The following is a 100192-nucleotide window of genomic DNA, read 5'->3' as shown; positions in this document are numbered from 1 at the left end:
TTGGTCTTGCTCTGCCCCCCCCCACCCCGCCCCCTCCCTTTTTCCCTCCCCCCTCCTTCCCTCCTCTTTTTTGTTCGCTTCTTTTTTTCTCGTCTTTTTTTTTCTCTCCCCACTTCTTCGTCGCGGCTGGTGCTCGCGGCGCAGGTTGGTGCTCGCGGCGCAGGTCGGTGCTCGCGGCGCAGGTCGGTGCTCGCGGCGCAGGTTATTGCGAGACATAAGGTGCGCCACGGAACACAAGGTGCGCCGCGAGACACAAGGTGCGCCGCGAGACGAACGGAGCGCAATCCCGGGGCGTCAATGTGGGTTGACAGTCGGCATCCGTGTCAATTATGGTTGACAGCATGTTGGATGACACGGGACGGACTCTGGTGGGCGACGCGGGCTCGCGCGACCCGATCGACGCGCTGCGGGCGATCAGGGCGCAGCGTCACGAACTGGACCGCGCCGAGGCCCTCGCTGTGCGGCGGGCCCGAAACGCGAACGCCTCCTGGCAGCTGATCGCGCTGGCGCTCGAGGTCTCCCGGCAGGCCGTGCACAAGAAGTATGGCGGCAGTCGCCGCAAGGACTGATCGTCCCGACCCGCACGGGCCACCGAGCAGCCCTCTCGTGGGCTCCCCAGGGCACAACCCCCTGCAGATCCCTCGAAACCTCCTCCAGATGTGCCGCCTGACCGGGATCGGCCGAAACCCAGCAGGACCGCGCACCGCCGGGCACAGGCCGCACGGGACCGCGCAACGCGCGAGTTAAGCTCGACTGGTGAGTACGACATCCCCCGGCACCAGCGCCCCCGCGTCCGATACCTCCGCCCCGAAATCCCGTTCCCGCATGGGCCGCCGCGGCGCCCAAGCCGAGGGGCCGCGGGCATCCTTCAGCCAGCTGCTGCCCTACCTGTCGGAGCACAAGGCCGTGCTCAGCGTGGTCGTGGTGCTCAGCGTGCTCGGCGCCGCCGCCAGCCTGGCCCAGCCGTTGCTGGTGAGCCAGGTGATCACCCTCGTGGAGGCCGGCGACCCCCTCGACGGCATCGTCGGTGCCCTCGTCGCGCTCGTCGTGGTCTCCGCGCTGATCAGCGGTTACCAGCACTACCTGCTGCAGCGCACCGGCGAGGGCGTCGTGCTCTCCAGTCGCAAGCGCCTGATCGGGCGGATGCTCAACCTGCCGATCAGCCAGTTCGACGCCCGCCGCACCGGCGACCTGGTCTCCAGGGTGAGCTCGGACACCACCCTGCTGCGTGCCGTGCTCACCCAGGGTGCCGTGGAGGCCATCGGCGGCTCGCTCACCTTCATCGGCGCCATCATCGCGATGCTCATCATCGACCCGGTGCTGCTGAGCCTCACGGTGCTCGTGATTGCGGTGTCGGTGGTGACGGTGGTGCTGCTATCGCGGCGCATCCGCACCGCCAGCCTGGCCGCGCAGACCAAGGTCGGCGACCTGGCCGCCAGCGTGGAACGGGCCATCAGCGCCGTGCGCACGGTGCGCGCCGCCAACGCCACCGCCCGCGAGATTACGGTGGTGGAGAAGGACGCCGAGGGCGCCTGGCAGATGGGCATCAAGGTCGCCAAGGTCTCGGCCCTGGTCGTGCCGATCGCCGGCATCGCCCTGCAGGTGTCGCTGCTCGTGGTGCTCGGCGTCGGCGGCTTCCGCGTCGCAGACGGCAGCATCACCATCGCCAACCTCGTCTCGTTCATCCTCTTCCTGTTCATGATGATCATGCCGCTGGGCCAGTTCTTCGGCGCGATCACCTCGGTCAACTCGGCCCTCGGCGCGCTCGGCCGCATCCAGGAGATCATCGACCTGCCCAGCGAGGACCAGTTCGACCGCGACATCGCCCCGCTGGCCATCGTGGTGGGCGCTGCGAACGCCAAGGTCAACCCGGATGCCCCGGCGATCTCGTTCGAAGACGTGCGCTTCCACTACGCGCCGACCGCGTTGGCCACGACGGATGCCGTCACCGGCGAGCCGCTCACGGGCGCGGCCGGCCGGGCCGACACTGTCGCCCAGCCGGGCCCTGTTGCCCAGGCCGTTCTCGCCGCCGAAGACGGCACCACCCCGGAGGCCACCACCGAGTTCGCCGGCCCGGCTGCTGCCGCTGCCATCGACCCCTCCGCACGCAAGCCGGTGCTGCGCGGGGTCTCATTCAGTGCCCCGCGCGGCCTGCGCACCGCGCTGGTCGGCCCCTCCGGTGCGGGCAAGAGCACCATCCTCGCGCTGATCGAGCGCTTCTACGACGCCGATTCCGGCGTGATCCGGCTCGGCGGCCTGGACATCCGCAGCCTGGACCGCAGTGACCTGCGCGGTCAGATCGGCTACGTGGAGCAGGACGCCCCCGTGCTGGCCGGCTCGCTGCGCGACAACCTCACGTTGGCCACGCCCGATGCCACCGACGAGCAGTGCGTGGCCGTGCTGCACGCGGTGAACCTCGGTGAGGTGCTCGACCGTGACCCGGCCGGCCTCGGCGCCGCGGTCGGCGAGGACGGCGTCAAGCTCTCCGGCGGTGAGCGCCAGCGCCTGGCGATCGCCCGGGCGCTGCTCGCGGCGCCGCCCATTCTGCTGCTGGACGAGTCGACGTCGAGCCTGGACGGCATGAACGAGCAGCTGATGCGTGAGGCCATCGACGCGGTGGCGGTGGACCGCACCCTGATCGTGATCGCGCACCGTCTGTCGACCGTGGTGGACTCCGACCAGATCGTGGTGCTCGACCACGGCGAGGTCGTGGGCACCGGCACCCACTCGGAGCTCGTCGTCTCCACCCCGCTCTACCGCGACCTGGCCAAGCACCAGCTGCTGGTCTAGGCCGCGCGGGGGTCCCTCGGTCCCTCCAGACGCCGCGAGAGCGGGCGTGTGGTTGCCTCAGCACCCGCGAAGCAACCACTTCGCCGCTTTCGCGAGTTGTTCATCTCGCGTGCGCGGGCGCGGCTACGTCGAGAGGTGGTAGCGCACGCTGGCGAGCTCGGCGCGGAGCGCGGGCGGCACCCGGTCGCCGAACCGGCCGAAGAACTCCTCGGTGAGGTCGCACTCGGCCAGCCAGGAGGCCGGGTCGATGCGGAACAGCTGCTCGAGGGTATCCGGGCTCACCTCGAGACCGTCGAGGTTGAGCGCACCGTCGACCGGCAGCAGGCCGATCGGGGTGTCCACGGCGCCTGCGCTGCCTTCGACCCGGCGGATGATCCACTCGAGCACCCGGGAGTTCTCGCCGAATCCAGGCCAGAGGAAGCTGCCGTCCTCGCCCTTGCGGAACCAGTTCACCTGGAAGATCGCCGGCGCTTTGCTACCGAGCCCCCGGCCCACGCGCAGCCAGTGCGCCCAGTAGTCGGCCATGTTGTAGCCGCAGAACGGCAGCATCGCGAACGGGTCCCGGCGCAGCTCCCCCACGGTGCCCTCGGCGGCAGCGGTCTTCTCGGAGGAGATGGTGGCGCCCATGAACACCCCGTGCTTCCAGCTGCGCGCCTCGGCGACCAGCGGCACATTGGTGGCCCGGCGGCCGCCGAACATGATCGCGTCGATCGGCACACCACCCACCGCTTCCCACTCCTCGGCGATCGACGGGCACTGGGCCGCGGGCACCGTGAACCGGGAGTTGGGGTGCGCGGCGGGCCGACCGCTGTCGGGGGTCCAGGAGTTGCCCTCCCAGTCGGTGAGGTGCGCGGGCGGGGTGTCGGTCAGGCCCTCCCACCACACGTCACCGTCGTCGCGCAGGGCGACGTTGGTGAAGATGGTGTTGCCCCACACCGTTTGCACGGCGGTGGGGTTGGTGGTCTCGCCGGTGCCGGGCGCCACACCGAAGAATCCGGCCTCCGGGTTGATCGCCCAGAGCCGGCCGTCGTCACCGGGGCGGAGCCACGCGATGTCGTCGCCGATGGTCTCCACGCTCCAACCGGGCACCGTGGGCTTGAGCATTGACAGGTTGGTCTTTCCGCAGGCCGAGGGGAACGCGGCGGCCACATGGTAGGTGCCGCCCTCGGGCGACGTCACCTTGATGAGCAGCATGTGCTCGGCCAGCCAGCCCTCGTCGCGCGCCATCACCGAGGCGATCCGCAGGGCGAACGACTTCTTCGACAGCAGCGCGTTGCCGCCGTAGCCGGAGCCGAACGACCACACCTCGCGGTCCTCGGGAAACTGCACGATGTACTTGGTGTCGTTGCTGGGCCAGGTGACGTCGGCCCGGCGGGTGCCCGCTGCGTCGACGAGCGGGAAGCCCACGCTGTGCACGGTTTGCACCCACGGGGTGCCGGCCTCGATCAGGCGCAGCACATTCGTGCCCATCCGGGTCATGATGCCCATGTTCAGCACGACGTAGGGCGAGTCGGTGATCTCCACCCCCAGCTGCGAGATGGGGCCAGCAAGCGGGCCCATGGAGAACGGCACCACGTACATGGTGCGGCCGCGCATGCTGCCGGCGAAGGCGTCGGTCAGTTCGGCCCGCATCGCCTGCGGTTCGGCCCAGTTGTTGGTGGGGCCGGCGTCGTCACGGTGGGTGGAGCAGATGAAGGTGCGGTCCTCGACCCTGGCCACATCAGACGGGCTGGTGCGGGCGAGGAAGCTGTTCGGCCGCCATTCCGGGTTGAGCCGGATGAGCTTGCCCTCGGCGACGAGCTGCTTGGAGAGCTGATCGGCCTCCTGGGCGCTGCCGGTGCACCAGACGATGGCGTCGGGCCGGGTGAGCCGGGCGATCTCGTCGACCCAGGCCTGCAGGGCGGGGTCGGTCGTGCCCGTCGACGTGCCGTAGGGGGTGGCCACACCGGTGGCGGTCGAGTGGGCGGCGTGGGCGCGAATGTCGCTGCGCACGGGGTGGGTGACGGTCATGGTCTGGCCTTCCTCGGGATGCGGACGGGAGCGGGAAGCGGGGGGCAGGAGCACTAAATTCGTCCTGTGCATTAAGAATGCGACTGAATCCGGGCCAGAAACCGAAAAACAGGCGTTAAGAATCATGGTTCTTTACGTATGCTTAAGGAATGCCAACGCCGGCCTCCGACCTCGTCACCCTGGGTCACCGCATCCGTCACTTTCGCAGTGAGCGCGCGCTCACCCTCGACCAGCTCGGTGAGCAGGTGGGCTTGGCGGCCAGCCAGCTCTCCCTGATCGAGAACGGGCGGCGGGAGCCCAAGCTGTCGGTTCTGCAGCAGCTGGCGCAGGCGCTGGGCGTGCCGCTGGCCGATCTGCTCAGCGGCGAGGCGCCCAACACCCGGGCGGCCCTGGAGATCGAGCTGGCCCGGGCGCAGCGGAACCCGCTCTACGGCGCACTCGGCCTGCCCCAGGTGAAGGTGACCAAGGGCATGCCGCTGCCGGCGATCGAGTCGCTGGTGGGGCTGCACCGCGAGCTCGCCCGGCGTGCCAGCGAGGCCATCGCCACCCCCGAGGAGGCCCGCCGGGCCAACACCGAGCTGCGCGAGCGGATGCGCGAGCGCGGTAACTACATGCCCGACATCGAGAAGCTCGCCGAGGAGCGGGTACGGGCCTCCGGGCATGTTTCCGGGGCGCTCACTCACCGTGAGGTGAGCGTGATGGCCGAGCAGCTGGGTTTCACCCTGATCTACGTGAACGACCTGCCGGGCTCCACTCGCTCGGTGACCGACCTGGCCAACCACCGCATCTACCTGCCGCCGGCGTCGATCCCCGGCGGACACGGGTTGCGCTCGATGGCGCTGCAGGCGATGGGGCACCGGCTGCTCGGCCACGAACGGCCGGCCAGTTACGCCGAATTCCTCTGGCAGCGGCTGGAGATCAACTACTTCGCCGCCTGCTGCCTGATGCCGCTGGAGGCCACCCGCTCATTCCTGCAGACCGCCAAGCGCGACCGGGTGCTCTCGGTCGAAGACCTGCGCGACGCGTTCGGGGTGACCCACGAGGCGGCCGCGCTGCGGCTGACCAACCTGGCCACGGCGCACCTGGACATGACCGTGCACTTCCTGCGGGTCTCCGGCGACGGCGGCCTGCAGAAGGGCTACGAGAACGACGGCCTGCCGCTGCCCGCCGACGTGACCGGCTCGATCGAGGGTCAGCTGGTCTGCAAGCAGTGGAGCGCCCGCAGCGCGTTCACGCACACGAACCGCACCACCGAGTTCTACCAGTACACCGACACCCCGGCGGGCACGTTCTGGTGCGCCACCCAGACCGGCAGCACCTCGGATGGTGAGTTCTCGATCAGCGTCGGCGCCCCGTTTGCGCAGGCCAAGTGGTTCCGCGGCCGGGAGACCACGCAGCGGGCGGTGTCCCGCTGCCCCGACGAAACCTGCTGCCGGCGCCCGTCCGGGGCTGTCGCCGCCCGGTGGGCCGGCCAGGCCTGGCCGAGCGCCCGGCTGCACGCGCACGTGCTCTCCCCGCTGCCCAGCGGCACCTTCCCCGGTGTCGACGACACCGAGGTGTACGAGTTCCTCGAGGCGCACGCCGACCAGTAGGCCCGGGCGCTCCGCCCCTGACCCACGCTACTTGCGGGAGCCGGGATCGTCGTCGCCGATGTGCCCGGGCGCGTTGGCGGCGAGAACCCGCTGCACGAAGGCCGAGTACTCCTCCATGTAGTGCCTGAGGAACGTGCGGGTGCCCTCGTTCGTGACCTCACCATCCGGGCTGAACACCTCGGCGCTGAACTGGATGTACGCCTCCGGCGAGTTCAGCTGCGGGGCGTCGAGGAAGCTCAGCACGCTGCGCATCGAGGACTGCATCACGGCGGTGCCGATGCCGCCGGGCGAGGCGCCGATGATGCCGGTGGGCTTGCGGGCGAAGGAGTTCGCACCCCACGGCCGGGAACCCCAGTCGATGGCGTTCTTGAGAGCGCCCGGGATCGACCGGTTGTACTCCGGCGAGACGAACAGGATGCCGTCGGAGGCCTCGATGGCCGTCTTCAGCTCCCGGCCGGCCGGCGGAAAATCGGCGTCGTAGTCAGAGCTGTACAGCGGCAGGTTACCGATCGGGATCTCGGTGAATTCCAGCTCGGCCGGGGCGAGTTTGATCAACGCGCTGCTCAGCGTGCGGTTGATGGAGGTGCTGGCGAGGCTTCCGATCAGGTAGCCGATCTTGAAGGTGGCCATGGGTCTGTTCCTTTCCGACATTCACGTCTTCGGTGCGGCGAGGTGCTCCCGCAGCCCGCGCGGGCGAATCCCGCCCGTATCGGTCTAGCACCGCAAGCCCGGACCCGCCTGAGTGTCGGGTACGGGGCCTCGCGATGTCAACTTGCCAAATGGCAAGTGGCTGCTAGATTGACAGTGCGGCGGGTTCGTCGCGGTGATCGGGGGAACACAATGAACGACCAGCACAGCAGCGACAGCGCACAGCTGAGCACGGATGCGGCGGCGCGGCTGCTGCAGGCCAGCGAAAGCGTCGATGATCGGGTGCGTGAGGCGATCGCGGCGCGCACCCAGGCCATCATCGACGCGTGGATGGCCGTAGCCGTTGTGGTGTACTGCCTGGCGTTCGCGTTCTCCAACGTCGGCGGAGCCGCCGGTGCCGGTCTCATCCCCGGGGTGGAGAACACGACCGGCGAGGGGGTCTCGGTGACGTTCCTGGTGCTCGCGGCGTTCTTCGCAGCCAGCGGTCTCACCGATGGGCTCACTCAGAGCCTGCGTCACCCCACCGGCCGTGGGGCGAAGCTGCGCCGCGGCTATGCGACCGCGAGCCTGCTGCCGTTCGCCGCGATCGTGTACCTGGTCTTCTTCGCACCGACGGCGTCGGTGCCCCTGGCGGTGCTGATCGTGGCCGCCTCGGCAGCGCCCGTGGTGGTTCTGGCGATTCGCTCCGCCCGGCGGGCCAAACTCGCCGGAGTCCGTCGCCCGGAGCCGGCCCTGTCGGCGCTGCTCGACCCGCCCGGCCGGGTGGGCACGGCCATCCTGGGCCTGTGGTTGGGCGCGATCGGAATGTTGACCGCGCCCACGTTCGGTGTCGCCGGCGTCATCGCGGCCTCCGCCTTCCTCCTCGTCTTACTCGGAACCCGCACGACCCGCTTCGGCCTGGACCGGCTCGCGGAAGACTGGGGGCGCACCCAGTGGACCGCTGTCGGCTGCTCCTACCTGCTCGTTCTCGCCCTGTCCGTGCTGCTGGCACGCAGCACCTGGGACCTCGGTGTCGTCGGTGTCGGCGGCGGTATCCTCATCGCAGCCCCGTTGGTGTTCGCGGCGTTCCGCCCCGCGCCCATCTGGGAGGCCTGATGGGCGACCACCATCCCCGGCACGACCTCGACGACGCGCTGCTCACGCCGCTGCGGTTCTCCGTGATGGCGGCGCTGCGGGCGGAAGTGGAAATCGACTTCGGCACCCTGCGCGAGCTGCTCGAGACCGACGATTCGGCGCTGAGCAAGGCCATCAGCACACTCGGCGCCGCGGGCTACCTGGCCGTGCGCAAGGGCTACGTGGGCAACCGGCCGCGCACCTGGCTCACCGCCACGAGCGCCGGCATCGCGGCCATGCGCATCCACGTGGCCGCCCTGCAGGCCATCGCCGCGGGGCTGCCGCCGGCCGGCGGCGCCGAGACCGGCGAGGCGGGCGACGCCAGCCGGTAAATTGGATGCCATGATTCACATTGAGCCGGACAGCCCCGCCAGCGCGGATGTGCGCCTGCTGCTGGACGAGCACCTGGCCGACATGTTCGCCACATCACCGGCCGAGAGCGTGCACGCCCTGGACCATTCGGCGTTGTCGGCGCCGGAGATCTCGTTCTGGACGGCCCGGGAGGACGGCGCCCTGCTCGGCTGTGGGGCCCTGAAACAGTTGACCCCCGCCGCGGGCGAGATCAAGTCGATGCGCACCACCGCCGCGGCGCGCGGGCGTGGCGTCGCCACCCTTTTGCTCGCCCGCATCGTCGACGAGGCTCGCCGGCGAAACCTCGAGCGGCTCTACCTCGAGACCGGCAGCGAGGAGTTCTTCGCGCCGGCCCGCCGCCTCTACGCCCGGCACGGTTTCACCGCCTGCCCGCCCTTCGCCGACTACACCGCCGACCCGCACAGCACCTTCATGACCCTGTCCCTCACCACCGGCGCGAGTGCATAGCTCCTGCACTTTCTGACCGGGTGACGGATGCGCCCGTGCGGATTCCGGCATCCGTCGCCTCGGCCGGCGGCTCAGCGCCGGAGGTCTACGGCGGGGAGCCGGTCGCGGGTGTCGAGCCATGCGGCCATGCGCCGGATGCTGGCGTGCGCCGCCGGGTTGTCGGGCTCGTTGAGGTGACCGTGCCGGGTGCCCGGTTCCCGGCAGACCGTCACATCCACGCCGGCCAGGGCGAGTTCCGCCGCGAACGCCTGCCCGGACGCGCGCAGACTGTCGTGCTCCGAGTTCACGATGAAGGTGGGCGGCAGGCCGGCCAGCTCGTGGCCGCCGGGGAACGCGTAGGGGTTACCGAGTTCGGCGGGGTCGCCCACGTAGTTGAGGTTCATCGCCCGCACATCGTCGGGCTCGAACCGGGCGTCGGCGGGCAGTGCGGCGATCTTCTGGGCGAGTTCGGAGGCAGGGTGCGGCAGCGCACTGTGCACCAGCGGGTAGGCCAGGAGCAGCGACGCCGGCTGGGCGCCGCCGCCATCCCGCAGTCGAAGCGCCACCCCCGCGGCGAGGTCCGCCCCCGCGCTGGCCCCGCCCAACGACAGCTGGTCGGCATCTATCCCGAACTCGGCAGCGTGTTCCACGGCCCAGCGGAAGACCGCGGCGATCTCCTCGGAGGCGACCGGGAAGAGCACTCCGGCGCGGGACGGCTCGCTGTCGGTCAGCGCCGCGGAAACCGGCGCCAGTCGGTAGTCGACGCTGATCACCGTGGTGCCGCGCGCCGCCAGCTCCTGGGACACCCAGTGCGCTTCGGGCATCTCGAGGTCGCCCCAGGCGAAGCCACCGCCGTGCGCCCAGACGAGCGCCGGGGTCGGCCCGGCATCCGTATCGGTGGCGGGATAGACCCGAATCGGGATGGCGCCGTGTGGGCCGGCAATTGTCAGGGAGTGCATGGCTCCGATCCTCCCAGCAACCGTCGCTCGGCGCCGGGCCGACACGCGCCGGGCGGCTCCCCCGGCCCAGCGCTGGGCGCAACTGTTTCCAGTGCGGACAAATGGTGCCGGCGCACCGGGTGCAATTGTCCGCATGGGTAACAGTTAAGGGCAGCCTGGGGCGGCGGCGCGGGGACGGGGCGGGACGGGGCGCTACTGGGGAGCCATGCGGATGCCGCCGTCGAGGCGGATGGTCTCGCCGTTCAGCATCGGGTTCTCGACGATGTGGCGCACCAGGGCCGCGTACTCGGCGGGGTCGCCGAGCCGGGCCGGATGCGGCACCTGGGCGCCCAGCGAGGTGCGGGCCTCGGCGGGCAGGCCCTGCAGCAGCGGGGTGTCGAACAGGCCAGGCGCGATGGTCACCACGCGGATGAGCGAGCGGGCGAACTCCCGCGCCAACGGCAGGGTCATCGCCGCGACGCCGCCCTTGGACGCCGCATACGCGGCCTGACCGATCTGGCCGTCGAAGGCCGCCACGGATGCGGTGTTCACGATCACGCCGCGCTCCGGGGTTCCCCCTGCGGTCGGGGAACTCGGCTCGGCACCGGCCGCACGGCCGTCATCGGCCGGGCCGCCGTCGGGCCGGGTCCTCGCGGGCCCGCCACTCGCGGGCCCGGTCTCGGCGCCGAGGCTCACCGGGTCCGTAGCCTGCATGGCCGCGGCAGCCAGGCGCACCACGTTGAAGGTGCCGACGAGGTTGATCCGCAGCACCCGCTCGAAGTCCGCCACGGGCATCGGGCCCTGCCGGCCCACGGCGCGGGCGGCGGGTGCGATGCCGGCGCAGTTCACCACGATGCGGAGCGGTGCCATGGCGCCGGCGGCCGTCACCGCAGCCTGCACATCGGCCTCGGAGGTCACATCCCCCGCAAGGAATATGGCCGCGTTCAGCGCCGTCGTCGACGTTGCCGCGAACGCCCCCGTAGCGCCGGCCGACCCCACGGACCCCAGCTCAGCCGCGCGTTCCAGCCCGGCCGAGCCGGGCAGATCGAACAACACGACGTGCGCCCCGGCCGCGTGCAGCGCCCGCGCGGTGGCCAGCCCGAGGCCGGAGGCGGCTCCGGTGACGAGGGCGGAGCATCCGCGGATCTGCACGTCAGAGCCGTTCGATGATGGTGGCGTTGGCCATGCCGCCGCCCTCGCACATGGTCTGCAGGCCGTAGCGGCCACCGTCGCGTTCGAGGGATTCGAGCAGGGTGCCGAGCAGCCGGGTGCCGGAGGACCCGAGCGCGTGCCCGAGCGCGATCGCGCCGCCGCTGGCGTTGAGTTTGGCGAGGTCGGCGCGCAGCTCGCGCTGCCAGACCAGCGGCACGCAGGCGAACGCCTCGTTGACCTCGTAGGCGTCCAGGTCGTCGATGCCGAGACCGGTGCGGGCCAGGATGCGCCGGGTGGCGGGGATCACGCCGGTGAGCATGAGCAGCGGGTCGCTGCCGGTGACGGCGAAGCCGTGGAAGCGGGCGCGCGGGGTGAGGCCCAGGGCGGCGGCGCGGTTGGCGCTCATGATCAGGGCGGCGGAGGCGCCGTCGGTGAGCGGCGAGGAGTTGCCGGCGGTGATCTGCCAGTCCACCTCGGGGAACCGGGCGGCGAGCTCGTCGGTGCGGAACGCGAGCGGGAGATCCGCCAGGGTCTCCACGGTGCTGCGGCGGCGGATGGTCTCGTCGCCGACCACCTGGCGGCCGTCGGGCAGGGTCACCGGCAGCAGCGAGCCGTCGAAGTCGCCGCGCGCGGCGGCCGCGGCGGCGAGTTGGTGCGAGCGGGCTGCGTACTCGTCGAGTTCGGCCCGGGTGAGGCCCCACTTGGCGCTGATGAGCTCGGCGGAGACGCCCTGGCCCACGAGCCCGGCCGGGTAGCGGGCGTGCATCATTCGGCCGTGCGGGTCTTGGCTGATGATCGCGGATGCGGGCGAACCCCAGCCCTCGGTGCGGCCGGCTGCGTCGGAGCCGCCGGGCGGGGTCGGCCCGCCGGCGGAGCCCAGCGGGATGCGGCTCATGGATTCGACGCCGCAGGCGATGACGATGTCGTAGCTGCCGGCGAGCACCCCCTGCGCGGCGAAGGTGGCGGCCTGCTGGCTGGAGCCGCACTGCCGGTCGATGGTGGTGCCGGGCACCGACTCGGGGAACCCGGCGCTCAACAGCGCGGTGCGGGTGATGTTGGTGCTCTGCTCGCCCACCTGGGTGAGGCATCCGCCGATCACATCGTCGACCAGCGCCGGATCGAGGTTATTGCGGTTGACCAGGTCTTTCAGCACACCCGCGAGCAGGTCGGCCGGATGCACCCCGGAGAGCGCACCGCCGGGCTTACCCCGGCCGGATGGCGTGCGGACTACATCGACGATGACGGCATCATTGCTCATGACCCCAGCCTAGGCTCGCGCGCGCCGCGGCACGCTCACCCGCAGCGGTTCAGTCCGGCTTCTCCTCGTCGGATCCGGGCCGGTGCACGGTGAGAATCTGCGCGGCAGCGGCCCGCGGACGATAGGTTTGGGTGGGGTCCAGGAGCAGCGCCGACCCGTGGTCGGCCTCGGCGCCGTCCACCCGCACGGTGCCGCGCAGGGCGACCAGAACCTGGGCGCCCGGCCGGATCTCGGTGTGGGGGCCGATAGTGCGGATGGCGAGCCGGGGCGGCTCGGCGGCGCCGACGAAGGTCAGCAGAATGAGGGAACTCGCCCCGGGGGGCCGCAGTTTGGGTCGTTCGAACAGCACCGTGGACGACAGCACGGGCATCACGTGGTCACGGCGAAGCACGCGGCTCGCCTCCACGGACCGCACCGCCACCTGCGGGCCGGCGAGGCCGACCACGTAGTTGTGGGTGCCGGCCGGACCGACCAGGAGGCCGGTGGAGTCCTTGATCTCGACCACGCGGAGCTGCCAACGCAGATTCAGGTCGGCGTCGAGGTCGGCCCAGATCTCGCGGGCGCCGCCCCGGCCCTGGTCGAGCGGCTGGCGGGGAATGTCGGAGAACCGGCTGGTGCGGGGCGGAATCCGTCGTGCGACGGTGTCGTCGTCCTCGTCTTCGGCAATGGTCATTGGCTGTTCCTGCCGAGGTCTGCGCACACAGAAATGTGCTGGATGGCCCGCATATCAACCATCCAGCACATCTCGGTGTTACGGGGGTGCCGGCGTTACTCAGGCCCTGACGTCGGTGAGGACGTAGCCCTCTTCGCCGTGCATGGCCGAGTCGATGCCCGCGACCTCGTCTTCGTTCTTCACGCGGAAGCCGATGGTCTTCTCGATGGCGAAGGCGATGATGAAGGCGAGCACGAAGGAGTAGATCAGAACGGAGAACGCCGCGATGGCCTGAACGAGCAGCTGGGTGCCGTCGCCGCCCAGGAAGAGGCCGGTGCCGTTGGCGAAGAAGCCCAGGTAGAGGGTACCGATGAGGCCACCGACGAGGTGGATGCCCACGACGTCGAGCGAGTCATCGAAGCCCAGCTTGAACTTGAGGTCGACGGCGATGGCGCAGACCGCGCCGGCGATGACACCGAGCAGGATCGCCCAGATCGGCTGCAGCGAACCACACGCGGGGGTGATCGCAACGAGGCCGGCGACGGCACCGGATGCGGCGCCGACCGAGGTGGGCTTGCCGTCGCGCACCTTCTCCACGACCAACCAGGCGAGCAGGGCGGCGGACGGGGCTGCGATCGTGTTGACGAACGCGAGGGCGGCGGTGCCGTCAGCAGCCAGCTCGGAGCCGGCGTTGAAGCCGAACCAGCCGAACCAGAGCAGGCCGGCGCCGAGCAGCACGAACGGCGGGTTGTGCGGAACGTTGACGCCCTTCTGGAAGCCGACGCGCTTGCCGAGCACCAGGGCGAGGGCGAGAGCGGCAGCACCGGCGTTGATGTGCACCGCGGTGCCACCGGCGAAGTCGATCGCGCCGAGGCCGAAGACGTCTTGCAGGCCGTGCGTGATCCAACCGCCGTAGGCGAAGCTGCCGTCCTCGGCGAGGCCGAAGTTGAAGACCCAGCTGGCGACCGGGAAGTAGACGACGGTGGCCCAGATGCCGGCGAAGATCATCCAGGAGCCGAACTTGGCGCGGTCGGCGATGGCGCCGGAGATCAGCGCGACAGTGATGATGGCGAACGTGGCCTGGAAGGCGACGAAGGCGAGCGGCGGGTAAGCGGCGCCCTCCGGGGTCTCGAGGGCGGCGGTCAGGCCGATGTTGCTCCAGTCGATCGCCCACGGCGCCACCGTTCCTTCGGACCCGGGGAACGCGATCGCGTAACCGTAGATCACCCAGAGCACACCGATGAGTCCGAGCGCACCGAAGCTCATCATCATCATGCTGATGACGCTCTTGGCCTTGACCAGTCCACCGTAGAAGAACGCCAGTCCCGGTGTCATCAGTAGGACGAGCGCTGCGGAAATCAGTATGAAAGCAGTATTGCCTTGATCCATCGTGAAAAACCTCTCTGCACGGACGCAGGGGGCGCGTCGGGTAGAAGCCACATTGACAGGGCTCTGTTACACCCACGGCAAGACTTTGTTTCGGGCAGGTTGCAGAGAGCGCCCGTACGTAAACAACAGATGACGGCGGGCTTACAGTCCCACGAGAGTCAGCCGGACAGCGCCCACATCGCGACAGCGCTGGCCGCCGCAACGTTAAGGGAGTCGATGCCGTGCTTCATCGGGATCTGCACCACGGAGTCCGACGCGGCCAGGGCTTCCTCGGTGAGTCCCTCCCCCTCGGCGCCGAGCAGCAGCGCCAGCCGGGCATGCTGCTGGCCGGGGAAGTCGCGCAGGCTCACGGCATCCGGGGTGAGCGCCAGCGCGGCGACGTGGAAGCCGTGCTCGGTGAGCTGCCGCCGGGTGCTCGGCCAGTCGCCCACCCGGGTCCACGGCACCTGCAGCACGGTGCCCATCGACACCCGGATGGCGCGGCGGTAGAACGGGTCGGAGCAGCGCGGGGTGACCAGGATCGCGTCGGCGCCGATCGCGCCGGCCGAGCGGAAGATCGCGCCCACGTTGGTGGGGTCGGTGACGTTCTCCAGAATCAGGATGCGCCGGGCCCCCGCCAGCAGCGCCGCCGGTTCGGGCAGGGCGGGCCGGTGCATCGCGGCGATCAGGCCGCGGTGCAGCACGTACCCGGTCAGCTCGGTGAGCAGCTCCCCCGCGCCCACGAACACCGGCACGTCGTCGCCGACCAGGGCGCGGGCCTCATCGAGCGTGTTCGCCAGGGTGAGCACCGACCGGGGCCGGTGGCCGGCGCCGAGCGCCCGCTCGAGCACCAGCGCGGACTCGGCGATGTACAGGCCGTGCTCGGTGCCCCGTGCCTTCTTGAGCGCCACATCCGTCGTCTGGGTGTAGTCGGCGAGCCGGGGGTCGCTCAGGTCGGAGATCTCGATGACGGGCATCCGAAAAGCCTACCGACGCCCCGCACCGCCCCGATTCTCCCGCGAAAGCGGCCCTGTGGTTGCCTCAGCTCGCTGAGGTGACCGTAAGACCGCTTTCGCGGAAGGGTTTCAGTCGTAGTCGACGAACGGGTCGGGCGTGAGGGTGTACTTGGTGGAGAGGTACTCGTGGATCCCCTCCGAGCCGCCCTCGCGGCCGAGGCCGGACTGCTTGACCCCGCCGAACGGGGCGGCGGCGTTGGAGACCACGCCCATGTTGAGCCCCATCATGCCGGTCTGCAGCCGTTCGATCATGCGCTGCCCGCGCGCCAGGTCTTGGGTGAAGACGTAGCTGACCAGCCCGTACTCGGTGTCGTTGGCGATGCGCACGGCGTCGTCTTCGTCGTCGAACGGCACGATCGACAGCACCGGCCCGAAGATCTCTTCGCGCAGGATGTCGCTGCCGGCCTGCACGTCGCTGATCACGGTGGGCTCGTAGAACGTGCCCTTCCCGTCGAGGGCGTGCCCGCCGGTGAGCAGGGTGGCGCCGCGACCGAGCGCATCCTGCACCAGGGTGTCGGCCTTGGCCACCGCATCGGCGTTGATCAGCGGGCCGATCTTCACACCGGTTTCGGTGCCGCGGCCCACGGTGAAGCCGGTGACGGCCTCGGTGACGCGGCGGGCGAATTCGTCGGCCACGGATGCCTGCACGATGAACCGGTTCGCGGCGGTACAGGCCTGGCCCACGTTGCGGAACTTCGCGGCCAGGGCGCCCTCCACGGCGCGGTCCATGTCGGCGTCTTCGAACACGAGGAACGGGGCGTTGCCGCCGAGTTCCATCGAGGTGCGCAGCACGTTCTGCGCGGACTGGGCGATGAGCTTCTGGCCGACCCCGGTGGACCCGGTGAAGCTGAGCTTGCGGAGCCGCGGGTCGGCGATGATCGGCTCGGAGACGGCGCCCGAGGTGGAGGTGGTGAGCACGTTGACGACGCCGGCAGGCAGGCCGACCTCTTCGAACAGCTTGACCAGGTACAGGGTGGTGAGCGGGGTCAGCTCGGCGGGCTTGATCACGACGGTGCAGCCGGCGGCGAGCGCCGGGGCGATCTTGCGGGTCGCCATCGCCAGCGGGAAGTTCCACGGGGTGATCAGGAAGCTCGGTCCGACCGGGTGCTGCGACACGATCATGCGCCCGGTGCCCTCTGGATTGGTGCCGTACCGGCCGGTGATGCGCACGGCCTCCTCGCTGAACCAGCGCAGGAACTCGCCGCCGTAGGTGACCTCGCCGTACGATTCGGCGAGCGGCTTGCCCATCTCCAGCGTCATCAGCAACGCGAATTCGTGCCGGCGCTCGTGCAGGAGGTCGAAGCTGCGGCGCAGGATCTCGCCGCGCACCCGCGGCGGCGTGGCGGCCCAGGCATCCTGTGCGTCGGCGGCGGCGGCGAGGGCTGCCAGACCGTCGGCGGCTCCGGCGTCGGCGATGGTCTTGATCACCTTGCCCGTGGACGGGTCGTGCACGGTGAGCGTTTTCCCGTCTGCGGCGGGCACCCACCGTCCGTTGATGTACAGCTCGTTGGGAACGTGCTGGAGCAGCTCTGCTTCGGTTACGTGGGTCACAAGTGCCTCCCTGAAGTCGTCGACCTTAAACCTACCCGGGTGCCGCCGGCCTGCCCCGGTTGCCGTGGCCTAGCGCGGCCGGGGCGCGGCGCGACCGGCCGGCAGGATGCCCAGGCAGAGCAGCAGGAACACCAGCTGCAGCACCCCGGTGGTGAGGTACAGCGTGTGCAGGAATGAGTAGACCGGCAGCAGCGCGACTTCCACGTAGACCCAGATCACCAGCCCGAACCCGGCGACGCCGGCGGCGGCCGGCCACCACGGATGCCGCCGGTGCTGCAGCAGCACGGCGAGCGCCTGGGTGCCGCCTACGACCAGCACCAGGATGAGCCCGGGCATCACGAAGGAGTCGAACGGGGTGCCCTCCAGCCAGCTCTGCGGCATCCCCATGCCGTTCGCCACGACCAGGCCGACCCCGCCGCCCACCGCCGACACGAGGTTGAACCAGCCGACGATCAGCAGGGCGAGCCACCAGGGTCGGCGCGGGTGGGCCGGGTCGGTGCCGGGCACGGCGGAGCGAACGGATGCGGGTTGGTGCGCCATGCTGCCATCCTGATCCTGGCGTCTGGCGGGCCACAAGCCCCCACTCGGGTCGCGCTACCTCCCGTGCCCGGGCTCCCCCGCGAGACGGCAGTTGAGGCCACTGGGAGGTGCCCTGACTGGCCCCAACTGCCCTCTCGTGGTGGCGTCGCGGGGCTAAAGGGTGTTCAGGGTGCCGCGCACGATCGAGTCGCCGGAGTGCGCGGGATTGCCGTCCGCCGGCTCCGCCGAGACATCCACCACCGAGAACTCGGCCAGGTCGACGCCCGCCGGGATGCTGAAGCGGCCGGTTGCCCCGTCGAGCAGACCCACGCTCACCAGCCCGGTGGCGTCGGCGGTGAGCAGCCACACCTCGCGCAGCCCGCCGCCACCGGCGTCGTCGCCGTCGTCGGCGTCGTCGGCCAGGTCCACCACGACTTCCCTGCGACCGTCCGTGGCCTCCTCCACCAGGGCGCTCCCGCTCGCCGTCCAACCGGGCAGCGCGTCGAGTTGAGCCTGGGCGATCACGGTCTCGGGGGCCGGCGCGCGCGTCGACTGCCACCAGACGCCGGCCGTGATGCCGCCGACAATGCCGACCGCGCAGGCCGCCGCGGCCACGGGCAGCCAGGCACGCCGGTGACGGCGCTGGCGCCGGTAGGGCACGTAGGCCGGTCGCGCGCCAGTCCTTGCACCGGGGTCGATCTGGCTTCCTACACTCTGGGAGTCGTGGGAAGTGCGGCCGGACTCTCCGGCCCCAGCGTCGAGGTGCGGGGCGGCCAGGCGCGGCACCGCGGCCACGTCGTCGGAGAGGCCGAGGGCCGAGTGGATGCGGCCCCACACCGCATCCGCCGGTTCGACCAGGTCGACGCTGCCGGCGCTCCGGCCGATCAGCACGGTGCGGCGCAGCGCATCCAGCTCGCCGGTGCAGCCGGGGCAGGAGGCCAGGTGTTCGCGCTCGGCGGGGCTGAGGTCGAGCTCGGCGAGCGCGACCAGGGCGAGCGTGTCGCGGTCAAGATGCGTCATCGTTCGCCTCCAATCGAGTACGTAAGCGGGTGAGGCTGCGGCGGATGTGACTCTTCACGGTGCCGAGCGGCAACCCGAGGCTATCGGCGATCTGCACGTGGGTGAGGTCCTCGTAGAAGGCGAGCCGCATCACGCGTTGCGGCACCGGTTCGAGGCGGTTGAGTTCTTCGCCGATCAGCAGGCGCTCGGCGACGTCGGCGGACTCGTCGACGGTGTACAGCTCGGCGTCGTCGACGAGGGTCTGTTCGAGCCGGCGCCGCCGGGTGCGCGCCTCGTGCGCGTCGGCGATGGCGTGCCTGGCGATGCCCACGATCCAGGCGGGCAGCGCCGCCCGGTGCTCGTCGAAGCCGGCCCGGCCGCGCCAGGCGGCGATGAACACCTTCTGGGTGACGTCTTCGGCCTCGCCCGTGTCACCGAGCGAGCGCACCGCCAGGGTGTACACCAGCGACGACCAGCGCGCGTACGCCTCGGCCAGGGCCTGTTCGTCGCCCGCTCGAAAGCTCGCGACCAGGTTGGACTGGTCACGCTCATCGTCGGTGCTGTTCGCAAAGGGTGCGCTCACGTCGCCGTGCTGCCTCCGGGATCGGTGCCGCGTGGTGCGGGTGTCCATCTCAGCACTCACGATCCAGCCGGGCCGGGCCGCAAGTGCGACCAGCATAACCACGTATGGCCGATCCGCGCGCACCCCGTTCGGGCGGTGGCGTGGTCGTGGTTCCGGTCGGGTTCATGGCACCGGCACCGCCGTGACGAACACGTTGGACAGGTACCGCCTGGCCTCGTAGTCGAACTCACCGCCGCAGGTCACCAGGGTGAGCCGGGGCTGGCCCGACCTGTCGAACACGCTCGCCCAGGGCACCTCTGGCTTCTGCTGGCTGTCCACGGATGCGACGGCGTAGCGGTGCGCGACGCCGTCGGCGGTCTCCACCACGATCTCGGTGCCCACCGGGGCGTCGGCCAGCTGCGCGAACGGGCCGAGGTCGTAGACCAGGGAATCCACGTGCGCGGCGATGACGGTGGCTCCGGCCGGGCTGCCAGGGCCGGCGCCGTACCGGTACCAGGCGGCCACGGCGGGGTTCTCGGGCAGGGCCATGGCCGCGCTGTCGGTCAGGCCCACCGCCTCGATCGGCATGTCGATGCCCAGCGAGGCGGCGCTCACCCGCACCGGGGCGCTCACCGGGGCCGGCTGCCCGGCCAGGGACGCCGACCGGCGCGGCACATCCGGCACCGCGGGCGCCGGCACCGGCGCCGGCGATGGCACCCGGGCCGGCGCGGTCTGTGCGCTGGCGCCGGTGCCTGTGCCGGCCCCGGAGCCTGCACCCGTACCCGCGCCGAAGCCGGAGCCGAAGCGGTCGCCGGAGCCGGGCAGCGAGCCGGGCAATCCGGCGGATGCGGGGCCGCCCAGGCCGGCGAACGCACCGGCGGCAGGATCAGTGCCGCCGGTCGTCGCGAGCGAGGCCCCGCATCCGCTGATCAGGCCAACCAACAGGGCGGCCCCCAGGAGCGGACCGACGACAGCGCGGGCCACGGTGGGCCACCCGAACAGGCTCACCATGACCCGCACCTCTCTGTCCTACGCCCGGTTAGCGCCGCGCCTCGGCGCGTCGGGTGCCGTAGATCGCCGCCGCGCTGATGGCCAGCACCAGGGCGAGGGCCGCGCCGCCGAACCAGAGGCCCGAGGTGTTGCCGGGCTGGTTGGTGGCGACCAGGCCCGCGCTGCCGGCGGGAACGCCGTCGGGGTTGGAGTGCAGGCCGTCGATGGTCTGCACGGCCAGCGCCAAGTTGCTGTCTTCCAGGCTGCCCCAGGCGTAGACGATGGTGTTCGTGCCCTCGGCCACGTTCACATCGGCCGGGCCGATCACCGGGTCGGTGGTTCCAGTTGCGGCCACGGATGCCGACACCGTACCGGCCGGCAGGGTGAGCAGGGACTCGTCGGGGTTGCTCAGGTTGCTGATCACCGCGGTACCACCGGCGAGCACGTCCACGGCGGGGGCCGCGGCGACGTGCCGCACCGTGAGTCGGCCTTCGCCGGCGCCGACGGTGCTGATGTCGTTGGTGAACAGGGTGGCGGTGGGCGCCCCGGCCGCGTCGAGGTGCGCGGCGGCGGTGTAGTTCTTGCCCGCCTCCAGCGGCAGGTCGACCGGGCCGATGGCCGGCGAGCTCGCGTCGGCGGCATCCGATGCCGTGATCGCCACGGTGTAGGTGCCGGCGGGCAGTTCGAGCGGCCCGGCGAGATCGCCGGGCTCGAAGTCGTCGAGGGTGAGGTCGCCGTTCACGTACACGTCAACGGTGAGGCCGGGCACCCCGTGCAGCACGGAGAGCTTGGCGACATCGGTTGCGGCGTTCGCCGGGGCGATTCCCGCCAGGGCAACAAGGGCGCCGGCTGCGATGCCGACGGCAATGGTCTTGCGCATGGTTTCCTCCAGTCAGTGGAACGAGGGCGGGAACCTGTCGGTTTCCCGTTACCCGTTACTTCCGGAGGACACCCCCATTCGGATGCACTCGCATGAAAAAAACTTCGGACGCACCTGGCGAGCCATTCTCGGGGCCGCTGTGCCGAGGTGCGCCAGAATGCCCCATCGGGCGCTCCCAAGGGGGACTCTGCCGCAAGTCGGCGACGCGGCCGGCATCCAGTTGCGCCAGAATGCCCCTTCGGGCGCCCTGAAGGGGCACTTTGCAGCAACTCGGCAGAGCTCCTGGGCGAAGCACGGCAGAGCACCCCGAGCGAAGATCGGCGGGGCAACCCCGGCGAACCGGGGCTCCGCTGCGGGCTAGGCCTGCTCGACCAACTCCGAGGTGGCCAGCACCGCGCCGGCGTGGGCGAGTTCGGCCAGCGCCGTCTCGCTGGACTCCGCTGCCACCCCGGCGACGAGGTCGGTGAACACCCGCACGTGCTGGCCGTGCTCCAGGGCGTCGAGCCCCGACGCCCGCACGCAGTAGTCGGTGGCCAGGCCCACCAGGTCGACATCCGTCACCCCGGCGGCGATGAGCAGCTCGCCGAACTTCGTGCCGGAGTCGTCGATGCCGTCGAAGATCGAGTAGCCGGGCTGGCCCTGCCCCTTGAGGATGTGCACCGTGGACTTGGGTAGCACCAGCGCCGGGTGGTACTCGGCGCCGAAGGTGTCGGCCACGCAGTGCACCGGCCAGGTGTCGACGAAGTCGGGCTCGGCATCCGTGGCGAAGTGGCCGTTGTTGCCGCCCTCGGCGTCGTGCCAGTCGCGGGAGGCGAAGATGTGCTCATAGCTCAGCGGATGCGCGGCCAGCAGGGCGCTGATCGCCCCGGCCACGGCGGCCCCGCCGTTAACCGCGAGGGCGCCGCCCTCGGTGAAGTCGTTCTGAACGTCGATGATGACCAGTGCGCGAGTCACGGAAGCACTCCTGTCGGGTTGGGATTTCAGTTGTTCGAGAGGTTGTTGCCGCAGCGGAAGAACCCCGTCGTGATGGTGTCGATAGCCTGCTTCGCATTATCACCCACATCACCCAACGCGTATACGGCGAAGGTGAGGGTGCTGCCGTCGGCGGCGTTGATGATGCCAGAGAGCGTGTAGCCGGTGTCGATCCAGCCGGTCTTCGCGAACACTGAACCGTCGGTATCCGCGTTGGGGCCGGAGAACCTGTCGCTGTAGGACAGCGAGCCGGTGGCGCCGCCGGCCACGGGCAGGCCGTCGAAGATCACGCCGAGGTTGCCCTCGCGGGCGTTGATCTTCTGGAACAGCCTGGTGAGGTAGGCCGGCGGCACGGCGTTGTTGTCGGAGAGCCCGGAGCCGTCGGCAATGAGGATGCCGGTGGTGTCGATGCCGTATTCGGCCAGGCCCGCCAGCACGGCGGGTTGGATGGCGGCGAAGGTGTTGCCGGTGCCGCCCTCCACGGCCACCAGCCGGCCGAGCATCTCGGCGAGGGCATTATCGGAGACGATGAGCGACTGCTGGATGAGGGTGGACACCGGCTGGGACTGCACCGCGGCGAGCCGACCGGCGCCGGCCGGGGCGGTGCCAACGCTCACGCTCACGCCGCCGCCGAGTTCGTCGGCGAACGCGGCGCCGGCCCGCGCCACCGGGTCGTCGCTGCGGGCGGAGGTGCTGTTGTAGGGATTGTCGCGGTCGCCGTCCACCTGCAGGGCCGTGATCAGCGGCATGTACCCCTGGGTCTGTTCCTTGCGGTTCCAGCTGGGCTCCCAGGCCGGGTCGCCGAAGTAACTGGAGTCGAGCACCACCGAGGTGATGGCGGTGCCGCCCATCGCGGCGCGGGTCTGCTCGGCGAGGTCGTCGAGGTGCGCGGCGCCGTCGTAGAAGGAGTCGTCACTGGTGGGGGTGCTCGAGAGGGTGAGGTCGCCGCCGCCGACGAGCACCACCTGGCCGGGCTCGCTGCCGGCGACCACGGTGGTGGTGGCACGGTAGTCCGGCCCGAGCACGCTCAGCGCGGCCGCCGAGGTGAGCACCTTGAGCACGCTGGCGGCGCGGGATGCGGTGCCGCCGCCGCGGTCGAAGAGCACCTCGCCGGTGCCGGCGTTCACCACCTGCGCCTGGAACTCGCCCAGCCTGGAGTCCGCGGCGAGGTCGGCCACCGAGCAGGTGCGCAGCGGGCTGGCCACGGTAGCGACGGCCGGGGCCGGCCGCAGCTCCGGGCCTGCCGCGGTGGGCGTGGGGATGGCGGATGCGGTGGGCGCGGCCACCTCGACCGGCTCGGCGCTGCCGTCGCCGGCGGCCGCTCCCGCCCACACCGCGCCGCTGCCGAGCAGCACGAACGCCACGGCCGCGGCGATGATCAGCTTCAGCCGGCTCGAGACGACGAGCTTGGTCGGCTGCTCCGTTGCCTCGGCCGAGGGGCCGCCCGGCTCTGGAACTGTCGGGTCTGGTGTATCCACCTGAGCACTTTACCGAGCGAGGGTGTGAGCCCGGTCAAAGCGGCTCTCCCAGCGCCCGCGGCGCAGGCCAGCGCTCGCGGCGCAGGCCAGTGCTCGCGGCGCAGGCTCGTGCAGTCCATACTCTGCGCCACGGGAATGAACCTGCGCCGCGGGAAGAACCATGCGCCACGGGATGCCGCGGCTCAGGGCCGCCGCTCGGCCGCGAACGCTACTCGCCGGGGTAGACCAGGCCGATCTGCGCGCGGATCTCGTCGAGGGTCGCCATGATCTGCACGGACTCGGTCACGGTGAGCAGGTCGCTGGTGATGAGGCCCGCGGCCACGAGGCGTTCGGCCTCGGTGGCCTGAAAGTGCATGCCCCGGCCCGCGAAGGCGGGCGTCTCGTACGATTCGACGATCTCGTTCGAGGCGTTGAACACCCGGAACGAGGTGGGCGAGTACCAGACCTCGTCGATGTCGATCCGGCCCTCGGTGCCGAGAATGCTGGCGGTGTTGGGCCCCTTGGTGTCGCTCGCGGAGAGCAGCGACGCGATCTGGCCGCCCGGGTAGCGGAAGATCGTGGCGATCTGGGCATCCACCCCGGTGTCTTTGAACGTGGCCGAGGCGAGGATGCTCGCGGGCTTGCCGAACAGCGCCGACGCGAACGACACCGGGTAGATGCCGAGGTCGAGCAGGGCACCGCCGCCGAGCGGCAACGAGTTGATGCGGTGGTTCGGGTCGTCGGGCAGGTCCTGGGTGTGGTCGGCGATGAGGGAGTGCACGTCGCCGAGGCTGCCGGCGGCGAGAATCTCGCGGATGCGTGCCATGTGCGGCAGGAACCGGGTCCACATGGCTTCGAGCAGGAGAAGGTTCTTGCTCTCGGCGAGCGCCACCAGGGTGCGCGCCTCGGCCGCGTTCACGGTGATCGGCTTCTCGACGAGCACGTGCTTGCCCGCATTCAGCGCCAGGGCGGCGTTGGCCGCGTGGAACGGGTGCGGGGTGGACACGTAGATGATGTCGACCTCGGGGTCGGCCACGAGGGACTCGTAGCTGGGGTGCGCGTTGGGGATGCCGAACTCGGCCGCGAAGGCATCCGCCGACGCCTGGCTGCGGGAGCCGACGGCCTGCACCGTGAAGCCGTTCTTCACGAGGTCGCCGGTGAATTGGTGGGCGATTCCGCCCGTGGCCAGGATTCCCCAGCGGAGTGCATCAGTCATGCTGCGAGCCTAGCGAAGACGCTGGGGCACGCACCAGATCGCTGTGTTATTGTGCCGGTCATGACTCAAAAAGACCCGGCCGACAAGTCGTTCGACGAGAAGCGCCACGACCAGCTCACCACCGCACCCAAGGCCGACGAGGGGGATGCGGCGCCGCGCGTGACCCTGAATGAGCAGGCCGACGGCGTGAAGCGCATCGACGTGGCCGACACCGCCGCCGTGCGGCCGGGCAAGACCTCGGAGTAACCGGTCACCCGGTGTTTGCCGGGCGGTCACCGGGCCTCAGTATGCTGACGCCCGTGAGCGAGAATCTGCTTCTGGCCCGGCGCACGGCCCCGCAACACCGGATCGTGCACCACACCGTCACTCTGCCGCCCGCGCCGACTCCCAGCACGATTCCGGCACTCCCGGCGAGGCCCGGATTCGCCCCGCGCAACTCCCCCGTCGACCTGCTGTTCCGGGCGCTCTGGCAGCTGGTGGGCGTCTACGTGTTCCTGGTGCTCCTGGTCAAGGACCGCCGGCTGCCCCGCTGACTTACCGTGGCACCTGCTCAGGTCTGCGTGTCACGGCTGGCGGATGCCGGCGAGCACCCGTTCGGCGATCGCCCGGTGCCCGGCGTCGGTGACGTGCACCCCGTCGGGTGCCACCGACTCCTGGTCGATCACCGGCGGGTCGATCAGGCTCAGGTACTCGGCGCCCACCCGGGCCGCGGCGGCCCGCACCCACCCATCGAGCTCGACGATCAGCGCGTTGCCCGGTTGCGCGGTGGACGGCCCCACCGCCACGATGCGGGCCTGCGGCAGGCCGTCGCGCACCTGGTCGTAGGTGGCGTCCACGGCCGCGCGCACCGCGTCAGGGTCGGCGGCGAGCGCGGTGAGGTCGTTCTGCCCACCCGCGATCACGACGACGTCGGGGTGCACGGCGATGACGTCAGGCACCCGCTCCAGGTAGGTGGGGCAGTACACCAGTCCGCAGCCGCCGAGCCCCGAGGTGGCGACGAAACCGGTTCCGCCCTGGCCCTGGTTCACTTCGACCCAGCCGGCGTCGTGCGCCACGAGCGCCGACCAGCGCCGGTCGGGCTCGGATGCGCCCCAACCCTGCGTGTAGGAGTCGCCGAGGAACACCGCCGCGGTGTCGCCGGCAGCGATGGTCGGCGGGTCCTCCAGGGGCGGCAGCAACGAGGGCGGCAGGCTGCGCCCGGTGCCACCGAGCAGGAGCGCCGCCGCGGTAGCGCCCACGGCGACCGTGAGCACCACGCCGGCCAGCAGCCACGTCCACCACCGGCGCCGGGGCGACCCGGCGGGCGGGGAGGGTCGCGCGCGCCCGGGGTTCATGGGGCCCAGCATAGGAGCCCCGGAGACTTCGTGGGCCCGGCGCCCGTGTCAGCGGGTTTCGTCGGGCGGGCCGGGCCGCGGGCTACGCCTGCGGATTACGGTCGCGGCTTGAGCGGATCGGTGACGTCGGCCACCGTGGCGCCGTAGGCGGTGATCAGCGCGTCGGCGTCGACGAAGGCGGAGTACCCGTGCTCCCCCGCGCCCATCGCCACGCGGGTGCCGCGCATCCGCTCGTCGGCGAACACCGGCCAGGCGGTGCTGCTGCCCAGCGGCGTGATGGTGCCGCGGGAGTAGCCGGTGGCGGCCAGGGCGAGGTCTTCGTGCGGCAGCGAGAGCTTGTTCACGCCCACCAGGGCACGCAACTTGGCCCAGCTGATCTGCCGGTCGCCGGGCACGAGCACGAAGATGTAGTCGCCGTCGTGGCGCTTCACCACGAGCGACTTCACGATGCCGCTGGGTTCGAGGCCCAGCAGCCTGGCGGCGCTTTCGAGGCTGTCGGCCGCGGGGCGCTCGACGATGTCGATCTGCAGGCCGCGCGCTCGCGCATCCGTTTCGACCCTGTGACGCCCGGTGTCTGCCATGCCTCGAGTCAACCATGCCGGCGCGTGCCGGTGCGAGTGGGCGAGCGGATGCGCGTGGGGTCAGCCGAAGATCGCCCAGCCGTGCGGCGGCACCGTGGGGCCGGCCGGGCCCTGCTCGGCCGCGCCGGCCAGCCGCTCGGCGGCATCCGTCGGCACCGGCAGGGTCTCGTCGCCGAGGTTCAACGCCACGACCAGACGGTGGCTGCCGTCGGTCACCTCGTACACATAGCCGGTGTTGGTGAGGGTGAGCGGCCGGGTCGTGGCTGCGTGCAGCCAGGGGTGCCGGCGGCGCAGGCCGATCAGCTCCTGGTGCAGCACAAAGGTGGCCTGGCCGGCGGGGTTCTGATCGGCGGTGCGGTCGGCGGTGCGGTCGGCGGGGTGGTCGGCGGGGTGGTCGGGGTAGGCGGGGCGGATGGCGTCGTCGCCGCCGGCCCGCTGCTCCTTCACCGCGCGGAGGCCCTGTTCGTCGCCGTAGTAGATCGCCGGGGTGCCGCCCAGGGTGAGCAGCAGCACCAGGGCGTGCGGGTGGTGCCGTTCGTCGTGGATCTGGCTGGCCAACCGGGTCACGTCGTGGTTGCCCACGAAGGTGTAGGGCACGAACGTGCCGAGGAACTCGGTGTGCCGGGTGAGCGCCCAGTCCAGCTCGAAGAAATTGCGCTCCTGCAGCGCGTGCCAGATGGCCTGCCAGAGCTCGTACTGGGTCACCGTGTCGACGCCGGAGTCCGCGACGAAACCGGTGTAATCGCCGTGCAGCACCTCGCCCAGCACGTAGACGTCGGGGTGCTGCGCGCGCACCCGGGGCAGCACACCGGCCCAGAACGCGGCCGGCATCGCGTAGGCCGCGTCGAGCCGCCAGGCGTCGATGCCCCGGTGCAGCCAGTGCGTCATCACGGCGGTGACGAGATCGGCGACGGCGGGGTTGTCGTGGTTGAGGGTGACCAGGGCGTCGTGCCCCTCGAACGACACCAGCTCGCCCGTCTCGGTGCGGCGGAACAAGGCGTTCTCGGGCGCGGCCGGGTCGGCGAGGGCGGTTCTGAGCGGGGCGAACTCGCGGCCCACGTGGTTGAACACGCCGTCGAGCATCACCCGGATACCGCGCCGGTGGCACTCGTTGACGAGGTGTTCGAGGTCCGCGGTGTCGCCGAGCCGCGGGTCCACCTCGAAGTAGTCGGTGGTGTCGTAACCGTGTGTGCGCGAGGCGAACACCGGGCCGAGGGCCAGGCCGTTGGCGCCGAGCTCGAGCAGGTAGTCCAGCCAGGATTCGAGTTGGCGGAGCCGGTGCGTGGGGGTGCTCTCGTGCCCGGTGGTGTCGGCGCCGACGAAGCCCAGCGGGTACACGTGCCACCAGATCACGTGTTCGGTCCAGTCAGGCACGCCTCGACCCTATCGCGGTTGCGTCACCGCACCTGCTGTGGTTGGCCGCGCCCGCTATAGCGGGCGCGCCGGCCCACAGGAGGCGCGGTGGCCGGCAGGGGGTGCGCCGAGCGGCGGGAGCGTCGGCCGAGGGGCGGCACCGGCGGAGGAGAAGGCCTGGAGAAGGCCTGGAGAAGGCCTGGAGAAGGCCTGGAGAGGGCCGCCTATCAGAATCGAACTGATGACCTATTCATTACGAGTGAATCGCTCTACCAACTGAGCTAAGGCGGCGTGAGACCGAATACTTCCTTGCGAAAGACGCTCGGTGACACAGCATCCAAGCTTAGTCGGTCGTGGAGGTCACGGTGTACAGCTCGCGGAAGGATTTGGCGACCCAGGCCGACAGCGGGCTGCAATCATCCGCTTCGGCCCAGCATCGCCAGGCGTGCCGGGTGGCGGCCATGGCCACGAGGGTGAACAGCAACGCCCGCTGGGCGAGGGCCCGCGGGTCCTCGGCGAGGCGGGGATCATCGGCCGCGAACCGGCGCTCCACGATCTCCTGCAAACCGGCTTCGAAATTGCGCAGTGTGGCCATCCGCATGGTGAACAGGTAGCTGTTGTCTTTCATCACCGCGCGCCGCAGTTCGTGGATTTCGCGGTCGCCGTCGGTGTTCTGCAGGCTGCGGCCGATCAGCTCGGCCAGGTCGGCCATCACGTCGGCGCCCGGTCCCCCGCTGATGAACCGCTCGACGTCGGCGTCGCAGGCCAGCTCGAGTTCGTCGCCGACCAGGGCGGAATCCTTGGAGGCGAAGTAGTTGAAGAAGGTGCGCGGGGAGATCTCGGCGAACCGGCTTATCTCGTCGATGGTCACCTTGTCGATGCCGCGCTTGGCGCAGAGGGTGAGCACGGCGCGTTGGATCTCCCGGCGCGTGGCCAGGCGCTTGCGTTCCCGCAGGCCCACTCCCTCAGCTGCCGCGGCCATCCGTCAACACATCGGGTCGGCCGCGGGCACGGTGCCGTCGATCAGGTAGCTGTCGACAGCATCGTTGACGCAGGAGTTGGACTTGTTGTAGGCGGTGTGCCCCTCACCCGTGTAGGTGACGAGCTGGCCGCTGTCGAGCTGCGCGGCCAGGTTCTCTGCCCACACATAGGGGGTGGCCGGGTCGTTGGTGGTGCCGACCACCAGGATCGGGGCGGCGCCGGCAGCGTGGATCTCCTCGCGCTCCCCGGCGAAGGCATACGGCCAGTTGGCGCAGGAGATGTCACCATAGGCCATGTACTTGCCGATGGTGGGGGCGATCTGCTCGATCTCGGCGGCCTCAGCGCGCATGGCGGCGATGTCGTCGTTGTAGGCGTAGTCCACGCAGTTGATCGCCATGAACGCCTCGGTGGAGTTGTCGGCGTAGCTGCCGTCGGGGTTGCGGCCGTTGTAGCCGTCGGCGAACTGCATGGCGCCGTCGGCGCTGCCCTGCATCACGCTCTCGAACATGTCGCTGAGGTTGGGCCACGCGGTGGCCTGGTAGAGCGGGTAGATGATCGCGGTGAGCAGCGCGTTGGCGCCGAGCTGGCGGCCGTCGGTGGCGGTGATCGGGCTGGCATCCACCGACGCCAGCAGCGCCGAGATGGTGGCCATGGCGTCGTCGACGGTGCCGTCGAACGGGCAGTCCGAGCCCGCCAGGCAGTCGGTAAGGTAGGCGCGCAGGGCGTTCTCGAAGCCCAGCGCCTGGGTGCTGGTCACCTCGAAGTTGCTGGTGGACGGGTCGAGGGCGCCGTCGAGCACGAGCCGGCCGACCTTGTCGGGGTACAGCTCGGCGTAGGTGGCGCCGAGGAAGGTGCCGTAGGAGAACCCCAGGTAGTTGAGCTGGGTGTCGCCGAGCACCGCGCGCATCAGGTCGAGGTCGCGGGCGGCGCTCTGGGTGTCGACCTCGCCGAGCAGGGCGCCGGTCTTGTCGGCGCAGGCGGCGGCGAAGTCCACGGCGCTGGTTTCCAGTTCCTGGATCCAGGCGTCGGTGCCGCGCTCGGCGTCGCTGAGCCCGTAGAGGTACTCGTCCATCTGGGCGGGTTCGTAGCAGGACACCGCGGAGGACTCGCCGACCCCGCGCGGGTCGAACCCGACGATGTCGTAGCGTTCCTGCAGGGCGGCGCTGGTGGCGTAGTCCACCGAGGTCTTCACGAAGTCGTAGCCGGAACCGCCGGGGCCGCCGGGGTTGACCAGCAGCGAGCCGAGCCGGTCGCCGGTGGCATTCTGACGCACCAGGGCGAGGTCCACCTCGCCGGCGGCCGGGTCGGCCCAGTCCAGTGGCGCCGATGCGGTGGTGCACTGCATGTCGTTGTCGCAGTCGGACCATTCCAGCACCTGGCTGTAGAACGGCTCGAGCGCCGCGTCGACCTTTTCACCTGTGGGCGTGGATGTGGACGGCGCCGGCTCTGGCATGAACCACGGCACGCACCCGGTCAGGCCGAGCGTCAACGCCACCGCGGCCGTCATGGTCGTGAATACGCGAGAGCGCTTGGTCACTGGGTTCCTTTTCTCTGGTGCATCGGGTGGGCTGCGAATGCCGTCAACGGCGAATCATCGACACGAGCATGGCCTCCAGGGCCAGCGCGGGTGCCACGTTCGCTTCGATTCTCTGCCGGGCCAGGGCGATCGCATCCATCGTCGCCACCGTGGTGGCCGGCGGGCAGGCCCCGGCGGCCCGGCGCAGTTCGGGCAGCAGTTCGACGTTGATGATGGTGCTGTCGCGCCCCAGTTGCACCATCATCACGTCGCGGTACAGCGAGGTGAGGTCGACCAGGATGCGGTCGATGCCGTCGCGGAGGCTGCGGGTGGCGCGCCGCTTCTGGTCGTCTTCGAGGTTCTTGATCTGGCCGCGGAGCGCGGGCGGCACCGACTGGCCGGGTTCCACGCCGAGCGAGCGCAGCACGCCCTCGCGTTCGGCGGCGTCCCGCTCGATGGTGATCGCCTTGGCGTCGTCGCCGGCGATGGCGAGCAGCCGGGCGGCGGCGTTCACCGCCGAGGAGATTCCGGTGAGGCCGAGGGCGGTGCGGAGGGTCTCCTCACGGCGGGCGCGGGCCTCGGCGTTGGTGGCGAGCCGCAGGGCCATGCCGATGTGGCTCTGCGATTCCCTGGCGGCGCGTTCGGCGACGGCCGGGTCCACCCCGGTGCGGCGGATGAGCAGCTCGGCGACCGCGTCGATGCTCGGCACCCGCAGACGCACGGTGCGCACCCGGGAGCGGATGGTGGGCAGCAGGTCGGCCTCGCTGGGGGCGCAGAGGATCCACACCGTGCGTTCCGGCGGTTCTTCGAGCGCCTTGAGCAGCACGTTGGAGGTGCGCTCGACCATGCGGTCGGCGTCTTCGACGACCACCACCCGGTAGCGGCCCACCGACGGCGAGTACTGCGACCGGGCCACGGCCTCCTTGACGGAGTCCATCTTGATGATGACGCCCTCGGTGGTGAGCACGGTGAGGTCGGGGTGGGTGCGCGCGTCGACCAGCCGGCCGGTGGAGGTGTCGCCCTGCGGTGTGCCGTCGCTGAGCAGCGCGGTGGCGAACGCGAACGCGAGGTTGGACCGGCCGGAGCCGGGCGGGCCGGTGATGAGCCAGGCGTGGGTCATCGAGGCGGAGGTGCTGGGCGCGGGGGCTTTGGCGGCGGCCAGGTTGGTGGCGGCGGGGCTCATGGCGGCGGCATCCGTTGCGGCGCGGGGGCTCTTGGCGGCGGCATCCGTTGGCGCGTTGGGGCTCTTGGCGGCGGCATCCGTTGTGGCGCGGGGGCTCTTGGCGGCGGCATCCGTTGTGACGCCCGGCGCAGCATCCGTTGCGGCGTCGGGGCGCTCCAGTGTGGCGACCGCTCCCGGCCGCTCGGCGGCGGCCCGGAAGATGGCGATCGCGTCTGCTTGACCCGTCAGGTCGTCCCACACTGCCATTCATCAAGGCTACCTGCCGCCGGTGACAAGACGGTGCTCGCACACGGTGTCCTGCTCCAGCTCTCAATCGGAGCCGCCGACATGCCGCAAAGCGCCCCTTGGACGCCAACGAAGGGGGCTCTTGGCCGAAGTCGACGAGGGGAGGTTCGCCGAGTCGCCGCCAAATGCCCCTTCAGCGCCCGCGAAGGGTCACTTTGCCGCGTCTCGCGGAGGGGCAGCCCCGCGAGAGGACAGTTGTGGCCAGTCACGCGCCCACCAACTGCCCCCAAGTGGCTTCTCGCGGAGGGGCAGCCACCGCGAGAGGACCGTTGTGGCCAGTTAGGCGCCCACCAACTGCCCGCAAGTGTCTTCTCGCGAGGGGGACGTTAGAGCAGGGTGGCGACGCGGGCGCGGATGAGCGCGGCGATCTCGTCGACCGGCAGCGACGCATCCAGCACCAGGAAGCGGTCGGGCTCGGCGGCGGCGAGGTCGAGGAAGGCGGCGCGCACGCGGGCGTGGAACTCGCTCTTCTCAGCCTCGAGCCGGTCGAAGACCTTGTTGTCGGCGTCGAGGCGGCCGCGGGCCACGGTCTCGTCGAGGTCGAGCAGCAGGGTGAGGTGCGGCAGCAGCCCCTCCACCGCCCAGAGCGAGAGGTCGCGCACCTCGGTGCCGCCGAGCACCCGGCCGGCGCCCTGGTAGGCGACGGATGAGTCCAGGTAACGGTCCTGGATGACAACCTCCCCGCGGGCCAGCGCCGGACGCACCAGCGTGCCGATGTGCTGGGCGCGGTCGGCGGCGTAGAGCAGGGCCTCGGCGCGGGCCGCGACCTCGCCGCGGTGGTGCAGCACGATCTCGCGGATGGCGACGCCCACCTCGGTGCCGCCGGGCTCGCGGGTGCGCAGCACCGTGCGACCCTGGGCCCGCAACCAGGCGCCGAGAAGCTCGGCCTGGGTGCTCTTGCCCGACCCGTCGCCACCCTCGAGGGTGATGAACAGGCCGGGCGTCACCGGCTGGTCCGGTGCCGGCTGCTGTGGTGCTGTGCTCACGACTGCGCGGCCGCCTGGGCTGCCTTCGCTGCCGCGGTGGCCGCGCGGGTGGCGGCAGCCTTGGCGGCGGTGGCGGCCTTCTGCTCCGGGGTGCGCTCGGCGCGCACCGCGGTGCCGGGGGTGGCCGCGGAGGTGCCGGACTTCTTGGCCGGCGCCCGCTTGGCGGCGGTCGTCGTGGTGCTGCCGGCCTTCTTCACCGGCGTCTTCTTGGCCGCGGGCTTCTTGGCGGCGGGCTTCTTCTTGGCGGGAGCCTTCTTGGCGGCGCCCCGCTTCACCACCGGTCCCTTGGCGCGCTTGTCGGCGAGCAGTTGCACGGCCCGCTCGTAGTCGACCTCTTCCACGCTCTCGGCCTTGGGGATGGTGGCGTTGGTGATGCCATCGGTCACATAGGCGCCGAACCGGCCGTCCTTGATCTTGATGGCCTTGCCGCTCTCCGGGTCGGGCTCTTCGAAGTCCTTGAGCGCGCTCGAGGCACGGCGGGCGCCGTACTTCGGCTGCGCGTACAGCTCCACGGCGCCGGCCAGGTCGATCTCGAAGATCTGGTCTTCGCTGGTGAGCGAGCGGGTGTCGACGCCCTTCTTGAGGTACGGGCCGAACTTGCCGTTCTGGGCGAGGATCTCGGTCTGCGTCTCGGGGTCGAGACCCACCACACGCGGCAGGTTGAGCAGCGCCAGCGCGGTGTCGAGGTCGACGGTGGCCAGGTCCATCGACTTGAACAGCGACGCCGTGCGCGGCTTCACCGCGGCGGCGGCCTTCTTGGCCGGGGCCTTGCGCTTGGGCTTGGCGCCGGCGGCGGGGGCAGCGGCTGCGGCCGGGGCGCCGGCATCCGCCAGCGAGGTGACCTCGCCGGTGAGCGGGTCGATGGACTCGCCGGGTCCGTCGGTGTCGGCCGGCGGTTCCAGTTCCGTCACGTACGGGCCGAAGCGGCCGTCCTTGGCCACGATCTCCTTGCCGTTGTCCGGGTTCACGCCGATGACACGGTCGGTGACGACCGGCGCATCCACGAGTTCGCGGGCCTTGGCGGGGGTGAGCTCGTCTGGCGCCAGGTCCGGCGGGATGTTCACCCGGCGGGGGGTGGCATCCGGGTCGGCGTTGGGATCGACGACCTCGAGGTAGGGGCCGTACTTGCCGATGCGCAGGGTGATGTCGTCGACGATGTGGATCGAGTTGATCGACTTGGCGTCGATCTCACCGAGGTTATCGACCACCTGGCGCAGGCCCCGGTGCTTTTCGGAACCGAAGTAGAAGCTGGTCAGCCAGTCCACCCGGTCGGCGGTGCCGCCGGCGATGCGGTCGAGGTCGTCTTCCATCTCGGCGGTGAAGTCGTACTCCACCAGGTCGGAGAAGAACTCTTCGAGCAGCCGCACCACCGAGAAGGCGATCCAGTTGGGGATCAGCGCCTGCCCGCGCGGGGTGACGTAGCCGCGATCGGTGATGGTGGAGATGATCGACGCGTAGGTGGAGGGACGGCCGATGCCGAGCTCTTCGAGCTTCTTCACCAGGCTGGCCTCGGTGTACCGGGCGGCCGGCGTGGTCTCGTGGCCCTTGGCCTCCACGTCGACGAGGGTCAGCGTCTGGCCCTCTTCGAGCGGCGGCAGCTTCGACTCGGTGGGGTCGGTGGGCGCGTTGCGCTCCTCGTCCCTGGATTCCTCGTAGGCGAGCATGAAACCGCGGAACGTGATCACGGTGCCGCTGGCGGCGAATTCGGCGAGGGCCTCGGTGGCGGCGGGGTGCGCGGCCTGACCGGTGGGGCCCGCGGCGATGGTCACCGACGCGGTCGAGCCGGTGGCGTCGGCCATCTGGCTGGCGACGGTGCGCTTCCAGATCAGGTCGTAGAGCTTGAAGTCGTTGCCGCGCAGGGTGCTGGACAGCGACGAGGGGGTGCGGAAGGTGTCGCCGGACGGGCGGATGGCCTCGTGGGCCTCCTGCGCGTTCTTGCTCTTGCCCTTGTACAGGCGAGGGTTCGCGGGCACGGTCTCGGCGCCGTACAGCGACGCGGCCTGCTTGCGGGCGGCGGTGATGGCCTGCTGCGACAGCGACGGCGAGTCGGTACGCATATAGGTGATGTAGCCGTTTTCGTAGAGCGACTGGGCCACACTCATGGTCTGCCGGGCGGTGAAGCGCAGCTTCCGCGCGGCCTCCTGCTGCAGCGTGGAGGTGGTGAACGGCGCGGCGGGGCTGCGGCGGTAGGGCTTGGAGGCGACCTTGGTGACCGTGATCGGCACGCCGGGCACCTTGAGGGCGTCGGCCAGGGCGAGGGAGGATGCCTCGTCGAGGGTGGCCGCGACGACCTTGGGCTTGAGCTTGCCGGAGTCGTCGAAGTCGCTGCCGGTGGCGATGCGTTCGCCGCCGAGGCGCACAAGCTTGGCCTGGAAACCGTTCTCGGTCGACGCACCGGGGGCGAGCTGGGCCAGGAGGTCCCAGTAGCCGGCGGAGACGAATGCGAGGCGTTCGCGTTCGCGGTCGACGACGAGGCGGGTGGCGGCGGACTGCACGCGGCCGGCGGAGAGACCGGGGCCCACCTTGCGCCAGAGCACGGGCGAGATCTCGTAACCGTAGATGCGGTCGAGGATGCGCCGGGTCTCCTGCGCATCGACGAGGGCGGTGTCGAGGTCGCGGGTGTTGTTGGTGGCCGCGATGATCGCGTCCTTGGTGATCTCGTGGAACACCATCCGCTTGACCGGAACCTTGGGCTGCAGAACCTGCAGGAGGTGCCACGCGATGGCCTCGCCTTCGCGGTCCTCATCAGTTGCGAGGAGGAGTTCGTCGGCGTTCTTCAGAGCTCGCTTGAGGTCGCTGACGGTTTTCTTCTTGGCGTCGGAGACCACGTAGTACGGTTCGAAGCCGTTGTCGACGTCGACGGAGAACTTGCCGAGCGGACCCTTCTTGAGTTCCGGCGGCAGATTCTTGGGCTCGATCAGGTCTCGGATGTGTCCGACCGACGACAAAACCTCGTAACCGTCGCCCAAATAGGCGGCGATCGACTTCATCTTCGTCGGCGACTCGACAATGACCAGCTTCTTAGTGCCTGGCACCAGACTCCTCTTTATAGGTAACGGTCTGTGTAACGACCAAGCCACACCATACACACAGGAATCGAGTGCCCGCCGACCGCGACGGCCCCGGAGGGCCCCGAATCGCCTCCACGGTAGCTCCCCTGCGGCGCAGTGCAAGGCCCGAATCGGTGCTGCGCACATCTTCCCGGAAAACATCGCGGAGACCGGCGACACGCGTCCAGCCCGACTGGGGCTTGACGCCGGTTTGGGAATTGGGGGTTGCCACTTCGGGGCGCGGACGCACAATAGAGACATGGTTACTGCAGCGCAGGGCACGTACACCGCGAAACTGACGGACGGCCCCCTCGAAGGAAAAACCGTCACCACCGAGTTCCTCGAGTCCGGGGATCCCCGACCGCGGATCGAAATCCCGGCCGACTCGCGCGGCAAGCGCTACCTCTATGCCCGCGCCGCCGGCCTCGAATTCGACTCCACCGAGCATCCCGACCAACCGTCTGCCGTGGACTACCGCTACCTCGAGGCGCTCTTCGACGCTCCGTCCACGACCTAGTCGGTGGGAAGGGCGCGGTGACTGCTCACTCGACTCGACGGTCGCCTGAGATCTGAAGCTATGGCGCCGGCCCGGCCCGCGCCCGGGAACCGATCGGGAAGATGCCCGCGGAACCGGCCACGCTCACGGTGGCGATGAGCCCGCGCACCGTGCACCCGGTCATGCGGGCCGCGTTCAGTTCCGCGGCCCGCGCAGCCATCTCGCAGGGCACCCCCGGCATCAGGCCGGAGGCGGTGTCGGCCGCGGCGAGCGCCGCCGCATCCGCAGCGCCCTGCACCAACTGTTTGGCCGGCAGCAGCGCCAGGACCGGAACGAGCACGGCGGTCACCGCGAACAACGCGCCGAGGATCGCGACAGCCAGGATCGAACCGGAACCCCGGTCACGGGTCGCCCCGCTCCGTGCCCAGCGGCGCATCACGGCCCGGCCTCCGGCAGAACGCTGCCGAGGGCGCAAGACCGCGCACCCAGCGTGAGGCCCGCGGCGGCGAACGGGGCGAAGGCGCTCGGGGCGCTGAGCCGGGCACAGTAGAACTCGCCCTGCCGCTCCGGCGTCAGCACCGTGCCGGGGCCCACCGCGGTCAGCAGCCCCGACGCCGGGGCCGCGTTGTCGCCGCGGGCCAGCAGCCGGGCCACGTCGGCGGCGGCATCCGTCATCCGCACCTGTTGGCCCACCACCTGCACGGCGCCCAGACAACAGGCCAGCACCACGAGCACGGCGGGAAGCGCGGCGGCGAATTCGGCGGTGACACTGCCCCGGTCGCGGTGCTTACGGCCCGCGGGACCCTCGGGAGGCAATGCGCCGGGGCGCTCAGCCCACGGTGAGTGCATTGCGCACCAGTTCGGTGAGGATGCTGCGCACCTCGTCGCCGCGCAGGATGACGATGAGCAGGCCGGCGAAACCGACCGCCGCCATGGTGGCCACGATGTACTCGGCGGTGGCCGCGCCGCGGTCGTCTCGCAGGCGGCGGAGGGCGCGCACCGTGTTGGACCGCACCGTGCGGGTGCGCACGAGTCCGTGGCGGATGCCGGTTGCCGCGCTGGGGTGGTGCCGCGACGGCGCCGCGGCAGGGGCGGTTACCGCCTCGGTTGAGGTTGCCGCCTCGGTTGCGGTGTTCGGCTCGGTTGAGGTGTTCGGCTCGGTTCGCGAGTTCTGCTCGGTCGACGGGACGGATGGGCTGGTGAGCGTGGTCATGGTGGATCTCCTTTCGCGTGCAAGACGCGGTGCAAGCGGCTCGAGTGCAGCCAGCCTGCCCCGCCGGCCCCGGCCGCATAGACGGCGGCGGGCCGGCGGTGCACAGTCGGTCGAAGCGACAGACTGTGGAGGAGGGCAGCCGCGACGAGGAGGAGGCACCCGGATGAGCGACACACCCAGACCGTGGTCACCCGACGAGCTCGGACTCGTCGATCGCGCACCCGAGTTGCAGCTGGCCTCCCGGCGCCCGGACGGCAGCATCCGCTCGTTCGTCACCGTGTGGATGGTGCGAGTCGGTGCCGACGTGTACGTGCGGTCGGGAGCGGGGTACGGCGGGGTGAGCAAGTGGTTTCCCCGGGCCCGGGAGGCCCGGGGTGGCATCGTGCGCATCGACGGCCAGGCGTGGCCGGCGATCTTCTCGCACCTCGACCAGGCCGACCCCGTGCACGCGGAGATCGATACCGCCTACGTGCAGAAGTACGGCGGCAGCTTCGGCATGACCGATCCGACCACCCACCAGCACACCTTGCGCATCACGCCCGCCGCTTCGGCGACCTCGTCATGAGATACCACCGAGGGTGGCGGTGAGCACGCTGAGCAGTAGCGGGGCCACGCCCACAAGCATGAAGGCCGGCAGCACGCACACCCCCAAGGGGAGCATCAGGGTGACCGCGAGGGTTTCGGCGCGTTGGTGGCCGGCGCTGCGGGCGTCCCGCCTGGCCTGATCGGCCTCGCTGCGCAGCAGTTGCCCGGCGGGCACCCCGGCCCGCGCCGACAGGTCGAGCACCCGGTCGATGACGGCGTCGGCGGGGGTGGATGCCGAGCCCGGCGGGCGCAGACCGTACCGTTCGGCGCTGCGCCGGGCCGTGTCGCGGGCCCGGTCGAGCGAGCCGCCGCCGGCCATGCCGATGGCGGTGAGGTCGAGTTCGAGGCCGGGCGCTGCGCCCTGCACCAGCGCTGCGTCGACCAGGCGCCGGTTCCAGCGGGCGGCCGCCAGCATCAGCAAGGAGCCGGCTGCGAGGCAGGCCAAGCCCGGCCCGGTGAAGAGCAGCGTGTGCAGGGTGTTGAAGCCAAGCAGGGCCCCGAACAGCAGGGCCACCAGGGGCAGCACCAGCACCATCCGCGCCGTGGCCCGGGGCCCGGTGATCGCCACCGTGAGGTCACGGTGCAGCTGACCCAGATCGCGGAAGGCGCCGGCCAGGTCACGCAGGCACCCGGACAGCGGCGCCCCGGCCTGGGTGGCGACGTCCCACGCCGCGGCGAGCGCCCGCCAGGCGTCGCCGAGCTGCCCGGTGGCTGGGGCGGCTTCGGCGATGGCATCGGCGACGCTGTCGCCGGCGTGCGCGGCGCGCGCGGCGGCCAGTAGCAGCAGCCGGGTGCTCTGGTCGGTTCCGGATGCGACGCCCCGCGGCCGGCGTGCGCGGTGGCCCCGTTCGGGCCGGGCGTCAGCGCCGGCTTCCGCGGGCACCAGGTAGTCCCAGGCCGACACCGGCGACACCCCCGCCGACAGCAGCACCGCCAGCCGCTCGGCGATGCGGGCCACCTCTTCGATTGCGGGCGGCGGTGCGGGCCGGCGGCGGCTCATGCGGCGGCCCTGTGCGAACGCGGCGGCGCGGGCCGGCGGCGGCTCATGCGGACACCGTCGCCAGCCGGTCGGCGGCATCCAGGGTGAACCGGCCCACCTGCGCCAGGCGTCGCTGCCCGCCGCGGCGTTCGAGGTGCAGCACCAGCCCGATCGCGCTCACGGTCTGCCGGGCCACCGCGGCGGGACTCATGCCGGCGAGGGCGCCGAGCGCCTCGAGTCGGGCGGGCACGTCGGCCAGCGAGTTGGCGTGCAGGGTGCCGGCGCCGCCGTCATGCCCGGTGTTCAGCGCGGCCAGCAGCTCGCGGATCTCCACGCCCCGGCACTCGCCGAGCACCAGCCGGTCTGGACGCATCCGCAGGGCTTCGCGCAGCAGGCTGTCCAGGCCGATGCGGCCGGCCCCCTCGAGGTTGGCCTGGCGGGATTCCAGGCCCACCACGTGCGGGTGGTCGACCCGCAACTCGGCGACATCCTCGATGACCACGATGCGTTCGGCGGCGGGCGCCTCGCCCAGCAGCGCGGCGAGCAGGGTGGTCTTGCCGCTGCCGGCGGCGCCGGTCACGAGCAGGTTCTGCCGGTCGAGCACCGCCGCACGCAACCCGGCGAGCTGGGCGGCCGCGCCCTCGCCCTGGCCGAACAGTCCGGCGGCGGCGAGGGCGTCGAGGCTGAGCCGCTGGGCCCGCGGCAGCCGAATCGACAGCAGCGTGCCCGTGCTCGAGACCGGCGGCAGCACGGCGTGCACCCGGATGCCGTCGGCCAGCCGCACATCGACGCAGGGGCTGGCTTCGTCGATGTGCCGGCCGCCGAGCGCGATCAGCCGCACCGCCAGGTCGCGGATGCCGCGCTCGTCGCTGCGCCACTCCGGCGCAGACACCAGACCGGCACCGGCATCCAGCCAGAGCCCGGCCGCACCGTTCACGAAAAGGTCGGTGACGTCGGGGTCGCGGGCGAACCGGCCGAGCGGGCCGAGCACGGACAGGTCGGTGCGGGCGGCTCCGGGTGGAGCGGGCGCTAGGTCTGCCTCGGTGTTTGGCCGATAGCGGGCTGGACCCGGATCGGCGGGCGGGTAGGGGGCGGTGTGGTCGGGATGGTCGGGCTGCGGGGCGGTGCCGCGGTCGGGGTGAGGGGTGGTGGCGCGGTCGGGGTGCGCGGTGGTGGCGCGGTCGGGGTGCGCGGTGGTGGCGCGGTCGGGGTGCGCGGTGGTGGCGCGGTCGGGGTGCGACGTGGCGGTGCCGGCGGGGCGCGGCGGGTCGCCCCCGGGCGCGTGCGGGTCGGCGCCCACGGCGAGCGGGCTGGGCCTGCGGACTGAGGGCACGGCGACGAAGGGCTCTGGCATTCGAGCACGCTAGCGGCGGCGGAGCGGCGAGCGCGGGGCGGCATCCGCTGTCGTGCGGTGGCCTGGAATACAGCTACCTGTGGAGGAGCGGCAGCAGCGCCTTCGCCCCAGGGATGCTCGCCCGCCCCCGACGCGAAAGCGGTCGAACGGTCACCTCAGCGCGGTGAGGCAGCCACAAGTCCGCTCTCGCGGGCCGTGGCACGCATGCACGCACGCACGCACGCACGCACGCCACGAGCGGGGGCGGAGACAACTGTTGCCCGGACGGACGACTGCGCCTGGCGTACAGGGCGCAGTTGTCCGGCCGGGCAACAGTTCTGCCTGGAGGGGGCCGATACAGCGATGATGCGGTACAGCTGGTCACGCAGGTGCCCGGATCGCATGGGGGGCGCGAGAGCCGGGCGGGGGAAACACGGGTGCGCCGTTGAGAGGCGCGGAGCGTGCTGTTAAAAGAAGGGGGGCGGCACCTATTGGGGGGAACAGGTGCCGCCTCGGCAGTGCGTTGATTGGGGGGAACCAACACACCACAGGTCAAAACTTTCGTTCAGACATGGACAAGCATACTTGGGAAAACCAGATGCGCAAGTCCCCCGTGTCCTCATAAATGAGGACACGATGAGAAGCCCCCGTGAGAAGCATTTTTCGAATGTATCCCGGGCAGAAAATCGGTGATTCTTCCGCCCGGAATTGCCCTCGGAGGGGCCCCATCTGCCGTGTAGGGTTCAGGAACGGCGCCGCGGCGCCCCGACACTGCCTGAACTCGCAAAGGAGCGAACCATCATGAGCGTGCAAATCGACCATCTTCTCCACGAATCCCGCCGATTCCCGCCCACCCCCGAGTTCGCCGCGACTTCGGTGGCCACCGAGGCGCTGTACACGGATGCCGCCGCCGATCGGCTGGGCTTCTGGGCCGATCAGGCCCGCGACCTGCTGCACTGGCACAAACCGTTCACCCGCACGCTGGACTGGACGAACCCGCCGTTCGCTAAGTGGTTCGATGACGGCGAACTCAACGTGGCGTACAACTGCCTGGACCGGCACGTGCTCGCCGGCAACGGCGACAGGGTGGCGCTCTACTGGGAAGGCGAGCCGGGCGATTCCCGGGCCATCACCTATGCAGAGCTCACCGACGAGGTCAAACGCGCCGCGAACGTGCTCCTGGGCCTCGGCGTGCAGGCCGGCGACCGGGTGGCCATCTACCTGCCGATGATTCCCGAGGCCGTCGTGGCGATGCTCGCCGTGGCCCGCATCGGCGCCGTGCACTCGGTGATCTTCGGCGGGTTCAGCGCCGAGAGCCTGCGCTCCCGCATCGACGATGCCGAAGCCGTGGTGGTCATCACCTCCGACGGCGGCTACCGCAAGGGCCGGGCCACGCCGCTCAAGCCCGCGGTGGACGCGGCCCTGGCCAGCGGCGACTCGTCGGTGCGCACCGTGCTGGTGGTGGAACGCACCGGCGGCGACGTGGAGTGGAACGACCGCGACCGCTGGTGGCACGAGGAGCTCGCCGCGGTATCCGGTGAGCACGAGGCGCAGCCGTTCCCGGCCGAGAACCCGCTGTTCATCCTCTACACCTCGGGCACCACCGGCAAGCCCAAGGGGATTCTGCACACCAGCGGCGGCTACCTCACCCAGACCGCCTTCACGCACAAGAACGTCTTCGACCTCAAGCCCGAGACCGACGTGTACTGGTGCACCGCCGACGTGGGCTGGATCACCGGCCACAGCTACGTGGTCTACGGGCCGCTGGCCAACGGCGCCACCCAGGTGCTCTACGAGGGCACCCCCGACACCCCGCACCCCGGTCGCTGGTGGGAGATCATCGAGAAGTACCACGTGAGCATCCTCTACACGGCGCCCACCGCCATCCGCACGTTCATGAAGATCGGGCGGCAGGAACCGCAGAAATTTGACCTGACCAGCCTGCGCCTGCTCGGCTCCGTGGGCGAACCGATCAACCCTGAGGCGTGGATGTGGTATCGCGAGGTGATCGGCAACCACGTCACCCCGGTGGTGGACACCTGGTGGCAGACCGAGACCGGCGCGATCATGGTCTCGGCCTTGCCCGGCCTCACCACCGCGAAACCCGGTTCGGCGCAGGTGGCCATCCCCGGCATCTCGATGGACGTGCTCGGCGAGGACGGCCACCACGTGGGGCACGGCAACGGCGGTCTGCTCGTGGCGACCGAACCGTGGCCGTCGATGCTGCGCGGCATCTGGGGCGACCCGGACCGGTTCATCGAGACGTACTGGGACAAGTTCCAGGATGCCCCGAACGGCCCGCTCTACTTCGCCGGCGACGGCGCCCGGCTCGACCGCGACGGCGACATCTGGCTGCTCGGCCGGGTGGACGACGTGATGAATGTGTCCGGGCACCGGTTGTCCACGGCCGAGATCGAGTCGTCGCTGGTGGCGCACCCGGCGGTGGCCGAGGCCGCGGTGGTGGGCGCGCACGACGAGACCACCGGGCAGGCCGTGGTGGCGTTCGTGATCATCAAGTACAGCCAGACGGATGCGACCTCGCACGCCGACATCAGCGCCGTGCTGCGTGCACACGTGACGTTGCAGATCGGTGCGATCGCCCGGCCGCGGGAGATCCACATCGTGAACGAACTGCCCAAGACCCGCTCGGGCAAGATCATGCGGCGGCTGCTGCGCGATGTGGCCGAGGGCCGCGAGATCGGCGACACCACCACCCTGGCCGACACCTCGATCATGCAGATCATCACCGACAGCATGCGCTAGCCGGCGCGGCGCCCGGGGTGCGGCTGGGCGCGGCGCCGGGCCGCCGGGCGCAACTGTTGCCCGATCGGACATGTGCACCCGGCGTACCGGGTGCAAATGTCCGCATGGGCAACAGTTTCTCGGCAGAGGCGGCGAAGACGGCGGCGAGGCACGGAGCAGGCGCAGCGGCGGCGACGGCGCGGCGCGTGGAGCAAACGTTCACGAAGGGCCCCTACGGTAAGCCGAATGTCTCGCGATAACTCCCGCACCCGGATGGGCGGGCTCGACGCCCTGCGCGGGGTCGCCGCCGTGATCGTGCTCGTGCACCACGTCTCCATGACCGCCCCGGCCATCTCGGCCGCGTACTCGTCGAGTGCGAACGTGGCCGTCTTCTCGGCGGGCTGGTGGGCCACGCTCTCGCCGCTGAAGATTCTCTTCGCCGGCCCGGAGTTCGTGCTGGTGTTCTTCGTGCTCAGCGGATTCGTGCTCGTGCTCACCCCGCTGCGGCGCTGGCCGTGGACCCGACCGGATGCCCGGGCCGCCGCCGAGGCTCCCCCCTCGGCCTCGGCCGGGCACCCCGCCCCGGCCCCCGGCTACGACTGGCTGGCCTACTACCCGCGCCGCATCATCCGGCTGGCGATACCGGTGATCGTCTCGGTGGGCCTGGCCGCGGCCTGGATCGCCCTGGTGCCCAGAACCGTCGACGCGAACGCCGGAGCCTGGATGGCGAAGCAGGGCGACGCCGGCCTCGGCATCGGCAACCTGCTGCGCGAGGCCAGCATCGTGGGCTACACCGGCCGGCCCGACGTCAATCCGCCGCTCTGGTCGCTGGCCTGGGAGATGTGGTTCTCGCTGCTGCTGCCCATCGGCGTGATCCTGGCCGTGGCCACCCGCCGGTGGACCCTCGCCTGGGTGGCGCTCATGCTGGCCACCTCCACCGTGGGGTACCTGCTCGCGATCGAGCCGCTGATGTACCTGCCCGCGTTCGGGCTGGGCGCCCTGCTCGCCGCCAACCACGGCACACTGTTGGCCCGCTCGGCCCGGCTGGCCCGGCGCCGCGGCGGCACCCTGGTCTGGACCGCGATCGCCGTGCTCGGCCCGGTGCTGCTGATCGCCTACTGGCTGCTGCGACCTGAGCTGAACGAACCGTGGAACTCCGTGGCGCTGGCGCTGCGGGTGCCGGGCGCGGTGCTGATCGTGGCGACCGTGGCGCTGTGGCCGCCGGTGCAGCGGATGCTCGGCGGGGCGCTGCTGGCGTGGCTCGGCCGGATCAGCTTCAGCCTGTACCTCGTGCACTTTCCCATCGTGGTGACCTTCGGGCAGCTGGCCGGGCCCGAGCGGTGGTGGTTGGGCGCGCTGATCTCGGTGCCGCTGAGCCTGGTGCTCGCCCAGCTGATGTACCGCTGGGTGGAGTTGCCGGCGCAGAGCCTGGCCGTTCGGGTCGGGGCCGCGTTCTCGGCCGGGCATCCGCGACCCGAGGGTGTGCCCGCGGCGTGACTTGGGGCGCGGCGGCGCGAACCAGCGCCCGGAGCGGGGTCTCGACAAGCTCGACCCACGACGGGTCGAAACTTGGAGACCCCGCACGCGGGGCTGGCTAGGCGAAGGAGACGATGAGCTCTACTTCGACGGGCGAGTCCAGCGGCAGCACGGCCACACCCACGGCGGAGCGGGAGTGCACCCCGAGGGTGCCGAAGATCTCGCCGAGCACGTTGGACGCCCCATTGACGACGCCGGGCTGGCCAGTGAAGTCCGGCGCTGATGCGACGAAGCCGGTGACCTTCACCACCTGGGTGACCCGGTCGAGCGACCCGATCACGCTCTGGATGGCGGCGAGCGCGTTGAGCGCACACTGTCGGGCATAACCCTGGGCGTCGGCAGCCGACACCAGGCCGGCACCGTCACCGACCTTGCCCGTGGCGGGCATGGCACCGTTCACCATCGGCAGCTGGCCGGAGGTGAACACCAGCGATCCGCTCACGACGGCGGGCACGTACGACGCCACCGGCGGCACCACCGACGGCAGTTCGATGCCCAGTTCGGCCAGACGGGCCTCGATCTGCGACACGGGTCAGGCTCCTTCGGAGCCGGCGACCGGGCGCTTGAGGTAGGCGACGAGTCCGCCCTCGGGGCCGGTGACGACCTGCACGAGTTCCCAGCCTTCCGACCCCCAGTTGTTGAGGATGGCGGCTGTGTTGTGGATCATCAGCGGGGTGGTGAGGTATTCCCAGGCAGTCATGCGGCTCCGATTCAGGCGATTTTTCAGAATTGTCCCTTACGCTCAATTGTATGTCTGCCAAAAATCGTACGGTTAGTGGAGCGCTCGGCGGCCTCCTGGGCTTTATTGGGATGAGCGCCGTTGCCGGTGTTCTCGTCACCGTCGCCGTGACCCCTGCCCTAGCCGTAACCGGCATGACGGCCACCAACACGATCAACGTGTTCGAGAGCCTGCCCAACTACCTCAAGGTCGACGAGCTCGCCCAGAAGAGCACGATCTACGCCGTGCAGAGCGACGGCACCCCGATGGCCCTGGCGTCGTTCTACGACCAGAACCGGGTCGAGGTTCCGCTCGAGGGCATGAGCCAGTTCGTGCAAGACGCCGCAGTCACCGGTGAAGACCCGCGCTTCTACGAGCACGGCGGCGTCGACCTGCAGGGCACCGTGCGTGGCGCCCTCTCCACCGTCACCGGCGGCGGCACCCAGGGTGGATCCTCGATCACCCAGCAGTACGTGAAGAACGTTTTGGTGCAGAAGTGCGAGGTTCTCACCGACCAAGACGAGTTGGACGCCTGCTATGACGACGCCACCGAGACTTCTCCTGAGCGCAAGCTCAAGGAGATGCGGCTGGCCATCGGAGTGGAGAAGGAATACAGCAAGCCCGAGATTCTGCAGGGCTACCTCAACATCACCCTGTTCGGCGGCAGCGTCTACGGTATCGAGGCGGCCGCCAGCTACTACTTCAACACCTCGGCAGCCAACCTCAACCTGTCGCAGTCGGCCAGCCTGATCGCCATCGTGAACAACCCCGAGAAGTTCCGGCTCGACCGGCCCGAGAACGAGGCCAACGGTGCCGCCAACGGTTACGCCGCCAACAAGGAGCGCCGCGACTACATCCTGGGCGAAATGCTGCAGTACAAAAAGGTGACCCAAGAGGACTACGACGCGGCGTTGGCCGCGCCGATCGAGCCCACCATCACCGAGCCGAGCACCGGATGCCAGACCGCCGGCGGCAGCGCCTACTTCTGCGACTACGTCACCCACGTGCTCCAGAGCGACCCGACCTTCGGCGAAGACGAAGACACCCGCATGATGAACTTCCGTCGCGGCGGCTACGACATCTACACCACCCTCGACCTGGACATGCAGGTGGCGTCCGAGGCCGCCATTGCCGAGAACGTACCGCAGACCTACGACGGTTGGGACGTGGGCGCCGTAGCGACCAGTGTTCAGGTGGGCACCGGCCGGGTGCTCGCGATGGCTCAGAACAAGGTCTACAGCCAGGACCCCGAGGTGCAGGCCACCGGCGCCCAGTTCTCCGGTATCAACTACAACACCGATTACGCCCAGGGCGGCTCGGGCGGTTTCCAGCCGGGCTCCACGTACAAGGTCTTCACCCTCGCCGAGTGGCTGAAGGAGGGTCACGCGCTCAACGAGTCGGTCGACTCGGCCCGCAAGTCTGACTGGGGCACCTTCCAGGACTACTGCTCCGGACCGCAGTCCTTCCCGGGCTACAACCCGAAGAACGACGCTAACGAAGCTGGCACCAACTACACCGCGCTGCAGTCCACTATCAACTCCATCAACACCGGCTTCCTCGGCATGGCCAAGAAGCTCGACCTCTGCAAGATCCGCGACACCGCCGAGTCGTTCGGGGTGCACCGCGCCGATGGCAAGGACCTCGAGAAGGGTGCCTCCTCGGTGCTCGGCACCAACGAGGTCGCCCCGCTGTCGATGGCCGTGGCCTTCGCCGGCATCGCCAACAGCGGCACCACCTGCTCCGCCGTGGTGATCGACCGCATCGTCGGCCCCGACGACACCGAGATCCCCGTGCCCGCCTCCGAGTGCAAGGAGTCGGTTGAACCGTCCGTTGCCGCCGGAATGGCCTACGCCATGAAGCGGGTGCTCACCGAAGGCTCGGCAGGCCAGTCCTACGGCGCCACCTCCCCCCGCGTGCCGATGATCGGCAAGACCGGTACCACCGACGGCGCCAAGGACACCTGGATGAGCGGCGCGAGCACCAAGGTCGCCACCGTCGTGGGCGTCGTGAGCGTCACCGGTGACCGCAACCAGCGCAACACCCGGTTCGAGAGCGGGTCCGCGGCCACGGCCCGGCACCGGATGTGGCCGGAGATCATGGGCGTCGCCAACGCCAAGTACGGCGGAGACGAGTTCGCTGAGGCGTCCACCAACGTGATCCGGGGCGCCCAGGTGACCGTGCCCGACGTGCGCGGCCAGTCGATGGACGACGCACGAAGCGCCCTCGAGGGCGCTGGCTTCGAGGTCCTCGACGGCGGCGTAACCGACTCCGAGCTGCCCGCAGGCACCGTGGCCCGCACCGATCCGGCCGGCGGAAGCTCGGTCGGCCCAGGTTCCACGGTCACCGTGTACTCCAGCAACGGCGCCCAGGTGCTGTTGCCGGATGTGGTGGGTCAGTCCCTCGACCAGGCCAAGGCCACCCTGGCCGGCTTCGGCGTCGTGTCCACGGACCAGGCCGTGAACGATCCGAACCAGAACAACAAGGTGCTCTCGATGAGCCCGGCCGCCGGCACACCGGTCACTACGGGTGGCAGCGTCAGCGTGGTCATCGGCAAGCAGAACGGAGCGGCAGGTTGAGCGCCGGGCGCGCCGTTGGCGCCTCGGCCATCGCGGTGACGGCGGTCGGGCTGGCCGCCTTCGCCTGGGGCTCCCTCGTGGAGCGGCGCCGGTACACCCTGCGTGAGGTCACTGTGCCGGTCCTCGCTCCCGGCGCTGACCCAATCCGGGTGCTGCACCTCTCCGACCTGCACATGGCCCCGTGGCAGCGCGACAAGCAGGACTGGGTGCGCGGCCTCGCCGCGCTCAAGCCCGACTTGGTGGTGAACACCGGCGACAACCTGGGTCACGAAGACGGAATCTCCGGCGTGGAGTATGCCCTCGAACCGTTCAAGGGCATCCCGGGCATCTTCGTGAACGGGTCGAACGACTTTTTCGGCCCGCAGCCGAAGAACCCGATGAAGTACTTCGGAGGGCCGTCGATGCTGCGCGTGCGCAACGTGGAGCTCGACACCGACGATCTGCACCGGGTCTTCGCCGACCTCGGGTGGACCGACCTCAACAACGCCGCCGAGGCGTTGAATATCAACGGGACCCACCTGGAGATGTTCGGGGTGGACGATCCGCACATTCGCCGTGACCGGCTCGACCTGATCACCGGCGCGATCGACGAACTCCGCGGCAACGACCCGCTCACCGAGGAGACGTGGCCCGACCCCGAAGAACCGGTGGGCCCTCGCTCGGCGCTGACGATTGGCGTGGCGCACGCGCCCTACCAGCGGGTGCTGAACTCCTTCGTCAACCACGGGGCCCAGCTGATCCTGGCCGGGCACACCCACGGCGGTCAGGTGTGCGTGCCCAAGCTCGGCGCGTTGGTCACCAACTGCGACATTCCGCGCCGTCAGGTGAAGGGTCTCAGTCTGTGGAGCGTGGGGCTGCGCACCGCGTACCTCAACGTGTCCGCGGGCCTCGGCACCTCTATCTACGCGCCGGTGCGGTTCGCCTGCCCCCCAGAGGCGACCCTGCTCACCCTCACCGCCGCGTAACAGACGGCCCGGTTGGCGGGCCACGTCCGCCGGCGTACCCCCATTCCTGGGGTACCCCAGCAAGCCGACAGGCGAGCTTTGTCGAATAAGCTCACGTTCATGGGGGATAACAAAAGAACTTTTTCCGGTGCCGTCGGAGGACTCGTCGGCTTCATCGGGATGAGCGCCATTGCCGGCGTGCTGATCACAGTGGCGGTCACCCCGGCACTCGCGGTCTCTAGTCTGGCGATGACCAGCACCATCAACGTCTTCGAGAACCTCCCGGACTACCTGAAGATCGACGAGCTGTCGCAGGTGAGCACCATCTACGCGGTGCAGGCCGATGGTCAGCCCTACGAGTTGGCCTCCTTCTACGACCAGAACCGGGTTGAGGTGCCGCTGGAGGCAATGAACCAGTTCGTGCAGGATGCCGTCGTCGCCGGTGAAGACCCCCGGTTTCGGGAGCACGGCGGCATCGACCTGCAGGGCACCATGCGGGCGGCGCTGGCCAAGTTCACCGGCGGTCCCACCTCGGGTGGTTCATCGGTGACCCAGCAGTACGTCAAGAATGTGCTGGTCCAAAAGTGCGAGGTCATGCCCGACCCGGCGAAGCTCAAAGCCTGTTTCAAGAGCGCTACCGACGCCACCGAAGAGCGCAAGCTCAAGGAGATGCGGTTGGCCATTGGGGTGGAGAAGGTCTATACCAAGGACGAGATCCTGCAGGGCTACCTCAACATCACCGGCTTCGGCGGCACCGTCTACGGCATCCAAGCCGCAGCCGAGTACTACTTCTCCGCCACCGCCGCCACCCTCAGCCTGCCGCAGGCCGCCAGCCTCATCGCGATCGTGAACAACCCGGAAAAATTCCGCCTGGATGAGCCCGAGAACGAAGCCAACGGCGCCGCCAACGGTTACCTCGCCAACAAGGACCGCCGCGACTACATCCTGTTCGAGATGCTCAAGCACAAGAAGATCAACCAGGTCGACTACGACGCCGCAGTCGCCAGTCCGATCCAGCCCGTGATCACCGAGCCGAGCACCGGCTGTCAGACCGCCGGCGGCTCCGCGTATTTCTGCGACTACGTCACCTACCAGCTCAAGACCGACCCCACCTTCGGCGACGACGAAGACAGCCGCATCACGAACTTCCGTCGCGGCGGTTACCAGATCTACACCACCCTCGACATGGAACTGCAGATGGCGACCGAGGCGACCATCGCCGAAAACGTGCCCATGACCTTCGACGGCTGGGACGTGGGCGCCGTGGCCACCAGCGTGCAGGTGGGCACCGGTCGGGTTCTCACGATGGCCCAGAACAAGAAATACACCCAGCTGGAGGTCGCTCCCGGCCCGGAGTACACCGGCATCAACTACAACACCGACTTGAACCAGGGCGGCTCGCTGGGCTTCCAGCCCGGCTCCACCTACAAGGTCTTCACCCTGGCCGAATGGCTCAAGGAGGGCCACCCGCTCGGCGAGCGAGTGGACTCGGCCCGCAAGGCGAACTGGGGCCAGTTCCCGGATTACTGCGACGGCCCGCAATCGTTCCCCGGTTACAACCCGCGGAACGACTCCAACGAGTCTGGCCGCAACTACTCGGCCCTGGAATCGACGATCGACTCGATCAACACCGGGTTCCTGGGCATGGCCAAGCGCCTGGACCTGTGCAAGATCAGGGACACCGCCGGGAGCTTCGGGGTGCACCGCGCCGACGGTGAACCGCTGCAGAAAGGCGCCTCGTCGGTGCTCGGCACCAACGAGATCGCCCCGTTGAGCATGGCCGTGGCCTTCGCGGGCATCGCCAATAAGGGCACCACCTGCTCCCCCATCGTGATCGACCGAATCGTCGGCGGCGACGGTGTCGAGATCCCCGCACCGGTCTCCACCTGCACCGCGTCCGTGGCGCCCGAGGTGGCCGCTGGCATGGCGTACGCCATGGAGCGGGTCATGACCCAGGGCTCGGCCGGTGAGTCGTACCGCAACACGTCGCCGCGAGTGGACATGATCGGCAAGACCGGAACCACCGACGGCTCCAACGACACCTGGATGAGCGGCGCGAGCAGCAAGGTCGCCACCGTCGTAGGAGTGGTCAGCGTCACCGGAAAAGAGAACAACCAGCGCAGCCTCCGGTTCGACAGCGGCTCGGCGGCCACCGCCCGGCACCGCATGTGGCCCGACATCATGGGCGTGGCAAACGCCAAGTACGGCGGCGACGAGTTCGACGAGGCGGCCAACAACCTCATTCGCGGCGTGCAGGTGACGGTGCCCGACGTGCGCGGCCAATCGGTGGATGCCGCGCGCAGCACCCTCGAGGCTGCCGGCTTCGGCTTCACCGACGGCGGCGTGACCGACTCCGAGCTGCCCGCCGGCACCGTCGCGCGCAGCGATCCGGCCGCCGGCGCCACCACCTCCACCGGCGCCACCGTCACCGTGTACTCCAGCAACGGCGCGCAGGTGCTGTTGCCCGACGCCGTGGGGCAGAAAGCCGACCAAGCCAAGGTCACGCTGGCCGGGTTCGGCATCGTGACGAACGACCAGGCCGTGACCGACCCCGCGCAGAACGGGGTGGTGCTGGCGATGAGCCCCGCGGCGGGAACCCCGGCCACGCCCGGCGGCACGGTCACCATCGTCGTCGGCCGGCTCGGCGCCGCGCCGCCCGGCTAACCGCCGCGCACCTTGATCGAGCTCGACCAACGGATTGGCCTAGCCAGTTCAACGGCGGGTTCGGCGCTCTGGTCGAGAACGGGTGTCGCGCAGGGGTTATACTTGTCGAGGTCCTTCGGGCCATCGGGGTATGGCGCAGCTTGGTAGCGCGCGTCGTTCGGGACGACGAGGTCGCAGGTTCAAATCCTGTTACCCCGACAGCAATAAACCCCCACTCCTTGCGAGTGGGGGTTTTTCTGTTCCTCCGCACGTCGAAAGGCCCGCCATGACTGACTCCTCCCGCACCGCCCCGGCCCCGGCGGTCTCCCGCCGCGCCTGGCAAGCCCTGGTGGTGCTGCTCGCGGGCATGTTCATGGCGCTGCTCGACACCACCATCGTGAACGTGGCCCTGCCCAGCATCCAGACCAGCCTGGATGCGTCGGAGGCGACCCTGTCGTGGATCATCTCCGGGTACGCGCTCGCGTTCGGCCTCGCGCTCATCCCCGCCGGCCGGATCGGCGACCGCATCGGCCACAAGTGGGTGTTCTTCACGGGCCTGGCCCTGTTCACCGTGGCCAGTCTGGCCTGCGGCCTGGCCCAGAACGATCTTCAGCTGATCATCGCCCGCGTGGTGCAGGGCCTGGCCGGCGGCATCTTCGTGCCCGCGGTCACCGCCGTCATCCAGCTGATGTTCCCGCCGCGCTTCCGCGGCAAGGCGTTCGCCATCATGGGTTCGGTCATCGGCGTATCCACGGCACTGGGCCCCATCGTGGGTGGCCTCATCATCGAGGCGTTCGGCGCGGAGCACGGTTGGCGGCTGGTCTTCTGGGTCAACCTGCCCGTGGGCGTGGTGGCGCTCATCGCCGCCGCCATCCTGCTGCCCTCGGGCACTGGAGCCGGCGCCAAGGCCGGAGCCCCCGCGGCCTCCCGCATCGACCTGGTGGGCCTGCTGCTGCTCTCAGCGGGCCTCGTGGCCCTGCTGGTGCCGCTCATCGAGGGCCAGGACCAGGGCTGGCCACTCTGGACCTACCTGGTGCTCGTCGCCGGGGTACTGCTGATCGTGGCGTTCGGCGCCTGGGAGGTACACGTGAGCAAGCACGGCGACAGCCCGTTGGTGCCGCCGCACCTGTTCTCGCACCCGGCGTTCAGCGGCGGCGTGGTGCTCGCCCTGGTCTACTTCGCAGCATTCACCAGCATCTTCTTCACCATCTCCATCCTCTGGCAGACCGGCCTCGGCCACTCCGCGCTGGAATCCGGCCTGGTCTCCATCCCGTTCGCGATCGGCTCGATCATCGCGTCGTCGCAGAGCAACCGGCTCACCCAGCGGCTGGGCCGCACCGTGCTCATCCTGGGTGTGGGCCTGGTCACCGTCGGCCTGGTCTGGGTCTGGCTGGTGCTGCTGCTCACCGCCCCGGCCGACCTCACCAATTGGATCCTGCTGCCGCCGCTGTTCATCGCGGGCCTCGGCAGCGGTGCCTTCATCGCCCCGAACGTGTCGTTCATCGTCGCCACCGTCGACGCGTCCGAGGCCGGAGCCGCCAGCGGTGTTGTCGGCGTGATGCAGCGCGTGGGCAGCGCGGCGGGCATCGCCGTGGTGGGCAGCGTGTTCTTCGGCACCCTGGTGGTGGCGGGGCCCGGCCCCGACGCCCTGGCCACCGGGTTCACCGACAGCGCCACCCTGGCCATGGCGGTCAGTGCCGCGCTCAGCGTAGTGGCGTTGCTGCTGGTCTTCCTGCTGCCCAAGCGGGTCGAGGCGCACGGCAGCCGCTGACCTGTGCGCGCCGCAGCCGGTACAAACTGACCCCGAAGCCGCTGGGGCTCCGGGGTCTGCTGTGGCCGCTGCCGGCGCTTATTCGCGCAGGGTGTCGGCGTGGTCGCGGTACCACTGCACAGTACTGCGAAGACCGTCCTCCAGACCGATCTGCGCGGTCCACCCTGCCTGGGCGAGTTTGCTCACGTCGAGGAGTTTCTGCGGGGTTCCGTCGGGCTTGTCGGTGTCCCACAGGGTCTCCCCGGTGAAGCCGACGACGTGGGCGATGGTGTCGGCGATCTCCCGGATCGTGACGTCACTGCCGGTACCCACATTGACCTGCTCGGGCCCGTCGTAGTGCTCCATCAAGTGCAGGCAGGCCTCGGCCATGTCGTCCACGTGCAGGAACTCCCGCCGCGGCGTGCCGGTACCCCAGTTCGTGACACTCGTCGCGCCGGACTTCGCGGCCTCGTCGTACCGGCGGATCAACGCCGGCAACACGTGCGAGCCCTTCGGCGAGAAGTTATCGCCCGGCCCGTACAGGTTCGTCGGCATCGCCGAGATCCACGGCAGGCCGTACTGACGGCGGATCGCCTGAATCTGCAGAATCCCGGCGATCTTCGCAATCGCATACGCATCATTAGTGGGCTCAAGGTGCCCGGTCAACAACGTGTCTTCCCGGATCGGCTGCGGCGCCAAACGCGGGTAAATGCACGACGACCCCAGGAACAACAACCGTTCCACCCCGTGCTTGAGGGCGGCGTCGAGCACGTTCACCTGAATGCGCAGGTTGTCGCTGAGGAAATCCACCGGGTAGGTGCTATTCGCCAGGATCCCGCCGACCTTCGCCGCCGCCAACACCACATACCGGGGCTTGGTCTCGGCGAAGAACGCGAACACCGCGTCGCGGTCTTTCAAATCCAACTCGGCCGAGCTGCGACCGACGAGGTCGGTGAAGCCCTCCGACTGCAGACGCCGCCAAATGGCCGAACCCACCAGGCCGCGGTGCCCGGCCACATAGAACCGGGCATCCCGGTCCAACGCCGCCGGGGTGAACTCGACCTGGTCGCGGGTGTCCGTCGCTACATCCGTCATGGTTACTTCGTTCCCCAACTGGTGAGCTTGACCTCGTCGATCCACGGCCGACCCGCGTGCGCGAGGGCGGCGATGTCAGCGTCGACCATGATCCGGGCCAGCTCAGCAGTGTCAACCTCAGCCTTCCAACCCAGCTTGTCCTCGGCCTTAGACGCGTCGCCGACCAGAGCATCAACCTCGGTCGGGCGCAGGTAACGCTCATCGAAACGCACGTGGTCTTCCCAGTTCAACCCGGCATGGCTGAACGAGGTCTCCACGAAGTCACGCACGGTGAAGTTACCGCCGGTGGCGAGCACGAAGTCATCGGGCTCATCGGCCTGCAACATCCGCCACATACCCTCCACATATTCCGCCGCGTAACCCCAGTCCCGAATCGAATCCAGGTTGCCCAGGTACACGTGATCCTGCGTGCCGGCCTTGATCGCGGCCACCGCACGGGTGATCTTCCGCGTCACGAACGTCTCACCACGACGCGGAGACTCGTGGTTGAACAAGATCCCGTTCACGGCGAACATGTCGTACGCCTCACGGTAGTTCTTCGTCACCCAGTACGAGTAGACCTTCGCGGCACCATACGGGGACCGCGGGTAGAACGGGGTCTCCTCGTTCTGCGGCGGCGGAGTCGCCCCGAACATCTCCGAGCTCGACGCCTGGTAGAACCGCGGGTGAATACCCGCCATGCGCACCGCCTCAAGCAAACGAATCGTACCCATACCGGTGGTGTCACCCGTGTGCTCCGGCTCATCGAACGAGACCCGCACATGCGACTGCGCCGCCAGGTTGTAGACCTCGTCGGGCTGGATCTCCGCGAGGAGCGTCACCAGACGCGAACCATCAGAGAGGTCGCCGTAGTGCAGGAACAGCTTCGCTTCCGGGTTGTGCGGATCCACATACAGGTGGTCAATGCGCGACGTGTTGAACGTCGACGCGCGACGGATCAAACCGTGCACCTCATAGCCCTTAGCGAGCAAAAGCTCAGCCAAATACGAACCATCCTGGCCAGTGATACCGGTAATAAACGCGCGCTTCGCCATCAGGTTAACCAACTTTCCTTGGCAGACCTGCCGGCAGCGGTGGCGCACGGTCTGTCAGATTTGTGTGTTTGAACCGCTAGTTTATCGGCTCGGGTGCGCACTCAGCGCCGGACTGAGTTCCTTCCTGGAATGCGGTGGGCACGTCCTCCGGCGGCTTCCGCATCCGCCCGGTGCTGGCTAGTCTGGAGGCTTGGTCAGCTGACGGCGGCGCCTCCAGCGTGGTCAACCCGCCCGAGGCGTTCACCGTCTTACGGGAAGAAGGTGGGATGAGCGCTCTGGCCGCACAACGTCACGCCGCTCTCCGCCGGGCGGCCTGGTGGCTCACCGGCGGCTACCTGCTCACCCTGGTTCTCATCGCGTTATGGCCCAGCCCGGTCGACCGGCCCGCCCAGGGCGCCATCAATGCCCTCCTCGCTCGTCTGCACGCGCACGGCGTGCCCGACTGGGTCAGCTATGCCCTGGTCGAGTCCGCCGCGAACGTCGTGCTGTTCCTGCCTGTGGGGCTGCTCGGTGTGGTGTTGTTGGGCAGCGCACGCTGGTGGCTGGCCGTGGTCGCCGGTTTCGCGGCGAGCTGCGTCATCGAACTCAGCCAGTTGGTGTTCCTGCCCGCCCGGGTGGCGACCCTCGCCGACGTGGTCGCCAACACCGCCGGCGCGTTCCTCGGCGCCCTGCTGGCCCTGGCGCTGCTCGCCGCGGTGACCGTGCGCGCGGGCGAACGCCCCGCCCAACCGGCCTGACCAGCACCTCGACGCGGCCTCACCATCCCGCCGGGTCGGACGCCCCGGCGGCGCCCGCGGGCCTCAGCCGGCCGCCTGCAGCTGCGTCACGGCCTCGTTGAGGGTGTCGGAGCGGTACGCGTCTTGCAGCGCCGGCAGCGCCGTCCAGTCCAGGTTCACGATCGACTGCCCGTCGGCGGAGGTTCCGGTGCCGGCGGTTGGGACGGTGAAGAAGGTTACGTCGGAGGAGCGCACGTCGCGCAGCTCCACGCCAAGATTCACCAGGGCAGTGGCGCTGAGTTCCTCGTCGATGGCCAGGTGCGGCCGCACGGCGTCGACCACCCCGCCCATGGTGACCGGGTTGCTGAGCACCGACTTGTGCATGAGACCGCTGAGCAGCGCGCTGATCAGCAGCTGCTGGTTGCGCACCCGCTGAAAGTCGCCGTCGGCGAAGGCGTACCGCTCCCGGGCGAAGGCGAGCGCCTCGGTGCCGTTCAGGTGCTGCATGCCCTGCGGAAAGGCATAGCCGGCCAGGTGGTACGAATCGAATGCGATGGGGTTGTCGATGTCCACCCCGCCGAGCGCATCCGTCATCGCCGCGAACCCGGCGAAGTCCACCACCGCCACATGGTCGATCCGGGCGCCGAGCACCCCCTCCACCGTTTGCACGGCCAGCGGCACCCCGCCGTACGACAGCGCCGCGTTGATCTTGGCCTCGCCGAAGCCGGGCACCTCCAGCCAGCTGTCGCGCGGAATCGACATCACCGACAGGCTCTGCCGGTCGGCCGGCACGTGCACGACCACGATGGTGTCGGAGCGTTGCCCGCTGAGGTTGGCGATCGACCCGGTGCTGGAGCCGCGGCTGTCGGAGCCGAGCAGCAGAAAATTGAGCGAGGTGGCCGCGGCCCCGGTCGCCGCCGCCGGCCTGGCCGTGTCGTCGGCCGGGAACGCGTCGGGGATCTTCTCCACCGACTCGAAACTCTGCGAGAGGTTGAACACGAAGACCGCGGCGCTGCCAAGCACGACCAACGCGAACAGGGTGAACACCACGAACACGATGCGCCACCCCCGCCGGCCGGGCGGGGGTGGGGCTTGATGGCGCGTTGGAACGTTCAGCACTTCGGGCATCGGGTTGCCTCCTGCGGACCGGCGGGGTTGCGGTGCGCACACCCTAGACCGCGCGTTCAGCCCCGGCTAGTGTCCTCCCTTGTGCCCACACCCGAACTGGGGGTCTCTTCGTCGGGGGACAAATGACACCGGCGTCAGTTATATTCTCTGCATGGGAATCCGCCGACGGACTCGTCGGATTCGCCACTGGTACCGACGACGCCAACACAGCAAGGGGATGCTCGCGGTGCGCATCCTCGGCGTCCTCGCCGCCGCCACCGGTGTGGCCGTTCTCGTGGCCGTTGCCGTGCGGGCATTCTGACCCGCAGCCGCTGGCGCAGGTTCACCCGCTCACGGGGGTGCTTTCGTGGCGCTGAACGGGTGCCCTCCGTTGTGACAGCACCAGAACTGGGGGCGCAGAAAACGGCTGCTCCTGGTTTAGATTCGCTGCATGGGACTCCGCCGAAGGACTCGTCGGATTCGCCGCTGGTACCGACGCAAGCAATACAGCACCGAGATGCGCGCCCTGCGCGTCTTCGGTATCCTCGCGGCCGCTTCCGGCGTGGCAGTCATCGTCGCACTGTCCATGCATCTGATCTGACCGCCCGCGGCCGCAGCGCCCAGTCCGGTTCCTCGATGGGTCGCCCTGGAGCCGACTCCGGGCTATCGTGACAGCGATCGCCGCGCTTACCCCGCGGCGGTCGCGCGTCGGACCCGCCGGCGCGGCACGAACATGCTCCCCGAAGAGGATGTACCCATGCCGTCAACCCGTTTTGGCTTGCGTCGCTGGTTTGAACGCGAAGTCTCCGCCCCGCTTACGGCGATGTACGCCCGCATCGACGAGCACCTGGTGCAGGAATCACCAGAGACGAGCCCGCTACCAGCGAAACCTACGGCGTGACGGGTGACAGCGTCGGGATGAGCTCTTCGAGGAACGCGGCGGTGTCTTCCCAGTTCTCCACGGCTACACAGTCCACGCCTAGAGCCTTGACCGGGTAGTCGTTGCCGTTCTCGTCGAGCCGGTCGCCCACAAAGAGCATGTCGTCGAGCGGGATGCCGGTGAGCTCGGCCAACCGGTTCATGCCGTAGGCCTTGTCGATGCCACGCCGGGTGATGTCCACCGATGTGGATCCGCCGCTGCGCACCTCGAGGTCGGGTAGCAACGCCTGCACGGCCTCCCGCAACGCCGTCTTCTTGGCGCCGTCCACGTCCCACTGGGTCTTCGCGGCCACGGGCGCCGCCTGGCCGAGGGCCGAGAAGGTGATCTGTGAGCCGCGGTCCTCGAGGATCGGACCCCAGGTCTCGCTTTCCCAGAAGCCCAGCTCGCGGGCGGTGGTCTCCACGGCGGCCAGCGCGCGCTGCTTCTGGTCGTCGGTGAGGTTCTCGGCGTAAACCTGCTCCCACTCCCCCGCACCGCGCCGGTAGTACTGAGTGCCGCAGGTGGGCATCAGGTGCAACCGGGATAGAGTGGCGTCGTCCACGTCGGTGAGGTTGTCGATGACCTGCATGGTGAACTGGGCAAACTGGCCACCAGAGATCACGCAAACCTCCGCCACGCCCAGCAGCTGCACGAGCAGCGCTGCCATGCGGGGGTCGACCGGCGACTTGGACGGTGCCAGGGTGTCGTCGAGGTCGAAAGCGACAAGTCGGGGGTGGTGCAATGCCATTTAGGGTCGGCCCAATCCGTAGTAGGTCCACCCGGCGGCGCGCCAGGCTGCTGAGTCAAGCGTATTGCGCCCATCGATGATGGTGCGCGTGTTCACCAGCCCAGCGGCCCAAGCCGGGTCGATGGACTTGAATTCCGGCCACTCCGTGACGAGCACCACAGCGTCGGCACCACGCAAGGTCGACTCGATGTCGGTGGAGTAGTTGAGCTGCGGGTGCCGGGCGCGGGAATTCTCGATAGCCTGCGGGTCGGACGCCACCACCTGAGCGCCGAGTCCGTGCAACTGCACGGCCACGTCGAGGGCCGGCGAGTCACGAACGTCGTCTGAGTGCGGCTTGAAGCTCAGGCCGAGCACGGCGACCTTGGCGTTATAGACCGGGCGGTCGAGCACGGACACGGTGAGGTCCACCACCCGCTGGCGGCGACGCAGGTTGATGGCATCGACTTCCTTGAGGAACGCCACGGATTCGCCGCGACCGAGCTCCTCGGCGCGGGCGGTGAACGCACGAATGTCCTTGGGCAGGCAACCGCCGCCGAAGCCCACGCCGGCGTTGAGGAACCGGCGGCCGATGCGCGAGTCGTAGCCGATGGCGTCAGCGAGCTGGGTGACATCTGCACCGGAGACCTCGGCGATCTCGGCCATGGCGTTGATGAAGCTGATCTTTGTGGCCAGGAATGCGTTCGCGGCGACCTTGACAAGCTCGGCGGTGGCGTAGTCAGTGACCACCAGCGGGGTGTCCGTTGCCATGGCGGAGGCGTACACCTCGTTGAGCTGCGCCACGGCACGCTCTCCAGCAGCTCCAACAGGAACGCCGTAGACCAGGCGGTCGGGTGCGATGGTGTCTTGTACTGCAAAGCCTTCGCGCAGAAACTCGGGATTCCACGCCAGGGAGGCGCCCATTGCGGAGGCGTCGAGTACCGCCGCGAGCCGAGCGGCTGTTCCCACCGGCACGGTACTTTTACCTACGACAAGGTCGCCAGCGTTCAGGTGCGGCAGAAGCCCTTCCACGGCCGCGTCCACGTAGCGAAGGTCGGCGGCGTAGCTGCCCTTTTTCTGCGGGGTTCCCACGGCGATGAAGTGCACCTCGGCGCCGGCCGCGTCAGCGATGTTGGTGCTGAAGCGAAGCCGGCCGGAGGCCATGGCCGAAGTGAGCACCTCGGGCAGTCCGGGCTCGAAGAACGGGGTGCGCCCTTCGCTGAGGGCCATGATCTTAGCCTCGTCCACGTCGATGCCCACCACCTCATGGCCGAGTTCGGCCATCGCCGAGGCATGCACGGCACCGAGGTAACCGCAGCCGATAACAGAAATTCTCATGCGTATTTCCCCATATAACTGAGCCTACCGGCAGCATCTTGCGTGCCCGACTGGCAACGAGTGACGACGAACGTCGGATGGCAATTCTCAAAAAAGAAGGCCCCGAACAATGTTCGGGGCCTTCTGTGGTGCTGGGCTAGCTACCTCACACAGTGTCGGAAGGTGGTGCCTCTAGCCTGGCGGAGTGCAGGTTACGCGTTCGCGCGCTGGCGACGAACGACGGTCAGCACGGTCACCAGGGCGATACCGAGGAGCAATGCTCCAGCGGCAGCCCAGATGGCGAGCATCGGTGCGTCGTAGCCGGTGCTGGCGAGGTCGCCATCGGTGGACGGAGCGCCACCGTCGGCTGCAGCGAGGGAGATGGCTGCAGTTCCAACGGTGCCGGAGGTGAGGCCGGTGGCGGTGGTGGTGTAAGTGCCGGTTGCGTCAGCGGGCAGGGTCACGTTGACGCTTGCAGCGCCAGCGGACGTTGCCTGCTTGGTCAGAGAGACCGTGGCAGCCTTAACAGCGGAGAGAGTGGCGGTACCCGAACCGGTGACGGCGAAGGAGACCGACTCGCCAGCGGTGAAGGATCCGTCGGTGAAGGCAACGGCTACCGTTCCCCCTGCTTCGACGGTGCCGGAGACAACAACGTTGCTCTCCGGAACGTAGCCGGCAGCGTTAGCTGCGGCCGGAACTGCGAATACTGCGAGAACCGCGAGCGCGATTGCCGCAAAGGTCTTTTTTGCCATGGTGGTACCCCCTGCTTGTTTCTTACAATTATGCCGACACTGGCGTGCTCCGATTGGAGCGGACCTCGAATGAGGTTCCCCCCAGACTAGGGCACATTAACAGGCTATTTCCAGTTTTTGTGTTTCATTTCTGTGAATTACCGGAGTCATTTCGAGTTCGACGCTTGATTTCGGTAGCGAATTCCCAAGCCAGTCATATCTAATTACCGTGCTTTGCCCGGGTGACAGGTCGACGGTTACGGAACTCACTTGATAACCCTGATCCGTCGCGGGGTGATAAGGGGCCGCCTGACCATCTCGGATGACGCCAAGGTTCTGCACGTCCGACGTTCCATAAACGGAGACGATCGTCTTGACGTTGCCGGGTTCGACACCGTAAACCCCTCCCCCAGTCACGTATTGCGGTAAGGAAAGGCCTGCGTCAGCCGGTGCCGTATTAGTCAGGGTGACCTCAACCGCATAATTGGGCCTCTTGTCGTTCCGACACGTGACTTGGCCAACCGTCGTATTGACGTCTAGATATGTGTCCATCTTGGCACCGGTCGCGTCGTTGAGGTAGAGCCCAAACCTCTGTGCATCGGCGTCACTGAGCGGCAGACCACCGGCAAGAGTTGTGCCGGCCAGCACGGCCTGCTCTGCTTCGTCGGCGTTCCACACGATCACCCGGCGCTCCTCACCCGCGCGGGCGAGTGCGGTGATCAGAGCCACCGGATCCACATCGCCACCAGACACCGCAGAGAACACGGACGCCGCCGCCGCCGCGAAGAATGCGTCTTGGTCGGCGGGGTTCTCGTAGCGCGCATATGCGTCTACGAGTAGCAACTGCACCGCGTTTTCGGCAGACAAGACATCCCCCGTCGGCAGAGTGATTGGCCCGGTCGCAGTCAGGAGGTAGCTCAGCGCAACCGGGTCGATCGAGATAACGCCGTCGGCTACCACGCCGAATTCGCGGTTCCACATCTCCCTCGCCAACTGGGCGGAGAGAGGAAAGTTCGGGGTGAGGTTCACATCCTGGATGTACTTCCCAGTGATGTCTCCAAATATTCCCCTCGTTTCCGTGGGGAGCGTGAGTACTGGCGTGGGATACACCGGAAAGTCGCCGCTGGATGCCTGCTGAGCCAGCTCCATCGTGCCGCTCTCCATGTGCAGCATTGCTACTGCCCCCGCGATTCCCCCGGTGGCCCGTAATTCCGCGGGGTTCTGAAACAAAAGCACGTAATTACGCGGTCCTGCGGCACCGAGCATATTTGGGGCGAGCCGCACGGCCCGATCCAGCGTCGTAACCATTCCAGAAGCTTCGGTTACAGCTGCTTCAAGTCGATCAGCTGCATTCCTAATAACATCCAGCGTTTCATCCGTCTGGATCGCCTGCAATGCTTGCATGGATTTGGCCAACGCCTCGTTCACTAATGCGACGCGCGGTCGAGCTTGAACAAGAGGCTCGAGATCAATGGAACCTCCCACGGGTTTGAAGTCCGCCAGCTCGATGGTGTCTGCCAAAACGACCAGGGGAGTGATGGAGTTCCGCGACACGTCATCAACCACTGCAGCCAGCTCTCGCACAGCGGTGAGGTTGGCGCCAAGGACCGGCACAAATTCCAGGGCCCGCCAAACCGGGTCACTCGTCAGTGAAGTAGCACTCGAGGCATAGGCTGCGAGCTCCGCAGCCGTGCGCACCGCTCCCTTACCGTCTCCATTAACGATTTCCACTTGGATTTGTGCGGCAAGGGGTACAACCTTCTCCAATTCCCCTTTCGCGAGGTACGCCCGCGTTCCCACCCAGGCGGCAACGAACAGGACTAGGGCGATGAGCACCAAGCTGAGTCGCACAAGGACCTTGCGCGACCGCTCACCACGACTTAAGCGACGTGAGCGACGGCTTGTCGAACGGGGAAGGTCCATTGCATCAGTCAATCAGAGTCCCGCGCGTTGTCCCGATCATTGGCCGGCAGACCGGGTAACGCAAATGAGTGCACGAGCGGTCGACCATACCGAGACAGCCTGCTAGCCCGAGTCCGGAACTGCAGCCTTCAACTTTACGCTTGTGGGGTTCCCTTGGCAGCGCGAGTAGCCACCATAATGTTTAACGTCGCGCAGCTCAGCCTCTTGGTTGGCGCTTCGAACGGCGCGGTGAGCAGCCGTCAATCCAGTCAGCCTCACCAAAAACATGAAATGGGGCGGATGTTGCGAGTTCTAAGCAATCCGGGCGTATCTGGGCCGCGGCCGAACGCGACACTAAAGATGCTGGTTGGAGCGCTTCCGCCAACTGTAGAGATCATCGACTTTCGTTGGCGGCGGGCACTCGGCTTCGGCTACGACGTTCTGCATGTGCACTGGCCCGAATTCATTATCCGTGACTCATCCAAGCTGATGGCGCTCTACAAGCAAGCACTTTTCCTGCTCCTCATTCTTCGTTTGGCGACATTCGGTACACCCAGTATTTGGACGGTCCATAACAATCGACCCCATGAAGAGGGAACGCATCTCGAACGGCTGCTGTTTAGATTGTGGGAACGAACTGTCACCCGGCGCGTCTATATGTACGACTGCACGATTCCACCGAACGATCGCAGGGCTCTCTGCATCCCTCACGGCGACTACGAACCTGTCTGCGGTGTCCTCGCCAGCTCAGACAACTGGGAAGCAGCAATCAGCGGAAGAGTTCTTCTTTTCGGCGTCCTTCGCCCTTACAAGGGAATCGAGGGACTAATAGATGCGTTCAGCCAAGTTGGAGATAGCTCGCTGAAGCTAATTTTGTCGGGTGAGCCCATTTCTCCAGAGTATGGAGCAGAACTCACGCTGAGAACACGCGAGGTGCCCGGGGTATCACTATCGACAGACCGGCTATCGGACGAAGACCTTGCCATCGCTATCCAAACCGCAGAGTGCATCGTGCTCCCGTACACGCATATGTATAACTCTGGAGCTGCCTTGTTGGCCCTTACTTTGAAGAGGCCCATAGTCGTGCCCGACTCGCCCACGATGAGAGAGCTACGCGCGGAAGTCGGTGGTGGATGGGTAACAATCTACGAAGGTAGCCTGAACGCAGATTCCCTATCCAAAGCTGTGGAAGCCTCGCGCCAGTGCTCTCAGCAGCTTTGGCCGGACATGTCGCGCAGGGGATGGACAAGTATCGGAGAACAATACGGTCGGCTTTTTGATGAGCTGACGAACAAGAGGGCTTCGTTGCCCGAAAGCGGCACACTGCTGGAGGATTCTTCACCGCCGAAACCGAAGCGGTGAGAGACCTGTGCCAAGGGGACAAGGCTTGACCAGCAACACCTCCGCCGCACGAGGCGTTTCCATCACTCTCGTAGGGCAACTTTCGCGGTTTCTAATCCAACTTACGGCACTAGTCTGGCTCTCCAGACTTCTCAGTCCCAACGACTTTGGCCTTGTCGCGATGGTAGCTGCGGTGGCAGGCGTCGCCACCATCATTGGCGATGGCGGTCTCTCGTTTGCAGCTGTTCAGGCCAAAACCCTGACAGATCAACAGCGCACAAACCTATTTTGGTCGAATTTGCTGCTGGGAGCTGTTCTCGGCACCGTGATCTTTTCAACTGCGGCACCGCTGTCAGACTTCTACGACTCCCCCGACCTCGAAAACGTCGCCAAGGTCATTGCCGTGGTTTTCCTTCTTAACGGCGCCACGACACAATTCCGTGCGCACATCAATCGCTCCCTGAACTTCAGGCTGTTGGCTTTGACGGATGTCTCTTCGCAATTTGTCGGCCTCGTCGTCGCGGTTTCCGCCGCTCTCATAGGCCTCGGTTTCTGGGCCTTGGTGTTTCAACAACTAGTGGTCGCGCTAGTGGCTCTTGTCTTCTGCGCAATGGGAGGTAAATGGAAACCAGGACTCCCTCGGCGGGCAGCCGGAATGCGTCGACTGTACGCATTCGGGATCCACACTCTGCTTGATCAGATTCTGAACTACGCCAGCGTAAATCTGGCTACGGTACTGCTTGGCCGATCTTGGGGGCCCTCCGTGGTCGGTGTGTATAGCCGCGCATACAACATCTTCACAATGCCAATGACGCAATTGGCGTCACCCTTGACAAGAGTTGCACTCCCTTTGCTGTCCCGCATTGAAGACCGCCGAGATTTCACTCGGCGACTCACACACGCCCAAACTCTACTTGCGTACCCGCTGCTGGGTATCTTCTCGACTCTTGCCGTTGTGGCTCCCTCTCTGATCCCGATCGCACTCGGGCCAGGCTGGCACGACGTCGTTCCGATCCTCCAAGTGCTGTCATTGGGTGGGGCCTTCCAGGTTTTGGCTTATGTCTATTACTGGGCTTTCCTCGCCCTTGGGAAAACCGGTGTTCAACTCAGGTTCAGCGTCCCAACACGAGTAGCCATGATGGGCTTTTGCCTGATTGGCGTCCAATGGGGGGCTATTGGGGTCGCTTGTGCGATCACAGCTGGCCTGATCGTGATTTGGATTGTCAACAGTTCGGCGGGCATGCGTGCGATTGGCATTTCATCGTGGCCGCTAATTCGGGCATCTGCTAGACCCTTCATCTCATGGGCGTTCATCTTCTTGGCAGTCTGGCTCCTCAACCTCATGGTTTTTGACGAGCTCATCAATGTCCTCCAGCTCACGGCCGACATGGCCACCATTGTCGCCCTTCTTGGTCTACTTACCGTCGTTCCTGCGATACGGCGCGATTTCCTGTTGATTTTCCAAACTCTTCTCCTGCTGGTTAGACCTGAGGCCAAGCAGGACGCAACTTCTGCGACGGTCAACGCCAAGCAAGGAAATCTGCAGGACGCAGAGACTCCCCCTCAAGCATCTGAAATCCTGTGAAACCCTCGTTAATGCCGGGGCGGTTGCACACCGCGCGGACCGACACGCCTGGAGTTCTCCCCCTGTCCGGGAGTGCGTTCGACGTCGACGCCTTCACCCAGAATTTACTGCCACGGCGGGTATTCGCTTGAAGTACGCCCTCAGGCAGCGGTGGCCCTAGATCGAATTACGCCGGGGTAAGAATCAAACCAGCTTCCAAAACACCTCAACTAGCCCGATACACGGGCCTTGAGCCGCTCCACGCGTGGTGCAAGGAAGGCGTGGGTTACTGCCGCCAGTCCAATGGACATCGGCGCCGCGATCCACGCCACGGCAATTGGATCAGCGTCAAAGGCCCACGCGAGGATGATCAGAAGGGGGTAGTGCCATAGATACAGTTCATAGCTGATCCGGCCTAGATAAGCCAACGGCGCCCAGCCGAGTATTCCCGCCAGGACACCACCACGGTTTTGTACCAGATGGGCGATGATCACCACGGAACCGACTCCGGTCATTAGGACTGGCGCTGCGGACGCTGGGTGGAAGATTGTCGCGCCCGCCACAGAAGCACCAATCAAGGCCAGGCCGGACCACGCGGCAATGGCCGGGACATTGACCTGTTGCTTACGGCCGAGGAAAATTGCCAATGCGCATCCGAGAAACAACCCACCAGACCTAAGCAACAACGAGCCCGGCTGCCCGGCAACCTCGAGTGCGACAGATGCCAGAAGCAAGGCCAGCCCGCCGCCCACCGCAAAACCAGCCAAGTGCCCCTGAGCCCGGCCCCTGCCAAGCACAAGCATCAACAGCAGGGGCCAGACAAGGTAGAACATCTCCTCAATGCCGAGACTCCATGTGTGCCGCCACGCCCAGGCCGCACCGCCTGAGATCTCCAAGGCTAGCGGCGTAGTGTAAGTGACTGCCAGGACGTTCTCGAGCAGATACTTACCCAATGACGGCGCGAACAGCGCACCGGGGATAAGCAGGGCCGCGACTACGACAAGCAGCGCTGGGTACAGCCGCGCTGCTCGGCGGAAGTAAAACCTCTTGAGGCGGATGCCTCCATGGGCCTTCCGCTCCCGCAGCAGAATGTCCGTGATCAGGTATCCGGACAGGACAAAGAATACGTCCACGCCAACGTGCCCGCCGAAGGCGACCGGGGTGATCATGTGATGCACAAACACAAGCAGGATACCGATCGCCCGGACCCCATCTAGAGCCGGCATGTATCCGGACAAAGGGCGCCCGTGCACGCGTGCAGCAGTGATCGCAGACCTAGTAGCCACGGGTCCCCCAGGTGAGTAGCCTGCCCCAATCATAGGGGCCAATAGGATCACACTCACTACGCCAGGCTCCTAAAGGTCGACCTCAGTGCGCGGGGGCCCATTTCCTCCGCAGAGGAGTCTCCACGAACCGCCATGAGGCGTAGCAAATGCAAATAAGCACGCCGAACCAAACGATTCCCCACGGAGATGCCACAGGGCGAACACCGAAGATTGCAACGAACACTACGACCGTGAGCCAGTTCCAAAGGTACAGGCCGTACGAGAGCTTGCCCAAGAAGACCAACGGTCGGAAGGCGAGCGCTCTACCGGCCCATCCTCGTGGCGAAACAGCCAGCAAAAAGACGACGCCAGCCGACAATAGAGCGGCCTGTCCGAAGCCACCCTCGTCGAAGCGGGCCAACTGGAAGGCTCCGCCCGGCTTCCACGAGAATAGGACCAGCAGTCCCACAGCGCCCGCCAGCCCGGCTAGTCGGGCAGCCAAAACCATCACACTCGACAGATCCGCGTTGTAAGTGACCAACGCAATGATTGTCCCAATAATCAGTGCGTCCACGTGTGTGTCCGGAGCGTAGAACAGGCGTTCGTGGGTGGGATCACCGGCGATGATAATCGTCCTCCAAGCCCACTGGATCGCGACTAAAAGCGACAAGCCTGCAACCGTCCATCGCCACCGTTGCGCTGTGGGGATGAGCAGTAGGAGGATGGGCCAGAGTAGATAGAACTGCTCTTCGACGCTCAGCGACCAAGACCATTGGAAGTCTCCGACCGCACGATTCCCGGCCGCGGCTTCGATGATGTCCGTAGTGTATGTCAGGGCCCCCAACGCGCCGGCCCACCAGGTCGCAACCGGCGCCCCCGTGGCAAGGAGCCACACGACGGTTGCAAGCGTGACCAACACAAGTGCCGGGCCCAACCGGGCGAGGCGTCGCCCATAGAACTTCAGCAGACTGATGCTCCCGCGGCTATCCTTCTCCCGCATCAGCAGGCTGGTGATCAGGTACCCGCTGATCACGAAGAACACGGTTACACCGTGATAGCCGCCGATGCCATTGATGCCGGCATGGCCAGCAATGACTGCTAAAACAGCTAGGGCCCGCAGCCCGTCAAGGGAAGTGTTGTAGGCGAATTTTTGCGATCGGACGTTGGTCGACTGTGGCACGACAACGGCCGTGTCTCCCCCATGGTTCATTTTCAAATTATGACAGAACCATACTCTCGGGCCGCATTTGTTTAAAGGACACCAGTTCCCCGCTTACACAGTCCTTGCCAATTTTCGTAGAGACATTCGTAACACTGGGATCGGCCAGACGCCAAGGACGAGCGGGAACTCCAGCCGACATGAGCGCAGGCTCCACTGAGTCCAGTGGCCAGATTTTTCACGCGGACTTCGGACCAAGGGAACTGGGTTATTGGAAAGGAAGATGATAATCGAGTACGTACTCGAGTTTTTTCGTCCTGTCGCCGATGAACCGCGCGGGGACACCGCCAACGATCGTGTATGGGGGCACGTCTTTGGTGACGACAGCCCCAGCCGCGACGACAGCCCCCTCGCCAATCGTCACACCTGGAAGAATGATCGCTCGGGTTGCGATGTAGGCCATATCTCCGATTGAGACCGGTCCCCCCTGAACGCCAAAATCCTCCGCCTGAGGATCATGCTCAAGGGTGAAGATCTGAACGTAACCGCCAATGTTCACATTATTGCCGATGGCAATTCCCATGCGTCCGTCGAGGAAGCAATCGTTCCCGACGATTGTATTGGATCCTATGCGGATACCTTCAGGGGCGTAGAACGCGGCCCTCCAGTGAAAGGTAGTTCCTTGCCCTATTTGTATTCGCAGGAGTAAGCGATAGAAGGCAACGCGAAATCTATGTACGGGAACTCGTCCAACAAGGAACGCAACGAAAAGCTGGAACCCGCGCAAGTACTCTCGAGTGGAATCGGACAAAGTAACCTCCCTCAGGGAAAATGTGGACAGTCTGGAACGATTGAGTCACTCATGACTCTTTGAAATCAAAGACCTGAGTGGCCAGCGCGACTTCAACCGGCGCTGCAAAGACTTCGACCTTAGCCAAAGTCGTCGAGGGAGTCGGAAATAGTCGTAAATGTAGAGCGGAGCGCCCTGCACGGTCAGCGCTTCTTTATGCTGTTCAAGCGTCCACATGGGGAGGGCTCGAATGCCGACGAGCTTGGCATGCAGCGGACGAAACTGGTCGAATTTCTCCTGGCTGGAGAAGATCGTGTATGGCGATCGCGGGTCGTCCATGTGCTCCTCGTGAATGAACGGAAAGGCCCATCCGTTTCGGTAGCCTTCCCGCGCGACCCGCAAACACCAATCAGGAAAGCTTTCCTTGTCCCGAAGCGGGCCAGCCGCTACTAGCGCTTCACGCTTTGCCAAGTATCCACTGCCCTGGACCCAATGATTGCGCATTATCCGACGTCCGTTAGGGAGTCTTTGAACCTTCATCATCGCAGTGGACGGCTCGAAATCTTCCGCGTAAAACCTCCAGGACGCCACTACACCGATATCGCTTGCCGACTCCTGAAGTGCTCTCAGGTCACGAATCCAATTTGGGTCAACAATGCAGTCATCATCTACTTTTGAAACGTAGTCGCCGTCGGAATTTTCCCACATCCAGTTCGTTGGCACCCTGATCCCAGCATTTACTTCGCTGTGATGCGTGGCGTACACAGCTGGGTGGTTGTAATACGACTGCACAATTTCAAGGGTTTGGGTATCATCCCCGTTATGCCACAGCCAGACTCGAGTGTTCTCGTCTGCACTCGCAAGGAGAGCAGGGAGGGATCTCCGAACGTAGTCAGGACGCCGATGCGTGATCATCAAGACGTCGATCCCCTTAGCCACGAGGCAAGTCCTTACTCATTTTTGATGTCCCAATCTCCACAGGATCTTGCGCTTACTCAGCGTCCGCTATCCAGAAACGATGCCGTCTTGCTGAGACGAACTCCCATTCCATAGCCTGTCAAGAGGCTGCGCATGTTTCGTGCCCAATCTGATGGGCGCCCCAGCTGCACAAACTCACGAAGGAGCCAATACGTGTGCTCGAAGGAAGAGGTAAGTCGTCTCTGTAGATGGTATGACGCCCTAACGCGTATTTCTGTCGTCACAGTATTCCTGGGTTGCAGCGATTGACGACAGGACGCGACGGCCCCTCCCGACCTCAGGACAACGCCGGCAAGCATTAGGTTCTCCCCACAAGATTGCATTGCCTCCGAAAAGCCACCTGCAAGCCTCCACGCCACGAAGTCGAATGCAAACACGCAGTCCGTGAGTCCGATTGAGCTGAATGCACCCCGCACTGACGTTGAACTCCCTGCAATTGAGCTGAGGGTAACCATGTCGCCTTCTAATCTGCCAGCCGGGGCGATCCGGCCCAACACTACCTTTCCCGATTGGCTCAACCAGAAGTTCTCATCGACTTCAGGAGCCGCCACGCCAGCCATCTCAATGGCCGCACTGACTACGACGATGAGGTCGATGTCCGGATCACTGGACAGTAGGTGGTCAACGGCCTCGTTCAGACCGTATCCAACCCCACGATCCAGATCCAATTGAAGTGTTACGAAGGGAAGTTCAGCGCCGGCCACAGCAGCTTCTGTCCGCAGATGGATGACGGCATCGGGATGACCGAGACCGAGCAGACCTCCTTCTGTGAGCGCCAGAACGTCGCTTGAGGTTGCGTCACCAAGAACAATCAAAGCAGTCTTCATGTCCTACGCGCCTTTCGTTGGCTTAGCGGCAATCTGGGCGCAATGTCAGAACCCGTCCCTTCACTATTCCGGGATCCCAGGCCACGCTGAGATTTCCTGAAGCCGGCATAAGTTCCACGGAGAGCTGCAAATGACTTCCTAGTTCGACCGGTCTGCTCTTTGAAAAGCGGCCGGAGGACCCAAAGCGCTGTCTCCCTCAGACCCAATCCAAGAAGAATCTGGACACGGCCACCCATAGCTGCACACACGCGAATCCGGTTGGCGGCGTTGTAGTAGTAATAGGTCTCGCTGTGACCAGCACTCCCCTCACCTGACCCACCCTCAAGATGCCAGACCGCGACCGCTTGAGCGACGCCCAATTTGAGACCTAGCTGGGTAGCCCGCAGCGAAAACTCGACGTCTTCCCAATAGAGAAACAGACCCTCATGAAACCCTCCTATTAGATCCCATGTCCGGCGAGTCATTAGCGGTGCCGCCCCGGTCATAAATTCAGTCGATTGCAAACCACTTTCAACTCCCGCAAAGTGGTCCCCGTAGCGATCGTGCCAACAAAGGCCGCGTGAAATATCGATGCCACCGCCCCCGAACCAGACAGTGCGGTCATCACTTCTGCCTGTGACAAGCAAGGGTGAGATGACATCGAATTCCTCGGCCGCCAGCGCGGTCAGCATTTCTTGAACATCCCCTTCGACCAGCTCTGTGTCAGGGTTGAGGATCCAAATGACATCGTCAGGGGCGCCTCCACTCACATTAGCCAGCCTGTTGATTCCCGCCCCAAACCCAATGTTGTGATCTGATTCGATGAGGGTTATTCGATCGTCTTTCGCCGCAAGTCCTTCAAGTAAATCTCGATCAAAGGATCCCGAGTCATTGTCCAGGATCCAGATGTCCGTCACTGGAAGGCCCACAAGGCTGATCAGGCACCGTTGAACAAGCTCGGCTGACTTGTAGTTGACCAAAAGGACTGTGAATCGCATCTTCTACCTAGCTAACTGTGACGTGTCGAAATCCCGACCGCGCGATCGTGCGTAAATTTCCGTATAGATACTGAACGTCTGCGGGCCCAAGCGCGACTGATCGAATCGATCTCGTTGGCCCACCGCACTTAAGGCCATCGCCGAGCGCATCGTTGGGTCGCCCAGGAGGGCCCGAAGGCCGAGACCAATGCTGGAATCGGTGGAGGCAACGACACCGGTTACCCCCTGAATGACCACATCGCGATTGCCAATCACGTTGGACACGATTGCAGGGAGTCCCAGACATTGCGCTTCAATCAGGGCCATCGGCATTCCCTCCCAGAGGGAAGCGAGAACAAATATGTCACTCGTAAGGAGAACTTCGACAACCTGGTCATGAGGCAGCCAGCCCGTGACCGCTACTGGACTGCCGCCTAGCCAGCGGTCTCTTTCTGGAGTGGGCCCGTCACCAACCCAGATAAAATCGGCCTGGCCGAATTCTGTGGCCAGTGCCGCGAATTTCCATGGCGCTTTCTGCCGGGCAATACGGCCCACTGTCACGACTCGAAGTCGACGTTGACCGTTCTCATCTTGCGGGTCCCTATCGGGTTCATTCCTGGATGCATTGACCATCGGCACCGCATCCAAATCAACCGCGTTCTCCACCAAGAATAGTTGTCTTGACGATAGGACGGAGCGGGCGAGGTCCAGCTCTGACTGAGAGACGAGGACAAGCCCTCCGCAGCGACTCGACAGAATTTTCTCCATCAAAAGGATGAATCGCTTTACGGGACTCCATATGTCTTGTCGCAGAAAGGCGAACCCATGTGGAGAATAGACGATTCTCCGATTGTTCCCCCCGACCAAATTGATAGCCCTCACGGCGAAGCCCGCCATGGATGAATGGACGTGAACTATGGCGCGAGGATCCGCTCGCAAGATTCCTCGAGCCCTTAGCCCCAGGCGGAAGAGCTCAAGCCCGGGAATGCGTGACGGCTTGATCTCCGTACGCGTGACGGCGGGAGGGAACATCGCGCCGAGTGCTTCTGGGGCTGGTGTGTCAGGGCGGCGAGTATGGACAAGCTGAAGCGAACTGCTGATCTGCGCTTGGCCCACAGTTAGACGAAGTATTGACTCGAGTACACCAGCCGCTAGGGATTCCGTGAAATGAACAACTCGAACATCTGTTTCCTCAGTAGTGGACTTCATCAGAATTGGCCTTTCATGATGCGGGGATACTGATACTTCATCACCGCGGACACCTAGCCTGCGCTGAGTACGGGATCACTGCGGTATAAGGCCCTATAAGCGTTCGAGGCCTGGGCGATGGAAAACTCCGCAAGTGCTCTGTCGTGCGAAGCTTCCCGCAGCGAGGCGTACTCGATGGCGCTCTGCGAGAGCAACATGAGCATTGCCTGCGCGAGGGCGGCTGAGTCGGATGGTTCTACGCAATACTGCGGTGCCATGGCAAGCCGCTTACAGTCACCTACATCCGTCGTGATAACCGGCGTACCAAGGGCTAGGGATTCAAGTCCCGCCATGGGCAGGGCTTCGCCGTACGAACTGGAAATCACGAGAGCGTCCGCAGCCTTGATGAGATCACCGACATTGTTGACCGGGCCGACCAACCGGACGCTGTCACGCAAACCAAGAGCCTCGATAGCTGCCATGAGCTGGGCATTCGAGTATTCAATGCCGCTGCCTGCGCATACGAGTGTGGCTTCAGGTGCCCGCTGTCGCATAATGGCGAAGGCACGTAGGAGGTTCTCATGATCCTTCATCGGGTGCCATCGGGATAGGGAGAGAAAAACGGCCCGTCGGTCTTGCCCTGGAGTATCAACAGATCGCTCTACGGCAACACCATTGCTGATCACATGGCATTTGCCGGACTTGTAACCGTTACGCGACATGTAACTGGCAGCGCCCACTCCGCATGCGACAATCGCATCCATACGACGACTAGTAAGTCGTCCGATCACTTGACCAAGGACCCTGGACCGCCACGGGTCAGCCTTGGACATACCTGTGGTGTGCACGGTCGACACGAACCGCACATTCCCAGACTTTTTCGTGAGTGAAACTGAAAGGTCGGACTGAAGCAGGTGGCTGTGCACGACATCCGGAGCGACTCTACGAATGGTGGCCTTCGTCTGTGATACCAATTTGTCGATCCGCCAGGAACGCCTATCCAAATTGAGATAGGTAACGCTGCTCGCAACTGCCGAGAAACGACCGCTGAGAACCCCAGGTCCCAGGAGTACCAATATATGCGACTCGACTTCAGGCGCCATAGCCCTCGCTAGCCCTTCAATGAGTGTCTGGGCACCGCCCGTATGGGCGTCGTTGACGACATGTAAGACCCTCATTTGGTCCCCACCCACTTGGGCCCTGTCATTTGCGGACTCAAGGATGCTCGACCCGTACTGAAGTGCATTCCGAGGCAGATCCCTGGAAGCGCCCAGATCCACGCAGCGGAATCGTAGCTGATGGTCAGGCCCGAAATCGTGACCCAGAGCAAAACGCTCAGCATCGCTACGAACTTTCCACTGACTCTACTAGTAGCCAGAAATACCAGAGCAGCAAGGAAAACACAAAGCCCTAATCCAAAAATCATCCCGTTTTCCAACACGAGTCGCCCCAGGACAGAGAACAAGTCAGGGATCTTGTTGGCATACGAAAGACCCGCCATTGGGATATCTCCGGCTTGGTAGAGCAACGTGCTGCTGCCACGCCCTGAGCCAAAGAGTGTGACCCAAATATCCGAAACCAAATACCGCAAAGCGCCAATAATCGAAGCGGCGCGATCACCCCACGAAAAGTTCTGCGACCCACCTCTCGACCCGAGAATGCCAATACTTGTCCAGGCGACTACTCCAAGAATCAACGACAAAGTTGCGAGCCGCCCTGTGCCCTTGGCAAGCGGCCAGAACGCGATCATGAGCACCATACCAATGGACACGAGGGCGCTTCCAGAGTCACTCAGATATATTGCAATTGTCGCCGCCAAAACCACCAGCCTGTCGGCCCAGACCAATCGGCCCGCTGCCGAGGCGGACAGCAGGACGAGGGCGACTGTTGCGAGAGCCAAACTACCTGCCATGACGGAGGGCTCGGGGAAGAAAGCAAACGGCCTTCGGACGAAAGTCGAAATGCTGAGTGCATTGTTAGAGACGCTCGCGTACCCCGGAAGATCGTAGTAGCCGAGGAACGGGACTATCCCTCGATCCAAGAACACGAACTTCTGAACCAAGGCAAAGAATACGGTGAGTAAGATCCCGACCCTCAGAGCTGGAATCAGGCTGGTGGACGTACGTAACGCCACCGCAGCGAATCCCATCAATGGCAGTACGTGCAATGGCCACACGATTAGGCTGAGTGGGTTTGGGATCGGGTGGAGTAGCAGCACCCCGATGAATGCCAGCGCGGATGGGCCGACAAAGACGCCCAGAAAAAGGACCGCGATCCGCGGGTGCCGCAGGATTTCCAAAACGAAACAAACAGCAATCATCGAGCTCAACGGCACGTTAGTACTGTTACCCAGGGGCAAACCAATATATGGGAAAAAGGTCGAAAGAACGAGCGACCAAACGCCTATCCGCCAGAGTCTTCCCGGCTCCTTAGCCGTGTGGATCGGCGAAATCCGCTCAACAGTCACTTGAGACCTACCAGCCGTTGCGGAGCCCAAGCGCCATCTCCTCCCATGCATGCGTTCCTGCAGTAAGAAGCTCGGACGATCCCGGAGATTTTCCCGTGTGACTCTCCCGGCGGTGCAGTGAGGACGCTGTCATCAATTCAGCCAAGGCGTCTGCAGAAGCGGGCGGGAAAAACGAAATGAACGGGTAATCCCCCGCTTGTTCGCGCAGGGACGGGAGATCCGAAGCTAGAACTTCAGCACCAAGTGCCATGGCTCGTGCGAGAACACCGCTTTGGGCCTCAAAGTGGATGTAGGAAAGCACAACCGCCCGACTTGAGCCCAGGAGAAAGTCGAACTCAGCGGGAGAAAGAAAATGCGGTCGGATCTCAATCTCATCCGACGTGCCGGCAGCTTCTCGCAGGAAGGAGACGTAGGACGGATCGATTCCCTCTCCTGCAACGATCAATCTGCAGGTGGACAGTTTGGCGGCCGCGATTGCACGCTCGACCCCCTTGTTCGGCCTTATTTCCCCAACACACAAAAACGCATCCTGAACTGAAGCGTCCTCTGCTCTCGAACTCTGAGTGCCGGCACCTCTGAGGCGCGGCAAGTACGACGCACCAGGGAGAGTGAAAGCCTTCACAGGGGAAGGAGTCATTCCTCTCACGGAAACCAGCTGCCGATAGCCGTGCACGGCCACCATATCCACCCGTCGGAGGCAGGATTGAGCTATCCAGTTACGAAACCGATCTGTTACAGACGTAGTTGTTTGGGCATGCTCTACAGCATTGTGTTTGATGAGGCAGATTCGATCGATACTTGTACCCCACTTGAGCAACCCTGGAAACGGGTATCTCGCTTCTTCCAGGACTAGTGTTCTAAGGTTCGGGTTCTTTGAAAGAAAGGATCTGATTCGGCAGTGTTCTACGACCAAATTGAGCAATATCCTCAGACCGACAAACCGACGATCCTTCGACACCAGTGGTGGAATGAGTTCGTTCACACACAGGTAGCTGTCTACACCGGGAGGCAGATAGCTCTTCGCACCAGCCCTGGTCAGCAGAGTTGTACTCTCGCCGCCGCCGAGGGATATTGCAATTGCGAGGTCTGCAGCGTGCTCGATATGTCCTCCCTGGGGCGTTGGACAAACCAGAACAGTTGAATTCTCAGCGAGGGCATCGTGAGGCGTCTCAGTAACCATCAGTAGGCTCCGGCGGGCGACACAACCGCTCGGATCGTTCGCCAGAGAATAACCAGGTCACCAGCCAAAGACCAGTTCTCTACATAGTAGAGGTCGAGCCGGATACTGTCCTCCCAAGACAGGTTCGATCTACCGCTCACCTGCCAGAGCCCACTCATGCCAGGCTTGACGAACAGACGCCTGTGGGCGGAGGTGTCGTAGAGCGCTACCTCTCCCTCCCTCTGGGGACGCGGTCCGACGAGGCTCATATCTCCCTTGAGCACGTTCAAAAGCTGCAATAGTTCGTCGAGGGAGTATTTCCTCAAGAATCCACCGATTTTTGTGAGCCTTGGATCATTTCTGACCTTGAATAGCGGGCTATCAAGGGTGCCTTGAACTTCAAGCAGGCCTGCAAGCTGCTCATCAGCGTTCACAGTCATCGACCGAAACTTCAACATGTTGAATGGCTCACCGTTCATCCCGATTCGCTCTTGCCGATAGAGAACCGGACCCTGGCTCGTAAATTTGACGATCAGGCCGATCAAGCAGATAAGTGGAGACAGGGCGAGTAGCAATACGCTCGATCCGAGTACATCAAATGCCCTCTTCGTGAACTGTTTCCGCCCCTCATACCTCGGCATTTCCACGTGGATCAGGGGGAGCCCCGATACTGGACGTGTGTGGATTCGGGGCCCACCAATGTCGGTAAGACTGGGGGCGACTACGAGATGCTGGCGACCCGGCTCAAGGCCCCAACTGATGGATCGGATCCGATCCGGCGAGAGCTCGTCACTACTAGTAACGATCACGGTGTCTGCGTTCACACTTGACATGGCGGCCTGCAGCTCGTCGATATCGCTGAATACCGGGATCTCGGTGCCGGGAAGGCTGCTGTTGTCGAAGCCTCCGGGAATGCAGGCCCCAACCACGAGGTAGCCCGCCGCGGGCTGCCGGCCCAATTCTCTGGCCAGGTGCAGCGTCGATGTCTGCGAACCGACAAGCAAGACTCGGGACACGAATTCACCGTCGAGACGCTTCGCGCAGAGCCACTGACGCCATATCCACCGAGAGAAGACAAGCACGACGGTTCCGAATGGGAAGGCCAGAAGGATATAGCCACGTGCCACATCGATATGCAGAAGGAAGGCCGCAATAGCCAGGAGGCCAAAAAGACGCATCGAAGCAGACATGATGAGCTTGTATTCATCGGGGCCGGTGCCGAGCACTCTAGATTCACGCGTGCCGAAGACTTGAAGGAAGGCCAGCCAACCGGCGATCACGAGGACAGAGACCGTGGTGTAGCTGACGCCCAAGTCGCTTGCGCTGCCACGAAATGCAACATCCGCGGTCTCGAACCCAAACCAGGCGATCTGAACGCCGAAGACAACCCAGATGAGAACGAGCAAATCTGTGATTACCATCCGGCCTGCATAAATGGTGCGCCAGTCGCGCACAGAGTGACCGACCGCAGGTTCGGCCGTTAACGATTCTTCGTTCATTCCGCTGGCCTGCAGATTATCGCCAGGCCATCCCCCCGTCCAATGATCGTTTAACATCGTTGCCCACCCAAAGCCACAAGGTTCCAGAGGCTTCCGCAACTGCAACATTTCCCGGCATGGTTTCCACCGACGCGTCAACCAAGAGACAGCCGGTTGACGTAACCGTGGAGGATTCGACCGAGAGCACCATAAGTTGCACTCCCGCACACTCCGGAAGTCCGACCGTTGCTACAACGTAGCCCACCGCGGTTACGGCCAGATTAACTGAACCAGGTATTTGGAACGGCTCGCTCCAGGTCTCGGCTGAATTGGCTGTCGTGAAGACTTGCGTGTCAGCACACAGCACTGCGGCCGATCCAGCGACGTCGAGGCGAGGGGCAAGCGCTACGACTGCTGCACACGGTGCGGCCGCCTCACCGATTGGCGTGTGCACGACGGATCGGTCGGCCGGGTCGACATACCAGCGGCCATCCAGCTGCTCGGGGTAGCTGGAATAGTCGTCACCCGCGACGAAGGACTTGGCAAATTGCGGCGTGCAATCATCGGCAGAGAGACCTACTAGTTCTATCAGGGTGTCCGAGACCACGTTCAGGCTCTGCAACGTCGTGATCTCAACGTCATTTGTCGCATCGGTGCTAAGCCAGCTCTCGCCCGCATCAGTGGTGAGTTCAGGGTTTGCGCCGGCAGGGCACGCACCTGTGGTTGCCCGCCATGCGGTGGTGTCATCGAGAGCAGAGAGGAGCCGCGTTGAGGGTAAAGCAACAGTCGATGCAGTAACCGGCGACGGAGTCGGATCGGCTGTTGGCGGACCAGGAGTAAAGGTGGGGATGGGTCGGGATGGCTCTGTCGCAGCGTCGACGCTGCGTGCACCTAGTGCCCAACTGATTAGGAGGACATCGACCATCACGAACGCGATGACAGCAGCAAAGATCCAGCGACGTCGGCGCGGTGACTTGTGGGGATTGTAACGGGCTGGGCGGGACATGGGTCAGCGGTGGCCCGTCGCGGTGGCGAAGCCGTTGGTGATGGTGATGACGGTGTTGTTGATGACGTTGCCGACGCGCGCGTAGACCTCGGCGGACTGACGGTAGGGGTCTTCGATGTCGTCGTCGTCGGGGTGGGTGGGGGGTGGGGAGAAGCCTTTGGTGGCGGCTACTTCGGTTAGGACGGTGCGGAGGGCGGAGGCGGCGTCGGCTCGCGGGGTCTCGACAAGCTCGACCGGCGAGTTGGGCTCGACCAGCGGATTGGGGGTCTCGACAAGCTCGACCAGCGGATTTGCCGGGAGGGCTCCGGGGAGGAGGCGGGCCAGCTGGTTGAGGGTGTAGGTGTAACGGGAGGCTCGGGGGTGCAGAGAAACTACCTTGCTGCGGTGCTCCCGCGTGGCGGTCAGGACCAGGTCGGCATCGGCGATCAGCTGGGCGGTGAGCTGCTGGGAGCGGTGGCCGAGGGGATCCCCGCCGTAGTGCTCGGCCAGCTGCGCGGCCTCGGGTGTCATGTCGTGGCCAACCATGGACTGGGTGCCGGCGCTGGACACCGTGGCCGGAATGCCGAGGACCTCGAGCCGCTCACGCAGGAGGCGTTCTGCCACGGGGGAACGGCAGATGTTACCGGTGCACACTACAAGGATGGTGAAGGGCGCGGTGCCCTGCACGGTCATGACTTGGGCTTCTTGATTCGAGCCCGTTTTGCCTGCTTGGCGCGCTCGCGGCGGGTGGGCTCCTCGGTGGTGAGTTCGTCGCCGTAGCCATAGCCGTACCCGTAGCCGTAGCGGTTGTAGCCGTAGGCATCAGGGCCCTTGGTGGGCAACATAGTGAGCACGAGACCGGAGATGGGGGCACCGACATTGTCCAGCGAAGAGATGGCACCCTTGAGCTGGTTCTTCTGAGTGCGGCCCGCGGCCACGACGATAATCGCGCCGCCGACGTTCTTGGCGAGGATCGCGGCATCGGTGACCGGCAGGAGCGGCGGGGTGTCGTAGATGACCACGTCGAACATACGGTTGAACTCGCCAATGAAGTGCGTCATACGCGCTGAGCCAAGCAGCTCGCTGGGGTTGGGCGGCACTTGGCCGGCCGGCAGAACGAAGAGTTGCGCGCGGCCCCAGGGCTGGATCACATCTTCAAGCTCGGCCTGACCGATAAGCACGTCGGTGAGGCCGACGGCACCTTCGACGCCCATATAGTCGGCGACTTTGGGGCGACGCAGGTCGGCATCGATGAGGAGGACCTTGGAGCCGGCGTCGGCGAGCGCGATGGCGAGGTTGGCACCCGTGGTGCTCTTGCCCTCGCTCTCGATGGACGAGGTGATGACGAAGCTGCGGTCGGTGCGGCCCACGTCGAGGAACTGCAGGTTGGTGCGCAAGGTACGGAACGACTCCGCTCGGGGGCTGCGCGGGTCAACGTGCACGATGAGCGGGCGGTCCTGCGCTTTGGGGTCGAAGACGATGCCGCCGAGGATGGCGACGTCGGTGACGCCTTCGACGTCGTGCTCGTTGCGGATGCGAGTCTCGAGGGTCTCCCTAAGCACCGCAAGGCCCACTCCGAGAACCAGGCCCACCAAACCGCCGAGCGCAATGTTCAACGGGACGTTGGGGCTGACCGGTGCCGACGGCACCGTGGCTTCCTGGGCTCGGGTCAGTTTTACCGGGGAAATGGCGTCGTCGGTTAGAGGCGTTTCGATTTCTTCGACGACCGCCGTGAGACTCTGAGAAATGGCGTTGGCCGTGTCGGCCGCCCGCACCGGGTCAGTATCGGTGACAGAGATATCAATAATGGATGTATCTAATGGAGCAGACGCGGTCACGCTTGCCGCTAACTGATCAGACGTAATACCGAGGTCGAGAGCAGCTATCACGGGAAGAAGCACAATCGGGGTACCGACGAGGTCAGAATACGTCTTGACTCTCTGAACGGTGAAGCTGTTGCCTTGCACCAAATCGGACGTTGTTCCCGTGGACTGCGTGGAAACAAAAACCTTCGATGTAGCACTGTACTTGGGCGTCTGAACCAGGGAGAACGCAGCGGCGGCACCAACGCCGACAAGCGTGAGCAGGACAATCAGCACCCAGCTCTTGCGGAGGATACGAATGTAGTCGCGAAGTTCCACTCAGCGGCCTTTCCTTGGTGCTTTGCCAGACAGGTGCGAGGCCGGAATCGTTCGCCCCCTAGTTATCGTGCCACACCCGGGCACACCCTCATCCACCGAAATACGCAAAGCGCAACCCCTCGACACGCTAGTTTGGGCTTCATGAAAGCAGCCGTTGCCCGTGGCCCCCGTTCGCGTGTGGGGGTTCAGATCTCGGCGGTGGGCATTGTCGCGGCCATTGTGCTGGTGGTGGGGCTGAACGTCCTGGTGGCGCGGGGCGGCATTGTCGATACGCAGTTGAGCACGCTGCTCCCTTACCTCGTGGTGTGGGTGCCGCTTCTGGGCGCCGTATTAATTTTCTGTTTCGGGTTTGGGTCGCGGTCGCTGGTGCGCGACATCGGGCTGCGGTTTCGGCCGCTCGATCTGCTCTGGGGGCTCACCGTGGGGGTGGTGGCCCGGGTGTTCGCGACGATCGTGGAGATCGCCGGGTATGGGCAGATGGGCACGGGCGGCGCGACGCTGGGTGAGCCGGTGCGCGATCTGTGGTGGCTCTTCGCGGTGTTCCTGGCCCCAGTGCTGCTCTCGCCCGTTATAGAGGAGATGTTCTTTCGCGGGCTGGTGCTGCCGTCGGTGCGGGGCGCGGCATCCGGCACCGGGGTAACGCCAGCGGTGGCGGCCGGCACCGCTGTGGTGGTGAGCGCGGCGCTGTTCGCCCTCGTGCACGTGATCGACACCGGGTCGGTGACCGCCACGGTGGTGATCGGGCTGTCGACGTTCTTGTTCGGCCTGGGCGCCGCGGGTCTGACGGTGGCCACCGGGCGGCTCGGCGGCGCGATCGTGGCGCACATCACTTTCAACGCGCTCGTGGTGGTGCCGGCGCTGCTCGGCTGACTAGCCTCGCAGGACGCCGTCGGGGCCGACGGTGAGGATGCAGGGGACGCCGGAGTCGATCACGAGAGTGGCGACATTCGCCCGGCCGGCCGGCAGCACCCGCACGGTGATGCGACCGTGCTCGGTGCTGTCGAGCACGTCTGCGACCGTGCGGGCGAGGGTGTCGAGCTGCTCGGGCGGGCTCTCGGCGCTGTCGTCGAGCACGGTGACCTCGACGCCGCGCTGCCGGGCCGCGTTGACCGCCGCGATCACCGGGGGCACGAACAGCACCCGACCGCGGATGACGTCGCGGAGGGTGGCCTCGATGAGCAGGCACTGGGTGCGCTCAGCGGCGGTGAGGGCGTGCGGCTCGGCCAGGCGTAGCAGGGTGGGCCGGGCGAGCGCGTTCACCCGCACGAGGGCGGCCTTGCGCTCGTCGATGGCCGCCACCGTGGTGGCGTCGCGGCGGGCGCGGGCCAGGTCGACCTGGTTGAGCACGCGCAGGTCGCGTTCGGAGCGGCCGAGGCCGACCACGAACAGGCTGCCCGCGAGCAGGGTGCCCGCGTGCCGGCTGACCAGTTGGGTGCCGGTGAAGGCCGGCTGGCCGGTGCTGACCGCCCAGGCCAGGGCGAGGGCCGCGAGCACCGCGTAGCCCATCCAGGCCGACCGGATCTGGCCGCGGGCGGCGAGCACCAAGAGGATCAGCGTGATGGCGCCGAGGTGCCAATGCGCGAACGGGGCCGAACTGTGCGCGGGCAGGTACGCGAACATCATGACGGCGCCGAGCCCGCTGAGCACGAGGGCCACGGCCACCTGGGCGCGCGGGAAGGGGTGGGCCGTGCGGCGCATCAGGGTGACCCCGGACAGCATGATCGCGAGGTAGGCGCCTGCGATCAGGGCCAGGGGGCGGCCGGGGACGAGGGCGAGGATGGCGAGGAGGCCGTGCACGAGCACGAACAACGCCAGGATGAGCCGGGCCATGGGGGTGGTGAGGTCGAGGGTGCGGGCGAGCGAGACGGGGTCGGTGTCGGGGTCGGTATCGGTGTCGGTGTCGGTCCACGACGGGGCCGGGGACTCGGGGCGGCGTTCGGTGGCGCGGCGCTCGTGGGGGGTGCGGGCGTTGGTGAGGGCGGGGTGCGGGGTCTCGACAGGCTCGACCAACGGACGGGGGGCGTTGGCAAAGATGGGGCGGGGGGTCTCGACAAGCTCGAGCAGCGGATTGGGCTCGACCAAGGTGGTGGCGGCGGTGGCGAGGGCGGCCAGCGCGGGGACGGCTTGGGCGCGGCGGTTGGGGGCCCAGGCCACGACAACGTCGGTGCCGCGGCCGGGGGCGGAGCGCACGTGCGCGGCGCCGCCGGGCACCCGGTCCATGCGACCCACGATGCTCTGGGCGATGCCCAGGCGTTGCGGGGGCACCCGGGCCGGGTCGAAGCCCACGCCGTTGTCGCTGACGGTGACCTGGAAACCGTCGGGCGTGGAGAGCACCGTGACGGTGCGGCGCACCCGGCGGATTGTGGCGGCGCCAGCGGCAGTGGTGGGGCCGGCGGCGGAGACGACGGAGTTGCGCAGCGCCTCACCGACCGCGCCGAGGATGCCGGTGACCGCCACCGAGGGCACCGTGCGTTCGACGGCGGTGTGCTCGCCCGCGCGGGGCGGGTTCTCCACCCGCACCGCGGCATCCGGGGCGATCTGGTGCACCAGCCGCTCGATGCGGCCGACGACCTCGGAGACCAGCACCACCGGCTGCACGGGCGGGGCGCGCAGCGCGTCGAGCTGGGTGAGGGTCTTCGACGCGTGCTCGGAGACCACCGCCGGCAGGGTGCGGCCCAGCCCCGCCATGAGCAGGGTGGAGATGACGCTGTCGTGCACGAGGGCGTCGATGGTGAGCCGCTCCTGCCGCCTCGCCACCCGGGCCGCCCGGTGCTCTTCGGCCTGCCGGGTGAGCAGGGTGGCCTCGTCGACCCGGGCCGCGGCCCGGCGGGCGGCGAGGGTGAGCGACACGAAAACGCTCACGAGCAGCAACGAGTAGAGGCCGTCGGCCAGGCCGACCAGGGCCGGGTTGGCCTCGGCGGAGGTGGCGAAGCGCACCCAAGCGCTGAGCGTGCAGGCGAACACCGCGAACGCCCACGCCAGGCGCTCGCGGGCGAAGATGGCCACGGCCACGCAGGGCACCCCGGTGAAGGTGATCACCCAGGGGATGTCGGCGTCGACGGGCAGCGGGCCGGCCCGGGCGACGAGCCAGAAGCCGAGGATCACGACGAAGCAGATCACCTCGGCCAGAACGATGCCGTGCAGGATGCGCCGGGAACCCCAGCGCACGCTGAGCCCCAGGGTGACGGGCAAACCGAACGAGGCAGCCCAGGCGGCGGCGGCCAGCGCCGGGCCGGGCAGCCAGGCCTGCGCCAGGAACGAGCTGATGGAGAAAAACCCGAAGATGATTGCCGCACCGGCCACCGCCAGGCAGAGCAGCCGGGTGAGGTTGGTGGTGGCGGTCTGGGCGGGCGCGGGCTCGGTCATGAGCGGCCGGGCACCGGCAGGATGCCGTCCTCCAGGGCGCGCTTATAGAGGTCGATCTTGGTGTTCGCCGGCCGGCCCACCCGCTCGTACTTCGAGCGCACCCGGCGGATGTAGTCCACCACGGTGAGTTCGGACAACCCGGTGTGCGAGGCCACCAGCGGCGCCTTCGCTCCGGCGGCGTAGAGCGAGAGCACCTCCCGCTCACGCGGGCTGAGGCCGGCGTCGGAGAGGTCGGGGTCGGCATCCAGCGCCGCCGCCCACTCGGTGGAGGCGATGGTGTCGCCGCCGGCGGCCCGGGTGACGGCGTCGAGCAGCACGTCGGTGGGTTCGGACTTGCGCACCACCCCGAGCACGCCGCTGCGCGCGGCGGCACGCATGAGCTGCGCGTCGTCGCCGCCGGTGAACGCGAGCACGGCCGCACCGGTGGCCCGCAGGGTGTCGACGTTGCTGGTGACGGTGGAGCCGTCGGACAGCCGCAGGTCAAGGATCACCAGGTCGACGCGGCTGTCGCCCAGCTGGGCCAGCAGTTCGGCGACGGTGGCGACGGTGGCCACCACCTCGATCTCGGGGAGGGTGGCGAACAGTCCCGCGAACCCGCGCGCGACGATCTCATGGTCGTCGATCAGCGCGACCCGGTACCGGTTCATTCTGTGCCTCTCGCGGCGGCCCGGAAAGGGTGCCCTGATAAATGACGGCTTTTACGAATGATGCCGTGTCTCTAAGGTAGTGACGGGGAACACGCCGGGGGGCTGCGTGGGGCGCTCTCGATTGGATTGTTAGCAGTTTGCGCATCTGGATCGGTTGAGCGCCCCCGCTCCTGGCGAACCGGCTCGCGACGGCGGTTGTTGAGCACGCCGTGGCTTTCTTCGAGGTAGCACGAGCCGCAGAGCGACTCGTAGGTGACCTCCACGCCGTCGATGGCCACCTGATCGCCGTCGAACACGAACGCGCCGTCGACCTTGCGACCGTTGAACACGGCCTTGCGACCGCAACGGCAGATGGTCTTGAGCTCTTCGAGACTGTGCGCCACCTCGAGCAGCCGGCGGCTGCCGGGGAACGCGACGGTCTGGAAGTCGGTGCGGATGCCGTAGGCGAGCACCGGGATGTTCTCGAGGATCGCGATGCGCAGCAGGTCGTCGACCTGGGTCTCGGTGAGAAACTGCGCCTCGTCGACGAGCAGGGCGCTCACGTCGAGCCCGCTGGCGGTGAGGGTGTCGTGCCGGTGCTGCTGGAACAGGGCGTAGGCATCCGTCTCGGGGGTGAGTAGAAAATCGACGCCGCGGGTGACGCCCAGGCGGGAGAGGATGCCGCGGTCGCCCTTGGTGTCGACCGACGGTTTGGCCAGCAGCACCCGGTGGCCGCGCTCCTCATAGTTGTAGGCGGCCTGCAGCATGGAGGTGCTCTTGCCGCTGTTCATCGCCCCGTATCGGAAATACAGTTTTGCCATAACCGCCCTTGCGTTTGTCGTGGGTTTCAGCGTACTTGGCGGGGCGCTTTCTGCGCGCGCACCCCTGCGGGGGTGGCCGGGGTGGCCGGCGCCTGCGCGGCCGCCGTGAGTTCGTGCGGGTCGCGGGCGCTGTCGAACTCGATGGTGAGCGAGGGCCGCCGCACGGTGACCCGCACATTGGTGAAGACCACCCGGATGACACCCAGGTAGGGCCGCAGCAGGGCGCGCACCTTGCGCGGCGGCAGGTCGAGCGCGGCCTGGATGGCGAGGGTGTCGACCAGGGTGGCGGCGGGGATTGCGGCGGTGGCCGTCTTGGCGGCGGCGAGCAGACCGAGCGGATTGAGCGGGGTGCCGCGGGTGGGGCCGGGGCGGCGGCCGGTGGGGATGCGCGGCACCGGCTGGGTCGCGGTGGGAGCGGCCGGGACGGTGGTGCCGGTGATCTGCACCACCAGGCTGTGCGGGTCGAAGCCGGGTGCGGCGCAGAGGGCGCCGATGAGCGCGGCGGTGGCGGCGCGCTGGTCGGCGCGGAACGCCGTGGCCCGGTGCTCGGGGTCGGCCACGACGAGCAGGCCCGGGGTGCCGCGTTCGGTGAGGGCGGCGCGTTCCCGGGTGGCCACGGAGTCCAGCCAGGTGCGGTCGATCTCGGCGACCAGGGTGCGGCGCACGTCGGCGGCGAGCTGGCCGGCCTGGGCGGTGTCGAGGGCGGTGACCGTGCCGCGCTCGAGGAGGGCGGAGAGGAACGGGATGACGCCGGACTTCAGGGCGGCGACCTGCTGCTCCACCACGGCGCGGGCCATCTGGCCGCGGGCCTCTTCGGTGCGGGCGACGATGGCGCGGCGGGCATCGGTCTGCCAGGTGAGGATGGAGCGCACGATGCGCCGGGAGTACGCGGCGCCGGCGGCGGCGGGCGCGAGGATCTGGGTGGCCGCGACGATGGCGTAGACGGCGATGGGCACGGTGACCTCGTAGGAGGCCTGCTGCGGCACGGTGACGACGATCGCGATGACGCTGGCGGCCACGCCCGACCAGGCGATCTCCCGCCAGGGCCGGTAGGGCGCCAAGCCCAGGAGCAGGAAGCCGATGCAGACCGGGCCGAAGTCGTCTTGCACGAGCAGGTTGCCGCCCCAGCGGCTGAACTGTTCGAGCAGGTAGCCGAGCAGCGCGAGGGCGACCATCACCAGGTGCAGCCGGCCGTGGAAAGGGGCGTTGGCCGGCTGGGTGGCGATCACGAGGGTGCCGGCGGCGGCGGCCATGGCGAGCACGGCGAGGGTGGCCAGCAGGGAGTTCTGGATCTGGCCCTGTTGCAGCACCGTGGCGATCACCGTGTAGCAGAGCACGATCGCGGCGATCAGGGGCGCGAGCGGCCAGGCGGCGAGGGTGCCCAGCGGGTCGAGGCGCTGCTGGGTGGCGCGGCGGTTGGTCATGAGGTGGGGGCCTGATCGGTGGGGGCTTCGGCGGTGGCTTCTTCGGCGGCGGCGATGGTGCTCGGCACGATGGGCGGGGCCGGCAGGGTGAGCAGCACCGAGGTGCCGGCGCCGGGCCGCGACCAAATCACCACGGAACCGCCGAGCCGTTCGATGCGTTTGCGCACCGACTGGCGCAGACCCAGGCGGTCGTTGCCGGTTTCGGCCTCCATGAACCCGCGGCCGGCGTCGAGCACCATCACCGAGACGTTCTGCTCATCGGCGTCGATCACCACCTCGGCGCTGACGATGCCGGCGTGCAGCAGCACGTTGACCAGGCATTGCTGCACGGCAAAGCCCAGCTCCCGGTCGCTCTCCGGGTCGAGGCGGGCGAGGGACTCCTTGGCGCCGGTGATGTCGACGACGAGACCACGGTCGCGCATGCGGTCGATGGCTCGGAAGACGGCGCTGGACAGCCATCCGTCGTCACCCTTCGTGGCGGCGGTGCGCTCATCGACGTGAATGAGCCAGTCGCGATCGTCGAGGGTCTGCAAGGTCTCGCGCAGGCTGGCCTCGAGGGCGCGGGTCATGGGGCCGGGTTTGGCGCGGGCCACCGAAACCAGCTGGTTGAGCGTGGTGTCGTGCATGAGGGCGATGGCGCGCACGTCGAAATCGTGACGGAGGCTGCGGGACTCGTCGTCTTGCACGGCGCGGTGGATGGCGGGCTGGGCGGCGCGTCCGGTGTGGCGGGCGAGGCCGTCGAGCAGCATCACCCCGACCAGGAACAGGTAGGTGACGATGGTGAAGACGTCGGGCCGGTCGGGCACGGCGGTCTGCGACACGGCGAGGGTGGCGGCGACCTCGGCGAGCACGAAGCCGACGGTGCTCCAGAGCACCCCGATCAGCGCGCCCGAGCCGGCGCCGCCGACCATGATCAGGGCCATCTTGGGCAGGGAGATGAGGAACATGTCGGACGACGGGAAGACCCCGGGCATGCCCAGCACCGCGCTGGTGAACAGGTAGGTGCACACGGCGCCGAGCAGCAGGTAGGCGATGGTGAGCGGCACCGTGCGCCAGCGGGCCAGCAGCGCCAGCAGGGCGCCCATGCCGAGGATCGCGGCGACGGTGACCTGCAGCCGGTCGGTGGGCGGGAACACGCTCAGCGCCAGCACCGAGCACAGGGCGCCGGCCAGGCAGATGAGCCCGAACCAGTGCGAGGCGCGGGCGAGGGCACGGCTCAGCGTGGCCTGGACCAGATGGCCGGGTAGACCTAGTGACATTGCGCCCTCTCCACCGTTGATTATCCCAGTTGCGGGCGGGTGGTGTGTGGCGGTGAGCACGTGCGTTGATGGAGCTTGTCGTGATCCCGTGGGGGGCCGCGCATCCGTCGGCGAGGGTGTGGTCTGCGGGGCAGACGCCGGTGTGCGGTGGGGCGGGGCGTTATGCGGGGCAGGCGCCGGTATGCCCCGGGCGCGCCACCCGCCTACCGGCGCCTGACCCGCGCAGCTCGGACGGGGTGTCGGGCGCAGGGCAGAGTTGAAAATCCGCTTCGGCCCGGGACCTCAGTCGTCAGTTGGTGCAGGGTTTCGACACGCTCGAACGATGGTGGCAGTGGGAATAGAAGAGTACCTAGCCTGAGAGCGGCCGTTGTTACCGACAGTTGTCGCTCGCGTCATGCGGACCGTCAATGCCAGGGCCCGACGACTACGATGCTGGCTTCCAAAGCGCCAAGTCTTCCCAGTCTTTTGGGAACCCCATGCTGACACTAGGAGTGATGAGTTGGGTGCCGTCTGGGGCGGGTAGTGAAAGGTTGAGCTTCCTTACCTGTGTCTTGAAGGTCATGTTCCAAGTCGACCCGGAAGAATGCGATTGCAGCATGAACGCCAGCGTGGCCGCATAGATGTAAAGCCGTTGATTCGGCTTGGGCGTAGCAGTGAAATCGGACTCAAGGAGATGGGCAAGAAGATCTCCGTTGGTTTCATACTTCTTGATCGAAAGTGCACGTTTGAATGCGCGGTTGAAGAGACGTGACCCGTGAGCACAGGTGTTCCGGAAGTCGACCATCATGCGGAGTACCGCTCCAAAGCGACGGGGGTGCGCAAATCCAAAAATCCGAGCCACTTCCCGTGCATCCTGAGTCTGCATGAGGTCGAAGAGAAAAGGCAGCTTGCCGAAGCTCAACACCTCAGTGACAGCCCAAATAGGCACAGGTTGATGGGGGTATTTCAGGACATGGTGAGCAATGAAGTCCTCGTCTTCCGCGCCCGAACTCACTGCGTCTTGGCATGTCTTCATCCACGCCTCGAACTTGGTCGTGTCACCGGCGGGCTGTTGACAAGTTCGCTCATCAAGGAATTCTTGGGAGGCGTGTGCAGCTACGTTCCTCGCAGCCAATGTGTGGGCGATCGCCGCCCGAAGCCGAATTTCGAAGTCTAGGAGACCTTCCAGACAGACGCGCCCCAACTTCGCGTCGAAGGCCTCGAGCTTGATCACATGTGTGAAACTCGCCTCGGGCAGGTATTCGTCCCGGCGATATTGTCGCAGCCGTTCGTCGATCTCGCCGGGTGGAGATAGCTGTCGGAGGACATACCGATATGCACCTGAGCGAAAGTACCCTACGCGGGTCAAGAGGTCGAGCGCCTCGTCGCGGTCGGGGATAGCGAGACCGCGTTCCACGAGCTGGTTGAGGAGTTCTTCGCGTTCCTTGAAGTCCTTGGTGTAGTCCACACCTCAACGTATACCGCGGAATGAAAATCGCCCCCTTGAGCCGAGGCTCAGAGGGGGGCGATGTCTGATAACCGAAATCTAGCACAATCAACCGAGAAGGGACTGTGCGCCAAGGTGCCCTCGGCGAGGGCACGAAGAAGACGTGCCCGATTCGGCGAAACTGAATCCAACTGGCCCGTGCTCAACGGCGCCACCGCGGCAATGATGAGGACGACAAGGCGAGCACGCGGGCGCGGGCGATCTTCGAGCGGCACGGTTGCGTGCTAAATGGGCTGTTCCACCAGTCCGCGATCACCGCCGAGCCTCGGGGTCACGCTCTTCAGCCGAGTGGATAGCGTGCCGGCTTTGCCGGAGCGGGTTCGGTTCAGCGCTCGGCTGCGCGTCACGACAGCGGATGAGATCGTGGCTCAGGAGGTGCGGCGGCAGGGTATGCCGCGCTGTAGTTTGCGCGGCACGCTTACTTCTTCGCGTCGGTCATGTCAGCAGCCGCTCCGGGCCGGTCCGGCCAGCGGGCTCGTGGGGGCGCATCCCTTCGTTGGGGCATTTTGCCGAGTGACCGCCGCTATCACGCGCGGGCGCGGATTGGCGCGGTGAGCTCCTGGCCGGGTGTTCGCTGCACCCCGTGTGGCTGGATGCACCAGCTATAGCGGGCGCATCCAGCCACAGGAGGAGCAGCGACGCTGGTGCTACGAGGCAGCTGGGCGCAGCCCCCGTCGACGCAGGACCGGCCCGCCGAGGACTCCGGCCAAGCCGAGAAGCAGCATCCCGAGGCCGATTGCCGGCGTCGCCCCCGCCTGCGCGCCCGTGGTTGCCAGGCTGCCGCGCTGAACGGTCACATCGGCAATGATCGTCACTCCCAGATCCGCGAAGTTGAGGATGAGGTGGTGGCTGCCGTTGGGAACCGCGGTCAGGTCCACGTTGCCGGTCACCGTGCCGCTGTTCCACTGCACGGTGCCAAGGGCGACCGGCTCTGAGCGCATATTGGCAATGATGCGCGAGTTGGAATCCTGGATCTTTTTCATAATGCTGCTCATCATCTCGAAGGCCTCGTTGCGCTTGTTGGTCAACGACTGCAAGCGGAGCATGTCCATTTGCTGGTTGTTCGAGTTCGTGTCGATGATCCCCCTCAGCCTGAGGATCAGCGCGGGTGTGGGCCCCTCTTTCGGTGGCCTGAGACTCTGCCTGATGGCATCGGTCGGGGAGGAGTCCAGGAACGGGTCGCTCAGCACGCCGGCGGCGCGGACCGCCGCAGAGACCTCCGCGAAGGGGTAGTCCTCGTAGTAGTAGCCACGCACGATCTTGAGGGCGTCGTTGAGGCGCGTCGCCTGGGCGTTGTTGGCCTGAATGCTCTCGATCTGGGTCTGGAGCTGCTGGTCCATGTTCTTGACACGGTTCATCTGGACCGCCATCAGAGCCGCTTCGAGATCAAAGGCGACGAAGGGCACGTCAGTCACTGTTACGCCGGGCATGGCGCCGGTGACATTGTTGACCATAGTCCGCAGCTTCGGCTGCGCGGTGGCCTGCGGCTTTGTTGCCAAACCAAGCACCTGGCCGGCCTCGTTGGTCAGCCCGACGGTGTTGCCGCTGCCAGCTTCGGCTGTCGCGGCGAGCAGATCGTCGAGCTGACTCTCGGTCACCGCGTTGAGGCCGCCGCTCAGTCCGGTCGTGCCGGGGAACACAGTGCCCGTTCCGCCGGTTCCTTGGACGGGCGCCTGGGAGTTGGTGGGCGACGGCGTTGGGATTTCTGTGGGGGTGTCGGTGGGCGTCGGGGTGGCCGTGGGGGTGGGGGTGGGGGTGGCCGTGGCCGTGGGCGTGGGGGTCGCCGTGGGCGTGGGGGTCGCCGTGGGCGTGGGGGTGTCGGTGGGGGTCGGAGTGTCAGTCGGGGGCGCCGTGGGCGTGGGCGTCGACGGCACGAGCGGCACGACGGAGAAGGCGCGCGACACGTCGAAGGTGGCGCCGTCGGGATCGACGGGCAGAGCGAACACGACATTGCCCGCATCCTGCCCCTCGGCGAGCACGTAGGCCAGCGGCGGTGTGAAGCTCAGCCGGTACTGTTCAGCGTCAAGAGTCGGCACGGCGGCGGTACTGAAGGAACCGTCGGCGGCCAGCGGGATCGTCTGCAGGGCGGTGTCGCCGCGGGTGAGCACAGCAGCGCCGCCGGTCAGGTCGGAAAGCGCGGTGGCGCCATCCGTCGCGGTGATTCGGCCGGAGAGGTATCGGTAGGGGTGCTGCACGTTGATGGACACCACGTTCGTGGTCGTGGCGCGGAACTCCGTCCTCATCCACCACAGGGCAGCATCGTCACTGTTACCGCCGGGCCACTGCGGGTCGGCGGAGTACTGCGACGAGGCGGCCGTATCGACGTCGAAGGTGACGCGGCCATCGGATCCCGTTGTGCCTGTGCCCGCATCGTCACCGCTCGTTTCATTTCGGAGCGTGACGACGGTCCCGACCAGCGGAACCGGGACATCCTGGTCATAGATCATCACTTCGATCGTGACGCTGTTCATCGATGGCCCAGCCGGGTCTGCTGCCGCGACGAGCGGCACGGCGGTGAGGCTCATGCCGGCTATCGCTAGTACGGCTCCGCTCAGACGGGTGAATCTGGCCACCGGATTGCGCGACAACGTCGACATTCGGATCCATCTCTAAGCGCCGTGCCCAGCAGGCTGTCTCGTCGCCGACGCCGGTGCGATCGAGAGCCTATCGACCGCCGTTGAGGCCCGCAACAAATCGCGCTCCATCCGTCGTGCGGGTCGAGCTGGCCGGGGTTGCTAGGCGGTGGCGGGGAGAGGGGTGGGCGCGAGGCGGGGCCAAGCCGAAGGCGATCGCGGAGCCGGCGAGGGAGAGAGTTGGCCGATGTAGAGGAGAGGGGTGGGCGAGAGGCCTGGCGGGGCGCCGCATCCGCTGGCTGGGGAGTTATGCGGGGTAGGCGCCGGTATGCCCGGGGCGCGCCACCCGCCTACCGGCGCCTGACCCGCGCAGCTCAAAAGAGGGTCGGTGCCAGGTCGAGCGGCAGCTCGGCGGCGATCAGGGAGGGCGGGACCGCCGGGTGGCCCGACGAGGCGGCGGTGGCTGCTGGCGCGGTGAGGGCCGTCGAGAGGATGCCGCCGGTCGCCGGATCTTCCCGGCGGCGGTGCAGGCCGTGCGCGCTGAGCAGCGGGTGGATGCGCTGGGCCAGCCACTGGCGGTACTCCTTGGGCGCGTAGGTGCCGCGCTTGTAGAGCTCGCGGTACTTGGGCAGCAGCTCGGGGTGCGCCTGCTCGAGCCAGTGGAAGTACCACTCCTTGACGCCGGGCTTGAGGTAGAGGGCGCTGTAGAGCACCCCGGTGGCGCCGGCGGCCTTGGCCTGGCGCATGGCGTCGTCGAGGTGCGCCTTGGTGTCGGTGAGGAACGGCAGGATCGGCATCATGAACACCGAGCAGTCCAGGCCGCGGTCGCGGATGGCGGCGACCGTGGCGAGCCGGGCCTTGGTGCTGGGGGTACCGGGTTCGACGGACTGTTGCAGGGCGTCGTCGTAGATGGCGATCGACAGAGCGAGGTCGACCGGCACGTGCCGGCTGGCCTCCTGCAGCAGGTCGAGGTCGCGGCGCAACAGAGTGCCCTTGGTGAGGATCGAGAACGGGGTGCCAGAGTCGGCGAGCGCGGCGATGATGCCGGGCATCAGCCGGTAGCGCCCCTCGGCGCGCTGGTAGGGGTCGGTGTTGGTGCCCAGAGCCACCGGATGCTTGCCCCAGGTTGGCTTGGCGAGCTCCTTGCGGAGCACCTCGGCCACGTTGACCTTGACGATGATCTCGTTGTCGAAGTCCTTGCCGGCGTCGAGGTCGAGGTAGTTGTGAGTGGGGCGGGCAAAGCAATTGTGGCTGACGACACCATTGGCGATAAAGTCACCGGTGCCCGTGGTGATGTCGATCATGTCCATGGTGGTGCCCAGGTCTTCGATGGAGACGATCTGCAGCTCGGCGGCGGAATTCACTGCGGCGCCCGTGAGGTGCGGGTCGGGGCTGAACATGGCATCCGATGAGGCATGCGTTGCCCCCGTGGCGCCGAAACCCATGAGCGCACTCGTGGTTGTCAGGTGCGGGCGCGGCTCCTCGCCGATGGCGGTGTCGGCAACGTACCGCCACCCCTGCTCGGTCAGAAAGCGGTGGTCTGCGCTGGCGACGATCTCGGTGTCGTCGGCAAGGGTGATCCTATAGCCGCGCTTGCGCGTGTTCCAGGCAGCAAGCACCGTCGTTTCCGTGAAGCGCCGAGTCAGGCCGCCGGCGTGGGTGCCGATGAGGGCCTCACCGACCTTGACGTCCCCGAGCGGTTTCTGCCGACCATCGGCCATCAGGATGAGAGTTTCTGGGCTCAGGCAGTAAGTGCACGCATGAGAGCAGCCGCGGTAGGGATTGATGGTCCAGCCGAATGGCATCGCGCTCTGGCCGGGCACCCGGTTGAGGGCGGACTTGGCGAGCACCTCGTGGAAGGTGATGCCGTCGAATTCTGGGGTGCGCACGCTGCGCACCAGGTTGTTCAGCCGTGCCAAGCCAGGCAGCGCGCCGGCCTGCTCGGTTGTTAGCTCTTGTCCACTCCACCGCATGCATCAAGTCGAACACATGTTCGAGTGGGATGCAAGCGGGCGGCGGGCCGGCAGCTACCGGGTGCGCGGCGTGGGGTCGAGGCCGAGCGGCTTGGTACGCGGCATGTAGAAGGCCGCCGCCACGGTGGCGACCGCGGTGATCGCCAGGGCCACGAACACGGCGGACGACGCATCCGTGATGGCCTGGGGGTTGTGGTCGGTGTTGCCGGGCAGCGCGTAGATGGCGTTGGCGATAGCACCGAAGATGGCGACGCCGACGGCGCTGCCGATCGATCGGGAGAACATGTTGGTGCCGGTGACGACCCCGCGTTCTTCCCACTCCACGCTGGACTGGGCGGCGATCATCGATGGCGTCGCCACCAGACCCAGCCCGAGTCCGATCACGAAGCAGGAGACGGCCACGGTGGCGACGGCGGGCGTTGCGGCCGTGAGCGCCAGGGTCACCGTGCCGAGCACGGTGATGGCCAGGCCGATCAGCACGGTGGCGCGAAAGCCGATCCTGAGGTAGAGCCGGCCAGACTGGGACGCCGAAATGGGCCAGCCGATGGTCAGGGCCGCGACGGCGAGACCGCCGAGGATGGGGGTGACCCCGAGCGATCCCTCCAGGTAGGTGGGCACAAACGACGTGAGCCCGAGCATGATGCCGCCGACGCCCAGACCGATCAGCGAACTGGTGAGGACCACACGCCGAGAGAAGACCCACATCGGCAGCACGGGTTCTGCCGCGCGGCGCTCGGCGAAGACGAAGGCCACCAGCAGGAGCGCACCGATGCTGAAGATGCCGATGCTCTGCGGCGAGCCCCACGCCCACGCCTGCCCGCCCTCGAGCACCGCCAGGAGCAGGGCGCTCAGCGCCAGCATCAGCAGGGTGGCGCCGAGGTAGTCCACCTTGTGCTTGCGGTGCTGAATGGTTTCGTGGAAGGTGCGCATCAGCATCCATGCCGCGATGAGGCACAGGGGGATGTTGATGAAGAAGATCCACCGCCAGGTCGAGAACTCGGCGAAAACCCCGCCGAGGGTCGGCCCGACGACGGAGGAGATGGCCCACACGCTGGCGAGGTACCCCTGGGTCTTGGCGCGCTCGGCCACGGTATAGATGTCGCCGGCGATGGTGACCGACATCGGCAGGATCGCACCGGCGCCGAGGCCCTGCACGGCCCGGAACGCGATCAGGGCCGGCATGCTCCAGGCGAACCCGCAGAGGATCGAGCCGAGCAGGAAGACGCCGATGCCGAAGAGGAGGATGGGCTTGCGACCGATGACATCGGACAGCTTCGCGTAGACCGGCACCGACACGGCCTGCGCTAGCAGGTAGATGGAAAACAACCACGGGAACTGCGAGAAGCCGCCGATGTCCTTCACGATGGAAGGCACCGCGGTGGCGAGAATCGTCGACTCGATGGCGACGAGCCCGGTGGTCAACATCAGGGCGATGAGGATGGGCCCGCGTTCGGACCGGAAGCCGACGTCCCGTCTATCCACACTCATCCGATGAACGTTGTGTCGTATCCGTGGGTCACTCTGGGCCCAAGCGTGGAAAGCGGCTGACTATTCCGAGTTTTGCGCGATTCCTCCGCTGCTGGTCGACTTGGCCACGCACGATAAAAAGGCAAAAGTCCGTTTACGAGGATGCTTTCGCCGTTTGCGTCCTCTTAAGCTCACTGTTTCCTGTTTTCCGGGCGCTCCGCGGGCGGGCTAGGCGGTGAGGTGCAGGGTGGCAGCGGTGGCGGCCAGGGACGCGACAGCCGCGGCGGGGTCGTCGGAGAGCTTGGTGCCCAGGCTCGGCACCATCTCGCGCAGCTGCGGCTCCCAGCGGGAGTACTCCCCCGGGAAGCACCGCGCCAGCAGGTCGAGCATGATCGGCGCGGCGGTGGATGCTCCGGGCGAGGCCCCGAGGAGTCCGGCGATGCTGCCGTCGGCGGAGGTGATGACCTCGGTGCCGAACTGCAGGATGCCGCCGGCCTTGGCGTCTTTCTTCATCACCTGCACGCGCTGCCCGGCGGTGATCAGCTCCCAGTCCTCGGCTTTGGCCGTGGGCATGAACTCGCGCAGGGCGTTGAGCTTGGCGGTGCGGGAAGCGAAGACCTCGCCGACGAGGTACTTCATCAGGCCGAAGTTGTTCTTGGCCACGGCGAGCATGGGCACGAGGTTGTGCGGGCGCACGGAGAAGGGCAGGTCGAACCAGGTGCTGCTCTTGAGGAACTTGGGGCTGAAACCGGCGAACGGGCCGAAGAGCAGCGAGGTTTCGCCATCCACCACCCGGGTGTCGAGGTGCGGCACCGACATGGGCGGCGCACCCACGGCGGCCTTGCCGTAGACCTTGGCCTGGTGCTGGGCCACGATGGCCGGGTTGGAGGTGCGCAGGAACTGCCCGCTGATCGGGAAGCCGCCGAAGCCCTTGATCTCGGGGATGCCGCTCTTCTGCAGCAGCGCCAGGGCGCCGCCGCCGGCACCGACGAAGACGAACTTGGCCTCGACGGTGTTGGTGTACCGGCCCACCAGGCTGAGCAGTTTGAGCTTCCAGGAGCCGTCGCTCTGCTGCTTGAGACTGGTGACCTGCTGGTTGAGGTGCACCTTCACGCCGCGCTTCTTGAGCGAGTCGAAGAGGTAGCGGGTGACGGCGCCGAAGTCCACGTCGGTGCCGGACTCGATGCGGGTCGCGGCGATCTTCTGTTTGGCGGAACGCTTCTTGGTGAGCAGCGGGGTCCACTCGCCGATCACGGCCGGGTCTTCGCTGTACTCCAGGCCGGCGAACAGCGGCTGGTCGGCGAGCGCGTCGCGGCGCTTGCGCAGGTAGTCCACGTTGGAGGTGCCGTGCACGAACGTCATGTGCGGGGTGGAGTTGATGAACTTCTCCGGCTCGGGCAGCACCCCGGTGTCAACCAGGTGCGACCAGAGCTGACGGCTGATCTGGAACTGCTCGTTGATGGCCACGGCCTTCTCGGCGGTGACGGTGCCGTCGGCGGCCTGGGGCATGTAGTTGAGCTCGCACAGCGCCGCGTGCCCGGTGCCGGCGTTGTTCCACGGGTTCGAGCTCTCCTGAGCGAGCTCGCCGAGGCGCTCGTAGACCTGGATGTTCCAGTCGGGCTGCAGTTCGGCGAGCAGGGTGGCCAGGGTGGCGCTCATGATTCCCCCGCCAATCAGGGCGACATCGACCTTTTCTGAATTCACGTTCTTACTCTAACCCGGTGCGCGGGCCGCTCCGGCAGGCATCCGCAGCGCCCCGACCGGGGCGGCGTATAGGGTTGCCGAATGGACACCACCGGCAGCCGTCTGGGCATTTCCCTGGGCATCATCGCCCTCGCGGCGCCCATCGCGGCGCTCGGCCTCTTCATCGGCAGCTTCGCCGTGGCGGCGGGCACCGCCGCGCACAGCAACCCGCTCGCCGGGCAGGTTTTTTATGCCGACCCGGACTCCACCGCGAATGTGGCCGCGGCCGCCGCTGCGACCGCCGACCCGGAGTCTGCCGCCGCGGCCACGCTCGCCCGGATCGCCGAGCAGCCCGCCGCGATCTGGCTGCTGCCGGAGAGGTACCCGCTGGCCACCGTGCAGGCCGATGTGACCGCGATCGCCACGGCCGCCGCGGCCGCCGGGCAGACACCGGTGTTCGTGATCTACGGCATCCCCAACCGCGACTGCGGCAACTTCTCGGCCGGCGGGCTCTCGGAGACCGACTACCCCACCTGGGTCTCCGCCATTGCGACGGCGCTCACGCTCACGCCATCCGTGGTGATTCTCGAACCGGATGCGTTGGCGCTGGCCACCGAGTGCGGCAACGTTGAACAGCGGGTGCAGCAGATCAAGCAGGGCGTGGCCACTCTGGCGCCCACGATCGCCACGGTCTACCTCGACGCCGGCCACTCGGACTGGCTGAACCCGGCCACGACGGCCGACCTGCTCAACCGGGCCGGCGTGGCCGAGGTGCGCGGTTTCGCCACCAACGTCTCCAACTACAACGACTCCGCCGCGGAGCAGAGCTACGGCGAGGCGGTCTCCGCGCTCACCGGCGACGCCCACTTCGTCGTGGACACCTCGCGCAACGGCCTGGGCAGCAACGGCGAGTGGTGCAACCCGCCCGGCCGGGCGCTCGGCGCCACCCCCGCGGCGACCACCGACGGGGGCCTGCGCGACGCGGACCTCTGGGTGAAGGAACCGGGCGAGAGCGACGGCACCTGCAACAACGGTCCGGCCGCCGGGGAGTGGTGGAACGAGCGGGCGCTGCAGCTCGCCGCCGCCGCCGGCTGGTGAGCGCTACGTGATGGATGCTCAGAGCGAGTAGGATTCTGAGGTATGTCGTCGCCGGGGGAAGTTCGCAGAGTAGCGGTAATCATCGAGGACGACGCAGACATCCGCCATCTGCTCGAAGCGGTGCTCACTCAGGCCGGTTTTGACGCCATCGCAACGAGCAACGGGCTCGACGGTGTGCGTGCGGTTCGGGCGTACGACCCGATCGTGACGACGCTCGATGTGAGCATGCCGGGCATGGACGGTTTCGAGACCGCCAAGCGCATTCGCGCGTTCAGCGCCACCTATCTGGTGATGCTCACCGCGCGTGACGAAGAGATCGACACGCTGCAGGGCCTGGAGGCCGGCGCCGACGATTACCTGACCAAGCCGTTCCGTCCACGCGAGCTGCGCGCCCGCATCGACGCCATGCTGCGCCGGCCCCGGCTGGCACTGCCGCCGGAGAGCGCCGACGGGGCTGGCGGCGGATTCGCGGCTGGTGCTCCTGGTGCGACCGGGTCGGCGCCGGTGTCTGCGTCTGCGTCTACGTCTGCGTCTGCGTCTGCGGAACCCGCGTACACCCCGGCTTACGTGCCACCGGTCACCACTCCCACGCCCCCGATCGCCGACCTGCCGCCGAGCCTGGCTCCGGTGTCCGCCGCCGACGAGCACTACGCGGGTGCCACCCAGACCGTGCCGATCTCGCACGCCGGGCACGCCGCATCCGCCAGCGCTGACGAGCGCGCCGGCGACTGGATCGAGCACAACGGGCTGCGCCTGAGCAACGACATGCGCCTGGCCATGCTCGGCACCGACGAGCTCGACCTCACCCGCACCGAATTCGACCTGCTGGCCGCGCTGCTCGAGTCGAAGCGGCGCGTGCGCAGCAAGGCCGACCTGGCGCTGCTGCTGCGCGGCGAGAGCTACGTGACCTCGTACTACGTGAACGAGGCCGACAAACGCGCCGTGGAGGCGCACCTGAGCAACCTGCGCCGCAAGCTCGGCGACAGCCTCACCTCCCCGCGCTGGCTCGAGACCGTGCGCGGTGTGGGCTACCGGCTGGCGGCATCCGACGACGCTGGGCGCGAGTCGTACTAGGGCGCTGCGTGCGCTGAGGCGGCGCTATGCGCTCGTTTGGGCGTTATGCGGGGTAGGCGCCGCTATGCGCTTGTTTGGGCGTCGTGCGGGGTAGGCGCCGCTATGCGCTCGTTTGGGCGTTATGCGGGGTAGGCGCCGCTATGCGGGTGGCGCGCCACCCACGTGGTGGCGCCTGACCCACATTGCTCGCCCCGAGCAGCGCGAGCGCAACGGGCGCGGGGGGGGGTGCCCGGG

At 67.2% G+C, this 100192-nt stretch carries 87 protein-coding genes and 2 tRNA genes; 25 read left to right on the top strand and 64 right to left on the bottom strand.

All coding sequences use genetic code 11. The annotated features are described in order from the left end of the window. Window positions 1-341 precede the first annotated feature (341 nt). Together ACEN2M_RS13030 and ACEN2M_RS13025 are read left to right on the top strand one after the other, a co-directional pair. Window positions 342-569, top strand: a complete 228-nt coding sequence (locus tag ACEN2M_RS13030) for a hypothetical protein (RefSeq protein WP_441648558.1) — start codon at window positions 342-344, stop codon at window positions 567-569. Window positions 570-825: 256 nt separating this feature from the next. Further along, window positions 826-2790, top strand: coding sequence for an ABC transporter ATP-binding protein (locus ACEN2M_RS13025; RefSeq protein ID WP_441648561.1), 1965 nt, complete (start codon window positions 826-828; stop codon window positions 2788-2790). Between the two features lie 123 nt (window positions 2791-2913). Here ACEN2M_RS13025 and ACEN2M_RS13020 read toward each other — a convergent pair whose 3' ends face one another. Continuing rightward, window positions 2914-4800, bottom strand: a complete 1887-nt coding sequence (locus ACEN2M_RS13020) for a phosphoenolpyruvate carboxykinase (GTP) (protein ID WP_441648557.1) — start codon at window positions 4798-4800, stop codon at window positions 2914-2916. A gap of 149 nt (window positions 4801-4949) precedes the next feature. On the opposite strand from ACEN2M_RS13020, the gene ACEN2M_RS13015 reads away from it, so the two are divergent. Continuing rightward, window positions 4950-6392: a helix-turn-helix domain-containing protein gene (locus ACEN2M_RS13015; protein WP_441648556.1), complete on the top strand. Its 1443-nt coding sequence runs from the start codon at window positions 4950-4952 to the stop codon at window positions 6390-6392. Window positions 6393-6419: 27 nt separating this feature from the next. On the opposite strand, the gene ACEN2M_RS13010 is transcribed toward ACEN2M_RS13015, so the two are convergent. Continuing rightward, window positions 6420-7022 (bottom strand): NADPH-dependent FMN reductase, encoded by a 603-nt coding sequence (locus ACEN2M_RS13010; protein ID WP_441648555.1) that lies wholly within the window; start codon window positions 7020-7022, stop codon window positions 6420-6422. Between the two features lie 210 nt (window positions 7023-7232). Between ACEN2M_RS13010 and ACEN2M_RS13005 the strand changes: the two genes are divergently transcribed. The 3 genes from ACEN2M_RS13005 to ACEN2M_RS12995 are packed head-to-tail and all read left to right on the top strand — an operon-like array spanning window position 7233 to window position 8972. Beyond that, window positions 7233-8135: a hypothetical protein gene (locus ACEN2M_RS13005; protein WP_441648554.1), complete on the top strand. Its 903-nt coding sequence runs from the start codon at window positions 7233-7235 to the stop codon at window positions 8133-8135. Beyond that, window positions 8135-8485, top strand: a complete 351-nt coding sequence (locus ACEN2M_RS13000; RefSeq protein ID WP_441648553.1) for a transcriptional regulator — start codon at window positions 8135-8137, stop codon at window positions 8483-8485. The genes ACEN2M_RS13005 and ACEN2M_RS13000 overlap by 1 nt, the downstream gene beginning before the upstream one ends. A 10-nt stretch (window positions 8486-8495) precedes the next feature. Then, the gene (locus tag ACEN2M_RS12995; protein ID WP_441648552.1) at window positions 8496-8972 is read left to right on the top strand and encodes a GNAT family N-acetyltransferase; all 477 of its coding nucleotides are present in this window, start codon (window positions 8496-8498) and stop codon (window positions 8970-8972) included. 71 nt (window positions 8973-9043) lie between these two features. Here ACEN2M_RS12995 and ACEN2M_RS12990 read toward each other — a convergent pair whose 3' ends face one another. The 15 genes from ACEN2M_RS12990 to ACEN2M_RS12920 form a co-directional block, all read right to left on the bottom strand. Then, window positions 9044-9910 (bottom strand): alpha/beta hydrolase, encoded by an 867-nt coding sequence (locus ACEN2M_RS12990; protein WP_441648551.1) that lies wholly within the window; start codon window positions 9908-9910, stop codon window positions 9044-9046. Between the two features lie 192 nt (window positions 9911-10102). Continuing rightward, complete coding sequence (locus ACEN2M_RS12985; protein ID WP_441648550.1) at window positions 10103-11041, bottom strand: SDR family NAD(P)-dependent oxidoreductase; 939 nt, start codon at window positions 11039-11041, stop codon at window positions 10103-10105. 1 nt (window position 11042) lies between these two features. Beyond that, window positions 11043-12299 (bottom strand): thiolase family protein, encoded by a 1257-nt coding sequence (locus ACEN2M_RS12980; RefSeq protein ID WP_441648549.1) that lies wholly within the window; start codon window positions 12297-12299, stop codon window positions 11043-11045. A 49-nt stretch (window positions 12300-12348) separates the two neighbouring features. Next, a complete protein-coding gene (locus ACEN2M_RS12975) occupies window positions 12349-12972 on the bottom strand; it encodes a hypothetical protein (RefSeq protein WP_441648548.1) in 624 nt (207 codons plus the stop codon). A 99-nt stretch (window positions 12973-13071) separates the two neighbouring features. Then, window positions 13072-14340, bottom strand: a complete 1269-nt coding sequence (locus tag ACEN2M_RS12970; RefSeq protein WP_441648547.1) for an ammonium transporter — start codon at window positions 14338-14340, stop codon at window positions 13072-13074. Window positions 14341-14498: 158 nt separating this feature from the next. Then, window positions 14499-15296 carry a TrmH family RNA methyltransferase gene (locus ACEN2M_RS12965; RefSeq protein ID WP_441648546.1) on the bottom strand — a complete coding sequence of 266 codons (798 nt, stop codon included), beginning with the start codon at window positions 15294-15296 and terminating at the stop codon, window positions 14499-14501. A 108-nt stretch (window positions 15297-15404) separates the two neighbouring features. Beyond that, complete coding sequence (locus tag ACEN2M_RS12960; protein ID WP_441648545.1) at window positions 15405-16886, bottom strand: NAD-dependent succinate-semialdehyde dehydrogenase; 1482 nt, start codon at window positions 16884-16886, stop codon at window positions 15405-15407. Window positions 16887-16955: 69 nt separating this feature from the next. Then, the gene (locus ACEN2M_RS12955) at window positions 16956-17426 is read right to left on the bottom strand and encodes a hypothetical protein (protein WP_441648544.1); all 471 of its coding nucleotides are present in this window, start codon (window positions 17424-17426) and stop codon (window positions 16956-16958) included. Window positions 17427-17579: 153 nt separating this feature from the next. Continuing rightward, window positions 17580-18425: an anti-sigma factor domain-containing protein gene (locus ACEN2M_RS12950; protein WP_441648543.1), complete on the bottom strand. Its 846-nt coding sequence runs from the start codon at window positions 18423-18425 to the stop codon at window positions 17580-17582. Beyond that, window positions 18412-18987, bottom strand: a complete 576-nt coding sequence (locus ACEN2M_RS12945) for an RNA polymerase sigma factor (protein WP_441648542.1) — start codon at window positions 18985-18987, stop codon at window positions 18412-18414. The genes ACEN2M_RS12950 and ACEN2M_RS12945 overlap by 14 nt, the downstream gene beginning before the upstream one ends. Window positions 18988-19149: 162 nt before the next feature. Further along, complete coding sequence (locus ACEN2M_RS12940) at window positions 19150-19977, bottom strand: class F sortase (RefSeq protein ID WP_441648541.1); 828 nt, start codon at window positions 19975-19977, stop codon at window positions 19150-19152. Between the two features lie 28 nt (window positions 19978-20005). After that, on the bottom strand, window positions 20006-20836 hold the full coding sequence (locus ACEN2M_RS12935; protein WP_441648540.1) for a DUF4397 domain-containing protein: 831 nt from the start codon (window positions 20834-20836) through the stop codon (window positions 20006-20008). Window positions 20837-21193: 357 nt separating this feature from the next. Beyond that, window positions 21194-21790 (bottom strand): isochorismatase family protein, encoded by a 597-nt coding sequence (locus ACEN2M_RS12930; RefSeq protein ID WP_441648539.1) that lies wholly within the window; start codon window positions 21788-21790, stop codon window positions 21194-21196. Window positions 21791-21816: 26 nt separating this feature from the next. Beyond that, window positions 21817-23286, bottom strand: a complete 1470-nt coding sequence (locus ACEN2M_RS12925) for a D-alanyl-D-alanine carboxypeptidase/D-alanyl-D-alanine-endopeptidase (RefSeq protein ID WP_441648538.1) — start codon at window positions 23284-23286, stop codon at window positions 21817-21819. A gap of 208 nt (window positions 23287-23494) precedes the next feature. Beyond that, complete coding sequence (locus tag ACEN2M_RS12920; RefSeq protein WP_441648537.1) at window positions 23495-24481, bottom strand: Gfo/Idh/MocA family protein; 987 nt, start codon at window positions 24479-24481, stop codon at window positions 23495-23497. 60 nt (window positions 24482-24541) lie between these two features. Here ACEN2M_RS12920 and ACEN2M_RS12915 point away from each other — a divergent pair, with 60 nt between their 5' ends. Both ACEN2M_RS12915 and ACEN2M_RS12910 read left to right on the top strand, forming a co-directional pair. Further along, window positions 24542-24727: a multidrug transporter gene (locus tag ACEN2M_RS12915; RefSeq protein WP_441648536.1), complete on the top strand. Its 186-nt coding sequence runs from the start codon at window positions 24542-24544 to the stop codon at window positions 24725-24727. A 53-nt stretch (window positions 24728-24780) separates the two neighbouring features. After that, window positions 24781-25014: a hypothetical protein gene (locus ACEN2M_RS12910; RefSeq protein WP_441648535.1), complete on the top strand. Its 234-nt coding sequence runs from the start codon at window positions 24781-24783 to the stop codon at window positions 25012-25014. A 30-nt stretch (window positions 25015-25044) separates the two neighbouring features. Here the strand turns inward: ACEN2M_RS12910 and ACEN2M_RS12905 are convergent, their stop codons facing one another. The 9 genes from ACEN2M_RS12905 to topA form a co-directional block, all read right to left on the bottom strand. Next, window positions 25045-25815: an SGNH/GDSL hydrolase family protein gene (locus ACEN2M_RS12905; RefSeq protein ID WP_441648534.1), complete on the bottom strand. Its 771-nt coding sequence runs from the start codon at window positions 25813-25815 to the stop codon at window positions 25045-25047. Window positions 25816-25910: 95 nt separating this feature from the next. After that, a complete protein-coding gene (locus tag ACEN2M_RS12900; RefSeq protein ID WP_441648533.1) occupies window positions 25911-26396 on the bottom strand; it encodes an aminoacyl-tRNA deacylase in 486 nt (161 codons plus the stop codon). A 60-nt stretch (window positions 26397-26456) separates the two neighbouring features. Next, entirely contained in the window at window positions 26457-27770 is a 1314-nt protein-coding gene (locus ACEN2M_RS12895) for an alpha-amylase family glycosyl hydrolase (RefSeq protein ID WP_441648532.1), read from the bottom strand. 197 nt (window positions 27771-27967) lie between these two features. Next, a tRNA-Thr gene (locus tag ACEN2M_RS12890) sits at window positions 27968-28040 on the bottom strand. A gap of 52 nt (window positions 28041-28092) precedes the next feature. Next, complete coding sequence (locus ACEN2M_RS12885; protein ID WP_441648531.1) at window positions 28093-28731, bottom strand: TetR/AcrR family transcriptional regulator; 639 nt, start codon at window positions 28729-28731, stop codon at window positions 28093-28095. A 3-nt stretch (window positions 28732-28734) separates the two neighbouring features. Beyond that, window positions 28735-30267, bottom strand: coding sequence for an alpha/beta hydrolase (locus ACEN2M_RS12880; RefSeq protein WP_441648530.1), 1533 nt, complete (start codon window positions 30265-30267; stop codon window positions 28735-28737). Window positions 30268-30310: 43 nt separating this feature from the next. After that, window positions 30311-31429, bottom strand: coding sequence for a DNA polymerase III subunit delta' (locus tag ACEN2M_RS12875; protein ID WP_441648560.1), 1119 nt, complete (start codon window positions 31427-31429; stop codon window positions 30311-30313). 611 nt (window positions 31430-32040) lie between these two features. Next, the gene (gene tmk / locus ACEN2M_RS12870; RefSeq protein WP_441648559.1) at window positions 32041-32661 is read right to left on the bottom strand and encodes a dTMP kinase; all 621 of its coding nucleotides are present in this window, start codon (window positions 32659-32661) and stop codon (window positions 32041-32043) included. Between the two features lie 35 nt (window positions 32662-32696). Then, entirely contained in the window at window positions 32697-35735 is a 3039-nt protein-coding gene (gene topA / locus ACEN2M_RS12865; RefSeq protein ID WP_441648529.1) for a type I DNA topoisomerase, read from the bottom strand. A 274-nt stretch (window positions 35736-36009) separates the two neighbouring features. On the opposite strand from topA, the gene ACEN2M_RS12860 reads away from it, so the two are divergent. Then, the gene (locus tag ACEN2M_RS12860; RefSeq protein ID WP_441648528.1) at window positions 36010-36267 is read left to right on the top strand and encodes a hypothetical protein; all 258 of its coding nucleotides are present in this window, start codon (window positions 36010-36012) and stop codon (window positions 36265-36267) included. A 58-nt stretch (window positions 36268-36325) separates the two neighbouring features. On the opposite strand, the gene ACEN2M_RS12855 is transcribed toward ACEN2M_RS12860, so the two are convergent. Genes ACEN2M_RS12855 through ACEN2M_RS12845 form a run of 3 tightly spaced genes read right to left on the bottom strand, consistent with a single transcriptional unit; the run spans window position 36326 to window position 37459 of the window. Beyond that, window positions 36326-36682: an Rv3654c family TadE-like protein gene (locus ACEN2M_RS12855; protein ID WP_441648527.1), complete on the bottom strand. Its 357-nt coding sequence runs from the start codon at window positions 36680-36682 to the stop codon at window positions 36326-36328. Beyond that, the gene (locus tag ACEN2M_RS12850) at window positions 36682-37095 is read right to left on the bottom strand and encodes a TadE family type IV pilus minor pilin (RefSeq protein WP_441648526.1); all 414 of its coding nucleotides are present in this window, start codon (window positions 37093-37095) and stop codon (window positions 36682-36684) included. Before ACEN2M_RS12850 ends, ACEN2M_RS12855 begins: the two co-directional genes overlap by 1 nt. Then, window positions 37076-37459 (bottom strand): DUF4244 domain-containing protein, encoded by a 384-nt coding sequence (locus tag ACEN2M_RS12845; RefSeq protein ID WP_441648525.1) that lies wholly within the window; start codon window positions 37457-37459, stop codon window positions 37076-37078. Before ACEN2M_RS12845 ends, ACEN2M_RS12850 begins: the two co-directional genes overlap by 20 nt. 163 nt (window positions 37460-37622) lie before the next feature. Here ACEN2M_RS12845 and ACEN2M_RS12840 point away from each other — a divergent pair, with 163 nt between their 5' ends. After that, window positions 37623-38024: a DUF2255 family protein gene (locus tag ACEN2M_RS12840; RefSeq protein ID WP_441648524.1), complete on the top strand. Its 402-nt coding sequence runs from the start codon at window positions 37623-37625 to the stop codon at window positions 38022-38024. Here the strand turns inward: ACEN2M_RS12840 and ACEN2M_RS12835 are convergent. Then, window positions 38019-39044 carry a type II secretion system F family protein gene (locus ACEN2M_RS12835; RefSeq protein ID WP_441648523.1) on the bottom strand — a complete coding sequence of 342 codons (1026 nt, stop codon included), beginning with the start codon at window positions 39042-39044 and terminating at the stop codon, window positions 38019-38021. The two genes, ACEN2M_RS12840 and ACEN2M_RS12835, sit on opposite strands and share 6 nt — an antisense overlap. A 43-nt stretch (window positions 39045-39087) precedes the next feature. Then, window positions 39088-40377 carry a TadA family conjugal transfer-associated ATPase gene (locus tag ACEN2M_RS12830; protein WP_441648522.1) on the bottom strand — a complete coding sequence of 430 codons (1290 nt, stop codon included), beginning with the start codon at window positions 40375-40377 and terminating at the stop codon, window positions 39088-39090. 780 nt (window positions 40378-41157) lie between these two features. On the opposite strand from ACEN2M_RS12830, the gene acs reads away from it, so the two are divergent. Beyond that, complete coding sequence (acs, locus tag ACEN2M_RS12825) at window positions 41158-43119, top strand: acetate--CoA ligase (RefSeq protein WP_441648521.1); 1962 nt, start codon at window positions 41158-41160, stop codon at window positions 43117-43119. 225 nt (window positions 43120-43344) lie between these two features. Continuing rightward, window positions 43345-44595, top strand: a complete 1251-nt coding sequence (locus tag ACEN2M_RS12820; RefSeq protein ID WP_441648520.1) for an acyltransferase family protein — start codon at window positions 43345-43347, stop codon at window positions 44593-44595. A 97-nt stretch (window positions 44596-44692) separates the two neighbouring features. On the opposite strand, the gene ACEN2M_RS12815 is transcribed toward ACEN2M_RS12820, so the two are convergent. Beyond that, complete coding sequence (locus tag ACEN2M_RS12815; RefSeq protein WP_441648519.1) at window positions 44693-45163, bottom strand: RidA family protein; 471 nt, start codon at window positions 45161-45163, stop codon at window positions 44693-44695. Window positions 45164-45166: 3 nt separating this feature from the next. Beyond that, entirely contained in the window at window positions 45167-45334 is a 168-nt protein-coding gene (locus ACEN2M_RS12810) for a hypothetical protein (RefSeq protein ID WP_441648518.1), read from the bottom strand. Window positions 45335-45444: 110 nt separating this feature from the next. On the opposite strand from ACEN2M_RS12810, the gene ACEN2M_RS12805 reads away from it, so the two are divergent. The 5 genes from ACEN2M_RS12805 to ACEN2M_RS12785 all read left to right on the top strand — a co-directional run bounded on the left by ACEN2M_RS12805 (window position 45445) and on the right by ACEN2M_RS12785 (window position 53286). After that, window positions 45445-47928, top strand: a complete 2484-nt coding sequence (locus ACEN2M_RS12805) for a transglycosylase domain-containing protein (protein ID WP_441648517.1) — start codon at window positions 45445-45447, stop codon at window positions 47926-47928. Then, window positions 47925-48893, top strand: coding sequence for a metallophosphoesterase (locus ACEN2M_RS12800; protein WP_441648516.1), 969 nt, complete (start codon window positions 47925-47927; stop codon window positions 48891-48893). Before ACEN2M_RS12805 ends, ACEN2M_RS12800 begins: the two co-directional genes overlap by 4 nt. A gap of 99 nt (window positions 48894-48992) precedes the next feature. Continuing rightward, window positions 48993-51536, top strand: a complete 2544-nt coding sequence (locus tag ACEN2M_RS12795; protein WP_441648515.1) for a transglycosylase domain-containing protein — start codon at window positions 48993-48995, stop codon at window positions 51534-51536. 124 nt (window positions 51537-51660) lie between these two features. Continuing rightward, window positions 51661-51734: transfer RNA gene (locus tag ACEN2M_RS12790), tRNA-Pro, on the top strand. A 67-nt stretch (window positions 51735-51801) separates the two neighbouring features. Beyond that, window positions 51802-53286: a DHA2 family efflux MFS transporter permease subunit gene (locus ACEN2M_RS12785; protein WP_441648514.1), complete on the top strand. Its 1485-nt coding sequence runs from the start codon at window positions 51802-51804 to the stop codon at window positions 53284-53286. Between the two features lie 78 nt (window positions 53287-53364). Here ACEN2M_RS12785 and ACEN2M_RS12780 read toward each other — a convergent pair whose 3' ends face one another. Together ACEN2M_RS12780 and gmd are read right to left on the bottom strand one after the other, a co-directional pair. Beyond that, window positions 53365-54360 carry a GDP-L-fucose synthase family protein gene (locus tag ACEN2M_RS12780; protein WP_441648513.1) on the bottom strand — a complete coding sequence of 332 codons (996 nt, stop codon included), beginning with the start codon at window positions 54358-54360 and terminating at the stop codon, window positions 53365-53367. Between the two features lie 2 nt (window positions 54361-54362). Then, window positions 54363-55394: a GDP-mannose 4,6-dehydratase gene (gmd, locus tag ACEN2M_RS12775; RefSeq protein WP_441648512.1), complete on the bottom strand. Its 1032-nt coding sequence runs from the start codon at window positions 55392-55394 to the stop codon at window positions 54363-54365. Window positions 55395-55528: 134 nt separating this feature from the next. On the opposite strand from gmd, the gene ACEN2M_RS12770 reads away from it, so the two are divergent. Beyond that, a complete protein-coding gene (locus ACEN2M_RS12770) occupies window positions 55529-56131 on the top strand; it encodes a VanZ family protein (protein ID WP_441648511.1) in 603 nt (200 codons plus the stop codon). Between the two features lie 63 nt (window positions 56132-56194). Here the strand turns inward: ACEN2M_RS12770 and ACEN2M_RS12765 are convergent, their stop codons facing one another. Then, entirely contained in the window at window positions 56195-57238 is a 1044-nt protein-coding gene (locus tag ACEN2M_RS12765) for an LCP family protein (RefSeq protein ID WP_441648510.1), read from the bottom strand. A 151-nt stretch (window positions 57239-57389) separates the two neighbouring features. Between ACEN2M_RS12765 and ACEN2M_RS12760 the strand changes: the two genes are divergently transcribed. Both ACEN2M_RS12760 and ACEN2M_RS12755 read left to right on the top strand, forming a co-directional pair. Then, entirely contained in the window at window positions 57390-57539 is a 150-nt protein-coding gene (locus tag ACEN2M_RS12760) for a hypothetical protein (protein WP_441648509.1), read from the top strand. A 129-nt stretch (window positions 57540-57668) separates the two neighbouring features. Further along, window positions 57669-57818 (top strand): hypothetical protein, encoded by a 150-nt coding sequence (locus tag ACEN2M_RS12755; protein WP_441648508.1) that lies wholly within the window; start codon window positions 57669-57671, stop codon window positions 57816-57818. A 289-nt stretch (window positions 57819-58107) separates the two neighbouring features. Here the strand turns inward: ACEN2M_RS12755 and ACEN2M_RS12750 are convergent, their stop codons facing one another. From ACEN2M_RS12750 to ACEN2M_RS12735, 4 genes are all read right to left on the bottom strand, one after another. Further along, window positions 58108-58884, bottom strand: coding sequence for an HAD-IIB family hydrolase (locus ACEN2M_RS12750; protein WP_441648507.1), 777 nt, complete (start codon window positions 58882-58884; stop codon window positions 58108-58110). Beyond that, window positions 58885-60198 carry a UDP-glucose dehydrogenase family protein gene (locus tag ACEN2M_RS12745; protein ID WP_441648506.1) on the bottom strand — a complete coding sequence of 438 codons (1314 nt, stop codon included), beginning with the start codon at window positions 60196-60198 and terminating at the stop codon, window positions 58885-58887. Between the two features lie 191 nt (window positions 60199-60389). After that, a complete protein-coding gene (locus ACEN2M_RS12740; RefSeq protein ID WP_441648505.1) occupies window positions 60390-60929 on the bottom strand; it encodes a hypothetical protein in 540 nt (179 codons plus the stop codon). Between the two features lie 96 nt (window positions 60930-61025). Further along, entirely contained in the window at window positions 61026-62675 is a 1650-nt protein-coding gene (locus tag ACEN2M_RS12735) for a DUF4012 domain-containing protein (RefSeq protein WP_441648504.1), read from the bottom strand. 333 nt (window positions 62676-63008) lie between these two features. Here ACEN2M_RS12735 and ACEN2M_RS12730 point away from each other — a divergent pair, with 333 nt between their 5' ends. Next, window positions 63009-64172 (top strand): glycosyltransferase, encoded by a 1164-nt coding sequence (locus tag ACEN2M_RS12730; protein ID WP_441648503.1) that lies wholly within the window; start codon window positions 63009-63011, stop codon window positions 64170-64172. Window positions 64173-64197: 25 nt separating this feature from the next. Next, entirely contained in the window at window positions 64198-65736 is a 1539-nt protein-coding gene (locus ACEN2M_RS12725) for a lipopolysaccharide biosynthesis protein (RefSeq protein ID WP_441648502.1), read from the top strand. Window positions 65737-65945: 209 nt separating this feature from the next. Here ACEN2M_RS12725 and ACEN2M_RS12720 read toward each other — a convergent pair whose 3' ends face one another. From ACEN2M_RS12720 to ACEN2M_RS12655, 14 genes are all read right to left on the bottom strand, one after another. Continuing rightward, window positions 65946-66941 carry an acyltransferase family protein gene (locus ACEN2M_RS12720; RefSeq protein WP_441648501.1) on the bottom strand — a complete coding sequence of 332 codons (996 nt, stop codon included), beginning with the start codon at window positions 66939-66941 and terminating at the stop codon, window positions 65946-65948. Window positions 66942-67083: 142 nt separating this feature from the next. Next, complete coding sequence (locus tag ACEN2M_RS12715; RefSeq protein ID WP_441648500.1) at window positions 67084-68190, bottom strand: acyltransferase family protein; 1107 nt, start codon at window positions 68188-68190, stop codon at window positions 67084-67086. Window positions 68191-68407: 217 nt separating this feature from the next. Then, the gene (locus tag ACEN2M_RS12710) at window positions 68408-68722 is read right to left on the bottom strand and encodes an acyltransferase (protein ID WP_441648499.1); all 315 of its coding nucleotides are present in this window, start codon (window positions 68720-68722) and stop codon (window positions 68408-68410) included. A gap of 273 nt (window positions 68723-68995) precedes the next feature. After that, complete coding sequence (locus ACEN2M_RS12705) at window positions 68996-69868, bottom strand: glycosyltransferase (RefSeq protein ID WP_441648498.1); 873 nt, start codon at window positions 69866-69868, stop codon at window positions 68996-68998. A gap of 56 nt (window positions 69869-69924) precedes the next feature. Then, the gene (locus ACEN2M_RS12700; protein WP_441648497.1) at window positions 69925-70734 is read right to left on the bottom strand and encodes a hypothetical protein; all 810 of its coding nucleotides are present in this window, start codon (window positions 70732-70734) and stop codon (window positions 69925-69927) included. After that, window positions 70731-71711: a glycosyltransferase gene (locus ACEN2M_RS12695; protein ID WP_441648496.1), complete on the bottom strand. Its 981-nt coding sequence runs from the start codon at window positions 71709-71711 to the stop codon at window positions 70731-70733. Before ACEN2M_RS12695 ends, ACEN2M_RS12700 begins: the two co-directional genes overlap by 4 nt. Before the next feature lie 3 nt (window positions 71712-71714). Continuing rightward, window positions 71715-72899, bottom strand: coding sequence for a glycosyltransferase (locus ACEN2M_RS12690; protein WP_441648495.1), 1185 nt, complete (start codon window positions 72897-72899; stop codon window positions 71715-71717). A 53-nt stretch (window positions 72900-72952) separates the two neighbouring features. After that, complete coding sequence (locus ACEN2M_RS12685) at window positions 72953-74056, bottom strand: glycosyltransferase (protein ID WP_441648494.1); 1104 nt, start codon at window positions 74054-74056, stop codon at window positions 72953-72955. Next, window positions 74053-75345, bottom strand: a complete 1293-nt coding sequence (locus tag ACEN2M_RS12680; RefSeq protein ID WP_441648493.1) for a hypothetical protein — start codon at window positions 75343-75345, stop codon at window positions 74053-74055. The genes ACEN2M_RS12685 and ACEN2M_RS12680 overlap by 4 nt, the downstream gene beginning before the upstream one ends. A 7-nt stretch (window positions 75346-75352) precedes the next feature. After that, window positions 75353-76525, bottom strand: coding sequence for a glycosyltransferase (locus ACEN2M_RS12675; RefSeq protein ID WP_441648492.1), 1173 nt, complete (start codon window positions 76523-76525; stop codon window positions 75353-75355). Further along, complete coding sequence (locus ACEN2M_RS12670) at window positions 76525-78003, bottom strand: sugar transferase (protein ID WP_441648491.1); 1479 nt, start codon at window positions 78001-78003, stop codon at window positions 76525-76527. Before ACEN2M_RS12670 ends, ACEN2M_RS12675 begins: the two co-directional genes overlap by 1 nt. Window positions 78004-78019: 16 nt before the next feature. Beyond that, window positions 78020-78988 (bottom strand): hypothetical protein, encoded by a 969-nt coding sequence (locus tag ACEN2M_RS12665; RefSeq protein ID WP_441648490.1) that lies wholly within the window; start codon window positions 78986-78988, stop codon window positions 78020-78022. Window positions 78989-78991: 3 nt separating this feature from the next. Then, a complete protein-coding gene (locus ACEN2M_RS12660; RefSeq protein WP_441648489.1) occupies window positions 78992-79660 on the bottom strand; it encodes an arsenate reductase/protein-tyrosine-phosphatase family protein in 669 nt (222 codons plus the stop codon). Continuing rightward, entirely contained in the window at window positions 79657-81108 is a 1452-nt protein-coding gene (locus ACEN2M_RS12655; protein ID WP_441648488.1) for a polysaccharide biosynthesis tyrosine autokinase, read from the bottom strand. Before ACEN2M_RS12655 ends, ACEN2M_RS12660 begins: the two co-directional genes overlap by 4 nt. Before the next feature lie 141 nt (window positions 81109-81249). On the opposite strand from ACEN2M_RS12655, the gene ACEN2M_RS12650 reads away from it, so the two are divergent. After that, entirely contained in the window at window positions 81250-81978 is a 729-nt protein-coding gene (locus ACEN2M_RS12650) for a CPBP family glutamic-type intramembrane protease (protein WP_441648487.1), read from the top strand. Here the strand turns inward: ACEN2M_RS12650 and ACEN2M_RS12645 are convergent, their stop codons facing one another. The 10 genes from ACEN2M_RS12645 to ACEN2M_RS12600 form a co-directional block, all read right to left on the bottom strand. Beyond that, the gene (locus tag ACEN2M_RS12645) at window positions 81979-84474 is read right to left on the bottom strand and encodes a sensor histidine kinase (RefSeq protein ID WP_441648486.1); all 2496 of its coding nucleotides are present in this window, start codon (window positions 84472-84474) and stop codon (window positions 81979-81981) included. It abuts the gene before it with no gap. After that, complete coding sequence (locus ACEN2M_RS12640) at window positions 84471-85121, bottom strand: response regulator transcription factor (RefSeq protein WP_441648485.1); 651 nt, start codon at window positions 85119-85121, stop codon at window positions 84471-84473. The genes ACEN2M_RS12645 and ACEN2M_RS12640 overlap by 4 nt, the downstream gene beginning before the upstream one ends. A gap of 71 nt (window positions 85122-85192) precedes the next feature. Continuing rightward, entirely contained in the window at window positions 85193-85921 is a 729-nt protein-coding gene (locus ACEN2M_RS12635; RefSeq protein WP_441648484.1) for a thymidine kinase, read from the bottom strand. A gap of 26 nt (window positions 85922-85947) precedes the next feature. Beyond that, the gene (locus ACEN2M_RS12630; protein ID WP_441648483.1) at window positions 85948-87345 is read right to left on the bottom strand and encodes a hypothetical protein; all 1398 of its coding nucleotides are present in this window, start codon (window positions 87343-87345) and stop codon (window positions 85948-85950) included. Further along, window positions 87342-88604 carry a sensor histidine kinase gene (locus ACEN2M_RS12625; protein ID WP_441648482.1) on the bottom strand — a complete coding sequence of 421 codons (1263 nt, stop codon included), beginning with the start codon at window positions 88602-88604 and terminating at the stop codon, window positions 87342-87344. The genes ACEN2M_RS12630 and ACEN2M_RS12625 overlap by 4 nt, the downstream gene beginning before the upstream one ends. A 424-nt stretch (window positions 88605-89028) precedes the next feature. Continuing rightward, window positions 89029-90051, bottom strand: a complete 1023-nt coding sequence (locus ACEN2M_RS12620) for an Abi family protein (protein ID WP_441648481.1) — start codon at window positions 90049-90051, stop codon at window positions 89029-89031. 686 nt (window positions 90052-90737) lie between these two features. After that, window positions 90738-92687: a hypothetical protein gene (locus ACEN2M_RS12615; RefSeq protein ID WP_441648480.1), complete on the bottom strand. Its 1950-nt coding sequence runs from the start codon at window positions 92685-92687 to the stop codon at window positions 90738-90740. Window positions 92688-93037: 350 nt separating this feature from the next. Beyond that, on the bottom strand, window positions 93038-94636 hold the full coding sequence (locus ACEN2M_RS12610) for an Rv2578c family radical SAM protein (protein WP_441648479.1): 1599 nt from the start codon (window positions 94634-94636) through the stop codon (window positions 93038-93040). A 54-nt stretch (window positions 94637-94690) separates the two neighbouring features. After that, window positions 94691-96124, bottom strand: a complete 1434-nt coding sequence (locus tag ACEN2M_RS12605) for an MDR family MFS transporter (RefSeq protein WP_441648478.1) — start codon at window positions 96122-96124, stop codon at window positions 94691-94693. A 207-nt stretch (window positions 96125-96331) separates the two neighbouring features. Further along, window positions 96332-97807 (bottom strand): malate:quinone oxidoreductase, encoded by a 1476-nt coding sequence (locus tag ACEN2M_RS12600; RefSeq protein WP_441648477.1) that lies wholly within the window; start codon window positions 97805-97807, stop codon window positions 96332-96334. 81 nt (window positions 97808-97888) lie between these two features. On the opposite strand from ACEN2M_RS12600, the gene ACEN2M_RS12595 reads away from it, so the two are divergent. Both ACEN2M_RS12595 and ACEN2M_RS12590 read left to right on the top strand, forming a co-directional pair. Beyond that, window positions 97889-98884 carry a glycoside hydrolase family 6 protein gene (locus tag ACEN2M_RS12595; protein ID WP_441648476.1) on the top strand — a complete coding sequence of 332 codons (996 nt, stop codon included), beginning with the start codon at window positions 97889-97891 and terminating at the stop codon, window positions 98882-98884. Window positions 98885-98926: 42 nt separating this feature from the next. Continuing rightward, complete coding sequence (locus ACEN2M_RS12590) at window positions 98927-99958, top strand: response regulator transcription factor (protein WP_441648475.1); 1032 nt, start codon at window positions 98927-98929, stop codon at window positions 99956-99958. The last annotated feature ends 234 nt before the right edge of the window (window positions 99959-100192 follow it).

Source organism: Cryobacterium sp. W22_MBD10_FK3 (assembly GCF_052113745.1).
GTDB lineage: Bacteria > Actinomycetota > Actinomycetes > Actinomycetales > Microbacteriaceae > Cryobacterium.
The sequence above is the reverse complement of the archived record's forward strand: the minus strand, read 5'-3'. Positions and strand labels throughout refer to the sequence as shown.

Bases quoted from the DNA above. Each gene is read 5' to 3' on its own strand.
- ACEN2M_RS13030 (WP_441648558.1), top strand. From the start codon at position 342: ATGTTGGATGACACGGGACGGACTCTGGTGGGCGACGCGGGCTCGCGC.
- ACEN2M_RS13025 (WP_441648561.1), top strand. From the start codon at position 826: ATGGGCCGCCGCGGCGCCCAAGCCGAGGGGCCGCGGGCATCCTTCAGC.
- ACEN2M_RS13020 (WP_441648557.1), bottom strand. From the start codon at position 4,800: ATGACCGTCACCCACCCCGTGCGCAGCGACATTCGCGCCCACGCCGCC.
- ACEN2M_RS13015 (WP_441648556.1), top strand. From the start codon at position 4,950: ATGCCAACGCCGGCCTCCGACCTCGTCACCCTGGGTCACCGCATCCGT.
- ACEN2M_RS13010 (WP_441648555.1), bottom strand. From the start codon at position 7,022: ATGGCCACCTTCAAGATCGGCTACCTGATCGGAAGCCTCGCCAGCACC.
- ACEN2M_RS13005 (WP_441648554.1), top strand. From the start codon at position 7,233: ATGAACGACCAGCACAGCAGCGACAGCGCACAGCTGAGCACGGATGCG.
- ACEN2M_RS13000 (WP_441648553.1), top strand. From the start codon at position 8,135: ATGGGCGACCACCATCCCCGGCACGACCTCGACGACGCGCTGCTCACG.
- ACEN2M_RS12995 (WP_441648552.1), top strand. From the start codon at position 8,496: ATGATTCACATTGAGCCGGACAGCCCCGCCAGCGCGGATGTGCGCCTG.
- ACEN2M_RS12990 (WP_441648551.1), bottom strand. From the start codon at position 9,910: ATGCACTCCCTGACAATTGCCGGCCCACACGGCGCCATCCCGATTCGG.
- ACEN2M_RS12980 (WP_441648549.1), bottom strand. From the start codon at position 12,299: ATGAGCAATGATGCCGTCATCGTCGATGTAGTCCGCACGCCATCCGGC.
- ACEN2M_RS12975 (WP_441648548.1), bottom strand. From the start codon at position 12,972: ATGACCATTGCCGAAGACGAGGACGACGACACCGTCGCACGACGGATT.
- ACEN2M_RS12970 (WP_441648547.1), bottom strand. From the start codon at position 14,340: ATGGATCAAGGCAATACTGCTTTCATACTGATTTCCGCAGCGCTCGTC.
- ACEN2M_RS12965 (WP_441648546.1), bottom strand. From the start codon at position 15,296: ATGCCCGTCATCGAGATCTCCGACCTGAGCGACCCCCGGCTCGCCGAC.
- ACEN2M_RS12955 (WP_441648544.1), bottom strand. From the start codon at position 17,426: ATGGCGCACCAACCCGCATCCGTTCGCTCCGCCGTGCCCGGCACCGAC.
- ACEN2M_RS12950 (WP_441648543.1), bottom strand. From the start codon at position 18,425: ATGACGCATCTTGACCGCGACACGCTCGCCCTGGTCGCGCTCGCCGAG.
- ACEN2M_RS12940 (WP_441648541.1), bottom strand. From the start codon at position 19,977: ATGGTGAGCCTGTTCGGGTGGCCCACCGTGGCCCGCGCTGTCGTCGGT.
- ACEN2M_RS12935 (WP_441648540.1), bottom strand. From the start codon at position 20,836: ATGCGCAAGACCATTGCCGTCGGCATCGCAGCCGGCGCCCTTGTTGCC.
- ACEN2M_RS12920 (WP_441648537.1), bottom strand. From the start codon at position 24,481: ATGACTGATGCACTCCGCTGGGGAATCCTGGCCACGGGCGGAATCGCC.
- ACEN2M_RS12915 (WP_441648536.1), top strand. From the start codon at position 24,542: ATGACTCAAAAAGACCCGGCCGACAAGTCGTTCGACGAGAAGCGCCAC.
- ACEN2M_RS12905 (WP_441648534.1), bottom strand. From the start codon at position 25,815: ATGAACCCCGGGCGCGCGCGACCCTCCCCGCCCGCCGGGTCGCCCCGG.
- ACEN2M_RS12900 (WP_441648533.1), bottom strand. From the start codon at position 26,396: ATGGCAGACACCGGGCGTCACAGGGTCGAAACGGATGCGCGAGCGCGC.
- ACEN2M_RS12885 (WP_441648531.1), bottom strand. From the start codon at position 28,731: ATGGCCGCGGCAGCTGAGGGAGTGGGCCTGCGGGAACGCAAGCGCCTG.
- ACEN2M_RS12875 (WP_441648560.1), bottom strand. From the start codon at position 31,429: ATGAGCCCCGCCGCCACCAACCTGGCCGCCGCCAAAGCCCCCGCGCCC.
- ACEN2M_RS12860 (WP_441648528.1), top strand. From the start codon at position 36,010: ATGGTTACTGCAGCGCAGGGCACGTACACCGCGAAACTGACGGACGGC.
- ACEN2M_RS12855 (WP_441648527.1), bottom strand. From the start codon at position 36,682: ATGCGCCGCTGGGCACGGAGCGGGGCGACCCGTGACCGGGGTTCCGGT.
- ACEN2M_RS12850 (WP_441648526.1), bottom strand. From the start codon at position 37,095: ATGCACTCACCGTGGGCTGAGCGCCCCGGCGCATTGCCTCCCGAGGGT.
- ACEN2M_RS12845 (WP_441648525.1), bottom strand. From the start codon at position 37,459: ATGACCACGCTCACCAGCCCATCCGTCCCGTCGACCGAGCAGAACTCG.
- ACEN2M_RS12840 (WP_441648524.1), top strand. From the start codon at position 37,623: ATGAGCGACACACCCAGACCGTGGTCACCCGACGAGCTCGGACTCGTC.
- ACEN2M_RS12835 (WP_441648523.1), bottom strand. From the start codon at position 39,044: ATGAGCCGCCGCCGGCCCGCACCGCCGCCCGCAATCGAAGAGGTGGCC.
- ACEN2M_RS12830 (WP_441648522.1), bottom strand. From the start codon at position 40,377: ATGCCAGAGCCCTTCGTCGCCGTGCCCTCAGTCCGCAGGCCCAGCCCG.
- acs (WP_441648521.1), top strand. From the start codon at position 41,158: ATGAGCGTGCAAATCGACCATCTTCTCCACGAATCCCGCCGATTCCCG.
- ACEN2M_RS12820 (WP_441648520.1), top strand. From the start codon at position 43,345: ATGTCTCGCGATAACTCCCGCACCCGGATGGGCGGGCTCGACGCCCTG.
- ACEN2M_RS12810 (WP_441648518.1), bottom strand. From the start codon at position 45,334: ATGACTGCCTGGGAATACCTCACCACCCCGCTGATGATCCACAACACA.
- ACEN2M_RS12805 (WP_441648517.1), top strand. From the start codon at position 45,445: ATGAGCGCCGTTGCCGGTGTTCTCGTCACCGTCGCCGTGACCCCTGCC.
- ACEN2M_RS12795 (WP_441648515.1), top strand. From the start codon at position 48,993: ATGGGGGATAACAAAAGAACTTTTTCCGGTGCCGTCGGAGGACTCGTC.
- ACEN2M_RS12785 (WP_441648514.1), top strand. From the start codon at position 51,802: ATGACTGACTCCTCCCGCACCGCCCCGGCCCCGGCGGTCTCCCGCCGC.
- ACEN2M_RS12780 (WP_441648513.1), bottom strand. From the start codon at position 54,360: ATGACGGATGTAGCGACGGACACCCGCGACCAGGTCGAGTTCACCCCG.
- gmd (WP_441648512.1), bottom strand. From the start codon at position 55,394: ATGGCGAAGCGCGCGTTTATTACCGGTATCACTGGCCAGGATGGTTCG.
- ACEN2M_RS12765 (WP_441648510.1), bottom strand. From the start codon at position 57,238: ATGCCCGAAGTGCTGAACGTTCCAACGCGCCATCAAGCCCCACCCCCG.
- ACEN2M_RS12760 (WP_441648509.1), top strand. From the start codon at position 57,390: ATGGGAATCCGCCGACGGACTCGTCGGATTCGCCACTGGTACCGACGA.
- ACEN2M_RS12755 (WP_441648508.1), top strand. From the start codon at position 57,669: ATGGGACTCCGCCGAAGGACTCGTCGGATTCGCCGCTGGTACCGACGC.
- ACEN2M_RS12750 (WP_441648507.1), bottom strand. From the start codon at position 58,884: ATGGCATTGCACCACCCCCGACTTGTCGCTTTCGACCTCGACGACACC.
- ACEN2M_RS12745 (WP_441648506.1), bottom strand. From the start codon at position 60,198: ATGAGAATTTCTGTTATCGGCTGCGGTTACCTCGGTGCCGTGCATGCC.
- ACEN2M_RS12740 (WP_441648505.1), bottom strand. From the start codon at position 60,929: ATGGCAAAAAAGACCTTTGCGGCAATCGCGCTCGCGGTTCTCGCAGTA.
- ACEN2M_RS12730 (WP_441648503.1), top strand. From the start codon at position 63,009: ATGTTTAACGTCGCGCAGCTCAGCCTCTTGGTTGGCGCTTCGAACGGC.
- ACEN2M_RS12720 (WP_441648501.1), bottom strand. From the start codon at position 66,941: ATGCCGGCTCTAGATGGGGTCCGGGCGATCGGTATCCTGCTTGTGTTT.
- ACEN2M_RS12715 (WP_441648500.1), bottom strand. From the start codon at position 68,190: ATGAACCATGGGGGAGACACGGCCGTTGTCGTGCCACAGTCGACCAAC.
- ACEN2M_RS12710 (WP_441648499.1), bottom strand. From the start codon at position 68,722: ATGGGAATTGCCATCGGCAATAATGTGAACATTGGCGGTTACGTTCAG.
- ACEN2M_RS12700 (WP_441648497.1), bottom strand. From the start codon at position 70,734: ATGAAGACTGCTTTGATTGTTCTTGGTGACGCAACCTCAAGCGACGTT.
- ACEN2M_RS12695 (WP_441648496.1), bottom strand. From the start codon at position 71,711: ATGCGATTCACAGTCCTTTTGGTCAACTACAAGTCAGCCGAGCTTGTT.
- ACEN2M_RS12690 (WP_441648495.1), bottom strand. From the start codon at position 72,899: ATGAAGTCCACTACTGAGGAAACAGATGTTCGAGTTGTTCATTTCACG.
- ACEN2M_RS12685 (WP_441648494.1), bottom strand. From the start codon at position 74,056: ATGAGGGTCTTACATGTCGTCAACGACGCCCATACGGGCGGTGCCCAG.
- ACEN2M_RS12675 (WP_441648492.1), bottom strand. From the start codon at position 76,525: ATGGTTACTGAGACGCCTCACGATGCCCTCGCTGAGAATTCAACTGTT.
- ACEN2M_RS12670 (WP_441648491.1), bottom strand. From the start codon at position 78,003: ATGAACGAAGAATCGTTAACGGCCGAACCTGCGGTCGGTCACTCTGTG.
- ACEN2M_RS12665 (WP_441648490.1), bottom strand. From the start codon at position 78,988: ATGTCCCGCCCAGCCCGTTACAATCCCCACAAGTCACCGCGCCGACGT.
- ACEN2M_RS12660 (WP_441648489.1), bottom strand. From the start codon at position 79,660: ATGACCGTGCAGGGCACCGCGCCCTTCACCATCCTTGTAGTGTGCACC.
- ACEN2M_RS12650 (WP_441648487.1), top strand. From the start codon at position 81,250: ATGAAAGCAGCCGTTGCCCGTGGCCCCCGTTCGCGTGTGGGGGTTCAG.
- ACEN2M_RS12645 (WP_441648486.1), bottom strand. From the start codon at position 84,474: ATGACCGAGCCCGCGCCCGCCCAGACCGCCACCACCAACCTCACCCGG.
- ACEN2M_RS12640 (WP_441648485.1), bottom strand. From the start codon at position 85,121: ATGAACCGGTACCGGGTCGCGCTGATCGACGACCATGAGATCGTCGCG.
- ACEN2M_RS12635 (WP_441648484.1), bottom strand. From the start codon at position 85,921: ATGGCAAAACTGTATTTCCGATACGGGGCGATGAACAGCGGCAAGAGC.
- ACEN2M_RS12630 (WP_441648483.1), bottom strand. From the start codon at position 87,345: ATGACCAACCGCCGCGCCACCCAGCAGCGCCTCGACCCGCTGGGCACC.
- ACEN2M_RS12625 (WP_441648482.1), bottom strand. From the start codon at position 88,604: ATGTCACTAGGTCTACCCGGCCATCTGGTCCAGGCCACGCTGAGCCGT.
- ACEN2M_RS12615 (WP_441648480.1), bottom strand. From the start codon at position 92,687: ATGTCGACGTTGTCGCGCAATCCGGTGGCCAGATTCACCCGTCTGAGC.
- ACEN2M_RS12610 (WP_441648479.1), bottom strand. From the start codon at position 94,636: ATGCGGTGGAGTGGACAAGAGCTAACAACCGAGCAGGCCGGCGCGCTG.
- ACEN2M_RS12605 (WP_441648478.1), bottom strand. From the start codon at position 96,124: ATGAGTGTGGATAGACGGGACGTCGGCTTCCGGTCCGAACGCGGGCCC.
- ACEN2M_RS12595 (WP_441648476.1), top strand. From the start codon at position 97,889: ATGGACACCACCGGCAGCCGTCTGGGCATTTCCCTGGGCATCATCGCC.
- ACEN2M_RS12590 (WP_441648475.1), top strand. From the start codon at position 98,927: ATGTCGTCGCCGGGGGAAGTTCGCAGAGTAGCGGTAATCATCGAGGAC.